Here is a 108,562-nt window from a genome sequence, read left to right on the forward strand (position 1 = left end):
CGTCCACGTCGTGGTCGATGCTCCCGTCGGGGTTGCGCTTGCCGGCCCGGAGGTCGAAGGGGTGCCAGTCGATCACGAGGGCGGCCTCGGGCTCGTCCTGGTACTGGGCCAGCGAGTGCCGGCCGAGATAGCAGAACGGACACACGTAGTCGGAGTAGACGGTGATCCGGTCGTCGCCGGTGGCGTCGGACATAGTCGTTCCAGGGCCCGAAAGCGGGAAAACGGAACGGTTCGGGCCCACGCCGGGAGGGCACCCACCGTCATCGCTAAGCCCACCGGGTTGTACCACCCTGTATGACAGACCTGGGCAAGGTCGACCGGGACTTCTTCGACGCGCACATCTACCCACACCTCGGGGCCGACCGCGACGACGAGATCCTCGGGCCACAACACGGCGTGGACTTCGGGGCCATCCGGATCGGCGAGCAGGTCGTCGCGATGGCGACCGACCCCGTGTTCGTCATGCCCTCGCTGGGCTTCGAGCGGGCCGCGTGGTTCGCCTTCCACATCCTCATGAGCGACGTGGCCGTCTCGGGGATCCCGCCCACGCACCTCAGCGTCGACTTCAACCTCCCGCCGGAGATCACCGACGAGGAGTTCGAGACCGTCTGGACGACCTTCGACGAGGAGGCCCGCGACCTCGGTGTGTCGATCGTCACGGGCCACACCGGCCGGTACGCCGGTTGTAACTACCCGATGGTCGGCGGCGGGACGCCGCTCGCGGTGGGTGATCCCGACGACCTGGTTCGGCCCGACGGGTCCCGTGAGGGCGACCGCGTGATCGTCACGAAGGGGCCGGCCATCGAGGCGACCGGCCTGCTCTCGATCCAGTACGAACCCCTGCTGGCCGAGGCCGTCGACGCCGACACGCTGCAGGCCGCACAGGACCGCTTCTACGACATGAGTCCCGTCAGGGACGCACTGACGGCCGCCGCGGCGGGGCCGGTGACGGCGATGCACGACGCCACCGAATGTGGGATTTACGGCGGCCTGTTCGAGATGGCGCGTGCGGCCGAGGTCCGCATCGAGATCGAGCAGGACGCGGTGCCGGTCCAGCCCGGCGTCGTCGAGGCCTGCGAGTTCTTCGAGATCGATCCCTGGATCTCCATCAGCGAGGGGACGCTCCTGGCGACGGTCGATCCGTCGGGTGTGGACACCGTACTCGCGGCCCTCGACGACGAGGGGATTCCGGCCGCCGACGTGGGCGAGGTCGTCGCGGGGTCGGGGCTGGTCGTCGACGGGGAGGAGCGAGACCACCCCGGACGGGACCCATTCTGGGCCGCCATGGAGGAGTACGCCGAGAAGCGCTAGTCGAACAACGCGAAGCCGAACGCAGCGATCGCGGACAACGCGAGGGCGAGCGAGAGCGTCGCCCGCCAGCGCGGGATCGCGGCGGTCAGCGGTCCGACGACGAAGAGCGCGGCCCACGCGAGGCCAACGGCGACGCCCCCGACCAGCACCGACGCCGCGGCGTGGACGAACTCACCGCGCTGGGTCGGCGCGTCCGGCCCGACGGTTCGCCCGAGGTCAGCTGCGGTCGCGCCCACGTCCCAGACGACGAACGCCGCGGCCACGCCGGCGAACGCGATCGGCGGGAAGACGGTCGGCGCGGCCAGCAGCGCACCGACGGCCAGCAGCGCTGCCCCCAGCGCGAACCCGGGGGCACCGTCGGGGACGCTCCGGAACCGGACCAGCACCGCCATCGCGCCGGACACGAGCAGGACCGCGACCAGCGCCGCCAGCACGACCAGCGGGGCGACGGCGACCACCGCCGGCGGCGCAGCCGCCAGGCCGAAACTCGCGAGCGACCCCGGGACGGCGACGATAACGACCGTCACCAGCGAGACAGCGACCCCGCCGGCGGCGTACGCCAGCGTGTGGGGCGGGCTCGGTGCCAGCCACCCGACGAGGAGTCGTCGGCCGACCTCGCCGAGCAAGACGGCGAGGACGAGACACAGGACCACCGCCAGCGAGAGGTGTAACACGCCCGACGCGAGCGTGATACGAACGACCGCGCCCAGGACCGGGAGCGCGGCGAGCGCGGCGTCGAACTGCCGGGGGACGAGCGACAGGAGCAGTAACTGCACGGACAGCGCTCCCCAGTACCACCGTGACACGTCTGTGAGCGACACGCCGAGGTGGGCCAGATCGGCGAGGACGCCATCGATCCTGTCGGTCGTGTCGCCGACCCACGACTCCAGAACCACCGTCGCCAGGTCGAGCGCGAGGACGACGGCGAGCGCCTGCAACTGGAGCGCGACGAGGAGCGCCAGCGACGGCCAGGCCGACAACGGTGGGATGGCCGCGACCGCACTGCCGGTCGCCGGAACGACGCCGGCCGCGACCAGCACGCCGCCCATCGCGACCAGAAAGAGGACGAGCCCCGAGTGAACCGTCGTCCTGACCAGGTGCCGACCCAGCGCGGTCACGTCGCCGGCGACGGCGTCGACGCCGACGGCCAGCACGGCCAGCGAGACACAGACCGTGACCGCCAGCCCACCGGCGAACAGCCCGTAGCCCAGCGGCCACAGGAGCGAGAGGCCACCGACGGCGAGGCCGAGGCTCCCGGCGGTCCGGATCGCAGTCGCGTCACTGGCGAGCGCCGCGGCACTCCGGGCCACCAGCAACGCGCCGCCGACGCCGACCAACACCGACAGTGGGGACCCGACCGCGGTCCCGAGTCCCAGCGCGGCGACGACGGCGACCGCGAGCGCGACTCGCCGGCCGAACCGCGTGGCGTGGCCAGTCACCCCGACCACCCCGCGGCGGCCCGCTCGAAGGCGGCTTCGAGCGCGTCGTCGCGCGACCAGTCCACCGTCCGGACACCGGCCCGCTGGAGTCGCCGGAGCCGCACGTCCCGGTCGAGGCGGTCGAGGGTGCCACCGGTCGACGCGCCCGCAGTCGCGTCCGGGCTGACGACGAGGACGGAGTGGTCGCGCGCCCGGAAGTGCTCGGCCACGTCGACGGCGTCGTCGGTCAACAGCGGCGAACAGAATACCACCTGCGTCTCCGGGGGAATCCGTTCGGTGAGGTCGGCCAGCGCCCGGTCGAGCGCCCGATCCACGGCATCGTCGCCCAGCGTCGCCCTGGTCGTGAGGGACACGGCGTCGACCGCGTCGCCGTCGGCGAGGAACCGCTCGACCGCGACGGCCTGCTCGCGGCCGGCCGCGGCCGGGAGGTAGGCGGTCCGGTTCCCGAGGGTCGCGACGCCGACGTGGTTGCGTCCGTCGAGCAAGGTCCCCGCGAGCCTGGTGATCGCCTCGGTCGACAGCGAGAGTCCCGTCGGGTCGCCGGGGCGGGGAACGGTGCGAGCCGACGCGCTGGTGTCGACGACGAACAGCACCGTCGCCGCCCGCGTCTCGCGGAACTCGACGGTCGTCAGTTCCCCGGTCGCGGCGAAGCGCTTCCAGTCGACCCGCCCGACGGGGTCGCCGAGCCGGTAGGGCCGGGTCGCGGCGAAGGTCACGCCCTCGCCGCCGGCGTCGGTCTCGATGCGACCGGTAGCGGCGGTCGCCGCCTCGGTCAGGGGGAACGCGTCGGCGGTCGTCTCGCAAGTCACCGTCGTCCCGACGCCGGCGTCGAGGCGGCGCTCGCGGCCGCCGCCGACCGACCGGACCGTGATCGTGGGACCGTCGAACACGAACTCACCCCGCCGCGCGCGGACGGTGTAGGTGAGCGTCGTCTCCTCGCCCGGGCGGAGGCTGGTACAGCAGGCGGTGTCGCCGTCGACGACGGTGAGCGCGTCGGGCACACCGTCGGCGATCCGGACCTCGGGAAGCGCCGCCTCGCCGACGTTGGCGACCGAGAGGGTCACCGCGACGGCCTCGCCGGGTCGGGGCCGATCCTCCGTCACCGACCGCTCGACGGCGAGGTCGGGCTCGGGAAGCGCGTGCAGGCGAGCGGACGCCGCGTAGCCCAGCGGGACGACAGCCCCTAGCAGGACGGTGACGCTCCCGAGGGCGACGCCGACTGCGGTGACGACCAGCGCTGCCGGGACGGCGGCCGAGAGCGGGTCGAAACCCGGCTCGCCGCCAGACCCCTCGGTCACGCGATCTCGACCTCCGTGTCGGCGTCGGCCCGCGCGGCCAGTTCCGCGACTGCGGCCCGGGCGCGGCGCTCGAAGGGGCGACCGCTCAGCCAGTCCACGACGCGCACGGCCGGCGGCGGTGTCGCGTCGCCGAGGAACGCCGCGGCCCGCGGGTCGTCGGTCCAGGTACCCTCGTCGAGACGGACACTCGCCGTCTCCGGGTCCAGCCCGTCGTGTTCGACCAGCACGGTCTCGGCCACGCCCCGGACGCGACTGCGGACCTCCCAGCGGTCGTCGTTGATCGACCACGACTCGCGGCGCTTCGGGGCCGCCAGCCGCGAGAGTGCCTCGTCGACAGACTCGCCGGCGACCCGAACGTCGCGCTCTTGCTCGTCGTCGGCCTCGTCCGTTTCGGCGGTCCCGGCCGGGTCGGGCGGTGTCGACGAGGGGATGCTGAACGGACCGCCGTTCACGTCGAACCGACCGCGAACCGCACCGCGTTCACGGCCCGAGGGCCGGAGCCGTGCCAGCCAGTCCGTCGAGACGAGTCCCGCCATCCCGAGGAGGGCGAGCAACGCCGCGGTCCCGAAGACGACCGTCGCTACGGACGCGTTCGCCACGGTTCCCCGGATCACTGCGGGGACGGGCGCAGCGGCGACGGCGACGGCCAGCCCGAGCGCGACCACACCGACGGCGGACAGGAGCCGACGCCGGGTCATCGGTCACCCTCCAGCGCCCGCCTGATCCGCCGGACGGCGGCCAGCGCCCGCTCGGTCCGGTCCTCGGTCCGGCGGTACCCGCCGTAGGCCACGCGGCGGAAGGCCCGGGTGAGCCGTTCGACGGGTCCGGCCGGGAGGCCGGCCTCGACGGCTGTGGCGGCGAGTTCGCCGGGCGTCTTCGTCTCCGGCCGCTCGACCGGGAGCGCCTCGACCATCGCCAGCCAGGCCGCCTCGATGGTGGCCGGCGACGGCTCGTCGCCCGCCTCGACCTCGCCGTCCGGAGCCGGGTCGGGCGTCGGGTCCGGGGCCGTCGCGTCGCTGTCGCGCGCACCGGCGAACACACCGGCCAGGCCCCGCGGGATCGCCACGACCACGGCAGCCAGCCCCCGCGAGACGGCAGCGGTCACGTCCGCGAGCGTTCGACCGATGCCGGCGAGGGCGCTTCCCGTCCCGCGCGTGAACGCGCCGGTGACAGCTCCGAGATCGCCGAGGACCCGCGGAACGCCGGTCGAGACGCGGACGAGAAACGCGACCGTCCCCTGTGCGACCGCCTGTGGCACCGAGAACACGGACACGGCCGGGATCGGCAACCGGCCCAGACCCGGCCAGTCGCGGGCCTTCCCTTCGAGGGCGACCGCGACGATCAGAATCGCGACGAGGAACACGCCGGCGACGAGGGCGAGCGGGCCACCGCCGGCCCCACCCGTCGAGTCGGCGGCCGCGGTCGAGTCCTCCGGCGTGGGCGTCGGGGTCGGCGTGGGTGTCGAGGGCTCCCCGGGCGGTTCCGGCGGTGGGTCGCCGCTCGGCGCGGTCGCGTCGCTCAGGCCACCGAGGAACGCGACGAGCGGGTCCGTACCCGCGCCCCCGCCGGCCCCGCTGGGCGTGGGAGACGGGACGCTTCCGAACCCAGCCGCGGGCAGGAGGGCGGCGGCGAGGAAAACGGCGAGGGCCGCGAGGGCGACTGGCCCCACCCGATCTGCGTCGGGGACCACTGTTACCGGGAGGTACTTGTCACTCGATCATATGGTTTGGGATGTGCCCTCCAGCACGGACCGAACGCTGACCCGGCGGATCGGGACGACCCTCGCGGCAATCGTGCTCGTCGACCTGCTGGTGGCCGGTCTGCTCGCCGCCCTGCTGGTGCCGTGGCTGGCACCGCTCGGGACAGCCGCGGCCGCGCTGGGCGTCTCGCTCCCGCCGGCGGTCCGGTGGCTCGCCGTCCTCGTTCCGGGGGTCACCGTTCTGGCGGCGGCTCAGTTGTGGTACGCGCGACGGCGACTGCTGGCCAGCGTCGATGCGACACCCGCGACCGAGGCGAGCCACCCCGATTTGCTCGCGCGCGTCCGCCGACTGGCGACGCTGGCCGACCTGTGTCCGCCCGCGGTGGCGATCGTCGACAGCGACACCCCCAACAGCTTCACCGTCGGCGGCCTCACCGGGTCGACACTGGTGGTCACGACGGGGTTGCTGGCGGAACTGGACGGCGACCTGCTGGACGCCGTGCTGGCCCACGAACTCGCACACGTCGCCAACCGGGACGCCGCGGTGCTGACGCTCGCCACCTTCCTCCCGGCGCTGGTCGAGGACCGGACCGCGCTGGTCCGCCCGCGGACCGCGACGGGGGTCGCGACGTGGCTCGGCTGTCTCGTGGTCGGCTATCCGCTGGCGGCCGCGGTCGTGGACGCGCCACTGTTCAGCGCGGCGTACGCGGCCCGCTACGTCGCGCTGGTGTTTGCCTGTCTCCTGCTCGGGGGGATCGTGGTCGGTATTCTGGCCGTTCCCGCGACAGTGCTGGCCGGGCGACTCGCGCGCGACCGGGAGTTCGCGGCCGACCGCGCCGGGGCGCTGTTGACGGGCGATCCGGCGTCGCTGGCGCTGGCGCTGGAACGACTCGACGGACACGACCGACCGTCGACCGACGCCCGGCGGAGCGAAGCCCTGGCACACCTGTGTCTGTTGCCCCAGGAATTCGGATCGGACACCGAGAATGAGGGGTTCACGCTCGACGTGCGAACCCACCCCAGCACCGGCCGCCGGATCGAGCGCCTCCGGTCGCTGACGGCCGAACTGGAAGGATAGTTACTGCTCGACCGGCGAGACTGTGTTCGACTGGATCCACGCCGCCTTGGCGTCGCGGTCGTAGACGATCAAATCGCCGTCGTCGGTCTCGAACTCGCCGTACTTCTCGTCGATCTCGGTATCGATCCGTTCTGCTGGTTCTGCCATTGTTGTGTTCACGCGCGGCCGTGGTGTGCCATCACACCACGTCCGTCGCGTCTCACCCGTATGGGAGCCGTTGGCAAATATAAGCATTGTGCTGAATGTTGTATGGAATATTGTTAGCATACTAGGACGGATAAGGGACGGCGCTCGCTCGCGGTCGATGGCTCGCCGACGGGAGTCACCGCTAGCAACTTAGTGCGTGCCGACCCGACTCCGGGGTATGAACCGACGAGCGGCACCGGAGTCCCGGCCGGTCGCGTTGACCGTCGCCGGGAGCGATTCCGGCGGCGGCGCGGGCATCCAGGCGGACCTGAAGACGATGGAAGCCTGCGGAGTGTTCGGGACCAGCGCGATCACGAGCGTCACGGCACAGAACACCCGCGGCGTCGCGGGGACCCACCTGCTGCCGACCGGAGAGATCGAGGCCCAACTGGACGCCGTCCTCGACGACTTCGACGTGGGCGCGGTGAAGACGGGGATGCTCGGGACCGCCGAAGTCGTCGAGACGGTCACAGCGTACGCCGACCGCCTCCCGAACCTCGTGGTCGACCCGGTGATGGTGGCGGCCTCGGGCGACCGCCTGCTCGAACCGGAGGCGGAATCGGCCTACGAGGACCTGATCGGCGCGGCCACGCTCGTGACACCCAACGCCGACGAGGCGGCGGTCCTGACCGGGATCGAACCCGGGACCGAGGACGAGATGCGGGCGGTCGGCGAGCAACTGCGCGACCTCGGCGCGACCGCCGCGCTGGTCAAGGGCGGCCACGTCGAGTTCGCCGACGACGACCGAGCCGACGAGGTCGTGGACGTGCTGGTGACCGACGAGACCGTCGAGACGGTCCGACATCCCCGCGTCGAGACCGACGCGACCCACGGATCGGGGTGTACCCTCTCCAGCGCCATCGCGGCCCATCTGGCACGCGACGAGGACCTCACGACGGCCGCCGAGGCCGGCGTCGACCTGCTCGCACGGGCCGTCCGCTATCCGCTGGACGTGGGTGAGGGACCGGGGAGCGTCCACCACACGGTCGAGGCCCGGGATCGCGCCGCCCGCGAACCGACGGCCGAGCGCGTCACCGAAGTCGTCGAGCGGTTCGTCGACCGCGACGTGTCGTCACTGGTCCCGGAAGTCGGGATGAACGTCGTCGGTGCGACACCCTACGCCGAACGGCCCGACGAGACCGCTGCCGTCGAGGGCAGAATAACGCGAACGCGCTCGGGCGTCCGGCCCAACCGCGGCGTCCGCTTCGGCGCATCGAGTCACGTCGCACGCTTCCTGATCGCTTGCCGGGAGTTCGACGCCGCCCGGCGGTTCGCGGTGAACTGCCGGTTCGGCCACGACGTGGCGGCGGCGCTGGCCGATCTGGACGGCGAGGTCGTTACGGTCGACGATGACGCCCCCGACTCGGCGGGGTCGATCCAGCGGTGGCTGGCCGAGACAGCGTTCGAGCGGGCCGACGGGTCACCCGTCGCGGTCGTCGACCAGGGCGGGGTCGATCGGGAACCGATGGTGAAACTGCTGGCCGACGACGCCGCGGCGCTGGCGGCTCGGACGCTCGCGGTGTGTGACACCATCGACACCGCGTAGGCTGATATACCAGGTATTTTTCCACCGTTCGATTCCGGAAAACATTCAATGGGGTCGGCAAGACTGGCAAGCAAGACTGGTGACGACCGACGACACAGCTCCAGGGGTGGTGGTAGCCGACCTCGCGGACACCGCGTTCGACCTCGGGACCCACCTGAACGGGGACGCGGTCGAACGGGTAGTGACGGCCTCCGCGATCCGTCGTGTGATAGTGGACACCGAGCCGGATTGCGTCGTCGTGACCGGCGAAGCGCCGGACGGAGCGTGGCGGCGGGGCGTCGACACCGTTCGCGCTGTCGACTCGACGCTACCCGTCGTCCTGGTCGCGCCGGACGGGAGCGAGCGACTGGCGGCCGCGGCGGTCGAGGCCGACGTGGCCGCGTACGTCAACCGCGCGGCGGAGTCGGACCCGGGCGGTCGGCTCGCGGCGGCGGTCGAGGCGGCCGTCGGGCAGGGTTCGGGAGACCGCCCCGCCCGGAGCGGGTCAGCCGCCGAAGACACCCGGATCGATCACTACCGGACGCTCGTCGAGACCGCCGGCGATCCGATGTACGTGCTGGACGCGGACGGGAACCTGCGGCTGTACAACGATGCCATGGCCGAGCGGGTGGGCTACGAGGACGCGGACCTCGTCGGCGAGAGCGTCGAGCGGTTCACGACGGCCGATTCGCTGGCGACCGCCGACGCGGCCATCGAGCGCCTGCTCGCCAACGGCGGCGGGACCCACGAGACCGTCGAGATCGACCTGCTGACCGCAGCCGACGAGCGAGTGCCCTGTGAAGTGTCGCTCGCGCCCGTCCGGGACGACGACGGGGCTTTCACCGGGTCGGTCGGCGTCATCCGTGACATCACCGACCGGCGGGCGCGCGAGCGGGAACTCGAACGCGACAAGCGGATCTTCGAGACCGTCCCCGACGTGATCTTCGCGGTCGACGCCGACGGGATCGTCGAGACGACCAACGAGCGCGCGAGCGACGTGTTCGGGATCGACCGGGCGGATCTGATCGGGCGGTCCTACACCGACCTGCTCGACGCGGACGTGGTCGGCCGGGAGGCAGTCGACCGCTATCTGGAGACGATCGCACGACTCCTCGATTCCGACACCGACGCGCCGGGACGGTTCGAGGTCACGCTGACGACGCCCGACGGCCGGGACCGCACCTACGAGGTCCACGTCACGCTCCGGTCGATCGACGGCGAGTTCCGGGGCACCGTCGGGGTCATGCGCGACATCACCGAACGGACGCGCCGCGAGGCGGAACTCGAACGCCAGAACGAGCGGCTCGAACGCTTCGCCAGTGTCGTCTCCCACGACCTGCGCAACCCGCTCGAAGTCGCACGCGGCCGGCTGGAACTCGCCCGTGAACGCGGCGACGACCGCCACCTCGAACACGTCGACAGTGCCATCGACCGGATGGAGACCATCGTCGACGACCTGCTCGCGCTGGCTCGCCAGGGGACCGCGGTGCAGGACACCCAGCTGGTCCGACTCGACCGGATCGCCCGGTCGGCCTGGGAAGTCGTCGACACGGGCGAGGCCACGCTGACGGTCGCGAGCGACTGCACCGTCCGCGCCGACGGGAGCCGCCTCCAGCAACTGTTCGAGAACTGCTTCCGAAATTCAGTCGAACACGGCGACAACGACGCCACGTCCTCGCCCGTCTCGGTCCGGGTCGGCCTGCTCGCCGACGACGGCCGCCCCGACGGCTTCTACGTCGAAGACGACGGCCCCGGTATCCCCGCCGACCAGCGCGACCAGCTCTTCGAGTACGGGACCGCCGGAAGCGACGGCGGGATGGGGCTCGGGCTGGCCATCGTCAAGGACATCGTCGACGCCCACGACTGGCGGATTCGCGTCGCGGACGGCACAGCCGGGACCGGCGCACGCTTCGAGATCACCGGCGTCACCGTCCGCGAACAGTGAATCCGAACGAAGGGTGCCGGGCGGCTACCGCGGTCGCTGTGGCAGACTCACGCTGGACTCGCCGGGGCGGACCGTGACGCCGTCGGACTCCCGGGAGTTCAGGTAGTACGGACTGGAGACCTCGATCTGGAGGCCCAGCGTGTCGCTCGGTGAGACGAACCGCTGGAGCGTCGGGAACTCGAAGCTGATACGGGAGACACCCGAGCCCTCGATCCGGTAGGCTTCCCCGATACCGTTGATGGGGTCGCCGTTCCGGAGCATATTGACGAAGATGCGGGCCTCGGGGCCGTGCACGTCCAGCGAGAGGTCGATCTGTGGCGTGCCGTACCACTCGGCGCGGTCGCGCACGTCCCAGGTGTAGGTGACGTTCGAGTCGTACCACCAGCTCCACTGCTCGATGCGGTCGTCCCCGTTCGCGTCGGCGGTCCCGAGGTCGTAGGTGACGACCTCGGTGTCGTCCGGTGGGAACTGCTCCTCAGCACGGAACTCCTCGCGCTGTTTGAGGTAGGTGTTCGACTGTGCGATGTCGGTGCGCTCGCCGCGGAGGTGGCGGTCGAACCACGTGTTCACCAGTCCGTTCATGTGCCCCCGCTGGTCGAACGGGACGGTGATCTCCTCGGGGGCGTGGCCGCCCTCGTAGAAGGCCAGTCGGGACTCGACGCCCCGATCCTGCAGGGCCCGGTAGGTCCGGACGGCCTCGATGGGCTTGAACAGCGAGTCGTCCCATCCCTGTACGAGGAACGTCGGCGTGTCGTAGTCCTCGAAGTACGGGAAGGAGCGGGATTCGTTGGCCTCGAGGATGCCCGGTGGCAGGTCGTTGGTTTCGAGCGCCTGCTCGTACCAGTCGTACAGCCGCGGGTCGATGTTGGTGTCCGGGCCGATCAGGTTCGAGCTGATCCCCCCGAGTCCGAGCAGGATCGACAGCCAGCCGATCTTGATGACGCCGTTCGGTGCCAGCGAGTACTGCAGGTCGTTCCACGTGATCCGCGGCGCGACCGCGTCGATCCGGTCGTCGGCCGCCGCCGCCGAGAGCTGGATACCACCGGCGTAGGAGACGCCGTCCATCCCTACTTTCGGGTCGTCGGTAGCGTCCAGCGCCACCTCCGGCCGGTTGGCCAGCCAGTCGACCAGCCGCCGGGCGTCTTTGATCTCGTTGGGTCCGTCGAGCCCGACGGTCCCCTGGGAACTCCCGAAGCCGCGCGAGTCGTAGGTCAGGACGTTGTAGCCGTTCTTGGCGTGGAACTTCGCCTTCGGCGCTGTCAGCGGCGACTCACGGAACGCCCCCCAGCCGTGTGTCATCAGCACCGCGGGCTGTGGCTCGCTGGCGTCTGGCGTGTACAGCGTCGCCTCGAGCTGTGTACCGTCCCAGGACTCGATGGTGTAGTCCTCGGTCGTGACGCCCGACCCGAACGACGCCGTCGCCGTGCCGACCCCCGTCGCGAGCGCCGTCAGGGCCGCCCCCGAGGCCCCGAGGAATCGTCGCCGGTTCACGCGTCCGTCTGTACCACTGTCGCCTGCACTGTGGTTCTCCCCCATGATACCCACCAACAATCATCGAGGACACACACATCAAGGTGTTTTTATTCACCGTTTATTGCCGGTAATATTTGTATTCGTGCTACAGGTCCTGCCAGGTAGTCAGGCGGATAGCCGCGACGAGCGCGAGGGCCGCGCCGACGCCGAGGATCGCGAACGGGACCGCGACGCCGTCCGTGGTGTCGAGGACCATCAGCCGACGGAGTCCCCGGTGGAAGTGATACACCGGGAGCAGTGTGGCGGCGGTCTGGAGGGACGCGGGCATCAGGTCGAGTTCCCAGAACACACCCGAGACGAACATCGTCGGGAGCGCGACGGCCATGCCGAGACTCGTCGCGGCGTCGGGACTCCGCACGAGGCTCCCCAGCGCCATCCCGAAGCCGGCGAACGTCACGGCGCCGAGCAGGATCAGGGCGATCGAGAGGGGACCGGGGATCACGGTCACGCCGAAAGCGAGGTGAGCCACGACGACCATGAGCGCGGTGACGAGGACGGCCAGCACGGCCTGCATGACGACGTTCGCGAGGATCCAGTCCCGCTTTCGCAGGGGCGTGGCGGCGAGTCGCTTGAGGGTGCCGTCGCTCCCGAATCCGGCGACGATCGACGGGAGCGTGACCAGTCCGTTGATCAGCACGACCGCCGCGATCAGCGCGGGGAGGAAGTAATCCACGCCCGTCAGATTCCGGCTCCCCAGATCGCCGGTCGTCACCGTCGTCGGTGGCTCCTCCACGCCCAGTGCCTCGTCGTTGAAGCGGGCCACGACGCTCCCCAGAACGCCCCTGACCGCGGGGGCCGTCTCGTCGTCGCTGGCCGCGTAGAAGACGATCTCGGCGGGACCGCTCACGTTCGTCCCGTTGGTCATCGCCCTCGTGCCACGACGTATCTCCGTCCGGTTCGTCCCGTTCAGTCGTGTCTCCGTTTCGTTTTCGTCGAGGCCGGAGAGGGCCCGATTCACCGTGTCGAGGATGACGGCCCGGCGGGCACGCGCGCTCCCCGCCCGCACCTGCTCGTCGAAGCCGTCGGGGACGACCACGACACGGGTCGCACCCGTCGTATCGCTCTCCCGGTTCCACGCGGTGACGTTCCGGTCGGGGTCGATCGTCCGGACCGAGAGGACGTCCGTCTCGTTCAGCGCCGTCACGAACGTCTCTGAGAGGTTCGTCGGCTCGCCGTCTGCCGTCCGGTCCTGGTTCTGGACGTAGACGGTAAACTCGCCGACGCCGCCGCCGAACACGGCGCTGAAGATCACGAGCAGGACGACCGGAAACAGGAAGGCGAAAAACACCGCTTCGCGGTTGCGCAACCAGTCTTTCGACAGCGCGGTCAGCAGGGCTGGAACGCGTCTCACCGGAGGTCACCTCGGCTGTCGACCGTGCCGCCCGCCAGTCGCAGGAACACGTCTTCCATGCCCGCGCCGGTGAGGTCGATCGACCGGTCGCCGTCGAGCTCGTGGAGGCGGCCAAACGCCGCCTGGGCGCGCGAGCGGTCCTCGAAGAGCCCGACGAGATCCCCCACGTCGTCGCGGTACACCTCCGTCGCCGCCTCGCGCAGGGCCGTCTCGACGGCGTCGTCGTCACCCGTCGTCTCGACGACGAGTTTGATCTCCCCGCCGTACTGGTCGACGAGCGCGGACACGGCGTCGACCGCGACGGTCGCCCCATCGACCAGCAGCGCGGCGCGGTCGGCGAGTTCCTCGACTTCGGCCATGTTGTGGGTCGTCAGCACGACCGTCGTCCCGAGGTCGGTCAGGCGCTCGATCTGCGCCCAGGTGGTCCGTTTGGCCGCGGGGTCGAGGCCGGTCGTCGGTTCGTCCAGAAAGAGGATATCCGGATCGCTCACCAGGGCCATCGCGATTCCAGTCCGGCGCTGGTACCCGCCCGAGAGATCGCCGAAGCGCGTCCCCGCATACTCGGTCAGGTCGAGGCGGTCGAGGACCGCACCGGGATCGGACCCGTCGTCGTACAGCCGGCGGGCCAGCGCGACGTTCTCCCGGACGGTCAGCCGGTCGAACGTGTGAAACGACTGCGGGACGACGCCGATCCGGGCCTTGATCGCGCGGGGGGATTCGGTCACGTCGTGCCCGAGGACGGTCGCGGACCCGCTCGTCGGCGACCGGAGACACTCCAGAATCTCGACTGCCGTCGTCTTGCCCGCGCCGTTGGGGCCGAGCAGTGCGAAGATCTCGTCGGCCCGCACGTCGAAGGTCGCGCCGTCGACGGCGACCGTGTCCCCGTACACCTTGGTGAGCCCGTCGACGCTGATGACCGGATCGGCCGCTGTCATCGGTTCTCTCTCGATCCATCACGACCACTGACCCTAAATCCTGTCACTGATTCGATGTTGCGAGCGCGACCGCGTCGGCCGGACCCACAGCGTTTTATCCGGTGTCGCTCCCAGACCAGGGTATGACAGAGGCGACGGGCATCGTCGGGGAGTTTCTCGCCCTCAAGGCGGAGACGGATGCGGATCTGCTGGCGATGCAGTGCGGTGACTTCTACGAGTTCTTCGACGAGGACGCCGAGACGGTCGCGGACGAACTGGATCTGAAGGTGTCACAGAAGTCCTCACACGGGTCGTCGTATCCGATGGCGGGCGTGCCGGTCGACGACCTCACCCCCTACCTGACGGCGCTGGTCGAACGCGGCTACCGGGTGGCCGTCGCCGACCAGCACGAGACATCGGACGGCCACGAGCGGGCGATCACGCGGATCGTGACGCCGGGGACGTTGATCGAGACGCCCGACGACGACGCCCAGTATCTCGCGGCCGTCGTCCGCGAGGGCGACGGGTACGGCGTCGCCGCCGCGGACGTGACGACCGGGCAGTTCTTCGTGACCAGCGTCGACGGCGAGGACCGCGAGGGGGCGCTGTTGACCGAGTTGTACAAGTTCGATCCCGCGGAGGTGTTGCCCGGGCCGGACGTGCGGGCCGACGAAGCCCTGCTTGATCGGATCCGCGAGCGGACGACGGCGACGCTGACGCTCCACGCCGCGGAGTCGTTCGCGCCGGGGCGAGCGCGCCACCGCGTCCGCGAGCAGTTCGGCGACGATACCACCGAGAGCGTCGGCATCGACGACGACGAGGCCGCGATCCGGGCGGCCGGCGCAGTGCTTTCCTACGTCGAGGAAACCGGCCAGGGGGCGCTGGCTTCGGTGACCCGTTTGCAGACCTACAGCGGGAGCGACCACGTCGAACTCGACGCGACCACCCAGCGCAACCTCGAACTCACCGAGACCATGCAGGGCGACCGGTCGGGCTCGCTGTTCTCGACCATCGACCACACCGTCACCAGCGCCGGCGGTCGCCTGTTGAGCCAGTGGCTCGTCAGACCGCGGCAGTCCCGGCGAGAACTGGAACGGCGACAGTCCGGGGTCGCCGCGCTCGCCGAGGCTGCGATGGCCCGCGAGGACCTCCGGGAGGTACTCGACGGCGCGTACGACCTCGAACGGCTGGCCAGCCGGGCGGCCTCGGGGAGCGCCGACGCGGGCGACCTCCTGCGGGTCGCCGAGACGCTGGCACTCCTGCCCCGGTCGGCCGAGGTGATCGAGGGAACGGACCGGCTGGCGGAGTCCCCGCTCGCCGAGGTCGTCGCCGACGCCGACCGCGAGTCCGCCGCCGATCTGGCCGCCGAGCTGGACGAGGCGTTGGCAGACGATCCCCCGAGCACGGTCACGCAGGGCGGCCTCTTCCGGCGGGGCTACGACGACGAACTCGACGAAATCATCGAACAACACGAGGCCGCCAAGGAGTGGATCGAGACGCTCGATCAGCGGGAGAAGGGGCGGCATGGAATCACTCACCTGCAGGTCGACCGGAACAAGACCGACGGCTACTACATCCAGGTCGGCAAGAGCGAGGCCGACGACGTGCCCGACGAGTACGAGGCGATCAAGACGCTCAAGAATTCCGAGCGGTTCACGATTCCCGAACTGGAGGAGAAAGAACGGGAGATTCTCCGACTGGAGGAGCAACGGGGGGAGCTGGAGTACGAACTGTTCCAGAACCTCCGCGAGCGGGTGGCCGACCGGGCGACGCTCCTGCAGGACGTGGGCCGGGCGCTGGCGGAACTCGACGCGCTGGCGAGCCTCGCGACCCACGCCGTCCGCAACGACTGGACCCGGCCGGAACTGGTCGAGGGCCGGGACCTGGACATCCGGCAGGGTCGCCACCCCGTCGTGGAACAGACCACCTCCTTCGTCCCGAACGATCTCTCGATGGACGACGACCGCCGCTTCCTGATCGTTACTGGGCCGAACATGAGCGGGAAGTCGACGTATATGCGCCAGGCGGCGCTGATCACGCTGCTGGCCCAGATCGGGAGTTTCGTCCCCGCCGAATCGGCACGGGTGGGGCTAGTCGACGGTATCTTCACACGCGTGGGCGCGCTGGACGAGTTGGCCCAGGGCCGGTCGACGTTCATGGTCGAGATGCAGGAACTGAGCAACATCCTGCACTCCGCGACCGACGAGTCGCTCGTGATTCTGGACGAGGTAGGCCGGGGGACCGCCACGTACGATGGCATTTCCATCGCGTGGGCCGCGACGGAGTACATCCACAATCAGGTCCGCGCGAAGACGCTTTTCGCGACCCACTACCACGAGTTGACGGGACTGGCCGACCACCTCGACAGAGTCGAGAACGTCCACGTGGCCGCCGACGAATCGGACGGCGACGTGACCTTCCTCCGCACTGTTCGGGACGGTCCGACGGATCGCTCCTACGGGATCCACGTCGCCGACCTGGCCGGCGTCCCCGATCCGGTCGTCGACCGCTCGCGGGACGTGCTGGAACGACTCCGCGAGGAGGAGGCCATCGAGGCGAAAGGGAGCGGCGACGGCGAACCGGTCCAGGCCGTCTTCGATCTCTCCTCGGGGAGTTTCCAGCAGGATGGAGAGCGCACAGCCGAGCGAGCGACGGCCGACGGGGGAGCGGCGGCCGACGAGAGTGCGGACGATTCGACACTCGACCCGGAAACCGAAGCTATCCTCGACCAGTTGCGGGACCTCGACGTGAACGAGACGCCGCCGGTCGAGTTGCTGGCGAAAGTACAGGAGTGGCAGGCCAAACTCGACGGCGACGACGGGTGACGGATGTCGACACTGCCTCGTACCACCGGTCCGACCACCGACGCGACCAGTCGCCACTGATATATGCCCGATGTTCTGGAGGAGTGGCTTTAATTGGAGCCAGCCATTGGATATGGCCAGTGATACACAGTGTCTGACGCGGACGTGGACGCGGCCGGGGGGAGTGAGGAGACCGACGTGGACGCCGTCGTGATCGGCGCGGGATTCTCGGGCCTGTATATGCTGCACAAACTGCGCGAACAGGGACTCGACGTTCGCGTCTACGAGAAAGGCGACGAGGTCGGCGGGACGTGGTACTGGAACACGTACCCCGGCGCGCGCTGTGACAGCGAGAGTCACATCTACTGTTTCTCCTTCGACGAGGGCCTGCACCGAGAGTGGGAGTGGAGCGAGCGCTACCCCGAACAGCCCGAGATTCTGGACTATCTGCAGTGGGTGGCAGACCGGCTGGACCTGCACCGGGATATCGCGTTCGAGCGGGAAGTCACGTCGGCGACCTACGACGACGAGACGGCGACCTGGACCGTCGAGCTGGCCGACGGGGAGCGGGTCAGGACCCGATACTTCGTCACGGCGGTCGGCTGTCTCTCCGAGCCGTTCCTGCCGGACTTCGACGGACTCGGCGATTTCGAGGGCGAGTGGTACCACACGGCCCGCTGGCCCGACGAGGAGATCGACTTCGGCGACGACCACGTCGGCGTGATCGGCACCGGTTCGACCGGCATCCAGTTCATCTCGGAAGTCGGCGGCCGAGCCGACCATCTGACGGTCTTCCAGCGGACGCCCAACTACGCGGTGCCCGCACGGAACCGCCCGCTAGAAGACGACGAGTACGAAGAGATTCGCGAGAACTACGACGACATCTGGGCGCGGGCGCGTGACTCCCGGCTGGGGATGCCGTTCGACCACGAACACGAGACCGACTACGGCCTCTCGGAAGAGGAGATCCGAGAGGTGCTCGAAGAGCGCTGGCAACAGGGCGGCTTCCGCTTTCTCCACAGTTTCGAGCCGGGATCGATCCTGTCGAATCCCGAGTTGAACGACGTGGTCTCGGCGTTCATCCGCGAGAAGATCCGCGAGAGAGTCGACGATCCCGAGACCGCCGAGACACTCGTCCCGACGGACCATCCCTACGGCGCGAAGCGCCCGCCGATGGACTACGACGACTACTACGGGACCTACAACCGCGACGACGTGAGCCTCGTCGACGTGGACGAGAACCCCATCGAACGGGTGACGGCCGACGGGATCCGGACCACGGCCGCCCACTACGACCTCGACATGCTCGTGTTCGCGACGGGGTTCGACGCGATGACGGGCGCGATTCTGGCGATGGACATCGAAGGCAAGAACGGTCAGACGCTCGACGAGAAGTGGGAAGCCGGTCCCCGGACCTACCTCGGGCTCATGACTCACGGGTTCCCGAACCTGTTCACCATCACCGGGCCCCAGAGCCCCTCCGTGCTGACGAACATGCCGCTGTCCATCGAACAGCACGTCGAGTGGATCGCCGACTGCATCGCGTACATGGACGAACACGGCTACGACCGCATCGAGGCCACCGAGGACGCTGAGGACCAGTGGGTGCAGAATACCAACATGCTGGCCGAGAATATGCTGTTCTCCGAGGCCGACTCCTGGTACCGCGGCGCGAACGTCCCCGGGAAGACACAGGTGTTCACCCCCTTCCCCGGCGGGCTCGACAACTACCGGGAGATCTGTGCCCGGGTCGCCCGCGACGACTACGACGGCTTCGAACTCGGGCGGGCCAGTGGCACGGCGGACGAAGCCGTCTCCGAGCCCGGCGACTGAGTGGCGAATCGCACCCCTGATCCTTTCCCCCTCCCGCTCGCACGGCCGGTATGGCCTACATCTACGCGAAACACGAGATCGAGGACTACGAGCGGTGGGAGCGCCACCACGAGGCAAACGCCGACCGGCGGGCGGCCCACGGGTCGCTCGGGACGCAGGCGTTCCGCCCGAGTGACGACGAGAATACCGTGATCGTCCTGCAGGAAGTCGCCGACGACCGGCTGGACGAGGCGCTGGGCTACTACGACTCAGCGGAGTTCGCCGAAACGCTCGAATCGGCCGGCGTCGTCTCGATGGCTGAGTCGGCGGTGCTGGAGAAAGTTCACGAACAGGACGCCTGAAGAACTGTCCAGCCCCCTACAGCTATCAGTCGTCGCTGCGAGGGCCCGACAATGACCGCGCCGCTTCGCACGCTGTCGGCGTACGGGGACGCCGCCCGCCTGGTCGACGCCCGCCGGGTCCGGGGAATGGCCCGCGCGCTCGGCCACGACGTGGAACAGTACGACCCGCCGGACACCCCCGACGCCGATCTGGTCGCCGTCGCGCAGGGCGCGTTCGAATCGGTCGAGGACGCCGCCGAGCGCCTGCGTGAACTGGAGGACCTGCTCCGGGAACGCGACGACCGCCGAGCTGTCTTCCTGACGATCTACACCCGCATGACCGAGCGTATCCGCGCCCGGATCGAGGCCGACGGCTTCGGGGACCCGGCGTGGATGCGCGCCTACACCACGGCGTTCGCGAACTACTACCGGCGGGCGTTCCTGGCCTTCGAGCGCGGCGAACTCGGGGCCGTGCCCGACCCCTGGCGGATCGCCTTCGGCACCGCAACCGGCGACGCCCTCGTGCTCCAGGATGCCTTCCTGGGGATCAACGCCCACATCAACTACGACCTGGCGCTCACCCTGCGGGACGTGGGGATCGATCCCGACAGGGCGGCAAAGCGGGCCGATCACCGCGCGGTGAACGAGGTGTTGGCCCGGTTGATCGACGCCCAGCAGCGGGCGCTGGCCGAGGTGTACGCCGACGGAGTGGAGGACGTGGACGACGCGCTCGGTCGGCTGGACGAGCAACTGTCACTGCTCGGCCTCAGAGAGGGACGGGAGCAGGCCTGGCGGGTCGCAGTGGTCCTCACGGACGTGGGGTTCCCGCCGGTCGCGTCGCTGGCGCGGTGGGTCCTCCGGGCGACCGCGACGGGCGGGGCCGCGTTCGTCCTCGGGCCGTCGCCCGATTCGGACCTGCTGGCGGAGCTACGGCGGTTCGAGCGGGAGGGGATCGAACTGACGGCCGTGCTGGACCGGCTAGCCGACGAGTTGGCCGTCGCGTAGCCGAAAACGGCGCGGGAGCCGGTCGCCGGGACTCGTCGGTCACTCCTCGGGCATCCGGACGGTCAGCACGGGGACCGAGGCCGTCCGGACGAGTTTCTCGGCGACACTGCCCAGCAGGTAGCGGTCCAGCCCGCTCCGGCCGTGGGTCCCCATCACGATCAGGTCGATTCGCTCGTCGTCGGCGTAGGACCGGATCGCGTCGTGTGCTCGCCCCTCTAGCACGGCCGTCTGCGTGTCCTCGACGCCGGCTTCGCGCGCGGTCTCGGCGACCGTCTCGACGGCGGTCCGGGCCCGGTTCTGGAGCTGGTCCATGATCACGTCGAACTGCACGTCGGGGGCCATCGCGCCGGTGTCGACGACCGAGACCGTGTGCAGCTCCGCCCCGTAGGTCGTCGCGAGGTCGGTCGCGCAGTCGACGGCCACGCTGGCCCTGTCGCTCCCGTCGGTCGGGACGAGGATGCGCTCGTAGGGGACGCTACCCACATCTACCTCCGCGGGGTGGACGTTGAGGACGGGCACGTCCGACAGCCGGACGACTTTCTCGGCGACGCTGCCCAGCAGGTAGCGACGCACGCCGGTTCGGCCGTGGGTCCCCATCACGATCAAATCCATCCCCGCATCGTCGGCGTAGTCCAGAATCTCCTCGTTCGGGATGCCGGCGCGGACGACGCCCTCGGGCGTCGGATCGACGGCGAGTTCGTCGAGGGCGTCGTCCAGTTCCGCCCGGGCCGCCGCCGTGCGCTCGTCGACCCCGGAGCCACCATCGAGTTCGCGCGTGTCGACGACGTGGAGTGCGGTGAGGGTCGCGTCGTATCGCGTCGCGAGATCTGCGGCCTGTTCGAGCGCCCGCCGCGCCGGGTCGCTGCGGTCGGTCGGCACCAGGATCCGTTCGAACATGGTTCGCCCTAACGACGGGGAGGGATATAGGTGTGGTCCGAACCGAACCCGCTGTCCCCCGCGGTGGGTAGAGGCTTTAGGTGCGTCCGGGTGCCAGTCGGGGTATGGTCGCCGTCCGAAGACTCGTCATCGACGTGTTGAAACCGCACGAACCGTCCTTGCTCGCGTTCACGGAGCAGGTCGCCGCCGTCGACAGCGTCGAGGGCGCGACCGGCTCGCTGATCGAACTCGATCAGGAAGTCCAGAACGTCAAGATCACCGTCGAGGGGACGGATCTTGACTTCGACGACCTCGAATCGACCGTCGAGGAACTCGGCGGGACCGTCCACTCCGTGGACGAAGTAGGGTGTGGCGATATCCTGGTCGAGGAACGGCCGACCCACCAGGACGGGTGATCGCAGTGGGGCTGGGTCAGCGCCTGCGTCGACTGCTCGGCAAGGAGGACGTGCTGTCTATCTCGCGGCGCTACTTCGTCTCGAACGGGTTCGACGGGACCCTGACCTGCATCGGCGTCGTCATCGGGGCGGTTCTCTCGGGGGTCACCGACGGGTTCGTCGTCGTCAAGATCGGACTGGGCGCGGCGGTCGGCCTGGGCACGTCGGCGGTCTGGAGCGTCTGGGAGATCGAACGCGCCGAGACTCGCGCGGAGATCATGCGGATGGAACAGGCGATGCTTACCGACCTCGGAGACACGCGAATCGAGAGCCAACAGCGCGGCGTGCGCCTGCTCCACGCGACCGCGAGCGGGCTCGGCCCGCTGATCGGCGTGCTCGTCCCCCTCTCCCCGTTCGTCGTCTCGGGGACGGAGTCGATCCTGACGATGGTCGAGGCGGCCGCCGTCGCCGTTGTCCTCGGTGTCGGCGTCTTGAGCGTCTTCGGCGCGTACATGGGCTCGATCTCGGGCCAGCGGTGGTACGTCTCGGCCGCCCGCATGGGGCTGGCCGGGCTCGTGGTGGCACTCCTGAACATCGTCCTGCCGGGGTAGCCGGAGCGGTCAGGCCTCGACGGCCGCCGCGCCGACCATCCGTTTCGACAGCCACCCGACGACCAGCAGGATCGGCGTGCCGATGGCGACGACGCCGGCGAGCAAGCCCCAGTCAGCCAGCGAGAGCGGGACCGTCCCGAAGTACGTCGAGAGGGGCGTGTACAGCACCGCCAGGTGGAGCGCGAACGAGGCCCCGACCGCGAGCGCCAGCCACCGGTTCGACAGCAGGGGCGTGTCCCGCGTCCAGCGCACCACGTACAGTTTGGCGAACTCGAAGACGACGAACCCGGTGAAGACCATCGTCATCGCGTACGGTTTCACCGCGGGCGCACCGCCCAGCGTGTAGAGCATCAGCCCGAACATCAGCACCGTCATGGTCAGCCCCGCGCCGCCGACGAAGGTGAGCATCGAGCGGTCGACGATCCCGGCGTCCTTGTCGCGGGGTTCGCGGGCCATCACGTCCCCGCCGGGATCGGTGCCGAGCGCCAACGCCGGCAACCCGTCGGTCAGCAGGTTGATCCAGAGCAACTGGACCGGCGGTAGGATGAGATAGCCGTACAGCGAGGCTCCGAGGACGATTGCCACCTCGGCGGCGTTCGCACTCAGGAGGTATGCCACGAACTTCCAGACGTTGTCGAAGATCACCCGGCCCCGGCGGATGGCCGATCGGATCGTCGCGTAGTTGTCGTCGAGCAAGATCACGTCGCTGGCCTGTTTGGCCACGTCGGTCCCCCGGATCCCCATGGCGATGCCGATGTCGGCGTGTTTCAGCGCGGGCGCGTCGTTGACGCCGTCGCCGGTCATCGCCACCGTGTGCCCCGCGTCCTGCAGAGCGTTGAGTATCCGCACCTTGTGGGACGGTTCCGCGCGGGCGAAGACGCTCACCTCCGCGACGCGCTCGCGGAGTCGTGCGTCGTCCATCGCCTCGACCTCCGCGCCGGTCAGGACGGGCGAGTCGATACCGATGCGTTCGGCGATGGCTCCCGCGGTGAGGGCGTTGTCGCCGGTGATCATCGTCACGTCGATGCCGGCGCGGTGGGTGTCGGCGATGGCCGCGGCGACCTCCTCGCGAGCGGGGTCGATCATCCCCATCAGGCCGACGAAGAGCAGGTCGTCCTCGATGTCGCCGTCGGTCTCGTCCTTGCGGGCGAACGCCAGCACTCGGAGCGCGTCGCCAGCGAAGGACTCGATGCGGTCCCGGATCCGTTCGCGGCCTTCGTCGTCGAGCGGTTCTGGGCCATCGGCAGTCTGGATACGGTCGGCCCGCTCCAGAATCACCTCCGGCGCGCCCTTGAGGTACACCACGTCGTCGTGAACGGTCGCCATCCGCTTACGTTCCGCCGAGAACGGCCGGTCGTCGGTCCTGGGGTTCGCCTCGCGCAGTTCGTCCACGTCCAGCCCGCAGTCTGCGGCGGCCCTGACCAGCGCTACCTCGGTCGGATCGCCGTCTTCGGTCGTCGCGTCGTTACAGAGCGCGCCGATCTCCAGCAGGTCGCCGACGCGCCCGTCCGCGGTCCCGTCGAGGTCGTCGAGCCCGTCCAGATCGACCGTCTCGTCGTAGATCCAGGCCCGGCGGGCGTGCATCTCGCCCTCGGTGAGCGTGCCGGTCTTGTCGGTACAGACCACGTCGACCGAGCCGAGGCCCTCGACGGCCGGCAGGGTCCGGACCAGCGCGTTCTCGTCGGCCATCCGGCGGACGCCGAGCGCCAGCGTGAGCGTGACGACCGCGGGCAGTCCCTCGGGGACCGCCGCCACGGCCAACGAGATGGCGGTCAGGGCGGCCTGGATCGGTTCGGTCCCGCCGGCGAGCAGGCGGCCGACGACGAGCGCCGAGAGGGCAGCGACGCCAGCGCCGAGTTTCCGGCCCAGCGAGTCCAGGTCGCGCTGAAGCGGCGTCCCCTCGTCTTTGGCGGCAAGCAACGAGGTGGCGATCTCGCCCATCGCGGTCTCCATCCCGGTCTCGACGACGACCGCGACGCCCCGGCCCCGGGTGACGTTCGTCCCCTTGTAGACCATGCTCGTGCGTTCGGCCATCGGGGTCCCGGCCTCGACGGGCTCGGTGGCTTTCGCCACGGGGACGCTCTCGCCGGTCAGAGCGGCCTCGTCGACCTCTAGCGAGTCGGTGCTGAGCAGCCGACAGTCAGCGGGCACCACGTCACCCTGAGAGAAGACCACCACGTCGCCGGGCACCAGCGTCGTCGCGTCGACGGTCTGTTCGGTGCCGTCCCGGCGGACGGTCACGTCGGGCGCGGCCAGTTCCGACAGCGCCGCGAGGCTCTGTTCGGCGCGGTACTCCTGAACGAAGCCGAAGATCCCGTTGGCCAGCAGGATGACGGCGATCAACACGGCGTCGACGAGGTGGCCGACGGCCACGGAGAGTATCACTGCGCCGATCAACACCCAGATGAGCGCGCTGGAGAACTGCGCGAGGAAGATCCACAGCGGGCTCCGGCGCTGTTCGGCGGTGAGTTCGTTCCGCCCCTCGCGTTCGAGGCGGTCGGCGGCCTCGGCCTCGGAGAGGCCGTCGGGCGTCGTTTCCAGTCGCTCGGTAACGTCGTTGCTCGGTTCGGTGTACCAGTCCATCGATTGTCCCCGTCGGTCCGGCGGACGGCGAGTCCATCCGCCACCCGCGATTCGAGAAACGATTCACTCGGGGACGGCATAATAGTGAGCGTCGGGGCAGTTCGTGTCCGAGGGCGACGGGACGCTTACTGCAGGCCCAGATCGTGTTGCATCGAGTTCCCGGGGCGGGGGACGCCCTTGACGGTCACCGTCTCGCCGGTCATGAACGCGGCGGCGGGCGAGACGAGGAACTGCACCACGTCGGCGATGTCCTCGCCGTAGCCGATCCGGCGGTCGGTCTGCTCCCGGGGCGGCATATCCTCGCTGTCGATGCCCAGCGTCTCGGCGACCCCCGGCGTCTGGATCAGGCCGGGCGCGACGCAGTTGACCCGGATGCCGTCGTCGGCCCACTCGGTCGCGACGGTCTCGGTCAGCTGGATGATCCCCGCCTTCGCCGTCGCGTAGTGGCTCTCGTTGGGCGCGGGGTGCTGGCCGTTGACGCTGGCCATGTTGACGATCTTGCCGCCGCCGTCCTCGCGCATATGTTCGCCCGCGACCTGCATCCCGTGGACGGTGCCCATCACGTTCAGATCGAGGATGGAGTCGAAGCCGTTGGGCGAGATGTCCTCGAAGGGCGCGACGAACTCCCCGCCGGCGTTGTTGACCATGATATCGAGGCCACCGAACTCCTCGACGACTTCCTCGACGAAGGCCTCGACCTGCTCGCGCTCGCGGACGTTACACTCCACGGCGAGGGCCTCGCCGTCGGCGTCGCTGTCGTTGATCGCCTCGGCGACGGGGCCGACCCGATCCATCTCCCGCGAGCAGATGCCCACGTTCGCGCCGCCAGCCGCGAGTGTCTCAGCGATCGATCGACCGATACCCTGACTCGCACCGGTGACGATGGCCGTCTCGCCGGCCACGCCGAAGTCTGCTTCGTGCATCGGCGGATTGGCGAGCGCGAGCGAAAAGACGCTTCCGGTGGGTTCCGCACTGCGAAGCGCTCGAAGGAACTCAGCCCGCTTTCCGAGGGCATACACCGACCGGAACCATGCCACAGGTTCTCGTGACGGCCACAAGAGATATTCCCGCCATCGGTAACTACCGGGTATGCAACGGAAAGCACTCACAGCGCTGGCACTCGCCGGGATGCTCGTCCTCGCGGGCTGTTCCGGTGGCGTCGGCGACGGGACGCCCACCGCCACGGACGGCGCACCGACCACGGCGGACGGCGAACCGGCACAGGGAACGAGTAGTGTCGTGATCACGCAGGCGGCCGAGTCAGGCGTCAACTTCTACGTCAGCGACCAGGAGAACGCGATCGCGGACTTCGATCACCTGAACGTCACCATCGCGGAGATCGGCTTCCAGCGGGCCGAGGGCGGATGGTCCGAACACGCCGTCGACAACAGGACCGTGGATCTGACCCGACTGCAGGGCGCGAACGCGACGCGGCTGACCACGGTCCAGCCCGAGAACGGGACGTACACGAAGGTGTTCGCGTACGTCAGCGACGTGAACGCGACGCTGACCACCGGGGAACAGGTCCGGGTGAAACTCCCCAGCGAGAAGTTGCAGTTGAACTCGGAGTTCACCGTCGGCGCGAACGAGTCGACCGACTTCGTGTTCGACATCGCCGTCCACAAGGCAGGCAAGAGCGGCAAGTACATCCTCCGGCCGGTCGTCAGCCAGTCCGGCACCGACGTCCCCATCGAGTCCGTCGACGAGGACCTGGAGGTCGAGTTCGCCGACGAGGACTCGGTCACCCGGGGCGGGAACGCCACCCTCGCGGTGACGCGTGACGACGAACCCGTCGAGAACGCTACGGTCGAGATCGACGGCGAACAGGCCGGCACCACCGACGCCGACGGTCGCGTCACCGTCGCGATTCCCGACGAGCCGAAGTTCAAACTGATCGTCGAGGCCGGCGACGACGTGGCCGACCTCCGCGTGACGTTCGAGCGCGAGGACGGCGAGAGCGAGATGGAGGCCGAGGAAGACGACCGCGAGGAAGCCGACGACGACGATGACGAGGCCGAGCGTGACGACGAGCGAGACGTAGACGACCGCGAGGAGAACGAAACGGAGTCCGGCGACGATGACGAGGCCGACGACGAGCGGAGCCTGAACGCGACGTTCGTCGGCGAGGTCGCGCCGGGCGGGAACGCGACGGTCTCGGTGACGGCCAACGGCTCGGCCGTCGAAAACGCCACGGTGACCGTCGACGACGAACAGGTCGGCACCACCGACGCCGACGGTCGGCTCACGGTTGCCGTGCCGGCCGACGCCGAGGCGTTCGAGGTCGAGATCAGCGCGGGCGAGCGTGAAGCGGAACTCGAAGTCGACTTCTAGGCGCAGGAGAAGCCGCCGTCGATCACCAGCGCCTGGCCGGTGATCCAGTCGGCTTCGTCCGAGGCCAGGAACAACATCGCGTTGGCCACGTCCTCCGGTTCACCCAGCCGTTTCAGCGGGTAGTGACGCGACATCTCCTCTTTTCGGGTCTCCCACTCCTCGTCGGTCTGGCCCTTCCGGGGCATCGGCGTGTCGGTCACGCCGGGACAGACCGCGTTGACCCGGACACCGGCTGGCCCGACCTCGGCAGCGATGGCCCGCGTGAAGTTCACGACCGCGCCCTTCGAGAGCGAGTAGCCCGTCAACTGGGGCGCGCCGATGACCCCCGCCAGCGAGGCCGTGTTGACGATGGCCCCCGAACCCTGTTCCTTGAAGTGGGGCAAGACGGCCTGACAGCCGTTCCAGACGCCCTTGACGTTCACGTCGAGGACGCGGTCGCGCACGTCGTCGTCGATGGCCTCGAAGTCCATCCGGTCGTGGCTGACACCGGCGTTGTTCAGCAGAATGTCCAGCCCGAACTCCTCGGCGGCGGCGTCGACCGCCGCCCGGAACGCGTCGCCGTCCCGCACGTCGAGTTCGTGTGTCGCGACCTCGCCACCCAGATCCTCGACGAGGTCGGCGGTCGCTTCGAGGCCCTCGGTGTCCACGTCGGCCGCAACGATGGTCGCGCCTTCGGTCGCGAACCGTTCGGCCGCCGCGCGGCCCAGTCCCGAGCCAGCACCAGTGATAAACGCCGTTTTGCCTTCGAGTCGCATACCCCTGCCTGTCGCGGATGGGACTTAAGCGACGGGGGCAGGGCGGTACTCGACCTGTTGGCCGACCGACTCGGGGACAACCGAGAGGACGGCCTTTAGTATCGGCGACTCCACCCTCCGTCGAATGGCTCCGTCGGTCGCGTCGCGGCGCTACGGCCTCGTCGTCGCCGGGGCGCTCTGTTACACCAGCCTCACCTTCGTCTGGTTCAGCCTGCCGGCCTACCTGGCGACGATCATCGCCGAGGTCGGGCTCTCGGGTACCGAAGCAGGCCTGCTCGCCGGCGCGGTGCCGCTGACGTACATCCCCATCGCGCTGTTCTCGGGCCTCGCCGTCGACCGGATCGGCCCGGCCCGGAGCCTCGCGGCCGGCCTCGTCGTGACCGGGATCGCCCAGATCGCCCGCAGCGTCGCCGGCGGCTTCCCCTCACTGCTGGCCGCCACCCTGCTCCTGGGGATCGGTGCGACGGCGATCACCTTCGGCCTCCCGAAACTCGTCTCCGTGCTCTTTCCCCCGGCCGAAACCGGCCTCCCCTCCTCGCTGTACATGGTCGGCGCGGCCGTCGGGACGGCGGGCGCGTTCGGGGTCGGTCGCCCCGTCGTCGGCCCGCTGCTGGGCGGGTGGCGGCCCCTCTTTCTCTACAGCGGCGTCGCCGCCCTCGGGTACGCGGTGGTCTGGCTGGCGGTCGTCCGGGTCGTGCCCGTCGGCGGCGAGAACGGGACGGACGACGCCGAGCGTGCGTCGACCTCGGTCCGGACGGACCTCCGCCGCGTGCTGGGCCACCGCGACCTCCGGCTGATGGTCGTCCTCGGAGTGGTGTACCTCGCGCTGGTCCACGGGTTGCAGGGCTGGCTCCCGACGGTGTTGGAAGCTCGCGGGCTGTCGGCCGATCGGGCGGGCCAGACGACGACACTGCTGGTCGGTGCGAAGGTCGTCGGCGTGCTCGCCATCCCGACGCTGGCCGACCGGATCGACGCACGGCGCGGGGCGGTGATCGGCTGTGGCGGGCTCGCCGCGGTCGGCGTCACGGGCGTCGTCGCTGGCGGCGCGACAGCCACCGCCGCGCTGGGCATCGTGATCGCTGGGCTCGGCGTCGGTGGCCTCTCGCCGCTGATCAGGGCGATCCCGCCGAACCTGGAGGGAATCGGGCCGGAGTTGACCGGCGTCGCCGTCGGGCTGGTCTTCGCGGTCGGTGAGATCGGTGGCTTCCTCGGCCCCGTCCTCGTGGGGACGCTCCACGATCTGACGGGCTCGTACGTCGCCGGCCTCGGCGTGCTGGTCGGGGGCGGTGTCGTCGCGGTCGTCGTCGGCGCGGCGCTTGGCGACGTGTAGGGGCCACCGACCGTTTGCCTCGGCAACAGCACCGCACCGCCGGCGGGGAACGCGAGGTCTTTGACCTCGGTTCGAGCGGGCCATGCCGGCGGTCTCGAGGCCTCGTGCGCTTTGCGCACTCGGCCTCGCTGTCGGCATACTCAAGTACGTGAGACTGTCACTCCTGTCCAATGAGCGAGGACGGGTCGATCAGGGAACTTGACGGGAAGACCGTCGAGCGGATCGCGGCCGGCGAGGTCGTCGAGCGCCCGGCCTCGGTGGTGAAGGAACTCGTCGAGAACAGCTTAGACGCCGACGCCACAAGAGTCTCGGTCGCCGTCGAGTCCGGCGGCAAGGACGGCATCCGCGTCGAAGACGACGGGATCGGCATGAGCGAGGCCGAGGTACGCAAAGCCGTCGAGGAACACACGACCTCCAAGATCCGGGACATCGAGGACCTCGAAGCCGGTGTCACGACGCTTGGCTTCCGCGGCGAGGCACTGCACGCCATCGGCGCGGTCTCGCGACTGACCGTCGAGACGCGACCGCGGGGCGGTGACAGGGGCACCCGACTCCGCGTCGAAGGCGGCGAGGTGACGAGCGTCGAGCCCACGGGCTGTCCCGAGGGGACGACAATCGAGGTCGAGGACCTGTTCTACAACGTTCCGGCCCGGCGAAAGTACCTCAAACAGGACGGAACGGAGTTCGCCCACGTCAACGACCTGGTCACGAGCTACGCGCTGGCGAATCCGGACGTGGCCGTCGCGCTCGAACACGACGGCCGCGAGACGTTCGCCACCACCGGCGACGGAAACCTGCAGAGCGCCGTGCTGTCGGTCTACGGCCGCGACGTGGCCAAAGGAATGGTCTCGGTCGACGCCGACGGGGCCGGAGATGGCGACGACTTCCCGGAGGGCCCCCTCGACGGCGTCTCGGGGCTGGTGAGCCACCCCGAGACCAACCGGGCCAGCCGCGAGTACGTCACGACCTACGTCAACGGTCGCTACGTCCGGTCCGCGACGGTCCGGGACGCGGTGGTCGAGGCCTACGGCAACCAGCTCGCGCCCGACCGCTACCCCTTCGCCGTCCTCGATCTCTCCCTGCCGGCCGACACCGTGGACGTGAACGTCCACCCACGGAAGATGGAGGTCCGCTTCGCCGACGCCGAGGGCGTCGCCGAGCAGGTCCGCACCGCCGTCGAGGACGCCCTGCTCCGGGAAGGTCTGCTCCGCTCGTCTGCCCCCCGCGGTCGGAGCGCACCCGAACAGACCGAGATCGCGCCCGACCGCAGCGACGACGCGCCCGACGAACGAGAGTCCGACGAGCCGACAGACGGGGACGACCGGGAGCTCGAGGCTGGCGACACCGCCGAACCGCCCGAGACCACGACCCGCACGCCCATCGGCCCGGGCGACGTGCGGGACGCCGGCCCGGAGCGGGCGAGCGGGACCGACCGGGCGGCCGAGTCAGCGGCGGACACCAGCGCCGAAGTCGACGCCAGCACGGTCGAGCGTGGAGAGACCGAGCGGACCCGAAACGAGGGTGGCGAACGGGCGACCGGCGGGACGGCCGAGGAGGCCAGCGCCGAGTCGGGGCTCGCCGGTGATGTCGATTCGGGATCGGCCGACGGAGAGAGAGACGAAGACGAACCGCCGGCCCCGCACGACCGCGGGAGCGGCGGGCGGTTCCGGCCGGGGACCGATCAGGCGCGACTCGGTGACGGCGAGCCCGCGACCGGCGAGCGCGAGTCGTTCGAGCGCCTGCCGTCGATGCGGGTACTGGGCCAGTACCGCGATACCTACCTCGTGGCCGAGACCGACGACGGGCTGGTGTTGATCGACCAGCACGCGGCCGACGAGCGGGTCAACTACGAACGACTCCGCGAGCGCTTCGCGGAGGGGGCGACGAGCCAGGCGCTGGCCGACCCCGTGGAGTTGTCGCTCACGGCCCGCGAGGCGGCGCTGTTCGAGGAGTACGAGCCGGCCCTGCGGCGGCTGGGATTCCGGGCCGAGCGGGAAGCTGAGCGAACCGTCGAGGTCCGGACCGTCCCGGAACTGGTCGCACAGACTGCCGGGCCGGAGTTGATCCGGGAGGTGCTGTCGGCGTTCGTCACGGGCGAGTCGGCGGCCACCGAGACCGTCGACGCGGTGGCCGACGACCTGCTGGCGGACCTGGCCTGTTACCCCTCGATCACGGGCAACACGTCGCTGACGGAGGGGTCGGTCGTGTCCCTCCTGTCGGCGCTGGACGACTGTGAGAACCCCTGGGCCTGCCCGCACGGGCGGCCGGTCGTCATCGCGTTCGATCACGGGGAGATCGAAGACAGGTTCGAGCGGGACTACCCCGGCCACAGCGGCCGGGAGTGACCGACGGCGGCGCAGTCGGGAGCCGGGGCCGGGTCAGCGTGCGAACGCACCACACGAATTAAACCCCCCGACTTCGATGTTGCCTGTATGACACAGCTGGTGACGTTCGGGGAGGCGGTTCTCAGGCTGTCGCCGCCGCCGACGGCGCGACTGGAGACGGCCGATCAGTTCGACGTGTGGACGACTGGTGCGGCGAGCAACGTCGCGGTCGCGGCGAGCAGACTGGGGACCGACGTGACGTGGGTGTCGAAGCTGTCGGACACGCCGCTGGGTCGGCGGGCGGTCTCGACGCTTCGCGGGCACGGGCTCGCGACCGACGTGAACTGGGTCGACGCCGACGAGAGCCGGCAGGGGTTAACATTCTACGAACACGGCACGACGCCCCGTGAGAGTACGACCATCGACGACCGCGACAGGACGGCCATGGAGACCATCGAGCCGGGCGGGTTACCGATGGACACCGTCCAGGGCGCCGAGACAGTGTTCGCCAGTGGTGAGTCGCTGGCACTCTCCGAGGACGTCGTCGAGACGACACAGGCCGTACTGCGGGCCGCTGGCGGCAAATCGGTGCTGGGGCTGGATCACCGACCCGACCTGTGGTCGAGCGAGGAGGCCCGGGAGACGATCACGGAGCTGTTCCCGGCGGTCGACGTGTTCGTCACCAACACAGAGGAGGCCCAGCGCGTGCTGAAACAGACCGGTAAACCGCCGGAGATGGCCCACCAGATCGCCAACGAGGGTGACTTCGAGACGGTCGTGATGACCCGCGGGGAACACGGGGCCCTGGTCTGGCACGACGCGACGATCCACGAGCGCGACGCCGTCGAGACCGACGCCGTCGACGTGACCGGGCAACACGACGCCTTCGTCGGAGCGTTCCTGGGCCGGCGGCTGGCCGGCGACGACGTGGGCGACGCGCTGGCCCACGGCGTGGCGGCGGCGGCGCTGACCCGCACGATCCACGGGCCGGTGCCGACCATCGACCCCGCGGAAGTCGAGCACGTCATCGAGAACCTCGACGACGGGGCCCCGGGCGCGAGTGGGGGTCCGCTCAGATAACTCGATACGGGGCGAGAGCGGTGATACCGCTCTCACAGGAATCATTTCCGGACAGCGCCGGTCGGAGATAGCCGACAAACGTATATGAGAGTGTTCCGACTTCTCGGACATGAACCGGACAACGACGTTACTTCTCGCGGTCGTCGTCGTGGTGGCCGCCGTTCCGGCGGTAACGACCGCAGAGCGGACACAGAGTGACCTCGTCACGCTCACCGTCACTGTCGAGAACGAAGCGGACATGGCGGTCGGCGGTGCGACCCTGACGGCGAGTTGGGACGGCGGGAACCGGACGGCGACGACCGCCTCGAACGGCCAGGCGCTGATCGACGTGCCGCGGGGCGCCGACGTGGACATCTCCGTCCAGAGCGACGAGTACGTGCGGAACACGCCCTACGAGGTCGACAACGTCGGCCAGGAGTCGGTGACGGTCACCGTCGCCGAGAAGGGGACCGCCGAGGTCCAGGTGCGCGACAGGAGCGGTGTGCCAGTCAACAACGCCATCGTCCAGTTGTTCCACGACGGCGAAACCGTCGTGAACGCCCGGACGAACTCGAACGGCGTGCATCAGAGCGGGACCATCGAACAGGGCGAGTACACGCTCCGTGCGTTCAAATCCGGATACAAGTCCAACGGGACGACGATCGACGTGGACGGTGACGTGAGCATCACGACCCGCATCCAGACGGGGTCGGTGATCGCGACGTTCGAGGTCCGAGACGATCACTTCGACCCGGCGGAACCGGTCGAGGGCGCGTCGATCTCGATCCCGGCGATTCCGACCAGCACGACGACGCTCGCCGACGGCGAGGCGACGGCCAGCGTCCCCGTCAACTCGGACCTGAAGGTGAGCATCACCAAGGAGGGCTACGAGACGGTCAACGAGACGCTCGAAGTGGACGAGCGGGACACGTCGCTCGACGCCACCATCCGGAAGACCGAGGCGCTCAACATGGCCATCTCGGACGCACAGATTCTGGCGAACGGTAGCATCCGGGTCACGCTCACGAACGAGTACGGAACGCCACAGGAGGGCGTTCCGGTCACGCTCGACGGCGAGGAGGTCGGGGAGACCGACGAGAGCGGCGAACTCGAGATTCGGATCGCTGATCCCGGCGAACACACGATCAGCGCCGAGTCCGAGGGGCTCTCGGACAGTTCGACCGTCGAAGCCGTCCGGCCGGGCGGTCCGACAACCGAGGACACCGCCACCGAAGTCGAGACAACCGACGACGAGTCGACGACTTCCAGCGGCATCGGCCCCGGCTTCACGCCCGTGGCCGCCGTCGTGGCCGCCCTGCTGGCCGCCCTCGTCCTGCGGCGGCGCGCCTGATCGCCACGACGGACAGTCGATTCGCACGCTTCGACTACCGGACATTCGTTTTGGGTTGGGTACGTTCCACACGGGAGCCGTCGGAACCGCGATTTAACTCGGTCGCTTGCCAACGGAGTCCATGGCCGATGCTGCCGGCGAGACCGCTGTCGACGACGGGGAGAGTGCGCTGGGGACGCTCCGGGCCTTCTTCGCGCTGGAACGGGACGTGCTGGTCCTCTCGGTGGCGATGTTCGCCTTTAGCCTCGGCTTCCAGATGACCGGCCGCTACGTCCCCCGATACATGAGTCTGCTGGGGGCTGGCGGGCTGGCCATCGGGCTGTACGGCACCGTGGGCAACCTCATCAGCGCGGTCTACCCCTATCCCGGCGGGGCCGTCTCCGACCGGATCGGCTCGCGACTCGCGCTGACGGCGTTCGGCCTGGCCTCGACGGTCGGCTTTCTGGTGTGGGTGGCCGCGCCGCTCGTTGGCACCGTCACCGTCGACCTCTCCGTCATCCCGCTCGTGACCGTCGAAGCGGTCGTCCTCCCCGTGGGAATCTTCCTCGGGCTCTTTCTCGCCCAGGCCTGGAAGTCGTTCGGGCTGGGCGCGACGTTCGCGGTGGTCAAACAGGCCGTCCCACCCGAGCGACTGGCGACGGGCTTCGCGAGCACCGAAACGGTGCGCCGACTGGCCTTTCTCGTCGGCCCCCTGCTCGCCGCCGCGCTGATCGCCGTCTTCGGGTTCGACCTCGGATTCCGGGCGGTCCTCCTCGTGGCCGCCGCGTTCGGGCTGGTCGCGACGGTCGTCCAGCACGTCCTCTACGACGCGAGCGAGGACACCGTCGGAAAATCCTTCGAAGGCATCTCGGCCGTCGCCGAGGACCTCCGGTCGATGCCGCCCGCGCTCCCGCCCCTGCTGGCGGGCGACACGCTCGTGCGGTTCGCCAACGGCATGGTGTACGTCTTCTTCGTCATCGTCGTCACGGAGTTTCTGGCGGTGGACGCGACCCTTCCGCTCGTGGGTTATCTCTCGCCCGACGCCCTCTTTGGCGTCCTGCTGGCGGTCGAGATGATGGTCGCGCTGGCGTCGATGGTCCCGATGGCGAGACTCGCCGACCGGGTGGGGTTGAAACCCGTCGTCGCGCTCGGCTTTTCGGTCTACGCGATCTTTCCGATCCTGCTGATCAACGCACCCGCCGACCCGGTGATCGTCGGCCTGCTGTTTGCCTTTTCGGGGTTCAGATTCGCTGGCCTGCCCGCACACAAGGCCCTGATCGTCGGCCCGGCCGAGCAGGACGCCGGCGGCCGGGTCACGGGCGCGTACTACCTCCTGCGGAACACGCTCACCATCCCGAGCGCGCTGGTCGGCGGCTACCTCTACGACGCCGTCTCGCCGGAACTGGCCTTCGGCGTGGCGACGGCTATCGGACTGGTCGGGACCGGCGTCTTCCTCGTGTTCGGCAGAGAGTTCGACCCCTAGTTATCCGCCGCCGGAGGCCCGGTAGCCGCCGTCGACCAGCAGGCCCTCGCCAGTGATCCAGGAGGCTTCCTCGGAGGCCAAAAAGAGGATAGCGTCGGCAATCTCCTCGGGTTCGCCCAGGCGACCGAGCGGATACCCGTCCTCCATCTTCTCGCGGGCGGCCTCGGGATCGTCCGAGGTGGCCAGCATCTGCTCGACCAGCGGCGTATCGGTGAAGCCCGGACAGACCGTGTTGGCCCGGACGCCGTCGCGGCCGGCCTCGGCGGCGACGGCGCGCGTGAAGTTCAGGACCGCACCCTTCGTCATCGAGTAGGCGGCGTTGCGCGGCAGGCCGAACACGGAGGCCAGCGAACCGACGTTGACGATCGCGCCGTGGCCCTGCTCTTTCATCAGGGGCAGCGCGGCGTGACAGCCGTTCCAGACCCCTTTCAGGTTCACGTCGATCACGAAGTCACGCATCGACTCGTTGATGTCCTCCACGACGGCGGGCGGGTGGCCCGTCCCGGCGTTGTTGACCATCACGTCCAGTCCGTGCTCCTCGTGGACGGCCTCGACGGCCGCCTGGAACTCGTCGGCCTGTGTCACGTCGACACGGTGGGCTTCCGCGCCACCGGTGTCGAGTTCTTCGACTTTCTCGGCGGTCTCCTCGGCACTCTCCTCGTCGATGTCCGTCGCGATGACGTAGGCACCCTCCTCCGCACAGCGCAGGGAGGTGGCCTGCCCGATACCGGACCCGGCACCGGTGATGAACACCGTCTTGTCTTCCAGTCGCATGGCCCGAACGATTCGCCCCACCGTCATAAATCTACCAGAATTAGCAGTGCCAGGGTTCGGGTTTCCAGAGTTAGCCGAGAGTGGTTTTTCAACACCATCTGGAAACGGAAACGGGTAGAGACGGGAACGACGGTCAGGAACGGCGGCGTGCGAGCAGGGCGACCGCGACCAGTGCGAGGGCGGCGACGGCGAGACCGAAGCCGGGGCCGTCCACGTGCGAGGTCGTCGGAGCGGTCGCGGACTGCTCACGATTGCCCCCATCCGTCTCAGTTTCGGTGCCGGGCGGTGTCGTGGTGACTGGCGAGATCCTGGCAGTATCCGATACCGGTTGCCGATTCGAGCACTGTGGGAAGTCACCACCGGGATAATCGAACCGACCGTCCTCGTCTCGGTCGTAGTGAACGAGTGCGAGAAGTCGAGTGGACCGGTCGAGATCAGTCGTGAGGTCGACCGAGAAGGCCTGCTGCCCGGGACCGAGATGGTCGCTCACGCCGACCAGCCGCGACTCGGCGGCGCGACGGTCGAGATAGGGCGGGAAGGAGCACCACCCGGAGTCGTTCCCGAGGGTGAGTGCGTCGATCGACCGCGCGCGATAGAGCGCGACGAACCCCGGATCGGAGAGGGTGGCGGTGCCGCTGACGGTCCCGTTCGTCGCGTTCTGGTCGTCGAGCGCTATGGAGAGCAGTCCGCCGTGGCCGACGACGGCTGTCACACCCCCACGGAATCCGTCACCTGTCAGTCGAAGCGTGACGTTCTGTGGGACGTTCATCATGTTGACGCAGGCCGCGAACCAGCCGTCGGCTCTCGTCTCGGTGGTCACCGCAACGTCGAGCGAGTCGGACTCCGGAGACCGAACGTCGGCATCGATGTCGACGTCCGCACCCGGATAGGCCCGTCCGGTGACGAGCGAACAGCGCCCACTGACACTGAGTCTGACGACCGATCCAGCGTCGGTATCGAACGAGATCGGCGGTTCCACGAACCGCCACACGGTCGTGGACGACTGTGCGGTGTCGCCCGTGGCACTGAGGGTCGCCTCGAAGGCCATGCCCGGGGACAGGGCGGGATCGCTGCCACGCCAGGTGTCCGGGTAGTCGAGGGCGATCCGGGAGACGCGGAACACGAGAAACAGCGTTCCGTTGCGCTCGTCGGGCACCACCTGGAGCCCGTCGGCCGCGACCGTTCCCGACAGGTTCAGTCGACTCTCGACGATCCCGGCTGGAGTCGAATCATAGGTCTGTTCCATCCGGAAGTCGTACGATGAACCGTCCAGCACCCGGAGGAAGGTCGTCGCGTCCGATCCGGAACCGTTCGCAGTCGCGACCGCAGTTGCGAGTTCGGGTGCGGGCGCTTCGATCACGAGGGTCTCGTTGCGCGACGCCGTGGCGTTCCGACGGAGTCGTCCATCGCGCCTAGCCGCGCGGACGGCCGCCGGATCGGTCAGGTTCAGAGCGCGGTTCGACCCGACCCACGTCGTCAGGTTCCCGACCGTCGGGGTGGTCGCGTTCGCGGTTTCGTCGGCCGTTTCGTTCGTTACCGTCTCGTTCGTCGACTGTACTCCGTCAATCACGGGCGACCCGGCCGCCCCGACGGCTGGCGATCCGGCGAGGACGATCGCCAGCAGTGCCACGAGCGCGAGTCCCGAGAGTGTCGATTTCAGGTGCATCAGTGAGTGTCAGTGTCGGCGGTGCGCGAGCAGGGCGACCGTGAGCAGCGCGAGGGCGGCGGCGGCGAAACCGAAGCCGGGGCCGTCGGCAGTCGTCGTCGGGACGTTCGCGGTCGGCGAACCATCGACAGGCGGATCGGCGATCACGGTCGTCGGCGGGACGGTGGTCCGATCCGATCCGATCCCTCAGTGTCGTTCGCGGACGGCGGGCCCTGGAGATTTACGACGGTACCGACGAGCGCGCCGTCGCGACAGACCGGCGGATCGGTCGTCGGAGCTTCGAAGTCGAACTTGCCGTCCCGGTTCCGGTGGGCCACGGCGATCAGCGCCCGGTCGTCGGCGATGCTGGGACGGTCGAGCTCGGCGTACCCGTAGCCCGACCAGTCGAAATCGCCCACGGCGAGGTGGGTCCAGTTCGCGACGGTACGATTGATCGCCGACTGTGCGCAGTTCGGCGGTCGAGCGGGGTCAGTGAGCGCGGTAGCGGCCTCCGGTGCCGCGTAGAGTGCCACGAAGCCAGTGGTGTTGCGGAAGATCCCCCCGATTTCGATCTCGTCGTCGGTCACCGCGCGGACAGACACGTCCAGCAGGCCGGTCCGGTTCTCGATGAGAACGCCCTCGAAGTCGGGAGCTTCGTCGATGCGGAGGTCCAGCACCGCGTCGTCCGGGATGCCGGTCGTATCGGCACAGACCGAGAATCGCCCGGATCGGTTGACCGTGGTGGCGTGGGTCGTCCGGACGGTTCCGTTCCGGGAGCGCAGGTCGACCCGGACAGACGTGCCGGGGGCGACCGAGGTCCGTCCCGAGAGGCGCGTACACTGCTGTCCGAGGTCATCGACGACGATACCTGCCGACCGCTCGTCGTCGAAGGTCACCGTCCGGTCGACGGCGCTCACCCTGACGGCGGACGTGTTCGCAGTCGGTCCGGTACCAACCGTGACGTTTACGCGATAGTCCTCGCCGCCGGCAGGGGGCTCACCACGAAGGGAACCGAAATCGAGAGCGACGAGGTCCGTCCTGAGTGCGACGTAGAGTGTTCCGTTGTGCTCGTCGGGAACGACCCGGGTTGCACCCCTGGCGAGTGTCATCGAGAGGTTCAGTTCCTTCTCGTCGAGCTCGGTCAGCGTCGTGTCCTCGGTCTGTTCCATCCGGAAGTGGTAGACAGACGACCGGTTCACCAGCTCCACGAACCGCTCGGTAGCCGAGGCGTTCCCGCGAGACAGTTCGATCTGGGTCGTCAGTTCCGGCGCACGCACCGCGAACACCGCGGTGTCGTTGACCGCGACCGTCCGGTTCCGGGTCAGCCACCCGTACTGTTTGCCATCGTCGACCGCGGCCGGCGACGTGAGGTCCCCGAACCGTTCGGTCGGTGCGATCCAGACCGCTGGGTCACCGTCCGGGGTCGCGGGTGGGGCGGAAGCATTGTGCCGGACGGGATGGTCGTAATCGTCGTTGAACGTCGCGGCTCCAAGATGGAACGTCGTGTCCCGATCCACGCCGGTCGTGTCGAGACAGGTGGCGAACTCGCCGGATGGACCGACGGTCGCCCGCGCGGTCGCCTGAAGTCGATGGGTCTCCGTCGAGCGCAGACGTACCTCGATGTCCGTCCCGGGCGCGGCCGCGGTCTCGCCCGAGACGACCGTGCACGGCTGGCCGAGACGGACGACGACCGGTTCCCCAGATTCCTCGAAGGCAAGCCGCCGTTCGACGATTCCCCACTCGACTTCCGAACTGGTCGTGGCGTTCCCGCTGGTGAGGGTGAGATTTACGCGGTAGTCCTCGCCGTCCTCGAACGATCGCTCGCGATCGCCACCGTAATCGAGGACGGCTCGCTCCGTCCGGAGCGCAACGTACAGCGTCCCGCTCCGTTCGTCCGGGACGACACGAAGCCCGTCGGCCGCGAGTGTCGCCGAGAGGTCGAGTTCTTTCCGTCCCATTCCGGTCGTCAGTTCCATCCGAAACTCGTCAGTGTCCGACCGACCCAGAACCGCCAGAAACGCCGCCGCGTCCGACTCGGTGTCGTTCGCCTCGGTGACCGCCTCGACCAACCCCGGTGCGGGCAGGCCGAACACGACAGTATCGTCCTCGGCAACCGTCCGACTTCGGGTCAGCCAGCCCTCGCGCTTGGCCGCCTGTACGGCCGCAGGCGAGGTCAGGTTCGCGAAGTCGTCCCCTGGCGCGGTCCAGACCGTGAGGTTGCCCAGCGTCGCGTTCGCAGTCGAGTCGTTTGCAGTGGTCGTGTCCGCGGTCTCGTTCGTCGTCTGTTCCAGTTCGGCCGCAGTGACCCCGGCGACAGCGACTGAAGACACCGTGAGGAAGGCAACAGCGAGCAGTACACCGACGAGCAGGTGTGTCGTTCGTTCCAGAGACATCCGTGGAGGGCCGTGATCGATACCCAGTCGATCACCGGTTGCCGAAGAAGGTGTCGCTCGTCCTAAATATCTTCCCGTCGGTCACTCCCCGAGAGAGGGAGTGGCGGCGCAGTTGTTCGGCCCGAGTTCCACCTCGAAGGCCGCGTCGTCGTCCAGCCGTTCGAGGCCGAGATTCGCGGCGACGATGCGCTCGAAGTTGTCGGGCTGGGGCGGGATGTCCCGCATGATCCGGGCAGTGAACGCCGTCCGCTCCATGTCGAAGACGGGCAGGCGGTCGCGCAGGTCTCCGAGGCGGGCCACGTAGCCGCCGTCCGCGGCGGGGTCGGTCCCCTCGCTGTAGTGGCCCGGCGCGACGAGCGTGTCGTCGTCGAAGTCGGCCAACCGTTCGGTCAGCGACTCGTACAGCTGAGCCGCCAGCGCCTCCGCGCCGCCCTCGCCGCGCTGGAGGTCCGGCCGGGCGACCGATTCGAGGAAGAGGCTGTCTCCCGACAGGAGCACGTCGCCGACGGCGAACGCGGTCATCCCGGTCGTGTGGCCGGGCAGGTGGACTGCACGGATGGTGGCATCGCCGACCGCGAGTTCCTCGCCGTCGATGATCGTCTCCACGTCGTACTCGACGCCGCGCTGGACGCTCAGCCGGGGCAATACGGGAGTTGCGCCGGTCTCGGCGGCTAATTCCCGAAGGCCACTGACGTGGTCGGCGTGGACGTGCGTGTCGACCACGGTCGTGATTTCGGCGTCCCGTGCGGCGGCCGCGTCGAGGTAGCGGTCGGTGAACGCTCTGAGGGGGTCGATCACGGCCGCTTCGTCGCCGGCGACGAGCAGGTAGGAGAGACAGCCGCTGGCGGGGCGCTGGAACTGGACGACAGTCGCAGTATCGCCGGGGAGTTCGACCGTGCGGGCGACGCGGGCCCAGCCCTGCATACCGTCGTCGAGGTTGTGGGCGTCGATCCCGGCTTCGGTGAGCAGGCCGGCGACGTAGGCGCTGGCTTCGCCCCTGCCACAGACGACGGTGATCGGCCCGTCGCCGTCGACCTCGCCGGCGCGGTCGGCGACGCTGTCCTGTGCGTCGGCCTGCAGCCACTGCATATACGGGACGAGCGTGGACTCGACCGACGGCCCGGAGATCTGCCAGTCCTCGAACTCGTCGCGGTTGCGCACGTCGAGCAGGCGGACGGGATCGCCGGCGGCCAGTCGGTCGGCCAGCCAGTCCGGCGACCGTGAATCGACCGCCACGTCGGGTTCGGGGTAGTCGCTCATGCCCGTGGGTAGGCCGCCGTCGTGAATAAACGACCCGGGAATGAACGTCGGCGAGTGGCCGCGACGGGCCCGGGAAGCTAAGCCGCCGGCTCACCAACGCGAGGGTATGGACGGACAGCAGTTTCTCGACCGGGTGCGGGAGAACGAACGGACCGCCCTCGAACGCCTCGGCTCCGATAAGGCCCTGCTAGCCGCGACCGGGGCCGACCTCGACACCGACACCGTGCTGGGCGTGCTGGCTGCCACGGAACTGTTCCACGCCGACGCCTTCCGGCGGTGGAGCGAGGAAACCGACGACGAGCGCGTCGCCGACGCCTTCCGGACGGCGGCCGAGACCGCGGGCGACCACGCAGACCGCCTCGACGCGGACCTGGACGCGGTGCCCGACGACAGTGGACTCGAAACGGGGGTCGGTGGGCAGGACGACGACGTGACACGCGCCGGAGCCGGCCTCGTCGGAGCCGCGCTGGTGCTGGACCGCGTTCTGTTACAGGCGGTCAACTTCTTCGTCAACGAGGCCGACGAGCGACGGGCGGACCTGATCCGCGAGGTCCGGACCGGGGCGAACGACCGTCGGGATGCGGGGCTGGCACTGCTCGACGTGGTCTGTGCGTCCGACGGCGAGTGGAACCGGGCCGCGACGGCAGCCGAGGACGCCATCGCGGCGGCCTACGACGACTACGTCGACCGGCTGGAAGAGATGGGGATCGACCCGAAACCGGTGTGCTAGAGTCGGTTCGAGACGCGGTCAGTCGTCGGGCTGTTCCGGCGGCGTATCCTGAAACGCGGCGACGGCCTCCCGGAAGTCGTCTGGGATGCGGGTCGGCTCGCCGGTCTCGCTGTCGACGGCGACGTGGGTGACAGTCCCCTCCGCGAGGAGTGCCTCGTCGTCGGCCCGGCGGGCGACGTACTCGCCGGTCATGCTCGACTCGCCGATGCGCTCGATCCGGTAGCCGTGGACCAGGTCGTCGGCGAAGGTGGCCTGCCCGCGGTAGTCCATGTCGACGTTGACGACGTGGACGTCCCACCCGGCCGTCTCGACGTCCTGGTAGCTGTACCCGATCTCGCGGAGAAAAGCCGAGAAGGTCTCGTCCTGAAACGTGACGTAGTTGGCGTAGAAGACGACACCCTGCATATCGGTCTCCTCGAAGCGGACGCGGTTCTCCCAGACGACGGGGACGTTCATGCCCGAGGGAGGCGAGCGCCCGGCAGTTAATCCTGCCGGTGGGGCCGGGGTGGTCCGGTCAGGCCGTCTCGACGGTTTCGAGGACGCGCTGTGAGAACTGGGTCTCGGTGATTTCCTCGCGGCCGAGCTGGCGGAACCACGCGGCCTCGGCTTCCCACGAGCCCAGTCGCTCGCCGTCGAGGTCGATGACGGTCGCCCGGAGGTCGACGGGCTCCCAGCCCTCCTCGCGGAAGTCCCGGAGGACGTTACAGAGGCGGCCGATATCCCGGTCAGGGACCGCGTCCGCGTCGCCGTCGGCGTGGACGGTCTCGTAGGTGATCTCGAGGGGGTCGCCCCGGTCGAAATCGGTCACGTAGATGCCGTGGCTCACGAGACGGTTCTCGATGCGCTCGTAGATATCCTCGGGCGCGGACATAGCCAGTCTAGCGGCGACCGGGGCTTGGCTCTTGGGGGCGGTCAGGGGTGTTCCGGGTCGTACTCGTCGTGGAGTGTCTCGGCGAGCAGGCCGCCGGCGTCCAGCGCGATGTAGATCACGAAAAACGGTTCGGTCGCGGGACGGATGTAGAATACCTCGTAGGGCGGATCGACGCCACCGCCCTCGATCTTTCCGAGCATGGGCTCGATGGTCTTGCGACCGTCACGGAACTCGGCGAACAGATCCCGCTCGCCGGGCTGTCTGGCGACGACGTAGAGGACGCCGTTTGGCTCGCCGTCGGTGTCGAACGTCTGTGTGGGGTAGATCGGCATCTCCTCGGTGCGAGCCTGCTGGAAGGTCTCTTTGGCGCGCTCGAAGATATCGGGCGTGTCGTCGGCGACGAACAGCAGTGTGCGATTCAGGACGGTCAGGTCGGTGATCGTGGCCGGTTCCTCGCTCCAGTCGAGCGTGGCCTCGACGAGATGGCCCGGGCGGAGGTCGGCGACGGCCTCGGCCAGGGGGTCGTCGTACCCGTCGGTGCGGACGTAGGTCGGCTGTTCGGTCCCCTGCTCGACGAAACTCAACTCCCCCGCGCCGCGGTCGCTCCCGTAGACCCGATAGGTCCCGGACTCGGTCGCCGTCATCACCGATACTTGCCCGGCCGGCCATTTAGATTCACGGATGTGATACACCCCGGAACCCTAATAGTCGGAACGCGAAACCTTGCGGAGAGCCAGAGTGAACGCGCATGGGCAAGGTTTCAATAGCCGAGAGTGAGTTCGAGAGCGAAGTCGTCTCGCGTGGCGAACAGGTTACGTTTCGGCTCGTCGTCGAGTACGAGACGCCGAGCGGGGACGAGTTCGTCGAACGGTCGACGCTGGCCGCCGACTCGCGCTCGGACCTGACGACCGAGGCAGTGTCGGCGGCGCTGACCGAGTGGGCGGACGAGCGCGACGTGGCGGCGGTCAGCGGGTTCAGCGTCGTCGAAGAACAACTCGCACGTCGCGGCGGCGAGGCACCGGACACTGGAGACGAGGCGTTGCTGGTCGACCCATCGGACCGCGAAACGAAGTCCGAACGGACCACGGAGGAGGCGGTGGCCAGGTCCTCGCGGTACGTCGAGGGCGACCACCTGCTCTACTACGAGGGCGGGCCGGACAGTACGGTCTACGGGCACACGACGGAAGGCATCGTCGCGGAAGCGCCGCCGATCGAACACCAGCACCGCGAGAACGAACCGGACAAGATCCGCCTCGACGTGGGCAAGCGAACCAAGATCGTCCCGCTCGAGTGGGTGATCGGCCACGCCGACGAAGCCGACGAGCCCATCGACAAACCCCGGGATCTCTGATTTTTTTAGGATGGGGGCCGTAGCCGGCCCATGCGCATCGTCTCGCTGCTCCCCTCGGCGACGGAGATCGTCTACGCCCTGGGACTGGAACCCGTCGGCGTCTCCCACGAGTGTGACTACCCGCCGGCGGCCAGGGAGCAACCGGCCGTCAACCGCTCGCGGGTCGACCCCGAGGCGAGCAGTCGAGAGATCAACCAGCAGGTCGCCGACGCCGAGGACAGCGGCGACGGCGTCTACGAGATCGACCTCGATACCCTGGAGCGACTGGACCCGGATCTGGTCATCTCCCAGGGCATCTGTGACGTGTGTGCCGTCGACGAGGTGCTGGTCCGGGACGCCGTCGAACGGCTCAATCTGGACGCCGCCGTGCTCACGACCGATCCCCACAGCCTGGACGACGTGTTCGCGGACATCCGCCGGATCGGGGACGCGACGGGGACGAGCGAGCGCGCCGCGGACCTCGTCGCGGACCTGCGCGAACGGGTCACGGCGGTCGAGCGAACGGCGGCGGCCGCCGAGGATCGCCCGCGTGTGGCGGTACTGGACTGGCTCGACCCCGTGATGGTCGCGGGCCACTGGGTCCCCGAGATGGTCGAACTGGCGGGCGGCGCGTACGGCATGGCCGACCCGGGCGCGCGGTCCGAGCCCCGGGAGTTCGACGAAGTTCGGGAGTACGACCCCGAGGTCCTCGTGGCCGCGCCATGCGGCTTCGAACTGGACCAGACCGAGCGCAATCGCGACGACCTGCTCGACCGCGAGGGGTGGAGCAAGCTGACCGCGGTGCAGAACGGGCAGGCCTTCGCGATGGACGGGCACCACTACGTGAACCGGCCCGGCCCGCGGCTGGTCGACACGCTCGAACACCTGGCGGCGTGCGTCCATCCGGGCCTGTTCGACGTGCCGCCGAGTTCCGTCGTCCGACCGTACCCGAACGCGCTGGCCTGAGATGCTCGAACTGACGCGCGCGGTGTACGACGACCTGATCGCTCACGCTCGCGAGAGTACGCCCGAGGAGTGCTGTGGGGTGCTGGGGGGCGCACGCGAGGGCGACTGGAAGGAGCCCTCGGAACGAGCGAGCGGGCGCAGCGCGCCCGCGAGCACCGCCGACCGCTACCGGCGAGCCGAAAACGTCGCCGCGGAGCCGCGGACGGCCTACGAACTCGATCCCGAAGAACAGCTGGCGCATATGCAGGCCATCGAGGACGCGGGGCGGGAGGTCGTCGGGTTCGCCCACTCGCATCCGGCGGGGCCGCCGGTACCGAGCCGGACGGACGAACGGCAGGCGACCTGGTCGGGCTACTCGTACGTCATCGTCGCACTGGGCGGGGCGGAACCGTTCGTGGGGTCCTGGCGCTGGACGGGGGAGACCTTCGAGCAAGAGACCGTGGCCGTTCAGAGCGCCGACAGCCCGACGTAGACGTTCGTGACGACGATGAGGGTTCCCAGGCCCGTGACGGAGAGGATCCAGGAGCGCCACAGCGGCACCCGCTCGATGGTGTCGCGGTAGGTCAACAGCGTGACGCCGACGATCAACGCGACGGCGGCCTTCATCGCGAGCATCAGCAAGGGGTGGTGGGCGAGCAACTGCCGCACGAAGGGGTTGGCTTCCATCCCGACGTCGCCGGTGAACGCCAGCGCGATCAGCGTCGAGACGGCGTCGCCGAAGCCCCAGACGAACACCAGGGCGAACACCGACTCGACGTAGCCGGGCTTTTCGAGGCCGAACGCCGGCAGTCCAGTTTCCAGTGATGAGATCGACATCGAGAGGAGGCCACCTGACTGCCTACACGTTGGCGAAAATCCCCCATAAACATACGCGCCCAATTATAGAAAATGAAAGCAGCAGATCAGTCCGCGCCGATGGCGCAGGTCTCGACGTACGCCACGTCCTGGACGGAGGAGATGGCGGGGTCGTCAGAACAGACCGGGCAGTCGGGGGCGGGCTGGACCGGGATTTCCTCGAAGGTCATGTCCATGGCGTCGTAAAAGATCATCCGGCCGTCCAGCGTGTCGGCCTCGGGGGCGAGGCCCGCGTCCTGCAGGATCCACTTTACCGTTTCAGTCGCCTGGATGCAGCCCACGGTGCCCGGGAGGACGCCGAGGACGCCCGCCTCCGAGCAGTCGGGGATCTCCCCGGCCGGCGGTGCCTCGGGGAACAGACACCGGTAGCATGGCCGGCCCTCGGTGAAAGAGGTGATCTGGCCCTCGAAGCGGTAGATCGCGCCATGGGAGAAGGGGACGCCCGCGAGCGTGCAGGCGTCGTTGACGAGAAAGCGCGTCTCGAAGTTGTCGCTGCCGTCGACGACGAAGTCGTAGTCGGCGATCAACGCGTCGACGTTGTCGGCGGTCACGCGGGTCTCGTGAGCGTCGACGGTCACGTCAGGGTTGAGGTCGGCGACGAACTCGGCGGCGCTCTCGACTTTCTGCCGGCCCACGTCGGCGTCGGCGTGGACGATCTGGCGCTGGAGATTGGAGCGTTCGACCACGTCGTCGTCGGCGATGCCCAGCCTACCGACGCCCGCGGCCGCCAGGTACTGGATGATCGGCGAGCCGAGGCCGCCGGCCCCGAGGACGAGTACGTCGGCGTCGAGGAGCGCTTTCTGGCCGTCCGGGCCCACGTCGTCCATGATGATGTGCCGGGAGTACCGGTCCAGTTGCGTGGGATCGAGATTGAGGTCGCTCATATCCCGGTTTGGCGGGCGGGGCGGTTAAGCGTGCGGTCGAACCGGCGTTGGGGAGAACTACAGGTCGTAGAGGTCGCCGAACTTCCCGCGGGCGTAGTCGACGAAGTAGTCCGCGGTGAACGCCTCGCCGGTCGCCTCCTCGATCAGGTCGTCGGTGGTGTACCGACAGCCGTGCCGGTGGACGTTCTCGGTGAGCCAGTCGTGGAGCCCCTGGAACTCGCCCGCACGGATGTCGTCGTCCAGGTTTCCGAGGTCGTCTTCTGCGGCCGCAAAGAGCTGCGCCGCCAGCACGCTCCCCAGCGAGTAGGTCGGGAAGTAGCCGAAGTTGCCGTGGGTCCAGTGGATGTCCTGCAGACAGCCCTCGGCGTCGGTGTCGGGCCGCACACCCAGATACTCGTCCATCTTGTCGTTCCAGACCTGCGGGATCTCCGCGACCTCCAGATCGCCCCGCACCAGATCGCGTTCGATCTCGAACCGGAGGATGATGTGGAGGTGGTAGGTGAGTTCGTCCGCCTCGACCCGGATCAGGTTGTCCGGGTAGATCTGGTTGGCCGCCTCGTACAGTTCGCGGGGGGACACGTCGCTCCCGAGGTGGTCGTTCACCGTGTCCCCGAACAGGTCCCAGAACGGCCGGGAGCGGCCGACGTGGTTCTCCCAGAGCCGGGACTGGGACTCGTGGACCGACAAGTCACGGGACTGGCCCAGCGGTGTCCCGTACTCGTCCTGTGGCAGACCGAGCGTGTAGGTGGCGTGGCCGAACTCGTGGATCGTCGAGCCCAGCGCGTCCAGGGGATCGTCCGGTTTGAACCGCGTCGTCACGCGGGCGTCGAACTGCGTCCCCATCGAGAAGGGGTGAGCGGCGGTGTCGAGTCGGCCCCGATCCCAGTCGTAGCCCAGCGTGTCCAGCGCGTCCCGGACGAGATCCTCCTGGGTCTCGTCGTCGTACGTGCCCTCGAAGGGATCGGCGAGGTCGGCGTCGCTGTCCTCGATGGCCTCGATCAGCGGTACCAGTTCCTCGCGCAGGCGTTCGAGGATGCGCTCGGCGGTGTCGATCCCGAGGTAGGGCTCGTACTCCTCGAACAGCACTTCGTAGGGGTCCCGGTCGGGGTCGATCTGGGCGGCGTACTCGCGTTTCAGTTCGACGATCCGTTCGAGCGTGGGCGCGAATTCGTCCCAGTCGTCCTCGGCCTTGGCCTGCTCCCACGTCGGAAGGGCGTTGGCGGTGGTCTCGGAGATCTCCTCGACCAGATCGCCGTCGACGCGGGTCGCACGTTCGTGTTCGCGGCGGACCTCGCGGACGACGGCGGCCTGGTCGTCGTCCAGATCCTGGCCGTCCAGTGTGTCCAGATACTCGGCGAGGTCGTCGTCGGTAAGTAGTTCGTGGTGGAGCGCCGACAGCGCAGCGGTCTGCTGGGAGCGGGCGGGCGTCCCGCCCTCGGGCATCGTCACCTGCTGATCCCAGTTGAGGATACCGGCGGCGTTGCCGACGTTGGTCATCCGGCGGACGTGCTCCGTGAGGGACTCGTACGCGTCCGGATGCTCGGCCTGATCCGTTGCCATGCGCGGACCTTCGGCCGACGCGGCAAAAGGATTGGTTCCCCGGCAGTCACCCCCACACCAGTTCCAGAGTTGATAATCGCGGCGTAACAGCTATTCAATGGGGTTCGTGAGATAGAGTGACAGGCCCGGTCGATGGAGTGTCGGCGGGACCCGGCCGCTGGGGACAACGATGAAAATCGACATCGACGCCTTGGAGGAACTGAATCTACTCACCCGTGACGGCACGGAGCGAGCCAACGGTGCGCTCACCGACATGACGGCGGCCAGTACCGCCATCGGGACCACCAAGATTCTGCTGGTGAACCACGAGGACATCATCGAGCGGATCGACAGCGGCGGCTACGAGGTCGTGCGCTTCGACATCGAGGGGAAACTGTCCGGGACCGCCCTCCTCCTGTTCGACCGGCCGGCGACGGAGGCCGTCGTCGAGGCGCTGGTCCCCGGCGAGGCCGACGAGTCGATGGCCTCCGCGGGGCTCAAGGAGATGGCCAACATCATGATGGGATCGTTCACGACCGACTGGGGCGATCACCTGAGTGCCGGTCTCTCGATGACCGCGCCGACGTACCTCGACGACCCGGACGCCGACGCGCTCCAGCTCGACCCCACCGGCCCCGAAACCGACAGCACGCTCGTCTTCCAGAGTTCGATCACCTGGCGGTCGGGCGAGGGCCGCATCGACATCTACCTCGCGCCCGACCGGTCGGCGCTCGATCCCGTGTTCTCGGAAGCCGAGCGCGACGAGATCGCGGAGCGAGACGACGAACTCGACGGCCTGATCGCCCCCGACGAGGACGACGAACCGACCACCGCGGCCGCCGACACTGCGACGCCCGACCCCGCGGCCGCAGACACAACCACCGACGACGAGCGCGAGGACGGCGACCCCTTCGGCGGGAGCGCCGAGGGCGCGTTCGGCGCGAGCGACGACGCCGACGGCTTGGGTACCGACGACGCGACGAGTGACGGCCCGGGCTCGTTCGACCCCGGCGACGAGGACGACCTCTTCGGCTTCGAGGAGGGAGCCGAGGGGGCCGACGAGATCCCGCTGGAGAAGCTGTCGGTGTTCAGCGACCTGACCAAGGAGGGCACCGAGGCGGCGGCCGAACGCGTGACCCAGATGACCGGCATCGAGACCAGCACGGAGATCGCCGGAATCACGTTCACCCCCATCGACGACATCGCCGCGCAACTGGAGGACGGCGACTACGTCGGCACGACCGTCGAGTTCGACGGGACACCCAGCGGGTCGCTGGTGATCCTCTTCGACGAGGACTCCGCCGAGAACATCGCCGAGGAGATGCTGCCCGTCGATCCCGACGAGGACGGCCTCACCGGGATGCACGAGAGCGCCATCGAGGAACTGGGCAACATCATGACCAGCGGCTTCATCGACGGCTGGGCCAACGTCCTCGAAACCGGCGTGGAACACACCCCGCCCGAGTACGTCGGCGACATGAACATGGCCTTCGTCGAGTTGATCACCGAGCAACTGGGCCCGTTCCAGACCCACGCGTTCACCATCGAGTCGACCCTCCAGACCGACGACGTGGAATTCACCTGTGAGATCCACGCCCTGCCCGACGAGGGCGACCTCAGCTCGGCGCTGAAGGCGCTCGCGGTCGACCGGAAAGACCAGACCGACGCCGATCCGAGCGACCTGTTCTAGGCGTACCGCATCGTCGTCTCCGAGACCCACACCGACACCGTCGCCGTGTGTTCCTGATCGGCCAGCCGTACGGTCGCCTCGACGGCACGGGGTGTGACCTCGACGATCCGCTCGAACGGCACCGACGGCTCCGAGACGACCTCGCCGTCGCGGTCACGTACCGTTGTCTGCTGGACGGAGACCGCCATCTCGCCGTTCTCGCGGGTGATCCCGACGCTTGCCGCGGGGTCACCATCGATCCGCTCCTCGATCCGCTGGGCGACCGCGTCGGCTCCCACCGATGCACACTCGGTCGTCGCCCAGTCCTCGAAGGGCGTCGTCTCGTACACCGGTTCGCGCTCCGGTGGCTCGCCCTGCTCGATCTCGGTCCGGTTCGTGTGCCGCCACGCGGCGACGTACTTGACCGCGTGCTCGTCTTCGAGGTACTCCAGTTCGTCGTCCGCGACCGTTCGGTCGGCCGTGATCGGTTCGGCCCCACCGCGAACGGGGTCGGACGTATCCCGGCCGTCGGCGGTCCCCGTCTCACCATCTGTGTCATCGCCACCGGCCGCCTCGGTCGGATCGGGCGTCGATTCGGTCGCGGTCGGTGCGGCCGTCGCACCGTCGTCGGGTCGCGATCCCGGTTCGCTCACACAGCCGGTCAGGCCACCGAGACCGGCGAGCGCGAGCCCGCGGAGGAGGGGCCTGCGTCGCGTCATTCGTTCGAACGTCCGTGGCGACCCATAAGTGCTTTCTACCCCGTGAACGACTCGGCCAGCCGCCGGTAGATCCGTTCACAGCGCTCGATCACCGCGAGCGACGCGCTCTCGTTGGCGGTGTGAGCTTCACCGGGTTCGGCGATGCCACAGATCACGCAGTCGGTTCCTGCCTCGGACAGCCACCCGGCGTCGGTCGCGTGGGGCTTGACGACGTGCTCCGGACTCGCCTCCTGTACGGCCTCGGCCGCATCGAGCACCGCGTCGGCGAAGTCGGCGTCGCCACAGGCCATCGGCGGGAGGTCCTGGTCGACGGTCCACTCTACGCCCGGGACCTCCTCGACCCGCGAAAGCGGCGCGCGCTCGCCCGGGACCGTCCGCTCGTCCACGGTGAGTCCACAGCGCTCGGGGAGCACGTTCATCGCCGACCCGCCCTCGACCTCGGTGACGGCGACGCTCCCTCGCATCTCGTGGCCCAGCACCTCGGTCGACGGGAAGTCGAGGTCCCGGACGATCCCCACGGCGTCGGTCGCCCGGTAGATGGCGTTCTCGCCCTGCTCGACCTCGCTGGCGTGGGCGGCCTCGCCGCTGGCCGTGATCGTACTCCCGCGCCGGCCCTTGTGGGCGACCGCCACGTCGGTCGTCTGCGGTCCGGAGTAGCCGGTCGACCCCTCCGTGACGACGGCGTAGTCGGGGCCGAAGCCGTCGTCGATCGCCGCTCGCGCGCCGACGCCGCCGACCTCCTCGCCGACGAACGAGGCGACGACGAGTTCACAGGCCGGGTCCGCCTCAGCGAAGGCGACCATCGCCGCGGCGAGCGCCCCCTTCATGTCGGCGGTACCACGACCGTGGATGCGGCCGTCGCGTTCCTCGATCACGTACTCCCCGCTATCGGTGACCTGCGAGTCGTCCGGCGGCACCACGTCGTGGTGACCGACCAGCGCGAGCGTGGGCTCGCCCGAGCCCTTGCGAGCGAACACGTTACCGCCGCGGCCCTCGTCGGCCCCTGCCTCGTCGCGGCGAACCGCGGCGTCGGTGTGCTCGCGGAGCCAGTCCTCGACGTAGTCGCCGGCGGCGGCTTCCGAGTCGTGGCTCGGGATCGCGACCAGTTCCCGGGTCAACTCGATGGCGTTCATGTTCGGCGGTGTGGGCGGCCGGAGCATAAGCGCGGCGCGTGCCGACCCGTTTCCCAAGAGACAAGACGTTGTTCGTGGAACTGCGAGTGAATGCCGTCATCGCCGGACCACGCGACCGACGAGACCCCACGGCTCGGGGCGTCGGTGCCGCCGCTCAGGGAGTGGGCGTCGACGTACCTGATCGGGATCTTCATGGGGAGCGCCGACGCCGTCCCGGGCGTCTCGGGCGGGACGATCGCGCTGATCGTGGGGATCTACGAGCGACTCATCACCGCCATCACCGCCGTCACGCCGCGGGCAGTGCTGGGCTTCCTGAAGGCTCTCACGCCCCTCGATGGGGGAGTTTCGGTCCGTCGGGCCGAGGCTATCTTCGACGACGTGGACGGCTGGTTCCTCCTCACGCTGTTGCTCGGCATCCTGACGGCCGTGATTATCGTCACCCGGATCATCACCGTCCTGAACGAGAGCGCGCCGGTCGTCCTCTACGGCTTCTTCTTCGGGCTGATCGCCGCGTCGGCGGTCGTCCTGCTCCGTGCCATCTCGATCCGAACGGTGAGTGCCGGCGTCGCCGCCGTCGCGGGCTTCCTGCTGGCCTTCCTGATGTCCGGACAGGCCGAGGAGCTGTTCGGCGGGGGCCTCCCGCTGGTGTTCGTCGCTGGAACCCTCGCCGTGAGCGCGATGATCCTCCCCGGCCTCTCGGGCTCGTTGATCCTCGTCATTCTCGGCCAGCACGCCAGGTTGTCCGAGACGCTCTCGGAGTTCGTCGACGGGCTGGCCGCGCTGGCGACGGGCGGGTCCGTGGACGCCGTGACCGGGCCCGGGACGGTGGTCGTCACGTTCATCGCGGGCGGACTGATCGGGCTGTTCACGATCTCCCGGGCGGTCAGGTACGCGCTGAATCGCAACCGTGAGGTGACGCTGGCCTTCCTCGTCGCGCTCGTCGTCGGGGCGCTCCGGGCCCCCGTCGCGACGGTCCGCGGAGAAGTCGGGTTCTCCACGGAGACACTGGTCACCTTCCTCGGCGTCTCCGTCGTCGGCGCGGTGGTCGTCCTCGCGCTGGACTACTACGCCGCCGACTTCGAGATCGAGGAGATCTAGGCCGTCCCGCTCGGCCGACAGCATCACGACCCTTATGAGGCGAGCGGCACCTACTGTGAGTATGAACGTTGTACCGGACACCAGCGTCGTCATCGACGGTCGCGTGTCCGACCACGTCGAATCCGGCGAGTTCGCCGGGGCGACGATCCACGTGCCGGAGGCCGTCGTCGGCGAACTGGAGTCACAGGCCAACGAGGGGCGCGACAGCGGCTGGGACGGGCTGACCGAACTCCAGGCGCTCGCCGACCTGGCCGACGCGGGGGAGATCGACCTCGAATACGTCGGCCGCCGCCCCGACGCGGGCGAGATCGGCGACGCGGGGGAGGGCGAGATCGACGCGCTCATCCGCGACACCGCCGCCGAGCACGACGCGACGCTGTTCACCTCCGACATCGTCCAGAGCGAGGTCGCCACGGCGAAAGGCATCGAGGTGGAGTACGTCGAGCCCATCGTCGAGGAGACCGCCGTCGAGAACCTCACGATCGAACAGTTCCTCGACGAGACGACGATGAGCCTCCACCTGAAGACGGGGGTCCCGCCGATGGCCAAGCGGGGCGAACTCGGCGAGATGCACTACGAGGAGATCCGCGACGAGCCCTCGACGGAGGCCCAGCTGAAAGAGTGGGCCCAGGAGATCGAAAACAGCGCCCGCGCCAGCCCGGACGGGTTCATCGAACTCTCCGAACCCGGCATGACCATCGTCCAGTTCCGGGATATGCGGATCGCCATCGCCAGCCCACCGTTCGCTGACGGTCACGAAATCACCGCCGTCCGGCCCATCGTCAAGACGGAGCTGGACGACTACGAGTTCGCGGACGAACTCCGGGACCGGCTCACCGACCACCAGCGCGGTGTCCTGATCTCCGGTGCGCCCGGGGCCGGGAAGTCCACCTTCGCACAGGCTGTCGCGGAGTTCCTCGCCGACGCCGACTTCGCGGTCAAGACGATGGAGAAACCGCGGGACCTGCAGGTCGGCCCGAACATCACCCAGTACACGGAACTGGGTGACGAGATGGCAAAAACCGCCGACTCACTGCTCATGGTCCGGCCCGACTACACCATCTACGACGAGGTCCGCAAGACCGACGACTTCGAGGTGTTCGCCGATATGCGCCTCGCGGGCGTCGGGATGATCGGGGTCGTCCACGCGACGCGGGCCATCGACTCGCTCCAGCGCCTCGTCGGCCGCGTGGAGCTGGGGATGATCCCGCAGGTCGTCGACACCGTCGTCTACATCGAGGAGGGCCGCGTCGAGAAGGTCTACGACGTGACGACGGAGGTCAAGGTGCCGGAAGGCCTGATGGAAGAAGACCTCGCCCGGCCGGTCATCATGATCCGGGACTTCGAGACGGGCCAGCCCGAGTACGAGATCTACACGTTCAACCGGCAGGTCGTCACCGTACCCATCGGTGAGGAGGGCGACGGCGGCTCCCGCGAGACCGGCGTGGACCGCATCGCCAAGCAGGAGGTCGAACGCGAGATCCGGTCGATCGCCCACGGCCACGTCGAGGTCGAGTTGCAGAACTCGAACACCGCCGTCGTGTGGGTCGAGGACGACGACATCTCGCAGGTCATCGGCAAGGGCGGCGGCCGCATCTCCGACGTGGAGAACCGGCTGGGGATCGACATCGACGTGCGGACGCTCTCGGAGAAACCCGGCGGGCGGTCGGGCGGCGGTGGTGGCGGAGGCAGTAGCGGCGGTGGCGGCGGCCAACCCGGCCAGATCGTCACGCCCGAAGTGACCTCCCGGCACGTCATCGTCCCGATGGAAGGCCACGCCGGCGAGACCGTCGAGGTGCAGGCCGACGGCAAGTACCTGTTCACCGCCACGGTCTCGCGGGGCGGGGAGATTCAGGTCTCGCGAGGGAGTGCCATCGCCGAGGAACTGGAGCAGGCCATCGACCGCGGAAAGACGATCCAGGTCGTCCCGTCGTAGGGCGAGCATCCGGCGACCGAAGGGAGTCGGTTCAGTGCCACGTCGTCACACCGGTCGCGACCGTCGTTTCGCTCCTATCTCCCGACCACACACTATCTTTATCCGACCCTTCGCCCTCTGTTGGGATATGGGACGCATCAAACGCGCACTCGGTCGTGCTCGGTACGCAGCTATCGGCGGAGCCATCGGCGGCGCAGTCGGGGGATTGTTCAGTCGAAACGCGGCGAGTTCCGGCGCGGCAGTCGGTGCCCTGATCGGCGCGACACTCGGCGAGAAGCGGACCGACGTCGACGCCGTCGTCGAGCGAGTCAAGGAGAAAGGCGAGCAGGCGACAGCCGACGCCGATTGATCTGGCCGGTGGCGACGCAGTACCAGTGGCTCAGGGTCCAGGCGAGAACCTGACGGGACCGAACACGACGGGTGTCCCGTCGGGAGACTGCAGTGAGTCAGTCAGAGACGGCCGATTCGGTGCTTTCGGAGGGCTGTTCCTCGACGTCGTCGACGATCTCGTAGAGGTTCTGGCGAGCGTCGGCGAAGTAGACGTCCTCGTCGACGGCACTCACCTCTTCGAGCCGTTCCAGGGCATATCGGACAGTACGGGCGGACAACATAGACTCTTCGACGATCCCCTTCTGGGTGAGCGGCCCGTTGTACTCCAGCACCTTGTACACGAGCTTCGCGCTCGGCGGAAGGTCCGCGATAGTCTCCCCATCGGATTCTGCCATCGCGTAGACGGTGGCGCGCCTGGTCCATAAAGATTGATGCACAGACTGACGGAACAGTCCGAATCCAGCCCCGTCGCGGCCGCTCGGCGTGTGTCGGTTCGTGACGAGCCGCGACGGACGGTCGGGCCCGCCGGAAGCGACCCGACAACGAACGGTTTTTGGGGCCCGATGGCTGACAGTGGGGTATGGCAACGGACACGGCCGAACGGCGGGCAGCCCACGTCCGCGGGCTGAAGGTGACGACGCTATCCTCGATCGCCGGGATCGGGGCGGCCGTCGCGTCCTCGGCAGTCACCGCCGGGATGGAAAATCCTGCGACCAGTGACACCGCACTGCTGGTCGTCCTCGGGGCGATCCTCGTCCAGTTCCCGATCCTGAAGGGACTGGGCGTCGATGTCGATGATTTCGGGGCGAAAGACTACCTCTACGTCGGCTTCATGACCTTCGCACTCTGGTTCGTCTCCTGGGGCGTCCTGCTGACCGCGAACACCACGCTCCCCTTCTAACATGGCCGAAGACAGCATCGCCGTCGTCGACCTCGATAGATGTCAGCCCGACCGGTGTAACTACGAGTGTGCGAACTTCTGTCCACCGAACCGGACGGGCGAAGAGTGCATCGTGACCCGGGAGGAACGGTACGACGATCCCGACCTCTACGAGGGCGGCCCCGACCAGATCTCGATCAGCGAGGAGCTCTGTCTCGGCGAATCCTGCGGCATCTGCGTCGAGAAGTGCCCGTTCGACGCCATCGAGATCATCAACCTCCCACAGGAACTCGACGAGGAACCCGTTCACCGCTACGGCGAGAACGCCTTCGCACTTTATGGCCTCCCCGCCCCCGAGGAGGGGCAGGTCACCGGCATCCTCGGTCCGAACGGGATCGGGAAGACGACGGCCGTCCACATCCTCGCCGGCGAGATGCGCCCCAACCTCGGGCTGTTCAACCAGGAACCCGACTGGGAGGCCATTCTGGAGGAGTACCGCGGCACCGAACTCCAGGGCTACCTCGAAGAGTTGCGCGACGACGAGGTGACCGTCGCGCGCAAGCCCCAGTACGTCGACCAGATTCCCGGCCAGTTCGACGGCAAGACGCGCGAACTCCTCGAACGGACCGACGAGCGCGGAGCGCTGGACGATCTGGTCGAGCGATTCGGCATCGAGGCCGTCCTCGATCAGGACATCGACTCCATCTCCGGCGGTGAACTCCAGCGCGTGGCCATGACCGCCACGCTGGCGCGCGAGGCCGACTTCTACTTCCTCGACGAGATCACGCCGTATCTGGACATCGGCCAGCGCGTCACCGCCGCCCGGATCGTCCGCGAACTCGCCGAGGAGGAGAACCGCTCGATGCTGGTCGTCGAGCACGACCTCGCGATCCTCGATCTGCTGGCCGACAACATCCATCTGGCCTACGGGAGTCCGGGGGCGTTCGGGATCATCACGCCGCCGAAGTCGGTCCGTAACGGGATCAACGAGTACCTCTCGGGCTATCTCGAGAACGAGAATATGCGCATCCGTCAGGACGCCATCGAGTTCGAGGAACACGCGCCTCGCACCGTGACCAGCGGGCAGGTGGTCGCGGAGTACCCCGAACTCACCAAGTCCTACGGGGACGGCGAGTTCAGCCTCGAAGCCGAGGCCGGCCAGATCCACGAGGGCGAAGTCCTCGGCGTGGTCGGTCCCAACGGGATCGGGAAGTCCACCTTCGCCCAGTTGCTCGCCGGCCGACTCGACCCCGACTCGGGCGAGGTCGACGCGGACCTGGACATCTCTTACAAGCCCCAGTACATCGAGATCGACCAGCATATGCGGGTCGACGCGTTCCTCCGGTCGATCACCGACGACTTCGGGTCGTCCTACTGGAAGACCGAGATCGCAGAGCCACTCCAGTTGAACCGGGTGATGGAGCAGAACCTCACCGACCTCTCGGGCGGGGAGCGCCAGCGGGTCGCCATCGCGGCCTGTCTCTCGAAGGACGCCGACCTCTACCTGCTGGACGAGCCCTCGGCCCACCTGGACGTGGAACAGCGCGTGCTGGCGACCGACGCCATTCGCCGGTACACCGAGATCCACGACGCCACCGCGCTGGTCATCGACCACGACATCTACATGATCGACCTGCTGGCCGACCGCCTGCTCGTCTTCGACGGCGAACCCGCCGAACACGGGCAGGCCTCCGCACCCAAGGGGATGCGCGAGGGCATGAACGAGTTCCTCGCGAACCTCGACGTGACCTTCCGCCGCGACGAGCGGACCTCGCGACCGCGGGTCAACAAACCCGGCTCGCAACTCGACCGCCAGCAGAAGAAAGACGGCGAGTACTACTACAGCTGAATTTCCGCGGCGATCTCCTCGGTCAGGAACGCCTCGATCTCCGTGGCAGCCTCGACACCGACCGAGCTGTCGCGGTCGAGCGTGATCAAAAAGCCCGCCTTCTCGTCGGGCTGGTCCGGCCAGGAGAACACCCACACGTCCTCGAAGATGCGAACGGTACCGTGGAACTCGCCAAGGTCCGCGGCCCCCGACTGCGTGCCCAGGTTCAGGTAGTTGACGATCACTTCGTCGACGAACGACTGGACGTCGTCGTCGGAGTACTGCGACCGGAGATCCGCACGCATCTGCGCCTCGAAATCCGTCGGATGGTACCGGATCACAGTCCGGAGCGCCTCCCCGTATCGGTCCCGGAGCTCCGACCAGACGCGTTCGCACACGCTCATGCCTCCAGTCGAGTCGGTGCAGAAACACATCGATTGGGACGAGTTCGCGCGAGTGAGGGCCGGCCGGCTTTTGTCCCGGGGGTCGCTACCACGGATATGGTCGGTTCGAGAACCGTGACCGCGGCGGTCGGACTCGCGGTGAGTCTGCTCGTCACCGTCGTGCTGTGGTGGTACTTCGAGACACTGGCGGTATTTCTCTTTCTCCCGTTCGTCCCGTTCCTGTTCCGGGGCGACGGCGACGACGAGACCGAACGCGTCCGGGAGTGTCCACAGTGTGGATTCCGGACGACCGCCGACGAGTACGAGTTCTGTCCGCGGGACGGGGCCCGACTCGACTAGTCGAGTCGCCGTTCTTCCGCCGAGAGGTCGACGTTCTCGTCGAGGGGGTCCTCGATGTCGCCCATGACGGCTTCCAGCGCGTCGGTCGCGGTGAGCAGGCCGACGACCTCGCCCTCGGAAAGGACCAGCGCGAGTTCCTGACTCTCGGCCTGGAACTGGTCGACGGCGTCGCTGATGATCGTGTCGGGCGTCATCGTCATCGGCGGCGCGGCGATCTCCTCGAAGGCGGTGTCGCCGGCCCGGAGGTCGTCGATCCGGTCGACCACCGAGGGGACGTAGACGATGCCGAGGAAGTCCTCGGGGCCCTCGCCGACCAGCGGGAAGCGAGTGTGTGGGCTGGAGCCGATCCGGTCCAGGTTCTCCGCGACGGACGCCGCCGTCGAGAGAAAGACCACGTCATCGACGGGCGTCATGACTTCGCTGATGGGTTCCTCGCCGACCCGGAGGGCGTTGCGAATCTCCTCGCGTCGTTCCTCAGAGAGGTCGCCCTGTTCGAGCAGGTAGTCCAGCCGGTTGCGCAGGTCCGCGCGGGACTCGATGATGTCCTCTTCGGCTTCGAGCCACGCGCCGGTCATCTCGACGCCGAACAGTTTCAGCGTCCACTTGGCGATCCCGTCACCGACCTTGATGATCGGCGAGATGAGCCAGGCGAACCAGTACAACGGCGTCGCACCCCAGCGGGTGACGAACTTCGTCCGCTCGACGCCGAGGTAGGTCGGGGTCTGTTCGCCGTGGGTCAGGTGGACGAGGTTGATGATCAGGAAGGCGATGATCCCGCCGGCACCGATCGAAGCCAGCGCGGTGTTTGCGATGTACGGTTCGAAGATGGCCGCCAGCGCCGGTTCGGCGACGATCCCGACCGCGATGGACGAGGCGGTGATCCCCACCTGACAGCTGGTCAGGTAGATCTCCAGGTCGTCGGTCATCTCCCAGGCGCGGCGGAGTCCTGGCTTGTCGAACTCCGCTTCGGGGTACTGTCGGACGCGAGTCAGGGCGAACTCGATGGCGACGAAAAAGCCGTTCGCGAGGATCAACGCGAGGCCCGCCGCCAGTCGAATCCACAGTTCGAGCGCGTTCACGGGCGGCCTTTGGCGGACCTGTCAAAAAGACGTGGTGGTCTCGGCCGTGGGGGAACCCAGGTGGATCGGGCCTACATCGAACGCTGAAACGCAACGGGGCGTTATGGAGCGAGAGCCGGTAGCACACACGTCAGATGGACCGGGATTACCACGTCCACTCGACGTACTCGGACGGACGCTTCCTGTTCCAGATGGTTCGGGCGGCTGCCGAGGCCGGCCTCGCGGGCGTGGGAATCGCCGATCACTGCAACGTCTCGGACCGCGAGGAGATCAGAGAGCAGAAGAACCTGCTCGGGTTCAACCTCGACGAGACCTACGAGCGCCGTCGGGAGGCGATCCAGCGACTCCGCGAGGAGTCAGAGATCGCCATCTACGACGGTGTCGAGATGGACTACCATCCCGAGGAGGAGGCCGCGATCCGCGCGTTTCTCGACGAGGCGGACTTCCAGTACACCATCGGCAGCGTCCACTACCTCGACGGCGTCAACGTCCACGTCGAACCATACTTCGCCGACCAGTCCGAGAGCGACCGCCAGGCCGCCGTCGACCGCTACTTCGACCACCTCGTGGCGCTGATCGACTCCGAACTGTTCGACGTGGCTGCCCACGTCGATCTCGTGGAGCGCAATCCCGCGCTCCGGAATCTCGCGACCGAGGGCCACTACCGACGCGTCGCCGAGGCCTTCGTCGACTCGCCGACCATTCCCGAACTCAACGCCGGCCGTGCGCTGGCCGACTACGGGGAGTTTCACCCGTCGCCGGCCTTCCTGGACGTGCTGACCGACTACGACATCCCGATCACGGTCGGCTCGGACGCCCACCAGCCCGAGGAGATCGGCGAACGCCACCCCCACATCGACAGATACCTGGATGCGCGGCGGATCGAGCCGGTGACGCTGGACCTGTAAGAATCGAGGTCGGTCCTACTGGAACCGCACGCCCAGGTCGTGCATCCCGTCGTTGTTCTTGGCGACGTTGATCAGGAGGGGCGTGATCGCCTCGATCTCGGCGGCGTTGGCGAGCGGGCCGGCGTCGACGGGGCGCAGGCCCTCGATCGCCTCGGTCAGCCGGGTCACGGTAGCGACGGCGTCGGCGTCGTCGCCGACGATGGCCGTGTCGATGTCCAGATCGGCGTCGAGGTTGGCCAGCCGGGCCGCAGGGAGGTTGTGGTACGCGCCGACGACGGGGACGTCCGCGGGGGCGGCCTCGGCGGCCAGCGCGGTCACGCTGCCCGCACCGGGGCGGTTGTAGTGGAAGCCGTCCTCGTCGCGTTTCATCCCGACGGCGGGGGTGACGAGGACGGTGTTCTCGCCCAGTTCGGCTTCGATGGCCTCGACGGTGTCGGCGAGGTGGTAGGCCGGGACTGCGAGGACGACCACGTCGGCGGCCGCGGCGGCGTCGACGTTGTCGTGGCCCGTAACCTCGACCTCGACGCCGCGGCTGTCGAGTTCGGTCTCGTACTCCCGGGCCTTGGTTTCGGCGCGGCTCGCCTCGCGGGAGCCGATCAACACGTCGTGGTCGGTGTCGTAGGCGAAGCGAAGCGCCAGTCCTTCACCGATGTCACCGGTGCCACCCAGCAGTGCGATTTGCATACTCGTAGGTACGGCGAGACCCCGAAAAGCGTTGCGCGAGCGGTCGACGTTGCCGCGTCAGTCGTCCAGCCGACCGGGGAGGTCGTTGACGGAGTCGATCACCAGATCCGCCCCCGCGCGTTCGTACTTCTCGCGACCCGACTCGCCGGTGAGGCCGCCGGTGAGCACGCCCACACCGTAGTAGGTCCGGTCGGGGTCGGCCTCGGCGGCGTTGCCGGCGGTGCGCACGTCGTCGAGCGTGTCGCCGGCGAAGGCGACGGCGTCGGCCCCGAACCGCTCGGCCAGCGTCGTCAGCGCGCGCGGATGGGGTTTTCCCTCCTCCCAGTCGTCCATCGTGAAGCGGTGGTCGTCGGGCACGTCCAGACCAACGCGGTCGAGCGCGATGTCGGCCTCGGCGGCGGGGCGGCCGGTGAGCACGCCCACGTCGAACTTGCGCTGGAGGCGCGAGAGTGCTTCGGGGTCGACGAGCTTCGGTTCGTCGTTGATGAACCCTGCCGTATCGAGGTCGGGATCGCCGCCCTCCAGTTCGCGGTACAGGTCGCTCCCGAGGTAGAGTTGCTGGAAGACCTCGCGCAGGCGCTCGGTGTCCCAGGCGTCGTAGATGCGTTCGCGCTCGGCCGGGCCGACGGCGTTGACCACGACCGTCTCGGCGGCGTCGAGGCCGCCGCCGGTCGCGGCGATCATGTCGGTGAACGATTCGAGATCACGGTCGAGTCCGTACTGGGTGGCCAGCACGTACAGCGCCGCCGCGTAGGTGAGTTCCCAGTCGTTGTTGAATCCCCCGGCGTCCTTGAACTGCTGGATGGCCGCCCGGTCGACCGTGTCCCCGTAGACGTGTTCGATAGACTCGACGATAGCCCGGCGGTAGGAGTCGGCGACATCGACGAGCACTCCGTCGATGTCGAGCACGACCGCGTCTACCTGCATACTGTTCTCATAACGGGCCGCCTTGAAAACCGCTTCTGACCTGTCGAGTTCTGAAGGGAGTGGTGTGCCATCACACCACACAGTCAGCCGGGTCGGGCGTCGTCGGCCACGAACAGCGTCCTACCGGTCCCGGCGAGGGACTCGCGGGTAACCGGCACCAGCGGCGGGTCACCACCCAGCGTGGTGAACAGAAAGTCCGCACCGGCCTCGCGAGCGACGGCGCGGGTGGGTCGGTGGAGTTCCGGCGGCAGATTCAACGCGTAGACGGCGTCGGCGTCGGCGTAGACGGCGGCGTCGGGGTCGGTCACGTCGTCGCGGACGAAAGCGACGCTCGCGGGAACCGGACGGTCGTGCACGTCGGTGGCGGTGACGGTACAGTTCCGGTCAGCCAGGGCGGCGGCGACGGCGGGGCGATGCCCCACGCCGACCTCCACGAGGGTGTCGTAGACGGCCAATCTGTCGACGAGGGCGGCGTGACGAGCGTCGGACACGGCGGGATGTTTATGGGCAGGCCGGTCATATGCGTTGGCATGCACGTCGACATCGTGCCGGTCGGCGAGGTGGCCGCCCCGGTCAAGCGGGAAGCCTCCGCCGGGTTGCGGACCGTCTACGACTGCGAGGTCACGGTCCACGACGCCCAGCCGGTGCCTGACGGGTCCTACGACGCCAATCGGGACCAGTTCCGCGCCGAGGAGTTCATCGAACTCGCGAGCCACGTCGGCTCCGGGGAGAAAAACATCGCGATCACCCCGAAAGACCTCTTCTATCGCCGCCGCAACTACGTCTTCGGGCTCGCCTACCTCGACGGAAACGGCAGCGTCATCTCGACCTATCGGCTCCAGACCTCCTCGGACGGCGGGTTCTCGAATCGCTCCGCGGAAGACATCTTCAGCGATCGCGTCCGCAAAGAGGTCGTCCACGAGATCGGCCACACGCTCGGTCTGGAACACTGTGACAACAAACGCTGTGTGATGAACTTCTCGCCGACCGTGCGCGAGGTCGACGTGAAAGAGGAGAACCTCTGTGGGACCTGTCAGCGACAGGTCCTCTGAGCGGGGACCCGGAAAATACGATCGTCGTCAGACTACGCGCCAGCCTTCTCGAGGGCGTCCTCGATGTCGTCGGCCTGCGTGACGCCCACGAACCGGTCGACGATGCCGTCGTCGTTCTCGACGATGAGCGTGGGCAGGGATCGGACCTGGTACTCGTTGGCCACGTCCTGCTCCTCGTCGACGTTTACCTTCTCGAACTCGACGCTTTCCCACTCCGTCTCCAGCTCCTCCAGGATGGGGTCCTGAGTTTTACACGGACCGCACCAGTCCGCGTAGAAGTCCTTGAGCGTGACTGTCATAGATCTACGACGGATGTAACCCTCGGTTCCCGATAAGGGTTTTCACTGCCAGGGCGCCCTCGTACCCGGCGACAGCCGCCGTGAACGGGACTGGCACGACAGAACATTTATTCGCCGGGTCACGAAAGTGGCGCGTATGCGGTTCGCTTCCTACGTCATCACGCCGAATCGGGGGTACTTCGATCCGGGGGAGGAGGTCTTCAGGGATCACGGGGTGATTCTGCGGACCATCGAGGACGTCAGCATCCTCACCGACGGGTCGTTCGTGGCGCTCTACTCGGTGTCGGCCGACGTCGACGACATCCACGCGAGTCTGTCGGGGGCCGGCGACAAGGTGATCGGCTACGATACCGCCGGCGGCGAGGGGACGCGGCGGCTCCAGGTCCACTACCACCCGAGCGACGCCGTCAGGAGCCTCTTCGATCTCCACCGGTCGCACGCCACCCATCTGGAATACCCGCTGGAGTTCGTCCGCACGGACACGTCGAGCCTGCGGATCTCGCTGCTGGGGCCCGAATCGGAACTGCAGGACCAGATCACGGCGACCCGCGAGGCCATCGACGTGACGATCGAGAAGGTGAGCAGTTACGAACCGGCGGCCAGCCGCGAGTTCGGGACGCTCACCGAGCGCCAGCGCGAGGTGTTACAGACCGCCGTCGAGAAGGGGTACTACGACGTGCCACGGCAGGCGACTTACGAGGACATCGCGGCCGATCTCGACTGTTCGGCCGGGGCCGTCGGCCAGCACCTCCGCCGGATCGAGAGCGAACTCCTGACCGGTGTCGTTCCCGAAACCGGCGTCCGGGCGGACGCCGACGGAGCGAACTGATCGACACGACCGCGCCCGAAAAGTGAGAGTCGGGGCGCCTGCGTGGGGAACAGACGCGACGTGGTGTCGGGTCCCGACACCGCGGGGCAGGTCCCACAGGCACACCACGGAGCCGGGCGCTCGAACGGACGCCGACCGCCGGCGGGACCGACCCGGCGAACCGGTGGGGGATTCGAGACACCGGCCACCGACGCCCGTATCGCCGGCGAGCGTCCGTATCGCAGTCACACCACAGTACTCCTCAGCGCCGCCTGATTGCTTAAATTTCTGCTTTCAAAGTGAATAATTTTATCAGGAGCGGTCACAGTGGGCGGCCGTATTGAGCCTCGAAACGGGGACAATCACTATTGAGACGGTTCGCGGTACAGGTACTGTGAGATACGTCACGTACGCGCTGACGCCGGAACGGGGGTATTTCGACCCCGGGGAGGTGATCTTTCGCGAGTGTGGGGTCGTCCTCCGGTCGATCCGGGACCTCGACCTGCTGACCGACGGGACGGCGGTGATGCTGTACGAGGCGACGGCGACCCGCGATCAGATCGACGAGAGTCTCGCCCACGCGGACGGGAAGGTGATCGACTATCAGGTGGCCGACGCCGGGGATCACGTCATGCTACAGGTTCACTACTACCCGAGCGACCTCATCAGGAACCTGATCGAACTCCACGACACCTACGCGACGCATCTGGACTTCCCACTCGAGTTCGTCGACCCGTCGATCTCGACGCTCCGGGTGTCCGTGATCGGTGCGAAAGACCAACTGCAAGAACAGATCGCGGCGACGCGCGAGAAGATCGACGTGACCATCGAACGCATCGGCGACTACGACCCGGGAACGGACCGGCGCTTCGCCGGCCTCACCGAGCGCCAGCGCGAGGTGTTGCTGGTCGCCGTCGAGAAGGGCTACTACGAATCGCCACGCGAGGCCACCTACGACGACATCGCGGCCGACCTGGACTGTTCGGCCAGCGCGGTCGGCAAACACCTCCGCCGGATCGAGAGCGAACTCGTCGACGCGACGGTGTCGGATCGGGCGATGGGCGAGTTCCGCGACACGGTCGCGGAGATGCAGTAGCCGCGATTGCGGCGTCGGACCGCCGGGAGACCGCTCACCACCAGCCGTCGTCTTCGTTCTCCTCGCTCTCTGCCTCCGCCCCACCGCCGTCGAATCGGTCGACGACCTCCGGGACACAGCCTCTGTCGGGCCGGAAGTAGTCACAGTGGTTCAGTACGGCGTCGCTGACGTCCACGTCGGTGTAGGTGTCCGGCGTCGAGCCGTCGTCGAACCAGCCGTCGTCACACTCGGCACCAACGGCACCGACGCCTTCGGTCATCTCGAGGAGCCTGTACGCCGTCGCCACGATGTCGTCGTTCTCGGAGTGGAAGTTGTACACCGCATCGGCCGAACTGGCGATGCCGTCGCCGAACCGCCCGTCTTCACAGACGGTGTCGGGGTCGTTCGCGGCACCGATGGCCGAGACCGACGTGACCGAGCCCTCGAGGGCATCGAGCATCGCGTAGGCGGCGCGCCCGCCCAGCGAGTGGCCGACGATCCGGACCGTGGTGTCGGGGTTGTCGCTCGTGTACCCGTCCAGCCAGCCGGCGAACGCCTCGCCGGCGGCTTCGGCAGCGTCCTTGCCGGCCCACCAGTTGAGCGTGTTCGAGTCCCAGAGGACCGAGACGACCGGCGCGTCGTGCCCGTTCGCGTCGAGTGCGTCCGCCAGCGCCTGGCCCTGGTTCTCGCCGCCGCCGGAGGCGTCTTCGAGCCAGCCGTGGATGTAAAACAGCACCTCGTCCGCGCCCGACGGCATCGCGCCGCGAGTCGCCAGCCCCTCGCCGGTCAGGTCGACGATGGGTGCGTCGTCCGGTGCCGCCGGCAGGTCGGCCAGACAGTTCCCGAGGAACGCTTCTTCGGCCTCCTCGGCCGTGGCCGTCCCGGTCGCCGCGCCGAGCCCCATCGTCCCGACCGCGGCCGCCGACGTGGCCTTCAGCACGCTCCGGCGGTTCAATCGCGAGTCCCGATCCTGTTCGTCCTGGTGAGTGGTCTCGTCTGTCATCGCTTCCCCCAGTGACACACAGTAACGTGTGCCAGTGCGTGAGCGTTCTCTGCCGTATCTGAACTGATTTAAATAACCGGTCGATTGGGGCCGTTCAAATAGCCGTGGCGAGGCGAAACACTTACGCCGGGTGACCGGCCACACTCGGGTATGAGCAGCAACGACGGCGGGGGGCTGATGTCGAGTGCCGGGCTGGTCCGGTACTTCGACGCCGAGGACAACAACGCGATCCGGATCGATCCGAAGACTGTCGTCGCCTTCGGCGCGTTCTTCGGCGTCCTCGTGCAGATCCTGAACCTGATTCTTTAGGACCCCGGCCCGCCAACGCCCGGGTATGCACTTCGATCAGCGGACACAGCGGGCGCTCCGCGAGGCCGGCCTGTCGACCGACGAGATCGACGCGGCCTCCGAGCGCGTCGTCGACGCGACGGCCGAGACGGCCGACGCCATCGAGGACTTCTTCGCGGACCTCGAGACCGTCCACTCGGACATGGACATCGCCCACAGCGCCAGCGATATCGTCGAACACGACGTGGAGTACATCGATCTCTACACCCACGCCGCGGACCTGCGGGGCTATCTGAAGTTCGACGGCTGGGGCGTCTACGTCGAAGGAGGACGGGTCCTCACCGACGACACCGTCGAGTTGACGCTGGGACCGACCGTCCACGACCGGGTACGGTTCACGACCGACCCCGACTCGCTATGAACGTCCGCGTCCGCGGCATCTACAGCACGGCTCTGACGGGCACCTTCACCGACCGCGAGGACCTGTCGGTGGTGCAGGCCTCCGACACCATCGCCGACCGCTTCGGGGACGCGTTCCCGCCGGTTCACGCCGACGCGAGCGTCGAGACGACGGGCGACCGGCAAGGCGTGGGCGTCGTCGGCGACCCCGAGGCCGTCGAGAGGGTGACGGCCCTGCTCGCCGACGTGGGGCGAGACACACTCGTCTGGGCAGATCCCGCGCCGCGGGACGCGGTGTTCGACGGCCGGGTGACAGAGACGCTGGGTAGCGGTGCGGTCGTCCGCCTCGACGACGGTGTGGAGGGGTTCCTGCCCTACGACCGCACCGACGACCGCGTGGAGGCCGACGACCGGGTTCGCGTGCAGGTACGGGAACCCGCCCCGCCCTGGGGTTCGAACAGGGCCGTCCTCGACACGGAACTCGGGTTCGCGGGCGCGCTGGCCGAACTGGTGCGGGGCGGGTCGACCACCCGCGGCAGCGGCCCGGCGGACATCGTGGACCTCATCGCGGCGGACCCCCGGGACGGCTGGGGCGTCCGCTGGGGACACCTGTCCGACGACGCGGAATTCGACGCGCTCGCCGACGCCCTGCGGGCTCACAACGAGCGCGCCGAGTCGCTGGACGCGGCCCTCGAAGCCGCTCCCGACCCTGGAGAGACGGTCGGACGGCGCTGGGACGGGTCGGCGACACGGTGGATATGGTTCGGGCGCGAGTCCCGCTTCGCGCTGGACGAGCGCCGGCGCGACGTGGTGCCGACGATGCCCGGTCACCACCGCATCAAGGCCGGCGACGACCGGGCGAGCGCCGCCGTCGACTTCGCGGAGGCGATCTGTGGCTCGGCGGACGGCGAGGACGGCGACGGGCTGGACTTTCCCTTCGGTGTCGTAACCCGGCAGTTCGGCCCCCGCGAGGGCGACTCCGTCGAGATCGGGCACGGCAAGCCAGACGGCCGCTACATCAGCCTGGGCCGGGGCGAGGTCGCCGCGTACGACCCCGACGGGACCGTCACGGTCTCGCGGGAACTCTCGCCGGGCGGGACGCTCGACGCCATCGGCGAGCCAATCGAGGCCGGCGACGTGGCAGTCACGAAGTTCAAGGAGGGCCGCTGGTGGTACGCGACGGTCTACCGGGACGCCGAGGACCGCCGGAAGGGGACCTACGTCAACGTCTGTACGCCCGTAGAGGTCTTCCCCGACACCGTGCGCTACGTGGACCTGCACGTCGACGTGGTCAAACACGGCGACGGCCGGGTCGAGCGCGTCGACGACGACGAACTCGACGCCGCGGTCGAGGCCGGTGACGTGCCGGAAGATCTGGCCGAGAAGGCCCGGAGCGTGGCCGGCGCGGTCGAGAACGCCCTCTAACTTGTCAGTCCTGCCGCCCGTACCGCCAGGCCCCCAGTCCGAGCCCGGCCAGTCCCGCCAGCACGCCGAAACCGGGGCCGCTGGCGTCGGTCGTCGCAGTCCCGGTCCCGGACGACTGGTCGGTCGCGCCGTCGGTCGACGGTCCGGTCCCGTCCGCGGGCGTCAGCCCCGATCCGGGCACGGGGAACGTGTAGAGCCGTTCGGTGATGTCGACCCCGGGCGGCTGGTCGACGCTGGGGGCGACCAGAAAATCGCCCGCCGGGCACGCGGTCCAGAAGCAGGCGTCGTACGTATCGCGCCAGGCGGCGATCTCGGTGGGGTTCGCGGGGTCGCTCACGTCGAAGACCTTCACGCCGCCCTGGTACCAGGAGGTGTAGAGCCGGTCACCGTCGAACACGAAGTTGTGGGCGGTGGTCCAGACGCCGTTCGAGTAGCTCGCGCTCTCCCCCTCGGGAATCGGCGGCGGGTCGATCCGGGTGAGGCGTTCGGGATTCTCCACGTCGGACACGTCGTAGAGGACGATCCCGCCGGGGCCGGGCTGGAACCACGCCTCGATCCCGATGCCGAGCAGGTCGCCGGTGTCGTTCACGGCGACGTAGTGGTCGTTGCCGGGGAGCCGAAACCCGTCCTCGTCGGCTGCATTCGGACCGAACTCCCGGAGTTCTTCGACCGGCCGACCGCGGACCCGGGAGACGAACGACGGATTCGCGGGGTCGTCCACGTCCACGACCCAGGTGCCGGCGTCCCAGTGGGCCAGGTAGGCCAGTCCGCCCTGGACGAACACGTCGTGGAGGTTCGCGAGCGAGTAGTGGACGTCGGCCCACCGCTCGTCGTGGTCGGTGAGCGCCCAGCTCCCCAGTCGTTCCGGGTCGGCACCGGCCGATACCGTCGCCAGGCCGACGCTGCCGAAGCTGTTGGCGGTGAGGTAGGCCACGCCGTCGACGATGTCGCAGTTGTGGATCGGATAGCTCGTCTCGTGGACGCCCAGTCGCTCGGGGGCCGCGGGGTCGCTCACGTCGTAGAAGACGACGGCCTGGACGGCGTTCCGGCGCGGGTTGGCCGGCCCGACGACGGCGAGCGTGTCGCCGTCGCGTTTCACGTCCCAGACGTTGCGCAGGGGGCCGTCCTCGCGATCGGCGAGGACGTCCCGGCGTTCTGCCAGCAGACTGGGAGCGGTCGGATCGGTGAGATCGACGGTCGCGAACCCGTCGGAGACGGCCGCAACGGCCGTGGTGCCGTCGTCGTCGACGACGGTCTCGGCGAGCCCCGGAAGCTCGAGCGTCCCGAGTGGAGCGAACGAACCCGACGACTGCGGGCGAGGGCGACCAGCGGCGACCGGACTCAGTCCGATGCCGGCCGTCGCCGCGAGGAACTGGCGGCGGCGCATATCCCATCCTCGGGTCTCCCGCACCTATGGGTTGTGGTGCCCGCAGGACGTGAGAGGTGCAATACTCGTTGCGTGGTAACAGTAAACATAGCATCGGGCGGATCGACGACATCGACGGACCAGCCCGAGGACGAACGGGCCGCGTTGCACCAGGTCGAGCTGGGCCCGGAGTGGCTCCAGCGGGTACCGGGGCATCTGGGCGAGTTTCACCACGACACGGGCCACGCGATTGACCATCTCACGGCGGCCGAACCGCTGTTGCGGGAGTGTGGGGTACGGCGTGCTGGAGAGCGTTCTCGACGAGGTCGATGCCGTCGAGCGGGAGGTTCGCGGGGTGATCGCCGACGGCCAGCGCCACGCCGCCGAGCGAGCACAGGAGTGGATCTGGAAAGAACGCGCCGGACGAGACTGAACTGGCCGGGCAGCTCAGTCGTCGGCGAGGAGCCGGGACTGGACGTAGGCGTCCAGTTCCGTCTTGACCGCCTCGAGATCGGGTTCCGTACTCGTCGTCGCCTGGAACATCGCCCCCTGCATGATCGTGACGATCATCGACGCGACCCGCTCGGTGTCGACGTCGCGGAAGATTCCCTGCTCGATACCCTCTTCCAGTACGTCCTCGACCCGCGATTTGAAGTATCGGTCGTTTTTCGTGAACTGTTCGCGAAAGGTGTCGTCGTGCGCGGACTGGGCTCGCAGTTCCGTCATGGCCCGGTTGAACTCCTCGTTGTCCCCCGTGAGAAAGTCCGTGAACACGTGGTCGAACCCGATCCGGAGCCGATCGTCGGCAGCATCGGCCTCTTCGAGCGGAATCGTTCCCTCCATCCGTTCGAGCATGAACGCCAGAAAGTCGACCAGCAGCGCGTCCTTGCTGTCGTAGTGATGATACAGCAGCGACTTGCTCTTGTCGAACTCGTCGCCGATCCGCTGGATCGTCAGATCCGCGTACCCGTGCTTCGAGAGTGCATCGTACGTGGCCTTCATGATGGCCTCGCGCGTGTCGTCGGTGTCCGGCTCGAACAGGTCCGTCCGGTTCGGCATTGTTGACTGAATATTCAATCACCGACTAATAGCCTTTCGACTCTTCCCATCGAGCGACGAACCTGGAATCGAATGGAAAGATACTTGTGTTGAATGAACGTTCAATCAAGTACGCGAACTGACTGAACGTTCAATCAAGCATGAGAGGATCACAACTTGCGGTTCTTGGAGTCGTGGCACTGTTTCTGGTACCGATGCCGGCGCTTGGCGGGTTCGTCGTGGCTGGCAATCCGGAGCTGTCGGCGTCGATCGGGGACAACACCGTCGTCTCCGGGGAAGACACGACGCTGAATGTACAGATCAACAACCAGGGAGAGATCGACTACGGGTCCGCCGGCGGGCTGGAGGCGCAGGTCACCAAAGCTCGCGGGATGACGGTCGACCTGCAGTCCGGGAAGGCACCGGTGAGCATCGAGACCGACACGCAGACCGTCGGACAGTTGCCCGGCGAGGCCTCGACCGAAGTGCCGTTCGACATCGCTGTCGCCGAGGACGCCGAACCGGGGACCTACACCCTGACGGCGGAGGTCGACTACGAGTACTACTCGAAGATCACCCAGTCAGACTCGGGGCTGCGGAGCTACAACGAGAACACGGAGACCGACACATTCGAGGTCACCCTCCGAATCGAGGACAGCGCCCGATTCGAGATCGTCGACACCGAGTCCGACGTGCAGGTCGGGTCGAGCGGCACGGTCGGCGTGACCATGGAGAACACGGGCACCGAGGCGGCCAGTGACACGAACGTCAAGCTCGAATCGCCGAACGGCGACATGACGTTCGGCCAGTCGAGTTCGGCGACCCGATACGCCGGCGAGTGGAAGCCCGGCGAGCGGAAGACCATCGAGTACACGGTCACCGCGTCCGACGACGCCGAACAGCAACGGTACTCCTTCAGCGCGACCGCGAGCTACGAGGACAGCGACGGCGTGGCCCAGGAATCGGCGTCGCTCTCACTGGGTGTGATGCCCCTCCCCGAGACGGACTTCGAGTTGACGAACGTCGAGTCCTCGCTCCGCGTGGGCGAGGACGGCAACATCTCGGGGACGATCCGCAACGACGGTGATCTGGTCGCCAACGACGTGGTCGTCCGACTCACCAGCCAGCTACAGAACCTCAGCCCCACCGACAAAGAGTACTCCGTCGGGACCCTCGAACCCGGCCAGTCGGCCGACTTCGACCTCGAGATGGAGGTGAGCGACGCCGCCACGAGCGGCCCCAAACAGTTCGTCTTCGTCGCGGAGTACCGCGACAGCGAGGGCGACTCGCGCACGAGCGACGACCTGCCGACGCGGGTGGACGTGGCCCCCGGCTCGGATGCCTTCGCCGTCAGCATCGTCAACGGGACGGTGGAAAACGGCGGCTCGACGACCATCGGCGTCGAGGTCACCAACACGGCAAACGAGACGCTGTCGTCCATCTCGGCGAAGATGTTCGCTGACAGTCCGATCAGCGTCTCCGACTCCGAAGCGTACATCGACGAACTCGCCCCGGGAGAGTCGACGACGATCTCCTTCAGCGTCGGGGCCAGCGGCGCACTGCCCAAACAGTACCCGCTGTCGATCGACTTCGAGTACGACGACGCGGACGACGAAACCCTGCTCTCGGATCGCTACCGGGTCCCCATCGACGTGACCGAACCGAGTGACAGCGGCAGCGGCTTCCCGCTGGGGCTGATCGGCGTCGGCGTCGTCCTCGTCGTCGCCATCGGCGGCTATATGCGCTTCCGCTAACATGGACCACCAGCGCGTCATCGACCGGATCGACGAGACCATCGTCGAACGGCCCGGCCGGATCATCCTCGCGTTCCTCGTCGTGACCGCCCTGTTCACGATGGGGCTGGGTAGCGTCGGGACCTCAGCCGGGACCTCGCAGTTCACCACCGGCCTCCCGGCCGAAGAAGCCTTCACCCAGGTCAACGAGAAGTTCTCCCCCAGCTTCGCTGCCGACACGGGGAGTACGTCGCTCATCCAGCACAACCGGAACGTCCTCGACAGGGAGTCGCTCCTGAACATGTTACGCGCCCAGGAGCGACTTCAGGAACGGGACTCCTTGCGCGTGAGCTCGACGGCGAGTGCGGCCCGTATCGTCGCCACACAGCTCGATCCGTCGGCGACGACGCTGGACGCGCAAATCGACGCCGTCGAGGATGCGACCGCCGGCCAGATCGACCGGGCGGTCGCGCAGGCGGCCGAGCGGAGCCCGCAGTTTTCCGGCCTCCTGAGCAACGACTTCAACCGCAAGTCCGCGACCGCGACGGCGACCATCGGGTCGGTGAGCCACGAAGTCCCCGCGGGCCTGTCCTCGGGGTCGGGCCAGGGCGGCTCCAGTCCGCTGACGCCGATCCAGGAACAGTCGATCTTCGTCGTCTCCAGTGTCGAGGGGTCGATTCAGGTGTTCGGCTCGGGCGTGCTGGCCAACGAGTTCTCGAACGTCATCCTCGACTCGCTTTTGATCGTCGTGCCGGCCGCGGTGATCTTCATCACGTTCTTCCTGATCATCGCGTATCGAGACCTGCTCGACCTGCTGCTGGGCGTGGTCGCGCTGGCGATGGGGATCATCTGGACGTTCGGGTTCATGGGCCTGGCCGGGATCCCGTTCAGCCAGATGTTGATCTCCGTGCCACCGCTGTTACTGGCGGTGGGGATCGACTTCGGTATCCACGCGATCAATCGGTACCGTGAGGAGCGGGCACACGACTACTCGATCTCGGAGTCGATGCGGGTCACGACCGATCAGTTGATCGTGGCCTTCTTCATCGTCACCGGGACGACGGTCATCGGGTTCGCCGCCAACCTCATCAGCGACCTCGGGCCGATCCGTGACTTCGGGATCGTCGCGAGCGTGGGGATCGTCTTCACCTTCCTGATCTTCGGGATCTTCCTCCCGGCGGCGAAGGTGTGGCTCGACCGGCGGCGCGACCGGATTCCGATCCCGACGTTCAGTCAGACGCCGATGGGATCGGAGGGATCGGCACTCAGTGGCGTCCTCCGGCTCGGCGTCGTCGTCGCCAACCGCGCGCCCGCCATCTTCCTGATCCTCATCCTGCTCGGGACTGCCGGCGCGGGCTACTACGCCACCGGCGTCAGCACGTCCTTCGCCCAGGAGGACTTCCTCCCGCCCGAGGACAACCCCGACTGGGTGATGGAGTTGCCCGAACCGTTCCGCCCCCACGAGTACACCGTCACGGAGACGACGAACTTCCTCGAGGACAAGTTCGACTCCACCCAGTCTGACTCGGTGACGATGTACGTCGAAGGGCAGTTAGAGAAGCCGACGGCGCTCGAAAGTATCCATCGGGCAGGGGACGACCCGCCCGACACCGTCATCACGGACGACGGGCGCCACGCCGATTCGACGAGCATCGTCACGGTGATCCAGGACCGTGCCGAGCGCAACGAGTCGTTCGCCCAGCTGGTCGACCGCAACGACCGGAACGACAACGGGATTCCGGACCAGAACCTCGGCGACGTCTACGACGCGCTACTGTCCTCGCCGGCCCGCGGACAGGCGCTGAACTACATGACCGAGGACCGCCGGAGTACTCGCGTCGTCTACACGGTCGAGTCCGGCGCGGAACAGGCCGAGGTCACGGCCGACGCCCGCGAGATGGCCGACGGCTTCCGGTTCCACACCGTCGCAACCGGCCAGATCGTCGTCTTCCAGGCAGTCTCGGACGTGATCTTCATGTCGGCCGTCGAGAGCCTGGCGCTGGCGCTGCTGGGCGCGACGGTGTTCCTGTTGCTCGTCTACTACGTCATCGAGGGACGGGCGACACTGGGCATCGCCAACGTGATCCCGATCGTCACGACAGTCTCGCTGGTCGCGGCGACGATGCGCTTTGCCAACATTCCGTTCAACGCGATCACGGCGACGATGCTGGCGATTACCATCGGGCTCGGGATCGACTACTCGGTCCACGTGACCCACCGCTTCGCCGACGAGCGTCGGGAGTACGACCTCGTGACGGCCCTGGACCGGACGGTCCGGGGGACCGGCGGTGCGTTGCTCGGCAGTATGCTCACCACGGCCTTCGGCATCGGCGTGCTGGCGCTGGCACTGTTCCCCGCTATCGGTCAGTTCGGCATCCTGACCGCGATCAGTATCGTCTACTCGTTCCTCACGTCGATCTTCGTCCTCCCGGCGGCGCTGGTGCTGTGGGACCGCTTCGTCGGCTACGACGACAGTCCGGCGGCGACCACGGGCGGGGGCGGGCCATCGCCGGACCTCGGTCCCGAACCCGCGACCGGGACGCCCAATCCCGACACGGCCGCGGCCTCGGGGGAGGCGTCGCTGACCGACTCACTGCTGGGCACCGACGCGGAGCCCGAACCCGACGCCACGACCAACGGCGGCGCGAACGGTGACGGGACCACCGCCGACGGCGAACCGACCGACGGCGAGACAGCCGAGACCGAAAGCGACGGGGAGACGACGGACCCACCCGCCGACGCGGACACGACCACCGAGGACTGACCGGCGATTCGGTCGCAGGGCGGGCCGATTAAGCGCCCGGCGACGCTATCGGTGGTATGCTCACACCCGACCTCTCGGGGCGGACGGCACTGGTGACCGGGAGCGCGAACGGCGTCGGCCGGGAACTCGTCCTCGCCATCGCGGCCTGTGGAGCCGACGTGGCCGTACACTACCGGACGAGCGACGCGGCGGCGGCCGAGGTAGCCGAACGTGCCCGCGAAGCGGGCGTCGCCGCGACGACGGTCCAGGCCGACGTGACCGATCCCGACGCGGTGGACGCGCTCTTCTCGACGGTCGAGGCAGACCTCGACACCGTGGACGTGTTGGTCAACAACGTGGGGGCGTTCGCGCCGGTCCACTGGGCGGAGATGGACTTCGACACCTGGAACACCGTACTGGAGACCAATCTCAACGGGACCTACCTCTGTTCGAAGCGGGCGCTCCCCGGGATGCGAGCGGCGGGGGATGGGCGGATCGTCAACATCGGGTACGCCAGCGCCGAGCGGGCGCTGGTCAGCCCCAAGAACTTCCCCTATTTCGTCGCGAAGACGGGCGTATTGATGTTCACGCGGATGCTGGCGGCCGACACGGCCGACGACGGGATCACGGTCAACGCGGTCTCACCGTACGTCGTCGAGAACTCCGACGAGTTCCCCGACGACCTCCCGCGGGGCCGACCGGCGGCATTCGAGGACCTGATCCAGCCCACGCTCTTTTTCCTGGCGCCGGACAGCGACTATCTCAGCGGCGCGAACGTCGAGGTGTCGGGTGGGTGGTTGCCCGAACGAGTCTGACGGCGGAACGCTTTTTTCCAACTGCGTGAATGTGAGACAATGTGACAGTCAAAGAACCGAGGGCCACGGAGGAAGAGCGGGTCGCCGTACCGGTTGGGGAAACTGGCGTCGATCGGGAGGAGCTACCGCTCGACGTACGCGTCGAGTTCTGGCTCGAAACGTTCCCCTGGTTTCCGGCCTTCAGCGCCGGTTTCGGGGCGTTCGTACTGGGCTACCTCGGGTTGTTCGCGGTAGCAGTCGTGGGGTCGCTGTCGCTGCCCGAAGGGAGCCTGCCGATTCGGGTCGGTTTCCTGTTTTACAACGCGCACAACGTCGTCGTGACCGGTGTGACGACGGCACTGCCAGGCAGCATCCCGCTGACGATCGACTATCTGCCACAGGTCGAGCACACCCTGCTCTTCCGGCTCTATCCGGTGGTCGTCATCACCGTTGCGAGCGCGCTGTTCACCGTCGTCCGGGTTCCCGTCCGCCGGAGCATGGGGGCCACACTCGCGACCGGGATGGCAGTCGGGACGGGGTACGTCCTGATCGCACTGGCCGGCACCTTCGCGTTCTCCCTGCAGGTCGAGAACGTCCTCTACCAGCCGTCCCGGGCGGCCACGGTGTTGTACCTCCTCAGTTACGGCCTGCTCTGTGGCGTCGGCGGGAGCCTGTGCGGGCAGGCCGCGGTCAGCGCGGCGCGCAGAAGATAGAACGATTACCGACCGATCGCGTCGACGAACCGACCGAACCGACCCTCGTGTTCCTCGCTCTCGGTGTCGTCGGTCGCCTCTTCGTCGGCGACCGACTCGTCGCCGTCGGCGGGTGTTTCGGCGGGCACGTCGTCCCCGCCGGACGCCCCGGCCGCCGGCGCACTCACCTCGACGGTCGTCGCCGATTTCTCGGGCGTCGGTTCCAGTGTACTGGTGATCCGGGGCGTCTGTCCGGGTTCGATGTCCAGCACTGCGGCGGGGTCGGTCGCCACCTCGTGGCCGATGAGCAACCGGACGACCAGCGTGCGGTAGGGCATCAGCGGGTCGGCACCGGGCACGTCGAGGTCGGGGATCGTCGCCAGGTGATCGACACCGACGGTCTCGACGATCTCCTCGTCGGTCAGCCCCTGACAGGTCCGGGAGACGACGAGGCCGGCGACCGAGCAGTCGAGCCCGCGGACGAACTCGGCGGTCTTTTTCGCGTCCAGCACCGCGGCGCGGTCCGGGGTGGTCATCACGATGGTCTCGTCGGCCGCCTCGATGGGGATGGCGCTCTCCCGGGAGACGCCGCTGGCGGTGTCGAGGACGATGACGTCGTACCGACCGGCCAGCACGTCGACGACCTCCGTGATCCCGCTGGGATCGGCGGCCGCGAAGGCGTCGAGTTCGCTGGCCCCGGGCAACACGTCGAGTCTGCCGGCCGCGTCGAGCGCGTCGGCCGACTCGCCGACGATAGCGTCTTCGAGGTCGGCGTTCCCGGCGAGGACGTCGTGTAGCGTCGGATCGTGGTCGATGCCGATGATCCCCTGGAGGTTCGACATCGCCAGGTCGGCGTCCACGAGGACGACCTCCCGACCCGTCGCCCGCAACGTCGCCGCGAGGTTCGCCGCCGTAGTCGTCTTGCCGACACCGCCCTTGCCGCCGGCAACTGCGTAGACTGTCGCTGGCATTATCGTCGAGAACGAGACCGGCCACAATAAAGCAGGGCCACCGTTCGCGCACGGAAAGGGGTGCTACAGGCAGTGAGAACGTGTTTTCACCGATGATATTTCTGCGTAGAAGGGCGCTGAACGCCGATCCCAATTTCCACGAGCGATAACGGCGGAGCGGCGTCAGTTCCCCTGGATCGCATCGATCACCATCGCGGCGGCGACGATGGGTTCTTTCGGAACGTCGGTGGCGTCGTCGATGCTGATCTCGTAGCGGTCCCGGACGGATAGCTGGCCCTCGATGGTCCCGACGTGGGCGCCGTTGGCGTCGGTAATCTCGTACTTGTGGGGGATCAGCCAGCCGAAGGGGAGGAGGTTTCGCATGAGGGTGACGACAGCCCCCCGGGAGTCGATGCGGGCGAGTTCCCGTCCGTCCGCGGCGTCCCGGACGGTCCAGGTGTCCTGGAAGATCGAGAAGTCGTTGTCGAGGACGACGAGGTCCTCGTCCGTCCGGGAGTCACGCAGGACGTAGTTGCCGGCCACGTCGAGCATCCCGGTGGCCTCGACCTCGAAGACGTCCGCACCCTGGTCGTCGACGAACGGAAACTTCTCCTTGAGCTTGAACAGCTTCTGTTTGCCCCGGAGAACGACCTCGCCGTTCGATTCCATCGCCTTGTACTTGTTGCGGATCAGGCTCTGTTCGACGGTGTAGCTGTCGTCGGTGAGGTCCAGCCCCTCGATGTCGTACTCGCTCGTGGTCGCCATATTCCGCCGTCAAATCGTGTCTGCATGAGCCTTTTCCTCGAGCCACCCCGCTGGCGGGAACCGACAGGGTTTCACTGGACCGGACCGTGACCGCGTACAATGACCAGAGAGCACATCGAGGTCCGCGGGGCCGAGGAACACAACCTCAAGGACGTCGACGTGACCATCCCGCGCGAGGAGTTGACGGTCGTGACGGGGCTGTCGGGGTCGGGGAAGTCCTCGCTCGCGTTCGAGACGGTCTACGCCGAGGGCCAGCGGCGCTACATCGAGTCGCTGAGCGCCTACGCCCGCAACTTCCTGGGCCAGATGGACAAACCCCAGGTCGAGAACGTCGAGGGGCTCTCGCCCGCCATCTCCATCGACCAGAAAAACGCCGCCAACAACCCGCGCTCGACGGTCGGCACCGTCACCGAACTCCACGACTATCTCCGTCTGCTGTACGCCCGCGTCGGCACGCCCCACTGTCCCGAGTGTGGCCGCGAAGTCGGCGAACAGAGCGCCCAGAACATGGTCTCCCGGATTCTCGACCTCCCGGAGGGGACCCGTGCGAAGATCGCCGCCCCCGTCGTCCGCGACCAGAAGGGGGCCTTCGAGGACCTGTTCGACGATCTCGTCGCCGAGGGGTACGCCCGCGTCGAGGTCGACGGCGAGAGCTACGACCTGACGATGGATCGCCCGGATCTGGACGAGAACTACGACCACACCGTCGACGTGGTGGTCGACCGCGTGACGGTCAGCGACGAGGCCCGCTCGCGGATCACCGACTCCGTCGAGACCGCCCTCCAGAAGGGCGAGGGCGTCCTCAAGGTGATCCTCCCCGATCCGCCAGCGGACGCCGAACTCGGCGGTGCGAGCGCACGCTCGACGGGCGATCTCGCCGACGCCGACGAGGACGGCGCGAGCGCCGAGGACCGTCTCGTCGTCGAGTTCTCGGAGGACCTGGCCTGTACCCACTGTGGAATCGACATCTCCGAGATCGAGACCCGCTCGTTCTCGTTCAACTCGCCCCACGGCGCGTGTCCGGAGTGTGAGGGGATCGGCTCGACCAAGGAGGTCAGCGAGGACCTGGTGATTCAGGACCCCTCGAAACCCCTCAAGAACGTCTTCGAGCCCTGGAGCTACAACCGGACCTACTACTCCCGGCAACTGGACAACGTGGCCGAACACTTCGGAGTCGACCTGGACACGCCCTTCGAGGACCTCGACGAGTCCATCCAGCGGCAGTTCCTCTACGGGACCGACGACGTGGTCCACTTCGAGTGGACGACCAAGAACGGCACCCGTGAGAAGACCGAGCGGTTCGAGGGCGTCATCAACAACCTGGAGCGTCGTCACGTCGAGACCGACAGCGACCGCGCCCGCGAACACATCGAGGAGTACATGGCCGTCACCACCTGTCCGGCCTGTGAGGGAACGCGTCTGAAAGCCGAGTCCCGGGCGGTGCTGGTGGCCGACACGAGTATCACCGAAGTCAACCGGATGTCCATCGGCGACGCCCTCGATCACTTCGAGGGGATGGAAGCCGGGCTGGACGAACGAGACACCAAGATCGCCGAGGAGATCCTCAAGGAGATCCGCGCCCGCCTCGGGTTCATGTGCGAGGTCGGTCTGGAGTACCTGACGCTGGACCGGGAAGCCTCCACCCTGTCGGGCGGGGAGAGCCAGCGCATCCGGCTGGCCACCCAGATCGGGTCCGGCCTCGTCGGCGTGCTGTACGTGCTGGACGAGCCCTCCATCGGCCTCCACCAGCGGGACAACGACCGCCTGCTGAACACCCTGGAAGAGTTGCGCGATCTGGGCAACACCCTGCTGGTCGTCGAACACGACACGGAGACGATGCGGCGGGCCGACAACATCATCGATATGGGGCCCGGGCCGGGCAAGCAGGGCGGCGAGGTCGTCGTCAACGGTTCCGTCGAGGACGTCAAGGACTCCGAGGACTCGATCACCGGCGACTACCTCGCCGGCGACCGGTTCATCGACGTTCCGGGAGAGCGCCGGGAGCCCGACCGAGGGGAGGGCTCGGACGGAGCGAGCGGCGACGCCGACGGCCACATCACGATCCGAGGGGCACGCCAGCACAACCTCGACGACGTGGACGTCGACCTCCCGCTCGGTTGTTTCACGGCCATCACTGGCGTCTCGGGGTCGGGCAAGTCCACGCTGATGCACGACGTGCTCTACAAGGGGCTGGCCCGGCGGATGAACGACAACACCTCCGTCGACCCCGGCGACCACGACGACATCGAGGGGCTGGAGCAGATCGAGACCGTCCGGCTGATCGACCAGTCGCCCATCGGGCGGACGCCCCGGTCCAATCCGGCGACGTACACCAACGTCTTCGACCACATCCGGGAGCTGTTCGCCGACACCAAGCTGGCCAAACAGCGCGGCTACGAGAAGGGGCGGTTCTCCTTCAACGTCAAGGGTGGCCGGTGTGAGGAGTGTGGCGGCCAGGGCACCGTCAAGATCGACATGAACTTCCTCAGCGACGTGCAGGTGCCCTGCGAGGAGTGTGGCGGGGCCCGCTACAACGACGAGACGCTGGACGTGACCTACAAGGGCGAGACCATCGCCGACGTGCTGGAGATGAGCGTCGCCGAGGCCTACGAGTTCTTCGAGAGTCACCCACAGATCCGCCGGCGGCTGAAGCTCCTGAAAGACGTCGGCCTGGGCTATATGCGGCTGGGCCAGCCCTCGACGACGCTCTCGGGCGGGGAGGCCCAGCGCGTGAAACTCGCCGAGGAACTCGGGAAGAAAGACAGCGGCGAGACGCTGTACCTGCTGGACGAGCCGACGACGGGGCTCCACCCCGAGGACGAACGGCGGTTGATCGACGTGCTCCACCGGTTGACCGACGACGGCAACACCGTGGTCGTGATCGAACACGAACTCGACCTCGTGAAGAACGCCGACCACATCGTCGACCTCGGGCCCGAGGGGGGCGAGAACGGCGGCGAAGTCGTCGCCAGCGGTACGCCCGAGCAGGTCGCTCGCACGGAGGCGTCCCACACCGGGCGGTACCTGCGCGACCTGTTGCCCGCGGTCGAACTGGACGGTCCACGGAGCGACCGGGAACCGGCGGTCGCCGAGGGCGACGCGGAAGCGACTGGGACTGGGGACGACTAGAGAGTTCCGACCGTCGGGAGGAACTCCGAATACGTGAGCGGGGAGGAACGACCCGCGAGCGTGGGGCTCGACCGGCTCGTCTTTCAGGGTTGAGAACCGGGACAACACTTGAAATACTGCAGTCCTGAATAGGGGCCATGGCGGAGAGTTGGGCCGGGCTGTTGGCGATCTACCTCGGGGTCCTGGCGGTGACCGTTGCGACCCAGACGGTCGTCGGCTACTGGGTGTACACCCGGCAGTGGGATCGTGAGGGTGCACAGTGGTTCCTGCTCATGCTGGGGACCGGTCTGTCCTGGGCACTGGCTATCTTCGTCTTTTTGCTCCCCGTCGGACCGGGGTTCAGACGGGTCGGGTACCTGATCGGGGCGCTCAGCGCCATCCTGACGGTCGGGGCGTTCGTCGTGTTCGTCTCGACGTACACCGGGAACGACCTCCACCGGAAGCGGGTCGTCCAGGGTCTGTTCGGTGGGGCTCTCGTGGTGTATCTGGTGCTCGCGCCCACGAACGGGAGCCACCAGCTCCTGTTTGCGAACTTCGAGATGGTGACCGAGCCGTTCCCCTACCTCGTGGTCGAGCGCGGACCGGTGTTCGCGGCGATCATCGTCCTCATCCAGGTGCCGGCGGCCTACGGCATCTACCTGATGGTGAATCACCTGCTGGCGACGCGTCGTCAGTCCAGCGTCCAACTGACGATGTTCGTCATCGGTGCGCTGTCGATCATGAGTTTCGACGCGATGAGCCAGTACACGCCCGTCTTTCCGCTCCGGTTCAGTCACGCGCCGTTTGGCCTGCTCCCCTTCTACCTGTTGACGGCCGTCTCGCTGTTCCGTTTTGGCCTGCTTGACGTGAAACCGGTGGCGCGTAACACCGTCATCGAGGACCTCAGAGACCCCGTGCTGGTCGTCGACGACCGTCGGCGCGTCGTCGACTTCAACGAAGCCGCCACGCACGTCTGGCCCGAGATCGCCGACGAGGTACCGGCGGCCTTCGAACGGGTCTGTCCGGCGCTGTCCGAGGCGATCGCCGTTCCGCCCGGGGACGAGGACACGACTCAGGAGCTCTCGCTGACCTACGACGAGCAGGACCGACACTACTCGGTCACCGTCTCGGCCGTCTCGAAGAGTAGCGACGAACGGACCGGCTGGTACTCGATCCTCCTGCGGGACATCACGGAACTCGAACAGTCCCGCTGGCAACTCCAGAAGCAAAACGAACGTCTCGACCAGGTCGCCTCGACCATCTCTCACGACCTCCGGAACCCGATCAACGTGACGACGGGCCGCCTGGAGCTGATGGCGACACGAATCGACGACCTCGACATCGACACCGAGACCCGCGAGCAACTTCTCGAAGAGCTCGACAGCGTCGACAATGCCGCCGCCCGGATGCAGGACATCATCGACGACATCCTCACCATCGCTCGCGAAGGCAAGACCGTCGACGAGACCGAACCCGTCGCGCTGGCGGCCACCGCTCGTGACGCCTGGGCGAACGTCGACACGAAGCAGGCGACCCTGACTGTCACCGACGACCGCACGCTCGAAGCCGACCGGAGCAAACTCCTCACGATCTTCGAGAACTGCTTCCGGAATGCCCTCGACCACGGACCGGACGACGTGACCGTCGAAGTCGGCCCCACCGTCGACGGCTTCTACGTCGCCGACGACGGGCCCGGCGTCCCCGAGGAACACGCGGACAACATCTTCGAGTACGGCTACACGACCAGCGACGACGGCACGGGACTCGGACTGTCCATCGTCCGGACGATGGCCGAGTCCCACGGCTGGACCGTCGAACTTGATCGCGAGTACGACCAGGGGACCCGGCTCGTCTTCACCGGGATCGAGAACGAGCGGGTGAATGAGCCGGCGATGGCGGAGCCCAGCGGGTGAACAGCCACCCCGTCCGTGGGCCGCGTTATCACGTGCTGATATCGATCGAGGTTTGATGTGGCGGATCACCGACGTTCAGACATTGTGGGACCGTCGGTGGTGTGGCTCGCGTATCTCGCCTGGCCGATAGTGACGCTTGTCACTGGCTCGTCGCTGCTCTACTGGATCTACTCGAACCGATGGGACCGACGCGGTGCCAGATGGTTCGCGGGTGTTCTCGGCGTCGGCGCGTTCTGGATGGCGGCGACGTTCCTGCACCTCTGGCTTGGGGATCCCGGGCTCCAGCGGGTCGTCGCCATCGTCGAGGCGATACTGTTGTTCGCCTCGTTCGCGGCGTACATCGTCTTCGTCTCGGTCTACACCGGCCGAGAGTTCCACGAGCGCCGGAGCGTCCAGGCGACACTGGTCGGCGTGATGGGGAGCCTGCTCGTGCTCGCGCCGCTGAACTTCCTCGGCGTCACGAATCTGTTGTGGACGGATCTCGTCGTCGTGGACGATCCGTTCCCGTACGTCGTCATCGAACACGGGGTCGGCCTGGTCGTCATCCTCACCGTCCTGCTGGGCCTGATCGGCTACAGCTGGTTCGTCCTGACGAACTACCTGCTGGCGACGGGCACGGGATCGGGAACACAGGTGTTGTTGATCCTGCTCGGGGGGCTGTCGATCGGCGTCGCGGAGCTACTTGGGCAGGCGGGTCTCCTGCCGGCCGACGGACTGCACCACGCGACGTTCGGCGCGCTGCCCTACGTCGTCTTCTCGACGTTCGGACTCTTCCGGTTCGACCTGCTCGACGTATTGCCCGTCGCGCGCAACGCTGTCGTCGAGTATCTCACCGACCCGGTGCTCGTCCTCGACGACGACCGTCGCCTCGTCGACTACAACGCCGCGGCGCTGGATACCTGGCCGGCCCTCCCCGAGAAGAAGGGCGCGCCCTTCGCCGCGGCGTTCCCGTCGCTGGCCGACCGGATCGAACTCCCGGCCGACCGCAAGGCGGCGACGACCGACCGGCTGACACTGGCGCACGACGGGACCGAACACCACTACTCGGTCACGACGACACCGATCACCCGTGGCCGGTCCGGTGCGGTCGGCTGGTATGCGATCCTGTTTCGCGACGTGACGGATCTCGAACAGTCACGCTGGCAACTCCAGAAACAGAACGAACGCCTCGATCAGGTCGCGACGACGATCTCCCACGATCTGCGCAACCCCATCGCGGTCGCCAGCGGTCAGACGGAGTCGCTCGCCCTCGAACTCGACGAGTGGGACGTGACGCCCGAACACCGTGACCGTGCCCAAGGACGGATCAGTTCGACGCAGGACTCCCTCGACCGGATGGAAGACATCGTCGAGGACATCCTCACACTCGCCCGCGAGGGCAAGACCGTCGAGGAGACCGGTCCCGTCGAGCTCGGAGCCACCGCCCGCGACGCCTGGGCGAACGTCGACACCGACGACGCCACGCTGACCGTCGCCGGCGACCGACGGCTCCAGGCCGACCGGAGCAACCTCCTCAGCATCTTCGAGAATCTCTTTCGGAACAGTGTCGAACACGGACCGGACGACGGGACCGTCGAGGTCGGGGCCACTGCCGACGGCTTCTACGTCGCCGACGACGGGCCCGGCATCCCCGACGAACACGCAGGAGACATCTTCGAGTACGGCTACACGACCAGCGGCGACGGCACGGGACTCGGTCTCTCCATCGTCCGGACGATGGCCGAGTCCCACGGCTGGACCGTCGAACTGGACCGGGAGTACGAACGCGGGACGCGCTTCGTGTTCGGCAGCGTCGACACTGTCGTCACCGACGGTGGGTGGCGAGCAGGCGACCGGGGACGGTCGTGACACGGGCGGTCGCGCGACGGCGGACCGTACCACGGCGCAAGTCAGGGCACGGACGAGACTGGTCACGGTCTGGAATATAAACCCTCGGCGGCGACCGAGAAGGTATATGGGCGTTGGCGGGTATCAAACGGGTATGTACGACTTCGTGGTGGTGGGGGCTGGGCCGGCGGGCTCGCGGTTCGCGCGCCGGGCCGCCGCGGACGGAGCCGACGTCCTCGTCTTCGAGCAGGGACGAGTCGGCGAGCCTCTGGCCTGTTCGGGCCACGTCAGCACGGACATCTGGGACTACACCCCACATGGTGCTCGCGAGGACCTCCTCCAGAACGAGGTGTACGGGGCGCGGTTTCACACGGGCGGTCCCGACAGCGACGGCTACCCCTTCTACAAGGAAGAAGTCGTCTCGAACGTGATCGACCGGGTGGGACTGGACCGGACGCTCGCCGAGGCCGCGCGGGACGCCGGCGCGGACCTCCGGGAAGAACACACGGTCGTCGACGTGACCGAGGGGCGAAACGCCGTCCGGGTCCGGGCGCGCGGGCCGAACGGCACCGACACCTACGAAGCGCGTATGGTCGCGGGCGCGGACGGCCCGAAGTCCCGCGTGCGCTCGGAACTGGCCCTCCCCGACCCCGAGGAGATGCTCCACGGCGTGCTCGGCTTTACCGACGACCCCGACCACGACGACTTCGTCGACGTGCACCTCACGGTTCCCGACTTCTTCGCGTGGCGCATCCCCCGCGGCGACGCCGGCGTCGAGTACGGCCTGGCGACGCCACCGGGTGACGACGTACGGGCACGCTTCGAGGAGTTCACCGACGACTACGGCGTCGAGACCGACCGGCGGTGTTCGGGCCTCATCCCCATCGGCCCACCACCGAGAGTGACGGGGCGGCGGAGTTTCCTGCTGGGCGACGCGGCCGGCCAGACGAAACCGTTCACCGGCGGCGGCATCCTCTACGGCATGACGGCGGCCGACCACGCCGCCCGAGAGATCGACCCCGCCGATCCGGGAACGCTGGGCGACTACGAGGACGCCTGGCGGGCGGACCTGCGGACGGAGATCCGACTCGGGAAACTGGTCCGGGCGGGTTACTCGGTGCCGGAACCGATCCAGCGTGCCGGTATGCGAGCGCTCTCGGGCGAGATCGCCGTCCACATGGACCGCCCGACGACGCTCTTTTCGACCGAGCAACTGCGCAAGCTGTTGGGGTAGGAAGCTCAGTCCTCGGTATCGGGATAGGTCGGGAGCCGGGCGGACGCGTCGGAGCCTTCGACGAAGGGCAGGTCGACGACGGCGGCGGCCCGTTCCTCGCCGTCGATTCTGACCGAGAGGTTACCTGTAGTGTCGTAGTCGACCAGCGCGAGCGCGAGGGGTTCCTCGCGCGTCGGACTGTCGACGGCCCGGGTGATCGCCCCGACGGCGCTGTCGCCGGCGAAGACCGCCGCACCGGCCTCCGGGACGGCATCGACGGTGAGGCCGACGAGGCGACGGCTGGGCTGGCCCCGGTTCTCGACCCGGGAAACCACTTCCTGGCCGACGTAACAGCCCTTCTCGAAGTCCAGAGCGTTGCGGACGCCGACCACGTTGGGGATCTCGCCCTCGAGTTCGGTGTCGAACAGTGGCGTGCCGGCCTCCAGCGTGAGCGACTCCCAGGTGCGGTAACCGAAGGGCGCGGCGTTCATCCCGCGGTTTTCGAGGGTATCGAACACGTCGCGGGCGGCGTCGGCGGTGCAGACCACGGTGTACCCTTCCTCGCCGGCGAGCCCGTCGTCGCGGATCACGGTGACGCCGACGTCGGCCATCGAGCCGCGGACGAATTCGAGGGGGCGGTCGGGCGAAGCCGCGCCGTTGAGGACGCTGGCGATCTTCTCGGTGGCCTTGGGACCGTGGATGCCGAAGGTGGCGAAGTCGTCGGTCGCAACCTCGACCTCCACGTCCTGGATGAAGGTCTTCTCGGCCCAGTCCTCGGCGATGGGGCCGGCGCGGGCCGGGGGCGTGAACACGAGCAGGCGCTCACCGGCGTTGTAGACGTACATATCGGTCGTGACCTTGCCCTGCGGGTCGAGCAGGAGGGCGTAGACGCCCTGCCCGTCGGTCGACGGGACGCGGTTGGAGACGGCGTTGTCGACGAAGTCGATCCGGTCGTCGCCGGTGACGGTGACGACGCCGTAGCCGAACTCACAGACGCCGACGACGCGGCGGACGGCGGCGTGGGTTCGCTCGGGACGACCGTAGTGATCGACGACGCGACGGCCTCCCTGCTCGCGGAAGGTCGCACCGTGGGACTCGTGGACGGCCTCGAGAACAGTCATTGTGAGGTAATGGACGCTCGGCGGCGTTAAATTGCCGGATTCGTCAGCGCCCGAGCCAGGATCGAATTCGGTCCAGCAGGGAGGGTTCCTCGTCGGGGTCGTACTGTCCGATAGCGTGGTCTTCGGGGAGGATGACGGTGCGGTCGTCTTCCTCGGTGGCCTCGATCAGCCCGTCGGATTTGAGGTCCGCGAGGGCCGTCTCCAGTTCGTCGATGTCCGCGTCCACCCGAGACCGGAGTTCGAACACCGTCATCCCGTCGTCGCGGCGGTCCGCGAGAGCGTCGAGTATCGCGACCTGGGTCTCGGCACGGTCGCGATACTCCCGCTTGGCTCTCATAGGACACCGTTCGGCCGGGTGGGTCTTAAGACTTCGAGACGCCCGTGGGCCAGTCCAGACGTGCCAGCGGTCCGTCATTCGCAGTCCGGTCACCGCTGGCGTGATTCGCCGGCAGTGACAGGTGTCAGACACCCAAGCAGTAGGCTTAAGATTGGCGGGCGACCAGTATCGTGTCAATGGCTATCAAGTGTTCGCTACTCGGGCACAAGTTCAGCGGGACGGAGGTCGAGGAGGAACGCGAGGAACAGGGTAGCGAAGTCGTCATCACCATCGAGGAAGTCGAGGTCTGTGAGCGGTGTGGCAAGCGACGGGTCGTCTCCGAGAACAAGGAGGTGACCTCGCTGGCGGCCTCGGACGAGGGCGACCCCGACACCGAGACCGAACCGGGGCCGGAGTCAGCGGCCGAGTCGGACCCGGCGGCCGAAACCGCCGAACCCGACGCGCAGGCACCTCCACCCGGCCCGAACATGGGCGCGGCCGAGGACGACGCGGAACTGCTCGACGCCGGTGGCGACGGTGACGACGCGGCGACGGTCGACGACGAACCCGAACCGGAGCCCGAACCGGACATCGCGACCGCGGGCGAGACAGGTGTCGAGGACGAACCGACGGGCGAGGACGACGGTGCGGTCATCCTCGACGACGACGATGAGCCCGAGCGCGAGCCCGGGGAGTGGCCCGAAGACGAGGGCGCGCCCGAAGACGAGGCCGAACCCGAGCCGGAAGCGATCGAACGGGCCGCCACGGAGGCGGTCGAGGACACCGAGGAGCCGGAGCCGGCGGCCGAATCCGCGGAGACCGAAGAGTGGCCCGACGAGTACGGGTACGAGGAAGAGTCCGCGAAGGCACCGGAAGTCGACTGGCCCGAGGAGGACGAGGGCGACGACGAGGAGTGGGAGCCGGGCGAGAGCCTGACCCAGCGGATCGACAGCGACGTGGAGCCCGCGGGGGCCGCGACGGTCACCGTGCCGGAAGGCGAGTTCTACTGTCCGGAGTGTGGGTTCACGACGCTCGTCGAGGAGTCCTCGCTGCGTGCGGGCGACTTCTGCCCGTCCTGTCGGCGGGGGAGCCTCGAACATCGGGCCGAGGACGCGACGCGAAAAGAGTAAACCGAACCCTGTCCATAGGTCTCCTCATGCGGGAGTACAAGATGCGTCGGGGCGAGCACCTCGAAGAGCGAGTACCGGATATGAAGGCCAAGATCGAGGACTTCTTCGGTGAGGTGTCGGGGACCGTGGAGTACAAGGACAGCGACCTGTACGTCGTCGAAGATCCGGACAATCCGGTCTTCGACCGTATCACCGCTGGCACCGTCGAGTACGACGGCAAAAAGGACAAACTGGGCGTCGACTTCGTGGAACGGCCCGCCGAAGACGTCATCGCGGAGGGGAAAGCAGACGCCGCGGCGGACGCGGTCGACGCGAAAAACGACTTCCTCGAGGAGTGTACGGGTCGGGACGCCAAGAGCCGCCGTGACTCGATGAAACGCTCCGTCGAAGACGACGCCGAGACCCCCGACAACGTCTGACTGGTTCTAGCGTTTCGCCGAGACGATCCCGTACTGCCACAGCCCGTCCGTGAGCGTCTCGTGCTGGTAACGGGCGGCCCGCCGGTTGTCCTCCTGGGTCTCGTTGCGCAGGCCGACCGCGCTCGCGACGCGTCCGAACGGCCGGAGGAGCCGGCTGGCCCAGTAGAGCCGCCGCGAGGACGGCAGCACCTGACCGGTCTCGTCGACACTCTCGACAGTCTCGAACCCGGCGTCGGTAAGGGCAGTGTGGAACCCGTCCAGCGTCGCCAGGTTCGGCACCGCCCAGCCGTCGAGCCACACGTTCATCGACTCGCGCTCGCTGGGCGTCATCGAATCGACCGCTCGGAACCCATCGGCGACGATCAGACGCCCGTCCGGCCGGAGGACGCGCGCGGCCTCCGCGACGAACTCGGCTTTGTCCTCGGCGTGACAGATCGCCTCGATGCCCCAGATCACGTCGACCGAGTCGTCGGCCACCGGCAGGTCGGTGAAGTCACCGCGCGTGAACGTGGCGCGGTCCGCGACGCCCGCCTCGGCGGCCAGTGTGCGGGCCTCGCGGAGTTGCAACGGGACGATGTCGACGCCCGTGACCGTCGCGCCCCGTTCGGTCGCCAGCCAGACGCTGCTCCCACCGACCCCACACCCGCAGTCGAGGACGCGATCGTCGGGACCGATCCCCGCCCGATCGGCCAGTTCCCGGTTCATGTTCTCGACCGCCTCGGCGTGTGATCGGTCGCGCCCGTCGTGGTACCCCGCGTGGAGCCCGTGACTGTCCTCCAGCGCCCAGAGCAACTTGTAGTCGAAGTGGCTCTCCGTGTAGTACTCCTCGATCCGCGATACCCCCATGTGACTCGTCCCCATGTCGACTGTCCACTCGATTTCCTGAGTGATTAATTTTCTCACTTTATTGTTGGTAATTTATTCCGTGGTGGGGTCGAGCGTTCGGTGCGTCGAGGCTCCGCCGGGTCCCGAGCGCTATCGATCTCGCGACCGCGGGTCGCTGTTCTCTGGGGCCGTGATCGACGCCGAGCACGTCTTCCTGGCGGCGCTCGTCGTCAGATTGGCTGCCGTCGGCTGTCTGGGCCCGTAAAAATGAGGGGGAGAGCGCGTGGGGTAGTTGCGGGTCGCCGCTCCGTCAGGGGGCCTGTTCGACGTTCTCCACGTCGTACTCGGTGGCCGAGAACTGGTCCGCCGTCAGCAGGTGGGCGGACTCGACCGAGACGTCCCCATCGGTTCGGTCCACGACGACGGCCGTCTCGGGGTTATCTCCCGGAGCGGTCGCGTCCATGTGTACGTCGCCGGACGGGTCGACGCCACCGACCGAGAGCACCACGGTGGTGTCGTCACCGAAGCGGTCCCGTAGCGACGCTCTGGCGTCCGAGTCGTTCGCGAGGTGCGAGCGGATGCGGTCGATCTCGGCGTTCGTCAGTTCGTCGGCCTCGTCGACGATCTCGATGTCGTCGCCGACCGTGACCGTCGCCGCGTCCGCGGGCAGGTCGAACCTGACGATGGACCCGTTCCGGGTGATGTTCTCCGAAGGCACGTCGAGGTCCACGGCCGCGTCGGTGTCGAGGGTCGTGTCGGTCCGGTCGCGGTCGAGCTCGAAGTGTCCGTCCGGGGACACCGAGACGGTGCTGTCGTTCAGATCGACAGCGGTCGACTCGTCGGCCGAGCGCGCGTCGTCGGCCTCGACGGGGTCGGTGCTGACGCCGACGACCTCGACGGTCTCCGTCTCGAGATCGACCGTCAGTTCGAGGAGGGGACGCGGGTCGCCGGTCGCCGAGGACCGGTCGGGGTAGACGCGCACGTGTGCGCTGTCGTCGTCGGACTGGAGAGCCCCGTACACGTCCATCCGAAGCCGGTCGCCCTCGTCGAAGAGGGCCCCGAGTCGGTCGGCGGCGGCGTCGTCGGCGGCCACGAGTGCGGCCACTGTCTGGCGGGCGTCCGCGCGGTCGCCGCTGAACCAGTCTCCCTGGTCGGCGACGGCGAACTCGTAGCCGCCGGCCTCGGTCGTCGGTGTCGAGGTAGTCGTCGTGCCGTGCGTGTCCGCACCGTCGGAGCTCACACCGTGTGCGGCGACGATGCCACCGGTTCCGATGGCGACCGTCACCGCGAGTGCGAGCGCGATCAGCTTCGTTCGCATCGTATCGACGAGTGCGCGGGGGCCAGGGGCGACTGCCCCAACCGATATCGCCCGCGTCACTCGGTCAGGGGTTAGACGAAAGTCCATTTAGCTATCCGTTGAAAACGCGTTCTGGAACGTGTGAAAACGGGTTTCGCGACGGGTTCGGTTACTGCAACAGCACCACGTTGCCCATGCCGCGGCGCTTGCGTTCGACCAGATTCTTGGTTTCGAGGCTGTCCAGTTCCCGGCTGACCGTCGCCTTCGAGAGGGCCGTCCGATCGACGATGTCGCTCTGGGGGAGGACGCCGTCGGCCGCCAGCAGTGTCTCGTAGATCTCGCGTTCGTTGTTCGCCAGCCGCTCGGCGGTCTCCTCCCACTCCTGGCGGCGGGCTTCGAGCAGTTCGTCGCTCGGTCCCGGGTCGGCCCGCCCGTCGGCGGCCACCGGTTCGGCGGGAGCGTCGCGGTCGGCCGTCGGCGTCAGGTCGTCGTCGCCGGCATCCGGTCGGTCGGCGAGCAGCAGGTAGGTTCCGCTCGCGCCGAGCGAACACGCCGAAGCGGCGACGACGGCCACGTCGGGATATCGGAAGTAGCCGCCCAGTTCGGCGACGTTCGTCCCGTTCTCGCCGACCCTGACCATCACGGGCGACGGGTTGATCAACTGTAACGCGAGCACGAGCGTCGAGGCGAGGAACACGACGGCAGCGAAGAGGTGTCGGGTGTGGAGGGCCCGCAGGTCCATACCGATCCATTCGAAGACACCGCCAAAGTACCGTCGATTCGTTTTCGAGAAACAGCCAGTAAACCGGCGTGAAACGGGCTTGAAACGCGTTTCGAACGCGTTTCATCCGAACGCTCATGTGGGCTTTCACCCAAGGTGGGCGTATGCACGACGAGGTCGTCCCCCGGGTCGGTGCCATCCTGTTGCTCGCGCTCGTCGGTCTGGGCGCAGGCTGGGCTGGAGCCTCGCTGGGGGTCGGTGCTCCGCTGACCGAAACCGGACACCAGCCGTCGGTCGTCGTCTCGGAGACCGGCGTCACCGTCTCGGACGGCACGCAGGAGACCACCATCCTCGACAACATGACCGCGGTCGAATCGCTCCGGATTCAGGACCAGGACGGACACCTGACCGTCGACACCGAGCGCGCACCACGGCTGACCGAGGCAAAGCGGGAACGCGCGCTGGCCATCGCGCGTGAAAACGAGACCGTCCAGCGCCGCCTGGCCGCGATGGACGCGTACGAACTCGCCGTCGAACCGATCAAGGGAATTCCAGCCGAGGCCATGTCGCAGTCTACGTTCGAAGCGTCCTACACGAACGTGACCGCGGTCGAGGAGTCCGAGGGGACGTTCACGGTCGCCTTCGACGAGAACGTCTCGATCGAGCGAAGCGGCGACGGGGTCACGATCACGCCAGGCGACCAGCGATACGTCGAGAACGACGTGAACGTGGAGATCCGGAAGCCGGATTCGGATGACGTCGTCGCCGAGGCACAGGTCAACCTCCCCGAAGAACGGGTCGTGATCGTCACCGACGAGTGAGTTTCAAGTCGATCCGCCAGCCGCAGTCTTCGTCGACACGCCGTCAGGCCGCCAACCGGCCCGACGAGCGACCGTCGCAGCTATCTCGCGGGTCGCTCGGCTCACTTCGCTCTCACGGGCTGTGTCCGTTCGAGCCGAGGTCGACGGCCTCGCGCTCTCCGTTCGCTCATCCGAGACGCTCTCATCGGTCGCGTCTCGCGCTCGCTCCCCGCTCGGTTTTTTCGAGGCCGCCCCCTGGCCGGCCTCGCTACTCCTCGTCGATCACTTCGACACCGCGGTTGTTCACGGCGGCGGGGTCGAGCCCGACTTCTTCGAGGAACTGGCGGTACTCGCGTTCGCACTGCTCGCCGTCTTTCTGCTTGTCGGAGGCGTGCGAACAGAGGTCACCGAGGTCGGCGGGCACCTCGTCGGTGTAGACGATCCAGTGGTTCACCAGGTCCGAGAGCCGACGGATGGGGCTGGTGAAGTGGCCGTAGATCTCGAAGTTCAGGGCGTGGTGGCCGCCGAAGGGGTCGCTCATGTACTTCGCGCGGGGCATGACTTTCATGACGGCCCGTTGAATCTGGTTGAGCTGGCGCTCGGGCGCTTCCTCCAGCGTCTCGTTGACGGCCTTTCGGGGATCCTCGTGGCTGGCCGACACGGAGACCCCGTCCAGATCCTGGATCTCTTGGAGGGCCTCGTTCCACTGGTCGGGTGTCGGCTGAGGGTGGACCCGGTACATCGCTTCGAGGCCACGATCCCACTGGAGGGTGTGCGTGACGGCCTTGTTGGCCTTGAGCATACACTCCTCGATGATGGTGTGGGCCCGGTCCCGGCGGGGGTTGAGGACGAGGGAACCGTCCTCCTTGCGCTGTTCGTGGAGACGGTCGGCGAGGTTCCAGACCTGTTCGCACTTGGTGGCCAGATCGACCTCGGGGTCTTCCAGCAGGTCGTCGGCGCTGTCGGGGTCGTCCAGCAGGGACTCGGCCTGCGCGTAGGTGAGTCGGGCGTCGCTGCGGATGACGGACTTGTAGATGTCGATGGTCTCGTAGGAGAGCGTGTCGGGATCGAGGTGCATCTCGACGGTGTGGGCCAGGCGGTCCTCGTGGGGGACCAGCGAGCAGACGGTCTCGGCCAGCACCGGCGGGAGCATATGGACGGTGTAGGCGGGCAGGTAGACGGTGTTGGCCCGCTTGAGTGCTTCAGACCACATCTCGGTCTCGGGGTTGACGTAGTGGGTCACGTCGGCGATGTGGACCCAGAGGACGATCTCGTCGTCACGCACGTCGATGGAGATGGCGTCGTCGAAGTCCTGTGCGTCGACGGGGTCGGTCGTCCAGGTGGTCATCTCCCGGAGGTCTTCACGGTCGTCGAGTTCCGCCTCGACCTCGCTTTGCACGTCGTCGGTCAGTTCCTCGGCCTCCTGACGGACGGCCGGCGGGAAGTCGTCGCGGATGTCGAACTTCTCGAACAACTCCTCGCGCTTGTTGGCGAGGTGGCGGGCCATCTCCTCGTCGATCTCGACGGGGCCCTGGCCTTCCGCAGTGCCGGCCTCTGCTTGGTCGCTCATGGGGCCCGGTAGGGGAACCCGGTAGTTAGTCGTGTCGACGCCCGTCGCTAGGACTCCCGACCTTCGGGGGAGTCACCGCGCTCGGCCAGTAGATCGTAAAAGGTCGCGATAAACTCCTCGCGGTCACAGTTGCCGGCACAGCTCTCGACGAGCAACGACTCCAGCCCGTCGCGTGGCTGGTGACAGAGGTCCCGATAACAGTGTTTACAGAGGAACTCGAACTCCTTGTCCTCGCGGTTCCAGCGGTCGCCGTGTTTGTCGTACTCGCGTGCGTCGCTCCGGGCGACCGAGTCACCGCAGGCGATGCAGGTGACCTGCGCGCCGTCCCGGTTTCGCCGGGAACCCCACATACCCGGCCGTTCGGCCGGTGAATACTTAGCCCTTTTCGAGGCGGAGAACGCGTCGCGAATCGCTTACCGCAGGTCCGCGAGCGACACGGCGTGGTCCCGGTCGGCTGTGAGCCAGGCCGTGTAGAGACTGTCCCCGTCGGCAGTCGAGAAGATCGTCACTTCCGTCGGGTCGTCCCAGTCGTCGTACATACACTCCAACTCGAACTCCGGTAGCTGGTCGAACTGGCCCTCCTCGGTCTCGGCGGCTCTGTCGACGACACTCATTTCTGGCTCACCTCGGTGACACAGTTGCTGGTCGACGATCCGCGCGACTCGCCGTCCCGTGCCCGCCCGACAGCAGTCGATTGCGACCAGTATGCCATCCAATTTTAGCTATCTCGAAGACAAATAAAAGCCTTTGCTACCGACTATCATGCATGATAACAGCGACACGGAGAGCGGGCGATTTATGCGGTGAGCAGGCGACGTGGGGTGTATGCAGGTGAAATCACGGCATCACCTCCGTGCCGACGCGGTGGACGAACTGGAGTCGGCGCTGGAGGCGAAACTCGGCGTTAGCATGGACGCCGACACCCACGAGAAGGTCGAACTCGAGGGGACCGACTACGATCTCGTGCTGGTCGACGGCGAACCCGCCGTCGTCTACATCGAGGACGAGCGCGGCGACCAGGAACCGTTCCTGACCGTCCGCGGCGCGAACGAGTACCCGCCCGAACGCAACGTCGTCACGGTCGACGCCGGTGCGATCTCGTTCGTCAGTGACGGTGCCGACGTGATGCGTCCGGGGATCACCGAAGCCGATTCCAGCATCGAGGCCGGCGATCTGGTCGCCATCGCCGAGGAGAACCACGGGAAGGTCCTGGCCGTCGGCCGGGCCCGCACCGACGGCGACGACATGGCCGGGGACGAGGGGAAAGTCGTCGACAGTATCCACCACGTCGGCGACGATCTGTACGAGTTCTCCGTCTGAGTGGCAGTCGAGCCCCGTCCCGTCTGACGAGCGACCGACACCGCAGAACGGTCGTTTTCCCGCCGTAGCAACCGCCAGACCCAGAAATACTAGTTTGCGTAGGTGTGTCTGACGAAAACCCTATACTTTTGGGAGTCACTTTCGAGGGTATGGGCTTCATGAACAAACTCCTGGGTGAGTCGGGGTCGACGCGTCGCACCGACGATTACGTCGAACTCGACGGCGTCCAGGCACCGGAGGCACAGGCCGACACCCAGATGCACATCGCGAAGATCAGCGAGAAGCAAGACGTCATCGACATCAAGGACGCGGTGTACGCCGGGGACATCGTGGTCGCCGACATCACGCGACACACGACCCAGGATCGCACGATGGAGCAAATCACCGACGAACTCCAGCAGGTCGCTCGCGGCGTCGGCGGCGACATCGTCCAGAAAGACGAGGATCAGATCATCATCACGCCCCGCGGCGTCAAGATCAGCCGCGAGAAACTCGGCCGCTGAGCTACTGTCCGTCTTCTCTCTCGTCGTCCAGAATCAGCCGCTCGTACGCTTCTGTCGGTCGCCAGGCGAAACAGAGGATGCCGCCCGCGCTCGCGACCAACATTCCGATCAGATAGCCGCCGAACGCGACCAGAAAGGAGATCGACGCCAGGACGAGCCCCGCGACGCCGAGTTCCCGCGCCCACTCAGGGCGTACCAGCGCCGCCACACCGACGAAGACGATGCCCGCACCGACGACGGTCCCGAGACTGGCGGTCGGATACGCGTCGAACGGCTGTGTGCTCAACACGACCTGCAGCGACGGCCCAGCGACGAGCACCCCGCCGGCCACGAGCAAGAGCGCGCCGGCGAACGGGCGGGCGCGCCGCCACTCCGCGAACGTGATCGTCTCCACGTCCCCGTCGTCGTCCGCGGCGGTCAAAACGCCGTCGGAGCCATCGAGTTCCGAGCCGTCGGGCGTCACAGGCAGTTGTCGGGTGCGGTGGTCGGCCCGTCGTCGGCCGGGATGGGTTCGCGGACACCACTCTTGCCACCCAGTTCGGCCCCGATCTTGAGCTTGAAGTCGGTCAGCACCGTCTCGGAACTACCGAGCTGGTGGGCCAGCAGGGACACGTCGCGGCCACCGGTCAGCCGCGGGTTGGTGTCCAGCCCGAGCCGGATGTCGTTGATCGTCCCGAAGCCACTGTCGTTGTGGGGCGTACAGCTCCAGTAAGCGATGTTGTCGGCCGGAATGCCGGGCGTTCCGGGGAACTTGATCAGGTCCAGTCGGGCGGTCAACTTCTCCGACCGGAACTCCGAGATGTACACGTCGATAGCGCGGCCGTTGTCGGTCTCACTCGACGCGACGGCCTGTGACGCCGTTAGCTCGAAGTAGACGTTCTTGCCGCCACGCAGGTCGGTATAGAGGTTCTCGTAGATCAGGAACTCGTTGATCTCCACGTCCGCGACGCTCGTGCTGTCGAGTTGCTGGCGAGCGGCCCGGTCGATGTTCTCCTGACTCGTGCTGTCGACGGTGATGTCGATACAGTCCTCGCCGCCGATGGAGAATCCGGGATCGGTATCGCAATCGGTCTGGTAGCTGTACATTCCCGAATCCAGCGACGACTGGCTGACCACGAACCCATCCAGCGTGTCCGACTGCGCGGGGAACGTGTCACCCGAGACGGCCGGCGCGGCCGTGAAGGCGAGCGCCAACACGAGCCCACAGACCAGCGCGGCGCGGCCGGCACGGAACACCGGCCCCCGCTCGACGCGGACGGTACTGGTCCGGTCCCAGGCCAGACAGATCACCGCGCCGATCCCGCCGATCACGAACCCGGTGAAAGCCAGTTCAGGATGGGCGAGCGGAACGCCCGAGAGCAGGATACCGGCGAAGGTGAACGCGATCAGCCCGAAGCCGGTACCGCCGGCGAGCCGGGCCTTCTCGGGCCGTGCGAGGACGAACAGCCCGAGAACGACGCCGACGAACGGCGCGATCCCGCCGGCGAAACCGACGGGCGTGATGCGCCCGAGCGGGACCGCCGATAACTGAGCGAGGACGCGCCAGGCGAGGACGGCACTGCCGAGCCCCAGCAGCGTCGCGCCGAGCGTCGGCCTGGCCGCGGCCCACCGGTCGAAGCGGGCCCGAAGCCCGTCCGAACGTCCCGCGGACGGGTCACTGTCGGTCGCCGCCCCGTCGTCGTCGGTCGTGTCCTCACGCACCATATTCGAACTCACCGTCGTTGTTGAAGTCGTAGCGCACTCTCACGGAGAGATCCGAGAGCTGGAGTTGGTCCGCCGAGAGCGTCGAAGTCGTGATCTTCGCTCCGCGCAACTCGAAGGCCGGGTCGCCGTCGCTCGGCCTGATCGCGCCCGCGTCACTGCCCTCGATCTGGAGTTGATCGTCCGTGTTGGGTGCCTGGTTCGGGTCGGGCCCGGCGTAGGCTTTGAACCGGTCGAAGATCTTGGGTCCGGTTCGTTCGTCGAGGACGAACCCGCGCCAGGTCGCGGTCTGGGCGGTGATCCTGTCGGTCTTGAACGCGACGCCCTGTGCCGTCGCCTCTTCGCTCCGGATCTGTATCTGTAACCGTCCCGTGAGTCCCGGCACGTCACTGACGTTCAACGTCTTCTGTAGGTTCAGATCACGGATGTAGCTGCGCTCTACCTCGAACAGCACCGACGGCGTGACGATGCTCGTCTTCGCGGGCACGACGGTCGCCTCGGACGCCGTCAGGTAGTCGGCCGATACGTTGAATCCCCCGGAGCTACTCAGCGGCACCGAGACGCCCACCCCCGTACTCAGTATCAACAGCCCGACCAAGACCCACAACGTAAGCAACACGCCAACGCCGCTGGCTAGCCGTTTGGTATCGTACATTGTTCTACCGTCCGACCGACACGAGCCCCCCGACCATCCCCTGGTCGTCGACGGATATCGTCCGTCGTCGCGTCCGCCAGCGCACACACTGTGTACGCTGTCGATGTGGTGCCGTCCCCCCTGATGGCCAGCAACGCGACGGCCCAGCAGTGTGGCCGGTGCTGACTCGGTTCGGTCTCTTGCTCCCAAGATATCTGCCGAGTCATATCAATGTTCCGGCCTTCGGAACCAGGATCGATGCAAATTACTTGCCGTTCGGCCGCGGCCCCCACGGCCGATCGACGGCCCGAAAACGTGGGGCTTACCAGATCAGGACTGCTGACAGTGGGTAATGACACTCGCCATCCGAGCCCGGAATCTCGTCAAGGAGTACGACGACGTGCGGGCGCTCGACGGCCTCGACATCTCGGTCGAGGCCGGGGAGTTTTTCGGCCTGCTCGGACCCAACGGCGCAGGCAAGACCACGTTCATCAACATCCTCGTCGGCCTGGCCAACCGCACCGACGGCGAGGCGGCCGTGTTCGGTCACGACGTAAGCGACGAGTACCAGCAGGCCCGCGACGCCATCGGTCTCGCCCCACAGGAGTACAACGTGGATCGGTTCTTCCCCATCCAGGAAGTGCTGGAACACAAGGCCGGCTACCACGGCATCCCCGCGGGCGAGGCCACTCGACGGGCCGAGGAGGCGCTCAAAACCGTCGGGATCTACGAGAAACGCGACACGCGCTTCGACTGGCTCTCCGGCGGCATGAAACGCCGGTTCATGCTCGCGCGAGCCCTGGTGTCCGATCCCGATCTGTTGATCCTCGACGAGCCGACCGCCGGCGTGGACGTGCAGTTGCGCCGGGACCTCTGGGACGTCATCAACCGCATGAACGACGCCGGGACCACCATTCTGCTCACCACCCACTACATCGAGGAGGCCGAACGCCTCTGTGACCGCGTGGCGATCATGGACGAGGGCCGCAAGGTCGAGGAGGCCAGTCCCGACGAACTCATGGACCGGGGCACCGACCGAATCACCGTCACCCTGCGCTCGACGCCCGCGACCGCGCCCGAACTGGACCTGTCCGACGTTCACGACGCCCGGATCGAAGACGGCGACCTCGTCGTGACCGCCGCCCGCGGGAGTTCCGTGGTCCCCGACCTGCTCCGCCAGCTGGAGGCGGGGGACTACACCGTCACCGAAGTCGACATCGAACGTGCGTCGCTCGAAGAGGTGTTCGTCGACATGACTCGCACCGAGAGCGCGGTGGAGGCATGAGCGGGAACGACGACGGCGTCGGCGTGGCGAGCGACGGCGGGGTAACGGCGGGTGAATCGACTGCCAGCCCTGGCGTCCTCGACCGCCTGCTCCCGACCGGCTTCCGAACGCTGTTCCACCGGGAAGTGTTGCGGTTCGTCCGTCGCCCGCGGAACACGTTCCTTCCGCCGGCGATCACGAACGTCCTCTACTTCTCGGTGTTCGGCGTCATCCTCGGGGGTCGGATCGACTCGTTCGTCCTCGATGGTCGGGAGATCGAGTACATCGCCTTCATCCTCCCCGGCCTCATCGTTCTGGGTGCCATCTCGAACGCCTTCGAGAACGCCTCGTTCTCGATCTTCCACGGCAGATGGAACGAGTACGTCCAAGGATATGATACTCAAGATTGATTCAATAATTCACCTCTGAGGGTTGCGCTCGCTTCGATTTTGAGAGTCTGCAAATCTCTTAGCAAACTGATTCCATGAACCAAATAACTCATAGTAATAGCACCCCAGTTGTTACATGAGGAGATTTCTGTGCGCGTTAGTTTGGTAAGTCGGCTCGCATTGTGGGGTGGATTTGACCAGATTTTAATTCCTACGTCGGAAATAACCCACCCGGCCGTTGTGGGAAGAGAGATTTTACACCAGCCAATCTAAGGCATCTAATAGCGCCAGTGAAGCCACACACAACGTCCCGAGTGGGTAACATCGTATCAAAACCAAACCGCTTAGAGTGCCGTCTATTGGCTCTTAGATAACACTGCGCGGGCCGACTTTTCGAGTGCATCAGCAACGCCAAGCATTTCCGAGTCGCCTACCTCTCGGGCGTTCTCTCGGAGTTGTTGGAGTTCTGCGGCGATTTCTGACGCTTGTTGCCGGTCTATCTCGTCATTACGCCGGGCGTCATACAAGTGTTGTGCAACGTCCAGCAGGGTCCACATTTCCCCACCGACATTGATCGGGATTTCTGCCTGCGTTTCCGTAAGACCGAGTTGTTCTCTGGTGCGGGTCACAACGGTGAGTGCGCCGGCTACGTCTTGAGTGTAAGGACGGGAGTGTCGGGGATTGAGTCTTTGCTATGAAGGGGGAATATACACTTAAACGGCCCCGGTTTAGAGCCTGAGACTGCGGATAACGGCGTTTTTTCTCCAATCCACTTGTTATACTTGATTACGCACATACGCACACGAGCGTGTTGCGCGCGATGGTGGTTAATTACCTTTCAAACCGCGCGGTCGGGGTCGTTCTTCTCGCGTTCAACCCTACGGATGAATAAGACTTGAACAAAGCGAAGTCGGGAACGTGGATTCCGGGCCGAAACTCCCGGGGTTGCACTACGGAATGAGGGTCAAGTCGGGATTGAATCCGGGAAGCGGGGGGCGGGCGGATCGAACCCGGCCTTCCCGCGTTCAAACTTGGGGGTGAGAACAGTCATGTTGACGGCCGTCTGTGCCGACCGTCTGCGTTGCGGTGTGTCGCCTCACGGCCGTCGTTGCGAAAGTTCAGAGGTTAAGGTACAAATCCTCTGGATGCTTCTTTCGCTTCTTCTTTTGACTGTTGGAGGTAGATAAGAGTAGTATCGAGTTCTTCATGTCCAAGAAGAGATTGTAGTGTACGTATGTCAACATCTTCAGCAGTCTTTAATGTTCTCATAGCATATGAGTGTCTTAGCGTATGAGCAGTCACTTTATGGAGTTTCCGACCGTCTGAATATTCAGCAATAGTTTCTTGAAGACCGGCGTTTTCAGCCGCCTTTTTTACCACTTTGCCGATGTAATCCGCAGAGATATGTTCGTTGTTGTTGGTTGGGAAGAGATAGTCAGACTCGGAAGCGTAGGTCATGCTATCTCGGTCGTGGTCAATCCAACGGTCAAGCTGAAATCCGAGATAATCTTGCTTATAGGCAATATGACGCCCCTCTGGGGATTTTCGAGGAGGGATGTATACTGAGCGGTCGGTTCTATCAATATGTTTGATTTTCGCTTTTGCTAATTCTCCCCGGCGGAAGCCAATGTGATACAGTAGTTTGATAATTAGTTCGTTACGTAAGCGAGGTGCTGGGACGTTTTCAACGAGTTTTTCCACTTCCTCGGATTCGAGATATGGGTATTCATCCTTCTCGGAGTCTTTTAGACCGGTTTTCTTTTTGGTATCTCCCCGGAGAAGCTTCTTATCATCTTTATCGAATCCATCATAAGGATTCTCGGGAACTTCAGGAATGTCAAGATAATCTGGAAATTTCTTTGCATCCTGATAGAATTTGGAAATGGCCGATACTCGTTGGCTGATCGTCGTGGGGGCCATATCTTGGTATACTAACTCTTCGGCGAAGAGGCGAAGGTCGTCATATTCGGCTTCCCATACGGTTTTATTCCCGTTTTTAGCTAACCAATTCCGCCAGTTTCGAACGTGTCGGACATATCGGTCGGCGGTACTCTCTGCCGCTTCTCCCGGCCCCATCCGGCGTTTCTTGAACCGTTCGAGAATTTCGTCAAATTCCATCATTCGTCACCCTCACGAGTGTAAAACTGCTGTCCATCGATATTTGCGGCCACTTTGACCATGCCCGTTTGCTCTTCTAAGCGGCTTAGAGCATGGCTTACTTTCTCTCTGTCGGCACCAATTTCCTCTGCTATCTCCCGGGCCGAAGCGCTCTCACCCTCTGGCAATTCATCAAATATCTGTTGTTTCAAGTCGGCTTGTGCGGAAGCGGTCACTTCCCGTTCAACAGCCGTCAGACGGGAATCTAAGTCCGATAGCGTGCTTTCCATGTTCTCAAGGGTGTCTGTTATCTGTTCCAACGCTTCTGTATGAGCTTCCGTCTGTGCCGTCTGTTGCGTCTCGCGGCCGTTCGGTGCGGTGGCCGCGCCTGCTGAATCTGAAAGTTCGTGAGTAACGCTCTGGCGGATTAGGTGGGAGAGACTGCTGTATTCCGTGGATTCTTCAACGGCGTTATCCCATTCTTCTTTCTGTTCTTCCGAAACCACCAGATTCACTCGTTTATCGTTGTCTTCCGACATTACACTTAGACTGTTGGCCGGGTGTTGAATAAAACTTGTGCAAAATAGCGCCGGAACGAGTACATCCACGAGGTACTGACCTCGCCGCTGCCCTACACGTCGATGGTGCTGGCCTACATCCTCTCGTCGGCACTGCGCGGGCTCGTCGTCGGGATCATCATCGGCCTCATCGGCCTGCTCTTTACCAGTGTCCCGGTTGCGCGCCCGCTCTATCTGGTCGCGTTCATGCTCGTCATCTGCCTGCTGTTTGCGAGTTTCGGCGTCGTCGGCGGTCTCTGGGCGCGGGACTTCGACTATTTGACCGTCCTCAATCAGTTCATCCTCCGCCCGCTGGTCTTTTTCGGCGGCGTCTTCTACTCGCTGGACGCGCTGGACGGCCTGGCCTACACCGTCTCGCTGTTCAACCCGATGGTGTACATGGTCAACGGCGTGCGCTACGGCTTCTTCGGCGCGGCCGAACTCCCGCCCAACGAGTCCCTGGCCGTTCTCTCGGCGCTGACCCTGGCCGTCGTCGCCCTCGACGTGGAACTGTTCCGCCGCGGCTACGGGCTGGTCGACTGATCGGCAGGGTGCCGCAAGCTGAACCGTTTTGGGTCGCCAGCCCCACTCTCCTCTGTGTCCGAACTCGAACCCGACACGCTGTTGCCCAGCGACCGGATGCAGAGTCAAGCCCTCGACGGCGAGGTGACCCAGATCCACCGCGGCCAGCAATACGCCGAGGAAGGCGACACCTTCCAGATAGAAGGCACCACCTTCGAGGTCGTCGCTGTCGAGGACCGCACCCTGGGCGACATGACCGACGAAGACGCCCAGGCTGAGGGTGCACGCGACCTCGAACACTACAAGCAGATCCTCGAACGCGCCCACGACAACTTCGAGTGGGACGACGATTCCGACATCGTGATGCACCGCTTCGAGAAGCAGTAGTCAGCGCTCGGTCACCAGGAACTCCTGTCCGGGTTCCATCCGGAGGGTCATCTCCGGCGAGACCGGGGGCTCGCCGTCGGCGTCGTTCTCACCCAGCCAGCCCAGGTCGTACTGTCGCCCGATGGTCGCCAGCGTCAGTTTCGCTTCCAGCAGGGCGAACTGCCGGCCGATGCAGATGCGCGGGCCACCGCCGAACGGCGCGTACGCGAAGTCGTGGAGGTCCGAGCGGAGGTCCCCGTCCCACCGCGAGGGGCGGAAGGTCTCGGGGTCGTCGAAAAAGCGCGAGTCCCGGTGGATGTGCCGGATCCCGACCAGCACCCGCTCGTCGGCAGGGATCCGGTGGCCGTCGAAGACCACGTCGGTCGTCGTCTCGCGGGGCAACGAGTGGACGGGCGGGTAGAGCCTGAGCGTCTCGGTGATCACCCGCTCGGTCACGTCCAGTTCGGCTAGATCGTCGAGCGTCGGCGGGCCGTCGAGCGCGTCGACCTCCGCGTGGAACCGCTCGCGAATCTCGGGGTTGTTCGCCAGCGCCCAGAAGCTGAAGGTGAGCGTCGTCGTCGTCGTGTCGTGGCCGGCGAAGATCATCGTCACCATCTGATCGCGCAGTCGCTCGTCGGACAGCATCGCCGAGTCGCCGCCGGCCTCGCGAATCCCCACCAGCAGGGAGAGCAGGTCCTCCGCGTCGGCGGGATCGGTCGGCGCGGCCCCCCGCTTCGCGTCGAGCAATCGGTCCGCTTCCGCACGAAGGGTCTCCTGTGCGGCCCGGAACCGCCGCCGGGACGGCGTCGGTACCCATTCGGGCAGGAAGTAGGAGGTCGGCTTGAACCAGCCGTGAAGGTCCTCTGCGCTCCGCCTGATCTCCCTATCGCCGCCGAGCGCCAGCTCGCGCCCAAGCACCGTCGCGAAGAGGACGTCGAGCGCCAGGTCCGTGAACTCCGCCTGAAGGTTCAGCCGGTCGCCGTCCGCCCACCGGTCGATCCGCCGGCGGATCGTCTCGACCATGCCGTCGGCGTAGCCCATCACACTGTCGCGGGTGAAAAGCGGCTGCAACACGTCGCGTTGCTGTCGCCACTCCTCACCCTCGACCGTCAGCAACCCCTCGCCGAAGGCGATCCGGAAGTCCTCGGTCTTGCGGAACTTCTCGCGCTCGGTGAGCAGAATACGCTTCGCGTGGTCGGGATGCCCCACCCCGTAGATGTCTCCGTTCCCCAGCAGGTTCATCCGCACCACGTCCCGCGTCGCCAGCGCCTCCTCCGCGAACGCCAGCGGCTCGCGCATCTGGTGGACGAAGTGCAACCACGGCGGCCCGCAGTTGGGCGGGTACGGCGCGAGCGGCGCGTCGGCGGCACGTTCCGGTGTCGTCGCGCCATCGGTTCCACCGGCCGGCCGCTCCCCCTGATCGGCGTCGGATGCCATGCTTGCAACTGTGAACGCCGGGGAAAGTAAGTGCGGTGTCTGGGATCGGTCCACGGACAGGTCAGTCGCTGGGCGGGACGTGCATCGAGCCCGGGAGTCGGCCGCAGGGCGATCAGGGCGATCAGGCCGAGCAGTCCTGCCGGCAGGAGACGTGCAGCACGTACCCGTCGACGGCCTCGGGCGACTTGGAGTAGGCACCCGAGAACTCCCAGACGTCGCCCTGTTGCATCAGCTTCGTCGTCTCGTAGTAGCTGAGACGCTCGCCCGCGTCGTCGAGGAACTCGTAGGCGATCTGGACGTTGACGTACACGTCGGCCGTGAGCTCCAGCCGACCCTGGACGTCGTACGCCTCGTCGTAGTCGCTGCGTGAATCCTCCTCGCGGTCTCGGATGACGTGTCCGTACTCCAGGATCTCGAGGCCCAGTCCCTCGTCCATCCGGATCTCCCCGTCGGGGTCGCCGTCGATATCGGTCGAGTCGCCCATCGACCCGTCGTCGGTGGTCCCGGCGTCGGTCCCGGTAGCCGTCCCCTCGGCGGTCGCTCCGGTCCCGCCCTCCGTGTCGTCGCCGGCCGGTTCGTCGTCCGTCCCGTCGCCGCTCGTGCTATCGTCCGTACACCCCGCGAGACCGATGCTCGCGGCCCCCGCAACTGACAGTAACGCTTCTCGTCGTTTCATATACAGGTCATTCGATTTATGTTATAAAGGTCTTTGGTTGCGTCGGATATTTGTGCCCGCCAGACCCGAACTCGCGTCGGCTCCGGGGCAGACACGGCGGTGTGCCGGCGAACACACCGGCGATGAAGCGAGCCGAAAGCTCGCGAGGGCGCCAGACGAAGTAAACAGTCGAGTGGACGCACCGGAAGACCCACTCCGTTCATCTTCCGAGCCCTCGCTCGGGCCCCTGACCCTCGTGCTTCACTCTCATAGCGCTGGCGCTCACCATGTTCGCGCAGTCGCCGTGAGAAGTTCAGTGGACTCGCTGTGAACGAGTCGACGTGCTGTTTGGCGAGCATCCGCCGAGCGCAGCGAGGCGGTTCACTTCTCGCGAACGGAGTGAGCGAGAAGGTCGTTTTTCCCCACGTTTTTGCGAGGTTCACGAGACGCTCCGCGTCTCGTGAGCAAACCAGCAATCGGAGATTGCTGGTGTGAGTGGTCGCGACTCCGTCGCGACCCGACGATGAAAAAGGTGGAGTGGACTCGCTGGGATTTGAACCCAGGGCCTCTTGCGCCTCCGTTTCACTCCGGCGCGCCGCATCGGAAGGACGGGCGTTACCACTGCACCCGAGCCGTCTGGTTGGTGGTCACTCGAAACGACCAACCATGACAAAACTCGAATCACTCCGACCGGAAAAAGCCGTAGAAATGTACCTCACCAGCCGCGAGGACGAGGTAACGAAGAAATCACTCCAGAACATCAAGTCCGACCTCAAGATCTTCAAGCAGTGGTGTACCGACCGCGACGTCACCGACATGAACAACGTAGACGGGCGGGCGTTAGCTGACTTCCGCACCTGGCGAGCCGAGCAGGTGAAACTAATCACGCTCAAACACAACCTGTGGACGATCAAGAAGTTCGTTCGCTTCTGTGAGCAAATCGACGCCGTCCCCGAGGGAACCAGCGAGAAGGTGGTCATCCCCGAGACGTCCGACGCCGACGAAGTCAACGACTCGTTCATTCAGGAAGGTGACGCCGAGGATATTCTCGAATACCTGAAGAAGTTCGAGTACGCTTCCCTGCGTCACGCCGTGTTCTTCACCCTCTGGCATACGGGCATACGCAGTAGTTCCCTCCTCGCTCTCGATCTCAAGGACGTCCACCCCGAGGAGAACAAACTGTGTATCCGTCACCGACCCACGACGGGGACCGCGCTCAAGAACAAGGAGAAAGGCGAACGGAACGTGTTCATCAAAGACGAGTTGGTGACGGTTCTAAGCGACTTCATCAACGAGAACCGAGCCGACGTGTTGGATGACCACGGACGCCGTCCACTATTCGCTACTACAGACACGCGTGTCTCTCGAACTACGGTCCAACGGCTGGTCTATACTGCTACCCGCCCGTGTCACGTCGGGAAGGACTGCCCGCACGACGAGGAACCCGAGACTTGTGAAGCGAACTCCTACAATCTTGCCTGTAAGTGTCCCTCGTCGCTCTCACCCCATCCCCTGCGCAAAGGTGCCATCACCTACTCACTCAACGAGGAGACGCCCAAGGACGTCATTAGCGACCGTATGGACGTGAGCGGCGGTGTTCAGATAAGGATGAAGAGTGAGGCGATGTGTTTTCTGAGTGCCTATGCCCGAAAACACACGCCTCGGCGGAAGTATCGACCAGATCGACTTAGAGTTTGTTGAACGCGAGGCGACACCGCGACTGCTGATGAAGCTCGGTATTCAGTTGCATCTTGCTGGACTCTCTCTTTCGAATACCGTTTCGGTTCTTGATATATTCGGTGTCGAGCGAGCGCGATCCACCGTGCATAATTGGGTTCACAAGGCAGATCTACAGCCCGAAGCTGGATGCAGTCCGGATCACGTTGCGGTTGACGAGACCGTGATCCGACTCAACGACGAGCAATACT

General features: G+C 67.2%; 106 protein-coding genes and 3 pseudogenes (1 of these 109 only partly in view). 55 read left to right on the top strand and 54 right to left on the bottom strand.

All coding sequences use genetic code 11. From position 1 onward, the window contains the following. Positions 1-193: the 5' end (the start) of a DsbA family oxidoreductase gene (locus tag BMX17_RS09595; protein WP_092659400.1), read on the bottom strand. It extends 443 nt beyond the left edge of the window; the window shows 193 of its 636 coding nt (coding positions 1-193); its start codon is at positions 191-193; the stop codon falls past the left edge of the window. Positions 194-294: 101 nt separating this feature from the next. Here BMX17_RS09595 and BMX17_RS09600 point away from each other — a divergent pair, with 101 nt between their 5' ends. Further along, entirely contained in the window at positions 295-1,311 is a 1,017-nt protein-coding gene (locus tag BMX17_RS09600; RefSeq protein ID WP_092659402.1) for an AIR synthase family protein, read from the top strand. Here the strand turns inward: BMX17_RS09600 and BMX17_RS09605 are convergent. The 4 genes from BMX17_RS09605 to BMX17_RS09615 are packed head-to-tail and all read right to left on the bottom strand — an operon-like array spanning position 1,308 to position 5,738. Continuing rightward, positions 1,308-2,750: a DUF7519 family protein gene (locus BMX17_RS09605; RefSeq protein ID WP_139203459.1), complete on the bottom strand. Its 1,443-nt coding sequence runs from the start codon at positions 2,748-2,750 to the stop codon at positions 1,308-1,310. The genes BMX17_RS09600 and BMX17_RS09605 overlap by 4 nt on opposite strands. Continuing rightward, positions 2,747-4,048 (bottom strand): DUF58 domain-containing protein, encoded by a 1,302-nt coding sequence (locus BMX17_RS09610; RefSeq protein WP_170845371.1) that lies wholly within the window; start codon positions 4,046-4,048, stop codon positions 2,747-2,749. The genes BMX17_RS09605 and BMX17_RS09610 overlap by 4 nt, the downstream gene beginning before the upstream one ends. Continuing rightward, on the bottom strand, positions 4,045-4,746 hold the full coding sequence (locus BMX17_RS26040; RefSeq protein WP_170845372.1) for a DUF7269 family protein: 702 nt from the start codon (positions 4,744-4,746) through the stop codon (positions 4,045-4,047). The genes BMX17_RS09610 and BMX17_RS26040 overlap by 4 nt, the downstream gene beginning before the upstream one ends. Then, positions 4,743-5,738 (bottom strand): DUF4129 domain-containing protein, encoded by a 996-nt coding sequence (locus BMX17_RS09615; protein ID WP_092659408.1) that lies wholly within the window; start codon positions 5,736-5,738, stop codon positions 4,743-4,745. Before BMX17_RS09615 ends, BMX17_RS26040 begins: the two co-directional genes overlap by 4 nt. 43 nt (positions 5,739-5,781) lie before the next feature. On the opposite strand from BMX17_RS09615, the gene BMX17_RS09620 reads away from it, so the two are divergent. Continuing rightward, complete coding sequence (locus BMX17_RS09620; protein WP_244514973.1) at positions 5,782-6,825, top strand: M48 family metalloprotease; 1,044 nt, start codon at positions 5,782-5,784, stop codon at positions 6,823-6,825. Here the strand turns inward: BMX17_RS09620 and BMX17_RS26045 are convergent, their stop codons facing one another. Continuing rightward, the gene (locus BMX17_RS26045; protein WP_170845373.1) at positions 6,826-6,972 is read right to left on the bottom strand and encodes a hypothetical protein; all 147 of its coding nucleotides are present in this window, start codon (positions 6,970-6,972) and stop codon (positions 6,826-6,828) included. It lies immediately after the preceding gene. A gap of 217 nt (positions 6,973-7,189) precedes the next feature. On the opposite strand from BMX17_RS26045, the gene thiD reads away from it, so the two are divergent. Further along, a complete protein-coding gene (gene thiD / locus BMX17_RS09625) occupies positions 7,190-8,557 on the top strand; it encodes a bifunctional hydroxymethylpyrimidine kinase/phosphomethylpyrimidine kinase (protein ID WP_092659413.1) in 1,368 nt (455 codons plus the stop codon). Between the two features lie 79 nt (positions 8,558-8,636). Then, positions 8,637-10,481 carry a PAS domain S-box protein gene (locus tag BMX17_RS09630; protein WP_092659415.1) on the top strand — a complete coding sequence of 615 codons (1,845 nt, stop codon included), beginning with the start codon at positions 8,637-8,639 and terminating at the stop codon, positions 10,479-10,481. A gap of 24 nt (positions 10,482-10,505) precedes the next feature. Here BMX17_RS09630 and BMX17_RS09635 read toward each other — a convergent pair whose 3' ends face one another. The 3 genes from BMX17_RS09635 to BMX17_RS09645 all read right to left on the bottom strand — a co-directional run bounded on the left by BMX17_RS09635 (position 10,506) and on the right by BMX17_RS09645 (position 14,300). Further along, on the bottom strand, positions 10,506-12,017 hold the full coding sequence (locus BMX17_RS09635; RefSeq protein WP_092659418.1) for an alpha/beta hydrolase family protein: 1,512 nt from the start codon (positions 12,015-12,017) through the stop codon (positions 10,506-10,508). A gap of 82 nt (positions 12,018-12,099) precedes the next feature. Next, positions 12,100-13,365, bottom strand: a complete 1,266-nt coding sequence (locus tag BMX17_RS09640; protein WP_092659420.1) for an ABC transporter permease — start codon at positions 13,363-13,365, stop codon at positions 12,100-12,102. After that, positions 13,362-14,300 carry an ABC transporter ATP-binding protein gene (locus BMX17_RS09645; protein ID WP_092659422.1) on the bottom strand — a complete coding sequence of 313 codons (939 nt, stop codon included), beginning with the start codon at positions 14,298-14,300 and terminating at the stop codon, positions 13,362-13,364. Before BMX17_RS09645 ends, BMX17_RS09640 begins: the two co-directional genes overlap by 4 nt. 122 nt (positions 14,301-14,422) lie before the next feature. Here BMX17_RS09645 and mutS point away from each other — a divergent pair, with 122 nt between their 5' ends. The 4 genes from mutS (at position 14,423) to BMX17_RS09665 (ending at position 20,241) form a co-directional block, all read left to right on the top strand. Beyond that, positions 14,423-17,104 (top strand): DNA mismatch repair protein MutS, encoded by a 2,682-nt coding sequence (mutS, locus tag BMX17_RS09650; RefSeq protein WP_092659424.1) that lies wholly within the window; start codon positions 14,423-14,425, stop codon positions 17,102-17,104. A gap of 129 nt (positions 17,105-17,233) precedes the next feature. Next, complete coding sequence (locus BMX17_RS09655) at positions 17,234-18,916, top strand: flavin-containing monooxygenase (protein ID WP_244514974.1); 1,683 nt, start codon at positions 17,234-17,236, stop codon at positions 18,914-18,916. 50 nt (positions 18,917-18,966) lie between these two features. Then, positions 18,967-19,257, top strand: coding sequence for a cyclase (locus tag BMX17_RS09660; protein ID WP_092659427.1), 291 nt, complete (start codon positions 18,967-18,969; stop codon positions 19,255-19,257). A gap of 51 nt (positions 19,258-19,308) precedes the next feature. Next, complete coding sequence (locus BMX17_RS09665) at positions 19,309-20,241, top strand: DUF5995 family protein (RefSeq protein ID WP_092659429.1); 933 nt, start codon at positions 19,309-19,311, stop codon at positions 20,239-20,241. Positions 20,242-20,280: 39 nt separating this feature from the next. Here the strand turns inward: BMX17_RS09665 and BMX17_RS09670 are convergent, their stop codons facing one another. After that, a complete protein-coding gene (locus tag BMX17_RS09670; RefSeq protein ID WP_092659431.1) occupies positions 20,281-21,138 on the bottom strand; it encodes a universal stress protein in 858 nt (285 codons plus the stop codon). A 104-nt stretch (positions 21,139-21,242) separates the two neighbouring features. Here BMX17_RS09670 and BMX17_RS09675 point away from each other — a divergent pair, with 104 nt between their 5' ends. Together BMX17_RS09675 and BMX17_RS09680 are read left to right on the top strand one after the other, a co-directional pair. Then, a complete protein-coding gene (locus BMX17_RS09675) occupies positions 21,243-21,533 on the top strand; it encodes a DUF211 domain-containing protein (protein WP_092659433.1) in 291 nt (96 codons plus the stop codon). 11 nt (positions 21,534-21,544) lie between these two features. After that, a complete protein-coding gene (locus tag BMX17_RS09680; protein WP_092659603.1) occupies positions 21,545-22,123 on the top strand; it encodes a VIT1/CCC1 transporter family protein in 579 nt (192 codons plus the stop codon). A 9-nt stretch (positions 22,124-22,132) separates the two neighbouring features. On the opposite strand, the gene BMX17_RS09685 is transcribed toward BMX17_RS09680, so the two are convergent. Both BMX17_RS09685 and BMX17_RS09690 read right to left on the bottom strand, forming a co-directional pair. After that, on the bottom strand, positions 22,133-24,706 hold the full coding sequence (locus tag BMX17_RS09685; RefSeq protein WP_092659435.1) for a cation-translocating P-type ATPase: 2,574 nt from the start codon (positions 24,704-24,706) through the stop codon (positions 22,133-22,135). 125 nt (positions 24,707-24,831) lie between these two features. Next, positions 24,832-25,629, bottom strand: a complete 798-nt coding sequence (locus BMX17_RS09690; RefSeq protein WP_092659437.1) for an SDR family NAD(P)-dependent oxidoreductase — start codon at positions 25,627-25,629, stop codon at positions 24,832-24,834. A gap of 166 nt (positions 25,630-25,795) precedes the next feature. On the opposite strand from BMX17_RS09690, the gene BMX17_RS09695 reads away from it, so the two are divergent. Further along, complete coding sequence (locus tag BMX17_RS09695) at positions 25,796-27,037, top strand: DUF4382 domain-containing protein (protein WP_211611314.1); 1,242 nt, start codon at positions 25,796-25,798, stop codon at positions 27,035-27,037. Here the strand turns inward: BMX17_RS09695 and BMX17_RS09700 are convergent. Further along, positions 27,034-27,792: an SDR family NAD(P)-dependent oxidoreductase gene (locus tag BMX17_RS09700; RefSeq protein ID WP_092659439.1), complete on the bottom strand. Its 759-nt coding sequence runs from the start codon at positions 27,790-27,792 to the stop codon at positions 27,034-27,036. The genes BMX17_RS09695 and BMX17_RS09700 overlap by 4 nt on opposite strands. 124 nt (positions 27,793-27,916) lie before the next feature. Here BMX17_RS09700 and BMX17_RS09705 point away from each other — a divergent pair, with 124 nt between their 5' ends. From BMX17_RS09705 to BMX17_RS09725, 5 genes are all read left to right on the top strand, one after another. Continuing rightward, positions 27,917-29,122 (top strand): MFS transporter, encoded by a 1,206-nt coding sequence (locus tag BMX17_RS09705; protein WP_092659441.1) that lies wholly within the window; start codon positions 27,917-27,919, stop codon positions 29,120-29,122. Between the two features lie 170 nt (positions 29,123-29,292). Further along, positions 29,293-31,467: a DNA mismatch repair endonuclease MutL gene (gene mutL / locus BMX17_RS09710; protein WP_092659443.1), complete on the top strand. Its 2,175-nt coding sequence runs from the start codon at positions 29,293-29,295 to the stop codon at positions 31,465-31,467. A gap of 87 nt (positions 31,468-31,554) precedes the next feature. After that, on the top strand, positions 31,555-32,526 hold the full coding sequence (locus tag BMX17_RS09715) for a sugar kinase (protein WP_092659445.1): 972 nt from the start codon (positions 31,555-31,557) through the stop codon (positions 32,524-32,526). 109 nt (positions 32,527-32,635) lie between these two features. Continuing rightward, on the top strand, positions 32,636-33,856 hold the full coding sequence (locus BMX17_RS09720) for a carboxypeptidase-like regulatory domain-containing protein (protein ID WP_092659447.1): 1,221 nt from the start codon (positions 32,636-32,638) through the stop codon (positions 33,854-33,856). A 121-nt stretch (positions 33,857-33,977) separates the two neighbouring features. Beyond that, positions 33,978-35,318, top strand: coding sequence for an MFS transporter (locus tag BMX17_RS09725; protein ID WP_092659449.1), 1,341 nt, complete (start codon positions 33,978-33,980; stop codon positions 35,316-35,318). Here BMX17_RS09725 and BMX17_RS09730 read toward each other — a convergent pair whose 3' ends face one another. From BMX17_RS09730 to BMX17_RS09750, 5 genes are all read right to left on the bottom strand, one after another. Further along, positions 35,319-36,092 (bottom strand): SDR family NAD(P)-dependent oxidoreductase, encoded by a 774-nt coding sequence (locus BMX17_RS09730; protein WP_092659451.1) that lies wholly within the window; start codon positions 36,090-36,092, stop codon positions 35,319-35,321. A gap of 133 nt (positions 36,093-36,225) precedes the next feature. Continuing rightward, positions 36,226-37,758, bottom strand: a complete 1,533-nt coding sequence (locus tag BMX17_RS09735; RefSeq protein WP_092659453.1) for a DUF7282 domain-containing protein — start codon at positions 37,756-37,758, stop codon at positions 36,226-36,228. Between the two features lie 9 nt (positions 37,759-37,767). Next, positions 37,768-37,905: a PGF-CTERM sorting domain-containing protein gene (locus BMX17_RS09740; protein ID WP_170845374.1), complete on the bottom strand. Its 138-nt coding sequence runs from the start codon at positions 37,903-37,905 to the stop codon at positions 37,768-37,770. Continuing rightward, positions 37,902-40,130, bottom strand: a complete 2,229-nt coding sequence (locus BMX17_RS09745) for a hypothetical protein (RefSeq protein WP_092659457.1) — start codon at positions 40,128-40,130, stop codon at positions 37,902-37,904. The genes BMX17_RS09740 and BMX17_RS09745 overlap by 4 nt, the downstream gene beginning before the upstream one ends. An 81-nt stretch (positions 40,131-40,211) precedes the next feature. Further along, positions 40,212-41,390 (bottom strand): MBL fold metallo-hydrolase, encoded by a 1,179-nt coding sequence (locus BMX17_RS09750; RefSeq protein ID WP_092659459.1) that lies wholly within the window; start codon positions 41,388-41,390, stop codon positions 40,212-40,214. 106 nt (positions 41,391-41,496) lie between these two features. On the opposite strand from BMX17_RS09750, the gene BMX17_RS09755 reads away from it, so the two are divergent. Continuing rightward, the gene (locus BMX17_RS09755) at positions 41,497-42,120 is read left to right on the top strand and encodes a hypothetical protein (RefSeq protein WP_092659461.1); all 624 of its coding nucleotides are present in this window, start codon (positions 41,497-41,499) and stop codon (positions 42,118-42,120) included. A gap of 18 nt (positions 42,121-42,138) precedes the next feature. Here the strand turns inward: BMX17_RS09755 and BMX17_RS09760 are convergent, their stop codons facing one another. From BMX17_RS09760 to BMX17_RS09770, 3 genes are read right to left on the bottom strand one after another with little or no spacing between them, the layout of a single operon-like run. After that, the gene (locus tag BMX17_RS09760; RefSeq protein ID WP_092659463.1) at positions 42,139-42,576 is read right to left on the bottom strand and encodes an acyl-CoA thioesterase; all 438 of its coding nucleotides are present in this window, start codon (positions 42,574-42,576) and stop codon (positions 42,139-42,141) included. Positions 42,577-42,634: 58 nt separating this feature from the next. Beyond that, on the bottom strand, positions 42,635-42,991 hold the full coding sequence (locus BMX17_RS09765) for a DUF8159 domain-containing protein (protein WP_092659465.1): 357 nt from the start codon (positions 42,989-42,991) through the stop codon (positions 42,635-42,637). Between the two features lie 41 nt (positions 42,992-43,032). Then, positions 43,033-43,635, bottom strand: a complete 603-nt coding sequence (locus BMX17_RS09770) for a DUF6663 family protein (RefSeq protein ID WP_092659467.1) — start codon at positions 43,633-43,635, stop codon at positions 43,033-43,035. Between the two features lie 104 nt (positions 43,636-43,739). On the opposite strand from BMX17_RS09770, the gene BMX17_RS09775 reads away from it, so the two are divergent. From BMX17_RS09775 to BMX17_RS09785, 3 genes are read left to right on the top strand one after another with little or no spacing between them, the layout of a single operon-like run. Further along, positions 43,740-44,342 (top strand): hypothetical protein, encoded by a 603-nt coding sequence (locus BMX17_RS09775; protein WP_092659469.1) that lies wholly within the window; start codon positions 43,740-43,742, stop codon positions 44,340-44,342. Between the two features lie 30 nt (positions 44,343-44,372). Then, entirely contained in the window at positions 44,373-45,287 is a 915-nt protein-coding gene (locus BMX17_RS09780) for a cobalamin-binding protein (RefSeq protein WP_092659471.1), read from the top strand. Position 45,288: 1 nt separating this feature from the next. Continuing rightward, positions 45,289-45,759: a desampylase gene (locus BMX17_RS09785; RefSeq protein ID WP_092659473.1), complete on the top strand. Its 471-nt coding sequence runs from the start codon at positions 45,289-45,291 to the stop codon at positions 45,757-45,759. Here the strand turns inward: BMX17_RS09785 and BMX17_RS09790 are convergent. From BMX17_RS09790 to BMX17_RS09800, 3 genes are all read right to left on the bottom strand, one after another. After that, entirely contained in the window at positions 45,735-46,103 is a 369-nt protein-coding gene (locus BMX17_RS09790; protein ID WP_092659475.1) for a DUF5658 family protein, read from the bottom strand. The two genes, BMX17_RS09785 and BMX17_RS09790, sit on opposite strands and share 25 nt — an antisense overlap. An 86-nt stretch (positions 46,104-46,189) precedes the next feature. After that, positions 46,190-47,026 carry an SAMP-activating enzyme E1 gene (ubaA, locus tag BMX17_RS09795; protein ID WP_092659477.1) on the bottom strand — a complete coding sequence of 279 codons (837 nt, stop codon included), beginning with the start codon at positions 47,024-47,026 and terminating at the stop codon, positions 46,190-46,192. Between the two features lie 57 nt (positions 47,027-47,083). Then, the gene (locus BMX17_RS09800; RefSeq protein WP_092659479.1) at positions 47,084-48,586 is read right to left on the bottom strand and encodes a carboxypeptidase M32; all 1,503 of its coding nucleotides are present in this window, start codon (positions 48,584-48,586) and stop codon (positions 47,084-47,086) included. Positions 48,587-48,755: 169 nt separating this feature from the next. Between BMX17_RS09800 and BMX17_RS09805 the strand changes: the two genes are divergently transcribed. Next, positions 48,756-50,255 (top strand): chemotaxis protein CheC, encoded by a 1,500-nt coding sequence (locus BMX17_RS09805; RefSeq protein WP_092659481.1) that lies wholly within the window; start codon positions 48,756-48,758, stop codon positions 50,253-50,255. Here the strand turns inward: BMX17_RS09805 and BMX17_RS09810 are convergent. Both BMX17_RS09810 and BMX17_RS09815 read right to left on the bottom strand, forming a co-directional pair. Beyond that, the gene (locus tag BMX17_RS09810) at positions 50,252-50,953 is read right to left on the bottom strand and encodes a hypothetical protein (protein ID WP_092659483.1); all 702 of its coding nucleotides are present in this window, start codon (positions 50,951-50,953) and stop codon (positions 50,252-50,254) included. The two genes, BMX17_RS09805 and BMX17_RS09810, sit on opposite strands and share 4 nt — an antisense overlap. Before the next feature lie 35 nt (positions 50,954-50,988). Further along, positions 50,989-52,086, bottom strand: coding sequence for a M20 family metallopeptidase (locus BMX17_RS09815; protein ID WP_092659485.1), 1,098 nt, complete (start codon positions 52,084-52,086; stop codon positions 50,989-50,991). Between the two features lie 90 nt (positions 52,087-52,176). Between BMX17_RS09815 and BMX17_RS09820 the strand changes: the two genes are divergently transcribed. The 3 genes from BMX17_RS09820 (at position 52,177) to BMX17_RS09830 (ending at position 55,469) form a co-directional block, all read left to right on the top strand. Continuing rightward, positions 52,177-53,184, top strand: a complete 1,008-nt coding sequence (locus BMX17_RS09820) for a DUF368 domain-containing protein (protein ID WP_092659487.1) — start codon at positions 52,177-52,179, stop codon at positions 53,182-53,184. 61 nt (positions 53,185-53,245) lie between these two features. Beyond that, on the top strand, positions 53,246-55,120 hold the full coding sequence (locus tag BMX17_RS09825; protein ID WP_092659489.1) for a PINc/VapC family ATPase: 1,875 nt from the start codon (positions 53,246-53,248) through the stop codon (positions 55,118-55,120). Positions 55,121-55,247: 127 nt separating this feature from the next. Continuing rightward, the gene (locus tag BMX17_RS09830; RefSeq protein WP_092659491.1) at positions 55,248-55,469 is read left to right on the top strand and encodes a glycine zipper 2TM domain-containing protein; all 222 of its coding nucleotides are present in this window, start codon (positions 55,248-55,250) and stop codon (positions 55,467-55,469) included. A gap of 97 nt (positions 55,470-55,566) precedes the next feature. Here BMX17_RS09830 and BMX17_RS09835 read toward each other — a convergent pair whose 3' ends face one another. Continuing rightward, entirely contained in the window at positions 55,567-55,845 is a 279-nt protein-coding gene (locus BMX17_RS09835) for a MarR family transcriptional regulator (protein ID WP_092659493.1), read from the bottom strand. 185 nt (positions 55,846-56,030) lie between these two features. Here BMX17_RS09835 and BMX17_RS09840 point away from each other — a divergent pair, with 185 nt between their 5' ends. Both BMX17_RS09840 and BMX17_RS09845 read left to right on the top strand, forming a co-directional pair. After that, complete coding sequence (locus tag BMX17_RS09840; protein WP_092659495.1) at positions 56,031-56,351, top strand: EMC6-like membrane protein; 321 nt, start codon at positions 56,031-56,033, stop codon at positions 56,349-56,351. A gap of 1 nt (position 56,352) precedes the next feature. Then, on the top strand, positions 56,353-58,179 hold the full coding sequence (locus tag BMX17_RS09845; protein ID WP_092659497.1) for a ribosome biogenesis/translation initiation ATPase RLI: 1,827 nt from the start codon (positions 56,353-56,355) through the stop codon (positions 58,177-58,179). Here BMX17_RS09845 and BMX17_RS09850 read toward each other — a convergent pair. After that, the gene (locus tag BMX17_RS09850; RefSeq protein WP_092659499.1) at positions 58,170-58,562 is read right to left on the bottom strand and encodes a DUF7522 family protein; all 393 of its coding nucleotides are present in this window, start codon (positions 58,560-58,562) and stop codon (positions 58,170-58,172) included. The two genes, BMX17_RS09845 and BMX17_RS09850, sit on opposite strands and share 10 nt — an antisense overlap. A gap of 96 nt (positions 58,563-58,658) precedes the next feature. On the opposite strand from BMX17_RS09850, the gene BMX17_RS09855 reads away from it, so the two are divergent. Next, positions 58,659-58,901 carry a hypothetical protein gene (locus tag BMX17_RS09855; protein ID WP_092659501.1) on the top strand — a complete coding sequence of 81 codons (243 nt, stop codon included), beginning with the start codon at positions 58,659-58,661 and terminating at the stop codon, positions 58,899-58,901. Here BMX17_RS09855 and BMX17_RS09860 read toward each other — a convergent pair. Next, a complete protein-coding gene (locus tag BMX17_RS09860) occupies positions 58,898-59,980 on the bottom strand; it encodes a CNNM domain-containing protein (protein WP_092659504.1) in 1,083 nt (360 codons plus the stop codon). The genes BMX17_RS09855 and BMX17_RS09860 overlap by 4 nt on opposite strands. Before the next feature lie 134 nt (positions 59,981-60,114). Between BMX17_RS09860 and BMX17_RS09865 the strand changes: the two genes are divergently transcribed. Further along, on the top strand, positions 60,115-60,888 hold the full coding sequence (locus tag BMX17_RS09865) for a PHP domain-containing protein (RefSeq protein ID WP_092659506.1): 774 nt from the start codon (positions 60,115-60,117) through the stop codon (positions 60,886-60,888). 15 nt (positions 60,889-60,903) lie between these two features. Here the strand turns inward: BMX17_RS09865 and npdG are convergent, their stop codons facing one another. From npdG to BMX17_RS09880, 3 genes are all read right to left on the bottom strand, one after another. Beyond that, positions 60,904-61,572 carry an NADPH-dependent F420 reductase gene (npdG, locus tag BMX17_RS09870; protein WP_092659508.1) on the bottom strand — a complete coding sequence of 223 codons (669 nt, stop codon included), beginning with the start codon at positions 61,570-61,572 and terminating at the stop codon, positions 60,904-60,906. A 57-nt stretch (positions 61,573-61,629) separates the two neighbouring features. Next, positions 61,630-62,499 (bottom strand): TIGR01548 family HAD-type hydrolase, encoded by an 870-nt coding sequence (locus BMX17_RS09875; RefSeq protein WP_092659510.1) that lies wholly within the window; start codon positions 62,497-62,499, stop codon positions 61,630-61,632. Between the two features lie 83 nt (positions 62,500-62,582). Next, a complete protein-coding gene (locus BMX17_RS09880; RefSeq protein WP_092659512.1) occupies positions 62,583-62,990 on the bottom strand; it encodes a UPF0146 family protein in 408 nt (135 codons plus the stop codon). Positions 62,991-63,029: 39 nt separating this feature from the next. Between BMX17_RS09880 and BMX17_RS09885 the strand changes: the two genes are divergently transcribed. Further along, entirely contained in the window at positions 63,030-63,551 is a 522-nt protein-coding gene (locus BMX17_RS09885) for an archaemetzincin family Zn-dependent metalloprotease (protein ID WP_092659514.1), read from the top strand. 32 nt (positions 63,552-63,583) lie between these two features. Here BMX17_RS09885 and BMX17_RS09890 read toward each other — a convergent pair whose 3' ends face one another. Then, the gene (locus BMX17_RS09890) at positions 63,584-63,850 is read right to left on the bottom strand and encodes a thioredoxin family protein (RefSeq protein WP_092659517.1); all 267 of its coding nucleotides are present in this window, start codon (positions 63,848-63,850) and stop codon (positions 63,584-63,586) included. A gap of 136 nt (positions 63,851-63,986) precedes the next feature. On the opposite strand from BMX17_RS09890, the gene BMX17_RS09895 reads away from it, so the two are divergent. Continuing rightward, positions 63,987-64,679: a helix-turn-helix domain-containing protein gene (locus BMX17_RS09895; RefSeq protein WP_092659519.1), complete on the top strand. Its 693-nt coding sequence runs from the start codon at positions 63,987-63,989 to the stop codon at positions 64,677-64,679. 373 nt (positions 64,680-65,052) lie between these two features. Then, positions 65,053-65,754: a helix-turn-helix domain-containing protein gene (locus BMX17_RS09900; RefSeq protein ID WP_092659521.1), complete on the top strand. Its 702-nt coding sequence runs from the start codon at positions 65,053-65,055 to the stop codon at positions 65,752-65,754. A gap of 34 nt (positions 65,755-65,788) precedes the next feature. Here the strand turns inward: BMX17_RS09900 and BMX17_RS09905 are convergent, their stop codons facing one another. Next, a complete protein-coding gene (locus tag BMX17_RS09905; protein ID WP_092659523.1) occupies positions 65,789-66,736 on the bottom strand; it encodes an alpha/beta hydrolase in 948 nt (315 codons plus the stop codon). Positions 66,737-66,886: 150 nt separating this feature from the next. Between BMX17_RS09905 and BMX17_RS09910 the strand changes: the two genes are divergently transcribed. From BMX17_RS09910 to BMX17_RS09920, 3 genes are read left to right on the top strand one after another with little or no spacing between them, the layout of a single operon-like run. Further along, positions 66,887-67,045 carry a preprotein translocase subunit Sec61beta gene (locus BMX17_RS09910; RefSeq protein WP_092659525.1) on the top strand — a complete coding sequence of 53 codons (159 nt, stop codon included), beginning with the start codon at positions 66,887-66,889 and terminating at the stop codon, positions 67,043-67,045. A gap of 25 nt (positions 67,046-67,070) precedes the next feature. Further along, entirely contained in the window at positions 67,071-67,445 is a 375-nt protein-coding gene (locus tag BMX17_RS09915) for a DUF7532 family protein (protein ID WP_092659527.1), read from the top strand. Beyond that, positions 67,442-68,848, top strand: a complete 1,407-nt coding sequence (locus tag BMX17_RS09920) for a ribonuclease FAU-1 family protein (RefSeq protein WP_092659530.1) — start codon at positions 67,442-67,444, stop codon at positions 68,846-68,848. Before BMX17_RS09915 ends, BMX17_RS09920 begins: the two co-directional genes overlap by 4 nt. Positions 68,849-68,852: 4 nt before the next feature. Here the strand turns inward: BMX17_RS09920 and BMX17_RS09925 are convergent, their stop codons facing one another. Then, positions 68,853-70,235: an LVIVD repeat-containing protein gene (locus BMX17_RS09925; RefSeq protein WP_092659533.1), complete on the bottom strand. Its 1,383-nt coding sequence runs from the start codon at positions 70,233-70,235 to the stop codon at positions 68,853-68,855. A gap of 268 nt (positions 70,236-70,503) precedes the next feature. Between BMX17_RS09925 and BMX17_RS26655 the strand changes: the two genes are divergently transcribed. Then, the gene (locus BMX17_RS26655; RefSeq protein ID WP_211611316.1) at positions 70,504-70,647 is read left to right on the top strand and encodes a hypothetical protein; all 144 of its coding nucleotides are present in this window, start codon (positions 70,504-70,506) and stop codon (positions 70,645-70,647) included. 14 nt (positions 70,648-70,661) lie between these two features. On the opposite strand, the gene BMX17_RS09935 is transcribed toward BMX17_RS26655, so the two are convergent. Then, positions 70,662-71,273 (bottom strand): TetR/AcrR family transcriptional regulator, encoded by a 612-nt coding sequence (locus BMX17_RS09935; protein ID WP_092659535.1) that lies wholly within the window; start codon positions 71,271-71,273, stop codon positions 70,662-70,664. Between the two features lie 173 nt (positions 71,274-71,446). On the opposite strand from BMX17_RS09935, the gene BMX17_RS09940 reads away from it, so the two are divergent. The 4 genes from BMX17_RS09940 to BMX17_RS09955 are packed head-to-tail and all read left to right on the top strand — an operon-like array spanning position 71,447 to position 77,235. Beyond that, positions 71,447-73,006: a COG1361 S-layer family protein gene (locus tag BMX17_RS09940; RefSeq protein WP_170845375.1), complete on the top strand. Its 1,560-nt coding sequence runs from the start codon at positions 71,447-71,449 to the stop codon at positions 73,004-73,006. A 1-nt stretch (position 73,007) separates the two neighbouring features. Beyond that, complete coding sequence (locus BMX17_RS09945; protein ID WP_092659539.1) at positions 73,008-75,749, top strand: MMPL family transporter; 2,742 nt, start codon at positions 73,008-73,010, stop codon at positions 75,747-75,749. Between the two features lie 56 nt (positions 75,750-75,805). Beyond that, positions 75,806-76,543, top strand: a complete 738-nt coding sequence (locus tag BMX17_RS09950; RefSeq protein WP_092659541.1) for an SDR family NAD(P)-dependent oxidoreductase — start codon at positions 75,806-75,808, stop codon at positions 76,541-76,543. Between the two features lie 41 nt (positions 76,544-76,584). Continuing rightward, positions 76,585-77,235 (top strand): DUF7978 family protein, encoded by a 651-nt coding sequence (locus BMX17_RS09955; RefSeq protein ID WP_092659543.1) that lies wholly within the window; start codon positions 76,585-76,587, stop codon positions 77,233-77,235. Between the two features lie 5 nt (positions 77,236-77,240). Here the strand turns inward: BMX17_RS09955 and BMX17_RS09960 are convergent, their stop codons facing one another. Further along, positions 77,241-78,185: a MinD/ParA family ATP-binding protein gene (locus BMX17_RS09960; protein ID WP_092659545.1), complete on the bottom strand. Its 945-nt coding sequence runs from the start codon at positions 78,183-78,185 to the stop codon at positions 77,241-77,243. A gap of 162 nt (positions 78,186-78,347) precedes the next feature. Next, positions 78,348-78,929, bottom strand: a complete 582-nt coding sequence (locus BMX17_RS09965) for an LURP-one-related/scramblase family protein (RefSeq protein ID WP_092659547.1) — start codon at positions 78,927-78,929, stop codon at positions 78,348-78,350. 99 nt (positions 78,930-79,028) lie between these two features. On the opposite strand from BMX17_RS09965, the gene uvrA reads away from it, so the two are divergent. The 4 genes from uvrA (at position 79,029) to BMX17_RS09985 (ending at position 87,011) form a co-directional block, all read left to right on the top strand. Continuing rightward, a complete protein-coding gene (gene uvrA / locus BMX17_RS09970; protein ID WP_092659549.1) occupies positions 79,029-82,058 on the top strand; it encodes an excinuclease ABC subunit UvrA in 3,030 nt (1,009 codons plus the stop codon). Between the two features lie 137 nt (positions 82,059-82,195). Continuing rightward, complete coding sequence (locus BMX17_RS09975; RefSeq protein WP_092659551.1) at positions 82,196-83,950, top strand: sensor histidine kinase; 1,755 nt, start codon at positions 82,196-82,198, stop codon at positions 83,948-83,950. Between the two features lie 84 nt (positions 83,951-84,034). Then, positions 84,035-85,798, top strand: a complete 1,764-nt coding sequence (locus tag BMX17_RS09980; protein WP_170845376.1) for a sensor histidine kinase — start codon at positions 84,035-84,037, stop codon at positions 85,796-85,798. 133 nt (positions 85,799-85,931) lie between these two features. Further along, a complete protein-coding gene (locus BMX17_RS09985) occupies positions 85,932-87,011 on the top strand; it encodes a geranylgeranyl reductase family protein (RefSeq protein ID WP_092659555.1) in 1,080 nt (359 codons plus the stop codon). Between the two features lie 5 nt (positions 87,012-87,016). On the opposite strand, the gene ygfZ is transcribed toward BMX17_RS09985, so the two are convergent. Beyond that, a complete protein-coding gene (gene ygfZ, locus BMX17_RS09990; protein ID WP_092659557.1) occupies positions 87,017-88,111 on the bottom strand; it encodes a CAF17-like 4Fe-4S cluster assembly/insertion protein YgfZ in 1,095 nt (364 codons plus the stop codon). Positions 88,112-88,154: 43 nt separating this feature from the next. Then, the gene (locus tag BMX17_RS09995; RefSeq protein ID WP_092659559.1) at positions 88,155-88,448 is read right to left on the bottom strand and encodes a DUF6432 family protein; all 294 of its coding nucleotides are present in this window, start codon (positions 88,446-88,448) and stop codon (positions 88,155-88,157) included. 176 nt (positions 88,449-88,624) lie between these two features. Here BMX17_RS09995 and BMX17_RS10000 point away from each other — a divergent pair, with 176 nt between their 5' ends. Then, positions 88,625-89,557 (top strand): DUF7093 family protein, encoded by a 933-nt coding sequence (locus BMX17_RS10000; protein WP_092659561.1) that lies wholly within the window; start codon positions 88,625-88,627, stop codon positions 89,555-89,557. Between the two features lie 26 nt (positions 89,558-89,583). Continuing rightward, complete coding sequence (locus BMX17_RS10005; RefSeq protein ID WP_092659563.1) at positions 89,584-89,976, top strand: DUF5611 family protein; 393 nt, start codon at positions 89,584-89,586, stop codon at positions 89,974-89,976. Positions 89,977-89,982: 6 nt separating this feature from the next. Here BMX17_RS10005 and BMX17_RS10010 read toward each other — a convergent pair whose 3' ends face one another. Further along, positions 89,983-90,822 (bottom strand): SAM-dependent methyltransferase, encoded by an 840-nt coding sequence (locus tag BMX17_RS10010; RefSeq protein ID WP_170845377.1) that lies wholly within the window; start codon positions 90,820-90,822, stop codon positions 89,983-89,985. Positions 90,823-90,901: 79 nt separating this feature from the next. Here BMX17_RS10010 and BMX17_RS26050 point away from each other — a divergent pair, with 79 nt between their 5' ends. Then, positions 90,902-91,066 (top strand): hypothetical protein, encoded by a 165-nt coding sequence (locus tag BMX17_RS26050; protein WP_170845378.1) that lies wholly within the window; start codon positions 90,902-90,904, stop codon positions 91,064-91,066. Between the two features lie 45 nt (positions 91,067-91,111). Here BMX17_RS26050 and BMX17_RS10015 read toward each other — a convergent pair whose 3' ends face one another. Both BMX17_RS10015 and BMX17_RS10020 read right to left on the bottom strand, forming a co-directional pair. Continuing rightward, complete coding sequence (locus tag BMX17_RS10015; protein WP_092659567.1) at positions 91,112-92,119, bottom strand: hypothetical protein; 1,008 nt, start codon at positions 92,117-92,119, stop codon at positions 91,112-91,114. A 148-nt stretch (positions 92,120-92,267) separates the two neighbouring features. Beyond that, positions 92,268-92,840: a helix-turn-helix transcriptional regulator gene (locus BMX17_RS10020; RefSeq protein ID WP_092659569.1), complete on the bottom strand. Its 573-nt coding sequence runs from the start codon at positions 92,838-92,840 to the stop codon at positions 92,268-92,270. 143 nt (positions 92,841-92,983) lie between these two features. Between BMX17_RS10020 and BMX17_RS10025 the strand changes: the two genes are divergently transcribed. Beyond that, positions 92,984-93,640: a hypothetical protein gene (locus BMX17_RS10025; protein ID WP_092659571.1), complete on the top strand. Its 657-nt coding sequence runs from the start codon at positions 92,984-92,986 to the stop codon at positions 93,638-93,640. 247 nt (positions 93,641-93,887) lie between these two features. On the opposite strand, the gene BMX17_RS10030 is transcribed toward BMX17_RS10025, so the two are convergent. The 3 genes from BMX17_RS10030 to BMX17_RS10040 all read right to left on the bottom strand — a co-directional run bounded on the left by BMX17_RS10030 (position 93,888) and on the right by BMX17_RS10040 (position 95,803). After that, on the bottom strand, positions 93,888-95,189 hold the full coding sequence (locus BMX17_RS10030) for an RNB domain-containing ribonuclease (RefSeq protein ID WP_092659573.1): 1,302 nt from the start codon (positions 95,187-95,189) through the stop codon (positions 93,888-93,890). Between the two features lie 47 nt (positions 95,190-95,236). Then, entirely contained in the window at positions 95,237-95,539 is a 303-nt protein-coding gene (locus BMX17_RS10035; protein WP_092659575.1) for a DUF7562 family protein, read from the bottom strand. 63 nt (positions 95,540-95,602) lie between these two features. Beyond that, positions 95,603-95,803, bottom strand: coding sequence for a DUF7511 domain-containing protein (locus BMX17_RS10040; RefSeq protein ID WP_092659577.1), 201 nt, complete (start codon positions 95,801-95,803; stop codon positions 95,603-95,605). 211 nt (positions 95,804-96,014) lie between these two features. Here BMX17_RS10040 and BMX17_RS10045 point away from each other — a divergent pair, with 211 nt between their 5' ends. Both BMX17_RS10045 and BMX17_RS10050 read left to right on the top strand, forming a co-directional pair. Beyond that, a complete protein-coding gene (locus BMX17_RS10045; RefSeq protein ID WP_092659583.1) occupies positions 96,015-96,509 on the top strand; it encodes an RNA-binding protein in 495 nt (164 codons plus the stop codon). A gap of 149 nt (positions 96,510-96,658) precedes the next feature. Beyond that, complete coding sequence (locus BMX17_RS10050) at positions 96,659-97,012, top strand: cell division protein SepF (protein ID WP_077205851.1); 354 nt, start codon at positions 96,659-96,661, stop codon at positions 97,010-97,012. A 1-nt stretch (position 97,013) separates the two neighbouring features. Here BMX17_RS10050 and BMX17_RS10055 read toward each other — a convergent pair whose 3' ends face one another. The 3 genes from BMX17_RS10055 to BMX17_RS10065 are packed head-to-tail and all read right to left on the bottom strand — an operon-like array spanning position 97,014 to position 99,368. Beyond that, a complete protein-coding gene (locus tag BMX17_RS10055; protein WP_092659584.1) occupies positions 97,014-97,475 on the bottom strand; it encodes a DUF6114 domain-containing protein in 462 nt (153 codons plus the stop codon). Then, on the bottom strand, positions 97,472-98,716 hold the full coding sequence (locus BMX17_RS10060; protein WP_092659585.1) for a Yip1 family protein: 1,245 nt from the start codon (positions 98,714-98,716) through the stop codon (positions 97,472-97,474). The genes BMX17_RS10055 and BMX17_RS10060 overlap by 4 nt, the downstream gene beginning before the upstream one ends. Further along, the gene (locus tag BMX17_RS10065; RefSeq protein WP_139203461.1) at positions 98,706-99,368 is read right to left on the bottom strand and encodes a hypothetical protein; all 663 of its coding nucleotides are present in this window, start codon (positions 99,366-99,368) and stop codon (positions 98,706-98,708) included. The genes BMX17_RS10060 and BMX17_RS10065 overlap by 11 nt, the downstream gene beginning before the upstream one ends. 331 nt (positions 99,369-99,699) lie before the next feature. Here BMX17_RS10065 and BMX17_RS10070 point away from each other — a divergent pair, with 331 nt between their 5' ends. Next, on the top strand, positions 99,700-100,632 hold the full coding sequence (locus BMX17_RS10070; RefSeq protein ID WP_092659587.1) for an ABC transporter ATP-binding protein: 933 nt from the start codon (positions 99,700-99,702) through the stop codon (positions 100,630-100,632). A gap of 86 nt (positions 100,633-100,718) precedes the next feature. Then, positions 100,719-100,997: pseudogene (locus tag BMX17_RS10075) on the top strand (ABC transporter permease); the annotation flags it as partial. Between the two features lie 359 nt (positions 100,998-101,356). Here the strand turns inward: BMX17_RS10075 and BMX17_RS10080 are convergent. The 3 genes from BMX17_RS10080 to BMX17_RS10090 form a co-directional block, all read right to left on the bottom strand. Beyond that, the gene (locus BMX17_RS10080; protein ID WP_092659588.1) at positions 101,357-101,629 is read right to left on the bottom strand and encodes a hypothetical protein; all 273 of its coding nucleotides are present in this window, start codon (positions 101,627-101,629) and stop codon (positions 101,357-101,359) included. A gap of 496 nt (positions 101,630-102,125) precedes the next feature. Next, complete coding sequence (locus BMX17_RS10085) at positions 102,126-103,118, bottom strand: tyrosine-type recombinase/integrase (protein ID WP_170845379.1); 993 nt, start codon at positions 103,116-103,118, stop codon at positions 102,126-102,128. Beyond that, a complete protein-coding gene (locus BMX17_RS10090; protein ID WP_092659590.1) occupies positions 103,118-103,636 on the bottom strand; it encodes a hypothetical protein in 519 nt (172 codons plus the stop codon). The genes BMX17_RS10085 and BMX17_RS10090 overlap by 1 nt, the downstream gene beginning before the upstream one ends. A gap of 48 nt (positions 103,637-103,684) precedes the next feature. Here BMX17_RS10090 and BMX17_RS10095 point away from each other — a divergent pair. Then, positions 103,685-104,197: pseudogene (locus BMX17_RS10095) on the top strand (ABC transporter permease); the annotation flags it as partial. A gap of 54 nt (positions 104,198-104,251) precedes the next feature. Beyond that, a complete protein-coding gene (locus BMX17_RS10100) occupies positions 104,252-104,563 on the top strand; it encodes an ASCH domain-containing protein (protein ID WP_092659592.1) in 312 nt (103 codons plus the stop codon). On the opposite strand, the gene BMX17_RS10105 is transcribed toward BMX17_RS10100, so the two are convergent. Together BMX17_RS10105 and BMX17_RS10110 are read right to left on the bottom strand one after the other, a co-directional pair. Beyond that, complete coding sequence (locus BMX17_RS10105; protein WP_092659593.1) at positions 104,564-105,979, bottom strand: cytochrome P450; 1,416 nt, start codon at positions 105,977-105,979, stop codon at positions 104,564-104,566. It abuts the gene before it with no gap. Between the two features lie 121 nt (positions 105,980-106,100). After that, positions 106,101-106,655, bottom strand: a complete 555-nt coding sequence (locus tag BMX17_RS10110; protein WP_092659594.1) for a hypothetical protein — start codon at positions 106,653-106,655, stop codon at positions 106,101-106,103. Between the two features lie 687 nt (positions 106,656-107,342). Between BMX17_RS10110 and BMX17_RS10115 the strand changes: the two genes are divergently transcribed. Together BMX17_RS10115 and BMX17_RS10120 are read left to right on the top strand one after the other, a co-directional pair. Continuing rightward, entirely contained in the window at positions 107,343-108,335 is a 993-nt protein-coding gene (locus tag BMX17_RS10115; RefSeq protein WP_170845380.1) for a tyrosine-type recombinase/integrase, read from the top strand. Continuing rightward, positions 108,277-108,562 (top strand): annotated as a pseudogene (locus tag BMX17_RS10120) (IS6 family transposase); the annotation flags it as partial. The gene BMX17_RS10115 and the pseudogene BMX17_RS10120, both read left to right, overlap by 59 nt.

Origin of the sequence: Halorientalis persicus (assembly GCF_900110215.1) — an archaeon.
Lineage (GTDB): Archaea > Halobacteriota > Halobacteria > Halobacteriales > Haloarculaceae > Halorientalis > Halorientalis persica.

Excerpts from the sequence above, each read along its gene's own strand:
- BMX17_RS09645 (WP_092659422.1), bottom strand. The coding sequence starts at position 14,300 with ATGACAGCGGCCGATCCGGTCATCAGCGTCGACGGGCTCACCAAGGTG.
- BMX17_RS09835 (WP_092659493.1), bottom strand. The coding sequence starts at position 55,845 with ATGGCAGAATCCGATGGGGAGACTATCGCGGACCTTCCGCCGAGCGCG.
- BMX17_RS09670 (WP_092659431.1), bottom strand. The coding sequence starts at position 21,138 with ATGTTCGAACGGATCCTGGTGCCGACCGACCGCAGCGACCCGGCGCGG.
- BMX17_RS10010 (WP_170845377.1), bottom strand. The coding sequence starts at position 90,822 with ATGGGGGTATCGCGGATCGAGGAGTACTACACGGAGAGCCACTTCGAC.
- BMX17_RS10085 (WP_170845379.1), bottom strand. The coding sequence starts at position 103,118 with ATGGAATTTGACGAAATTCTCGAACGGTTCAAGAAACGCCGGATGGGG.
- BMX17_RS09690 (WP_092659437.1), bottom strand. The coding sequence starts at position 25,629 with ATGCACGAAGCAGACTTCGGCGTGGCCGGCGAGACGGCCATCGTCACC.
- BMX17_RS09720 (WP_092659447.1), top strand. The coding sequence starts at position 32,636 with ATGAACCGGACAACGACGTTACTTCTCGCGGTCGTCGTCGTGGTGGCC.
- BMX17_RS09715 (WP_092659445.1), top strand. The coding sequence starts at position 31,555 with ATGACACAGCTGGTGACGTTCGGGGAGGCGGTTCTCAGGCTGTCGCCG.
- BMX17_RS09995 (WP_092659559.1), bottom strand. The coding sequence starts at position 88,448 with ATGAGAGCCAAGCGGGAGTATCGCGACCGTGCCGAGACCCAGGTCGCG.
- BMX17_RS09730 (WP_092659451.1), bottom strand. The coding sequence starts at position 36,092 with ATGCGACTGGAAGACAAGACGGTGTTCATCACCGGTGCCGGGTCCGGT.
- BMX17_RS09675 (WP_092659433.1), top strand. The coding sequence starts at position 21,243 with ATGGTCGCCGTCCGAAGACTCGTCATCGACGTGTTGAAACCGCACGAA.
- mutS (WP_092659424.1), top strand. The coding sequence starts at position 14,423 with ATGACAGAGGCGACGGGCATCGTCGGGGAGTTTCTCGCCCTCAAGGCG.
- BMX17_RS09725 (WP_092659449.1), top strand. The coding sequence starts at position 33,978 with ATGGCCGATGCTGCCGGCGAGACCGCTGTCGACGACGGGGAGAGTGCG.
- BMX17_RS09760 (WP_092659463.1), bottom strand. The coding sequence starts at position 42,576 with ATGAACGTCCCCGTCGTCTGGGAGAACCGCGTCCGCTTCGAGGAGACC.
- BMX17_RS10030 (WP_092659573.1), bottom strand. The coding sequence starts at position 95,189 with ATGAGCGACCAAGCAGAGGCCGGCACTGCGGAAGGCCAGGGCCCCGTC.
- BMX17_RS09915 (WP_092659527.1), top strand. The coding sequence starts at position 67,071 with ATGCACTTCGATCAGCGGACACAGCGGGCGCTCCGCGAGGCCGGCCTG.
- BMX17_RS09985 (WP_092659555.1), top strand. The coding sequence starts at position 85,932 with ATGTACGACTTCGTGGTGGTGGGGGCTGGGCCGGCGGGCTCGCGGTTC.
- BMX17_RS10005 (WP_092659563.1), top strand. The coding sequence starts at position 89,584 with ATGCGGGAGTACAAGATGCGTCGGGGCGAGCACCTCGAAGAGCGAGTA.
- BMX17_RS10025 (WP_092659571.1), top strand. The coding sequence starts at position 92,984 with ATGCACGACGAGGTCGTCCCCCGGGTCGGTGCCATCCTGTTGCTCGCG.
- BMX17_RS09660 (WP_092659427.1), top strand. The coding sequence starts at position 18,967 with ATGGCCTACATCTACGCGAAACACGAGATCGAGGACTACGAGCGGTGG.
- BMX17_RS09865 (WP_092659506.1), top strand. The coding sequence starts at position 60,115 with ATGGACCGGGATTACCACGTCCACTCGACGTACTCGGACGGACGCTTC.
- BMX17_RS09845 (WP_092659497.1), top strand. The coding sequence starts at position 56,353 with ATGGCCGAAGACAGCATCGCCGTCGTCGACCTCGATAGATGTCAGCCC.
- BMX17_RS09925 (WP_092659533.1), bottom strand. The coding sequence starts at position 70,235 with ATGCGCCGCCGCCAGTTCCTCGCGGCGACGGCCGGCATCGGACTGAGT.
- ubaA (WP_092659477.1), bottom strand. The coding sequence starts at position 47,026 with ATGAGCGACCTCAATCTCGATCCCACGCAACTGGACCGGTACTCCCGG.
- BMX17_RS09790 (WP_092659475.1), bottom strand. The coding sequence starts at position 46,103 with ATGTCGATCTCATCACTGGAAACTGGACTGCCGGCGTTCGGCCTCGAA.
- BMX17_RS09945 (WP_092659539.1), top strand. The coding sequence starts at position 73,008 with ATGGACCACCAGCGCGTCATCGACCGGATCGACGAGACCATCGTCGAA.
- BMX17_RS10020 (WP_092659569.1), bottom strand. The coding sequence starts at position 92,840 with ATGGACCTGCGGGCCCTCCACACCCGACACCTCTTCGCTGCCGTCGTG.
- BMX17_RS10035 (WP_092659575.1), bottom strand. The coding sequence starts at position 95,539 with ATGTGGGGTTCCCGGCGAAACCGGGACGGCGCGCAGGTCACCTGCATC.
- BMX17_RS09965 (WP_092659547.1), bottom strand. The coding sequence starts at position 78,929 with ATGGCGACCACGAGCGAGTACGACATCGAGGGGCTGGACCTCACCGAC.
- BMX17_RS09820 (WP_092659487.1), top strand. The coding sequence starts at position 52,177 with ATGCCGTCATCGCCGGACCACGCGACCGACGAGACCCCACGGCTCGGG.
- BMX17_RS09800 (WP_092659479.1), bottom strand. The coding sequence starts at position 48,586 with ATGGCAACGGATCAGGCCGAGCATCCGGACGCGTACGAGTCCCTCACG.
- BMX17_RS09745 (WP_092659457.1), bottom strand. The coding sequence starts at position 40,130 with ATGTCTCTGGAACGAACGACACACCTGCTCGTCGGTGTACTGCTCGCT.
- BMX17_RS10050 (WP_077205851.1), top strand. The coding sequence starts at position 96,659 with ATGGGCTTCATGAACAAACTCCTGGGTGAGTCGGGGTCGACGCGTCGC.
- BMX17_RS09905 (WP_092659523.1), bottom strand. The coding sequence starts at position 66,736 with ATGACAGACGAGACCACTCACCAGGACGAACAGGATCGGGACTCGCGA.
- BMX17_RS10115 (WP_170845380.1), top strand. The coding sequence starts at position 107,343 with ATGTACCTCACCAGCCGCGAGGACGAGGTAACGAAGAAATCACTCCAG.
- BMX17_RS10000 (WP_092659561.1), top strand. The coding sequence starts at position 88,625 with ATGGCTATCAAGTGTTCGCTACTCGGGCACAAGTTCAGCGGGACGGAG.
- BMX17_RS09885 (WP_092659514.1), top strand. The coding sequence starts at position 63,030 with ATGCACGTCGACATCGTGCCGGTCGGCGAGGTGGCCGCCCCGGTCAAG.
- BMX17_RS09695 (WP_211611314.1), top strand. The coding sequence starts at position 25,796 with ATGCAACGGAAAGCACTCACAGCGCTGGCACTCGCCGGGATGCTCGTC.
- BMX17_RS09805 (WP_092659481.1), top strand. The coding sequence starts at position 48,756 with ATGAAAATCGACATCGACGCCTTGGAGGAACTGAATCTACTCACCCGT.
- BMX17_RS09950 (WP_092659541.1), top strand. The coding sequence starts at position 75,806 with ATGCTCACACCCGACCTCTCGGGGCGGACGGCACTGGTGACCGGGAGC.
- mutL (WP_092659443.1), top strand. The coding sequence starts at position 29,293 with ATGAGCGAGGACGGGTCGATCAGGGAACTTGACGGGAAGACCGTCGAG.
- BMX17_RS09785 (WP_092659473.1), top strand. The coding sequence starts at position 45,289 with ATGCTCGAACTGACGCGCGCGGTGTACGACGACCTGATCGCTCACGCT.
- BMX17_RS10040 (WP_092659577.1), bottom strand. The coding sequence starts at position 95,803 with ATGAGTGTCGTCGACAGAGCCGCCGAGACCGAGGAGGGCCAGTTCGAC.
- BMX17_RS09775 (WP_092659469.1), top strand. The coding sequence starts at position 43,740 with ATGGGCAAGGTTTCAATAGCCGAGAGTGAGTTCGAGAGCGAAGTCGTC.
- BMX17_RS09825 (WP_092659489.1), top strand. The coding sequence starts at position 53,246 with ATGAACGTTGTACCGGACACCAGCGTCGTCATCGACGGTCGCGTGTCC.
- BMX17_RS09635 (WP_092659418.1), bottom strand. The coding sequence starts at position 12,017 with ATGGGGGAGAACCACAGTGCAGGCGACAGTGGTACAGACGGACGCGTG.
- BMX17_RS26040 (WP_170845372.1), bottom strand. The coding sequence starts at position 4,746 with ATGACCCGGCGTCGGCTCCTGTCCGCCGTCGGTGTGGTCGCGCTCGGG.
- uvrA (WP_092659549.1), top strand. The coding sequence starts at position 79,029 with ATGACCAGAGAGCACATCGAGGTCCGCGGGGCCGAGGAACACAACCTC.
- BMX17_RS09855 (WP_092659501.1), top strand. The coding sequence starts at position 58,659 with ATGGTCGGTTCGAGAACCGTGACCGCGGCGGTCGGACTCGCGGTGAGT.
- BMX17_RS09815 (WP_092659485.1), bottom strand. The coding sequence starts at position 52,086 with ATGAACGCCATCGAGTTGACCCGGGAACTGGTCGCGATCCCGAGCCAC.
- BMX17_RS09600 (WP_092659402.1), top strand. The coding sequence starts at position 295 with ATGACAGACCTGGGCAAGGTCGACCGGGACTTCTTCGACGCGCACATC.
- BMX17_RS09810 (WP_092659483.1), bottom strand. The coding sequence starts at position 50,953 with ATGACGCGACGCAGGCCCCTCCTCCGCGGGCTCGCGCTCGCCGGTCTC.
- BMX17_RS10090 (WP_092659590.1), bottom strand. The coding sequence starts at position 103,636 with ATGTCGGAAGACAACGATAAACGAGTGAATCTGGTGGTTTCGGAAGAA.
- BMX17_RS10105 (WP_092659593.1), bottom strand. The coding sequence starts at position 105,979 with ATGGCATCCGACGCCGATCAGGGGGAGCGGCCGGCCGGTGGAACCGAT.
- BMX17_RS09765 (WP_092659465.1), bottom strand. The coding sequence starts at position 42,991 with ATGTCCGCGCCCGAGGATATCTACGAGCGCATCGAGAACCGTCTCGTG.
- BMX17_RS09920 (WP_092659530.1), top strand. The coding sequence starts at position 67,442 with ATGAACGTCCGCGTCCGCGGCATCTACAGCACGGCTCTGACGGGCACC.
- BMX17_RS10060 (WP_092659585.1), bottom strand. The coding sequence starts at position 98,716 with ATGGTGCGTGAGGACACGACCGACGACGACGGGGCGGCGACCGACAGT.
- BMX17_RS26045 (WP_170845373.1), bottom strand. The coding sequence starts at position 6,972 with ATGGCAGAACCAGCAGAACGGATCGATACCGAGATCGACGAGAAGTAC.
- BMX17_RS10110 (WP_092659594.1), bottom strand. The coding sequence starts at position 106,655 with ATGAAACGACGAGAAGCGTTACTGTCAGTTGCGGGGGCCGCGAGCATC.
- BMX17_RS10065 (WP_139203461.1), bottom strand. The coding sequence starts at position 99,368 with ATGTACGATACCAAACGGCTAGCCAGCGGCGTTGGCGTGTTGCTTACG.
- BMX17_RS09735 (WP_092659453.1), bottom strand. The coding sequence starts at position 37,758 with ATGCACCTGAAATCGACACTCTCGGGACTCGCGCTCGTGGCACTGCTG.
- npdG (WP_092659508.1), bottom strand. The coding sequence starts at position 61,572 with ATGCAAATCGCACTGCTGGGTGGCACCGGTGACATCGGTGAAGGACTG.
- BMX17_RS09685 (WP_092659435.1), bottom strand. The coding sequence starts at position 24,706 with ATGGACTGGTACACCGAACCGAGCAACGACGTTACCGAGCGACTGGAA.
- BMX17_RS09895 (WP_092659519.1), top strand. The coding sequence starts at position 63,987 with ATGCGGTTCGCTTCCTACGTCATCACGCCGAATCGGGGGTACTTCGAT.
- BMX17_RS09875 (WP_092659510.1), bottom strand. The coding sequence starts at position 62,499 with ATGCAGGTAGACGCGGTCGTGCTCGACATCGACGGAGTGCTCGTCGAT.
- BMX17_RS09780 (WP_092659471.1), top strand. The coding sequence starts at position 44,373 with ATGCGCATCGTCTCGCTGCTCCCCTCGGCGACGGAGATCGTCTACGCC.
- BMX17_RS09975 (WP_092659551.1), top strand. The coding sequence starts at position 82,196 with ATGGCGGAGAGTTGGGCCGGGCTGTTGGCGATCTACCTCGGGGTCCTG.
- BMX17_RS09910 (WP_092659525.1), top strand. The coding sequence starts at position 66,887 with ATGAGCAGCAACGACGGCGGGGGGCTGATGTCGAGTGCCGGGCTGGTC.
- BMX17_RS09755 (WP_092659461.1), top strand. The coding sequence starts at position 41,497 with ATGGACGGACAGCAGTTTCTCGACCGGGTGCGGGAGAACGAACGGACC.
- BMX17_RS09705 (WP_092659441.1), top strand. The coding sequence starts at position 27,917 with ATGGCTCCGTCGGTCGCGTCGCGGCGCTACGGCCTCGTCGTCGCCGGG.
- thiD (WP_092659413.1), top strand. The coding sequence starts at position 7,190 with ATGAACCGACGAGCGGCACCGGAGTCCCGGCCGGTCGCGTTGACCGTC.
- BMX17_RS09750 (WP_092659459.1), bottom strand. The coding sequence starts at position 41,390 with ATGAGCGACTACCCCGAACCCGACGTGGCGGTCGATTCACGGTCGCCG.
- BMX17_RS09700 (WP_092659439.1), bottom strand. The coding sequence starts at position 27,792 with ATGCGACTCGAAGGCAAAACGGCGTTTATCACTGGTGCTGGCTCGGGA.
- BMX17_RS09830 (WP_092659491.1), top strand. The coding sequence starts at position 55,248 with ATGGGACGCATCAAACGCGCACTCGGTCGTGCTCGGTACGCAGCTATC.
- BMX17_RS09935 (WP_092659535.1), bottom strand. The coding sequence starts at position 71,273 with ATGCCGAACCGGACGGACCTGTTCGAGCCGGACACCGACGACACGCGC.
- ygfZ (WP_092659557.1), bottom strand. The coding sequence starts at position 88,111 with ATGACTGTTCTCGAGGCCGTCCACGAGTCCCACGGTGCGACCTTCCGC.
- BMX17_RS09960 (WP_092659545.1), bottom strand. The coding sequence starts at position 78,185 with ATGCCAGCGACAGTCTACGCAGTTGCCGGCGGCAAGGGCGGTGTCGGC.
- BMX17_RS09890 (WP_092659517.1), bottom strand. The coding sequence starts at position 63,850 with ATGACAGTCACGCTCAAGGACTTCTACGCGGACTGGTGCGGTCCGTGT.
- BMX17_RS10015 (WP_092659567.1), bottom strand. The coding sequence starts at position 92,119 with ATGCGAACGAAGCTGATCGCGCTCGCACTCGCGGTGACGGTCGCCATC.
- BMX17_RS10045 (WP_092659583.1), top strand. The coding sequence starts at position 96,015 with ATGCAGGTGAAATCACGGCATCACCTCCGTGCCGACGCGGTGGACGAA.
- BMX17_RS10070 (WP_092659587.1), top strand. The coding sequence starts at position 99,700 with ATGACACTCGCCATCCGAGCCCGGAATCTCGTCAAGGAGTACGACGAC.
- BMX17_RS09850 (WP_092659499.1), bottom strand. The coding sequence starts at position 58,562 with ATGAGCGTGTGCGAACGCGTCTGGTCGGAGCTCCGGGACCGATACGGG.
- BMX17_RS09770 (WP_092659467.1), bottom strand. The coding sequence starts at position 43,635 with ATGACGGCGACCGAGTCCGGGACCTATCGGGTCTACGGGAGCGACCGC.
- BMX17_RS09840 (WP_092659495.1), top strand. The coding sequence starts at position 56,031 with ATGGCAACGGACACGGCCGAACGGCGGGCAGCCCACGTCCGCGGGCTG.
- BMX17_RS09665 (WP_092659429.1), top strand. The coding sequence starts at position 19,309 with ATGACCGCGCCGCTTCGCACGCTGTCGGCGTACGGGGACGCCGCCCGC.